Below are 111,403 nucleotides of genomic sequence, written 5' to 3'. Positions count from 1 at the left end.
ACCTCGATGTAGAAGCCGTGCACCTTGTTGTAGCCCACCTTGAGGGTGTTGATGCCGGTGAGCGCCTTCTCCCGCTCCTCGATGCGGGCCAGGCTGGCGGTGGCGCCATTGGCCAGATCCCGCAGCTCGTCCAGCTCCTGATTGAACCCTTCACGGATGACGCCGCCATCGCGGATGAGCACCGGCGGCACCTCCATCACGGCACGCTCCAGCAGGTCCAGCAGCTCGGGGAAGGTGCTGGCCCGCTCGCGCAGCTGCTGCACCGCCTCGTGCTCGCTCTCCGCCAGCAGCCGCTGCAACTCGGGCAGCTGAGCGAAAGCCTGCCGCAGCCGGGTGAGATCGCGCGGGCGGGCACTGCGCAGGGCGAGGCGCGCCAGCACCCGCTCCACATCGCCGACCTGGCGCAGCAAACCGCCCAGCTCGTCATAGAGGTTCTGCTCGATGAGCTCCTTGATGGTGCTCTGGCGACCTTTGAGGATCACCCGATCGCGGATCGGCTGGTGGATCCAGCGCTTGAGCAGGCGGCTGCCCATCGGCGTGGCGGTGCAATCGAGCACGGCGGAGAGGGTGTTGTCGTGACCGCCGGCCAGATTCTGGGTCAGCTCCAGATTGCGGCGGGTGGCGGCATCCATGATGACCGCATGATCGGGCTGCTCCAGGCGCACGCTGCGAATGTGGGGCAGGGCGGTGCGCTGGGTGTCTTTCACGTACTGCATCAGGCAGCCGGCGGCGCACAGGGCGGTCTCGCTCTGCTCGACCCCAAAGCCCACCAGATCCTGGGTGCCGAACTGCTGGCACAAGAGCTTGCGGGCGGTGCCGAGCTCGAACTCCCACTCCGGGCGGCGGCGCAGACCGCGGCGACCCTCGACATGGTGCAGGAAGGCGAACGATTCGGGGTAGAGGAGCTCCGCCGGATTGGTGCGTTGCAGCTCCGCCAGCAGGGTCTCTTCTTTCTCGAACTGGTTGATGAAGAAGCGGCCGGAGCCGATGTCCATGGTGCCGTAACCGAAGCGGCGGCCATCGTGGTAGACGGCGGCGATCAGGTTGTCCTGCCGCTCGCTGAGCAGCGCCTCGTCGGAGACGGTACCCGGGGTGATGATGCGAATGACCTTGCGCTCCACCGGCCCCTTGCTGGTGGCGGGGTCCCCCACCTGCTCGCAGATGGCGGCCGATTCGCCGAGCTGTACCAGCTTGGCGAGATACCCCTCGATGGCGTGATAGGGCACCCCGGCCATCGGGATGGGGCTGCCGGCCGACTGGCCGCGCTTGGTCAGGGAGATGTCGAGCAGCTGGGAGGCCTTGCGGGCGTCGTCGTAGAAGAGCTCGTAGAAGTCACCCATGCGATAAAACAGCAGGATCTCCGGGTTCTCGGCCTTGAGGGTCAGATACTGCTGCATCATGGGGGTATGGGCGCTCAAGTTGGCGCCTGGCGCTTGGTATTGTGCTGTCATGTGCTATTCCAGAAGGTGCTCTTGCGGGCAAACGTCTGCCGTCATGGGTCTGAATCTGGGGGCCATTCTACATGCTCGAGGCAAGATGGTGAGGAGGAATCTCCGTCTTGGGGGCAAAGCTGGCGTCCCGTCGCGGATCTGTGCATCCGGCTGATGCTGACCAGAGTGGCCTGGGGGGAGCCTGGCCCAGAAGAGGCATGGGGGAGGAGAAATAGCATCCCCGCACGGATACGGGGATGGGAGAGATGGGGAGAGTGTCACCCTCAGTACATGGCTTCGTCGCCGCTCAGCATCTCGTGCAGTTTGGCTTTCTGCTCGGGCGTCAGCACCCGGCTCACCTCGAACAGGTAGTGGGCGCGATGGTAGCGGGCCTCGGCCTGTACGTCGCTGATGGTCTGCAACTGCTTTCTCGCCGCCACTTCATCCCATTTGCCGGATTTGATCATGTTGGCGATGACGTCCTGGCCGATTGCGTCGAGCTTGATTGAGCCCAGCTCCCTGGTGGCCTGCTCGCGCAGCCCCTGGATCTGCTCCACCTGCGCGCTGGAGAGGTTCAGCTCCTGGGCCAGGGTGGTCTCGCTCTGCAGCTCGGCGGTGCCCTCGGTGGCAAAGGCATGGGTGGCGATACACATTGCGAGGGCTGTCATGGCGACGTTGAACGGATGCTTCATCCGGCTTTCTCCTTGGTCTGATGGGATGGATACCGCATGCATGGCGGTGTTGGAGCATGATAATGAGCAGCCATGTACTGGAGCTTAAGCGACGACAACTTGCTGACGCAGTGGCCCCGGGGTCGGTTGCCCGAGGGGCGGGGCAACTGCATAATGAGCGCCATATTTCGCCTGGAAGAGGCCGGAAGAGGACGCGATGATGGGACTTGAAGCAGAGATCTCCCGCTTATCCCGGGAACTGGGCGAGGCATTGCTGGCCAGAGGCTGGCTGGCCGCCACGGCGGAATCCTGCACCGGTGGCGGGGTTGCCACTGCCATCACGGATACTGCCGGCAGCTCGGCCTGGTTCGATCGCGGTTTCGTGACCTACACCAACGAAGCCAAACAGCAGATGCTCGGCGTCAGCATCGACAGCCTGTTGCGCCACGGCGCCGTCAGCGAACCCGTGGTGCTGGAGATGACCCGGGGCTGCCTGGCTCGCTCCGATGCGGGTATCTGCGTGGCCATCAGCGGTATCGCCGGGCCTGGTGGTGGCAGCGAGGAGAAACCGGTCGGCACTGTCTGGTTTGCCTGGGCAGATCGTACCGGTCGTCACCACTCCCTGCTCGCACGTTTCGATGGGGATCGCCATCAGGTGCGCCAGCAGGCGGTCAGACAGGCCTTGTCCGGACTCCTGGCACTGCTCAAATAAATTGGGCTTGATACTGTATGCATAAACAGTATACTTAGCCCAACTTCACTTCTTACTCACGATTCCCAGCGGAGATTGGCATGGATCAGAACAAACAGAAGGCACTGGCGGCTGCGCTGGGCCAGATCGAAAAGCAGTTTGGCAAAGGCTCCATCATGCGTCTGGGCGACAGCAAGACCATGGATATCGAAGCCATCTCCACCGGCTCCCTCTCTCTGGACGTGGCGCTGGGGATCGGTGGTCTGCCGTGCGGTCGTATCGTCGAGATCTACGGTCCGGAATCCTCCGGTAAAACTACGCTGACCCTGCAGGTGATCGCCGAAGCCCAGAAGAAGGGCAAGACCTGTGCCTTCGTCGATGCGGAGCACGCACTGGATCCTATCTATGCCGCCAAGCTGGGCGTCAACGTCGACGACCTGCTCATCTCCCAGCCGGATACCGGTGAACAGGCACTGGAGATTTGCGACATGCTGGTGCGCTCCAATGCCGTCGACGTCATCATCGTCGACTCCGTGGCGGCCCTGACCCCGAAAGCGGAAATCGAAGGCGAAATGGGTGACTCCCACGTCGGCCTGCAGGCTCGTCTGATGTCCCAGGCGCTGCGTAAATTGACCGCCAACATCAAGAACGCCAACTGCCTGTGTATCTTCATCAACCAGATCCGGATGAAGATTGGCGTCATGTTCGGCAGCCCGGAGACCACCACCGGTGGTAACGCGCTCAAGTTCTACGCCTCCGTGCGCCTGGACATCCGTCGTACCGGCGCCATCAAGGAGGGTGACGAAGTGGTCGGTAACGAGACCCGCGTCAAGGTCGTCAAGAACAAGGTGGCGCCACCCTTCAAGCAGGCTGAGTTCCAGATCTTCTATGGTGCCGGTATCTCCAAGGAGGGCGAACTGGTGGATCTCGGCGTCAAGCACAAGCTGATCGACAAGGCGGGCGCCTGGTACAGCTACAACGGCGAGAAGATCGGCCAGGGCAAAGCCAACGTGATGAAGCTCTTCTCCGAAAACAAGGCACTGGCTGCCGAGGTGGAAGTGAAGCTGCGCGAGCTGCTGCTCTCCGGCGCCGCGCCGGTGGAAGAGAAGGCCACGGCTGCCGAATACGACGAGTTTGAAGCTGAAAACGAACAAGAGTTCGAATAAGGAATGAGGAAAGGCCGGGTTGATACCCGGCCTTGTTGTTTATGGCGGATGAATCTGTGAACGGAACGGGCGAGCCCGTCGAATTGACCTTTGAAGAGCAGCTGGCGGCCGCCCGTGCCTACGCCATGCGCAGTCTGGCCCGTCGCGAAAGTGCCGAGTCGGATCTGGCCAGACGCCTGCGTCAGAAGGGATTCGAGGAGGAGGTGGTCGCCGTTGTACTCGACCATTGCCGTGGCTATGGCTGGGTCAATGACGATCGTTACGGTGCCATGGCGGTGCGGGCTGGTGCGGCCAAAGGCCATGGTCCGCTCAGGATCCGCTTCGACCTGCGCCGCAAGGGGCTGGATGACACCCAGATCGAGGCTGCCCTGGATCAACCCGAGCTCGATTGGTTCGAACTGGCGCTTGCGTTGTTGTCGCGTCGGGCAAAGGCGACCGACCTTGCCGACTTCAAACTGCGCATGAAGTGGCTCAAATATCTGATGGGGCGTGGTTTTACCCAGGAACAAGCCCGTTACGCCCTCTCAGCCATGCAAGGCGAGCAATAGTGGCGCACCGAGGCTGGACCTATGGGCAGGATTCCCCTTGGTGTGCGGTGCGGCTGGTGGGGAATATCAGCCCTTCGCCAGGTCTGTCGATGGCGGCCCTGTGGTCGAGCGAGGCATCCCGAAGCCCCCCTGTTGCGACGTGCTTGTGGGTGCTGCTGTCAAACGCTGGCCCCTTGGGGGCTATTTCACCCGTCAAGGGTCCCCACGTTTTACTTTACCCTGCAGAAAACTTACATTAATGCGGTTAAAAGTTCGTATTCGAATCAAGCAGGATTTTCCATGTACATGTCCACGTCAGAGATTCGCGCTGCGTTTCTCGAGTATTTCCGCACTCAGGGACACCAGGTTGTCTCTTCCAGCTCGCTGGTACCGCACAACGATCCGACCCTGCTGTTCACCAACGCAGGGATGAACCAGTTCAAGGACGTGTTCCTTGGCGCCGACAAGCGTGCCTATCACCGTGCCACCACGGCCCAGCGTTGCGTGCGGGCTGGCGGCAAGCACAATGACCTGGAAAACGTCGGCTATACCGCCCGTCACCATACCTTCTTCGAGATGCTGGGCAACTTCAGCTTCGGTGACTACTTCAAACAGGACGCTATCCGGTTTGCATGGGAATTCCTGACCGGTACCCTCAAGCTGCCCAAAGAGCGCCTGTTGGTGACCGTCTACGCGACTGACGACGAAGCCTTCGACATCTGGGAAAAAGAGGTCGGCGTGCCGGCCGATCGCATCGTGCGCATCGGTGACAACAAGGGTGCTCCTTATGCATCCGACAACTTCTGGGCCATGGGCGATACCGGCCCATGTGGTCCCTGCACAGAGATCTTCTACGACCACGGCGATCACATCTGGGGTGGCCCTCCCGGTTCACCGGAAGAGGATGGCGACCGCTTCATCGAGATCTGGAACGTGGTCTTCATGCAGTTCAACCGTCAGGCTGACGGCACCATGGAGCCGCTGCCCCGTCCGTCCGTGGATACCGGCATGGGTCTGGAGCGTATCTCCGCCATCATGCAGGGGGTGCACTCCAACTATGAGATCGACATCTTCCAGGCGTTGATCAAGAAGGCGGCCGAGATTGTCGGCACCACGGATCTGAGCAACCAGTCCCTGCGCGTCATCGCGGACCACATCCGTTCCTGCGCCTTCCTGGTGGCTGACGGTGTCATGCCCTCCAATGAAGGTCGCGGCTACGTGCTGCGCCGCATCATCCGCCGCGCCGTGCGTCACGGCCGCAAGCTGGGTGCTACCGACGTCTTCTTCTACAAGCTGGCTGCCGAGCTGGCCGTGCAGATGAAGGATGTGGCGGCGGAACTGATCGCCCAGCTGTCGCTGGTCGAGCGAGTGCTGCGCATCGAGGAGGAGCAGTTCGTCCGCACGCTGGACAGAGGTCTGCTGCTGCTGGAAGACGTCCTGGCCAACCTCGGTGATGCCAAGGTTATCCCGGGTGAAGTGGTGTTCAAGCTCTATGACACTTACGGCTTCCCGGCCGACCTGACCGCCGATGTGGTGCGCGAGCGCGAGATCGGCATCGACGAAGAGGGCTTCAAGGCCGAGATGGAGAAGCAGCGCGCCCGCGCGAAAGAGGCTTCCAGTTTCGGCGTGAACTACAACGACGTGCTGAAGCTCGATTTCGAGACCCCCTTTACCGGTTACAAACAGCTGAGCCAGAACACCCAGGTGGTCGGTATCTACAAGGATGGTGTCGAGGTCAATGGCCTTATCGCCGGTGAAGAGGCAGTGATCGTGCTGGCGGAGACCCCCTTCTATGCGGAGTCCGGCGGTCAGGTGGGTGACAGCGGAATCCTCAAGGTGGATGACGGCATCTTCGCCGTCACCGACACCCAGAAAGCGGGCAAGGCGATCATCCACAAGGGCTATCTGGAACTGGGTACCCTGGAGAAGGGAGCCGAGGTCGAGGCCGTGGTCGATGGCGACCGTCGTCAGGCCATCGCCCTTAACCACTCCGTGACTCACCTGCTGCACGCTGCCTTGCGCCAGGCGCTGGGTGAGCACGTGACCCAGAAAGGATCCCTGGTGGGCGCCGAGCGCATGCGCTTCGACTTCTCCCACTTCGAAGGGCTGACCATGGCGACCATTCGCCGGATCGAGGAGCTCGTCAACGCCCAGATCCGTGCCAACCACGAGGTGGCCACCCAGCTGATGGGGCTGGAAGAGGCCAAGTCAGCCGGTGCCATGGCGCTGTTTGGCGAGAAATATGAAGACGATGTGCGTGTGGTACGCATGGGCGACTACTCCACCGAGCTGTGCGGCGGTACTCATGCCAAGCGCACCGGTGACATCGGCTTCTTCAAGATCATCGCCGAGAGCGGCATCGCGGCTGGCGTGCGCCGTATCGAAGCGGTCACCGGCAAGAGCGCCATCGATCTGATGCACCAGCTGGGTGAACAGATCGAAGAGGCTGCCGCGTTGGTGAAGGGCGATCAGTTCTCCATCGCCGACAAGGTTCGTCAGGTACTGGACAAGGCCAAGATGATGGAGCGCGAGCTGGAACAGCTCAAGGCCAAGCTGGCGGCGCAGGCGGGTAACGACCTGCTGAGCCAGGTCATCGACATCAATGGCCAGAAGGTGCTGGTTGCCGCCCTGGAAGGGGTCGACCCCAAATCCCTGCGCGGCATGCTGGACGAGCTGAAGAACCAGATGAAATCCGGTGTCGTGCTGCTGGCAACCAGCAGTGATGGCAAGGTCAACCTGATCGCGGGCGTGACCAATGACCTGACCGGCAAAGTCAAAGCTGGTGAGCTGGTCAATCTGGTGGCCCAGCAGGTGGGTGGCAAGGGCGGTGGTCGTCCCGACATGGCACAGGCGGGTGGTACCCAGCCTGAGGCGGTGCCGGCGGCGCTGCAATCCGTTCACTCCTGGCTGGAAGAGCGCCTGTAAGCGGGCGAGGTGATCTGTGGCACTCTATGTACAGAAGTACGGTGGCACCTCGGTCGGCACGCTTGAGCGGATCGAGGCAGTTGCTGAGCGGGTTCAACTGACCCGTGCCCAGGGACATGACGTGGTGGTGGTGGTCTCCGCCATGTCGGGCGAAACCAACCGGTTGCTGGGCATGGCCCAGCAGCTGGACCAGGATGCCAACCGGCGCGAGATGGATGTGCTGATCTCCACCGGTGAGCAGGTCACTATTGCACTGCTGGCGATTGCGCTCAACAAGCGCGGTTGCCCCGCAGTCTCGATGACCGGTGATCAGGTCCGCATCCACACCGACTCCGCCTATGGCAAGGCGCGCATCACCCGTATCGACACCGAGCAGGTGGAAGCCGCACTCGGTGCCGGCAAGGTGGTGGTGATCGCCGGTTTCCAGGGGCGCGATGAGCACAATGCCATCACTACCCTGGGCCGAGGGGGGTCGGATACCACCGCGGTGGCCGTGGCTGCGGCCATCAAGGCCGATGAGTGCCAGATCTTTACCGATGTGGACGGGGTGTATACCACGGATCCGCGCATCGAGCCCAAGGCGCGTCGCCTCGATACCATCACCTTCGAGGAGATGCTCGAGATGGCGAGTCTCGGAGCCAAGGTGTTGCAGATCCGTTCGGTCGAGTTCGCGGGCAAGTACCGCGTGCCGCTAAGGGTGCTGTCGAGTTTCGTCGACGGAGAGGGAACCTTAATCACATATGGAGGTGAGAGGATGGAAGCACCCCTGGTATCCGGCATTGCGTTCAATCGCAACGAGGCCAGCCTGACCATTCTGGGTGTGCCGGACAGGCCGACCGTGGCCGCGCAGATCCTGAATCCGATCAGCGACGCCAACATAGATGTCGACATGATAGTGCAGAACACCATGGGGGATGGTACCGCCGACTTCACCTTCACGGTGAATCGCGATGATTATCGCCGGGCCCGCGCCTTGCTGGAGGAGACCGCCAGCGAGCTGGGGGCCGCCTGCGTGCAGGGCAACGGAGAGATCGCCAAGGTCTCCATCGTCGGGGTCGGCATGTGGAATCATCCTGGTGTAGCGCGCACCATGTTCAAGGTATTGGGTGAGGAAGGGATCAACATGCAGCTGATCTCCACCTCTGAAATCAAGATATCCGTGGTGATTGACGAGAAGTACCTGGAGCTGGCCGTGCGTTCGTTGCACTCGGCGTTCGGGTTGGATCAAGAGCCTCATGAGCAGCCCTTGGGAAACAATCCCTGATTGATTTAGTTTCAACCATTTACCATATCGGTATCTTTGTAAGATAATGGCGCATATCGATATAAATACAAAACAGGATACAGGAGCAAGCGAATGCTTATTTTGACTCGTCGTGTAGGGGAAACCCTGATGATTGGTGACGAAGTAACCGTTACCGTACTGGGCGTAAAAGGGAACCAGGTTCGTATCGGTGTGAATGCACCGAAAGAGGTTTCCGTACACCGCGAAGAGATCTACATGCGGATACAGGCCGAGAAAGTCCCGGGCCAACCGAATTTCTAAGCCATTTCATGGCTGCCTGAAGGCGACATCCCGGATGTCGCCTTTTGTTTTTCAGGGGCCTGCAAATCGGCCTGCAGAGCGCGAAACTACTGGGTAAGTGTCGATATTGCTTGAATATTCCACTCTTTGGCCAAATGCTGAGCGAACGCTCTGTTTTCTCCAAAAAAGTGTTTGACTAAAAATCCCTGTGAAGTATTATCAGCCCCGCAAACGGAGAGGTGGCCGAGAGGCTGAAGGCGCTCCCCTGCTAAGGGAGTATGCGGCTTATACCCGCATCGGGGGTTCGAATCCCCCCTTCTCCGCCATTTTGCGCCCGTAGCTCAGCTGGATAGAGTACCTGGCTACGAACCAGGTGGTCAGAGGTTCGAATCCTCTCGGGCGCACCATATTTGACTCTTGGAGTCATGTGTTGACCATCAGCAAGTCGGCACTAAAGAAGGCTTACTGTTGAGTAAGCTTTTTTTATCGTTTGAAAACAGGGCGCCCGTAGCTCAGCTGGATAGAGTACCTGGCTACGAACCAGGTGGTCAGAGGTTCGAATCCTCTCGGGCGCACCATTTCAAGCAATACAATGATTTATGAGCGCCCGTAGCTCAGCTGGATAGAGTACCTGGCTACGAACCAGGTGGTCAGAGGTTCGAATCCTCTCGGGCGCACCATGTTTCAAGCAGTGCAACAATTTATGAGCGCCCGTAGCTCAGCTGGATAGAGTACCTGGCTACGAACCAGGTGGTCAGAGGTTCGAATCCTCTCGGGCGCACCATATTTCAAGCAGTGCAACAAGTTGTGAGCGCCCGTAGCTCAGCTGGATAGAGTACCTGGCTACGAACCAGGTGGTCAGAGGTTCGAATCCTCTCGGGCGCACCATACAGACAGCCTCGACGTCAGTCGGGGCTGTTTTTTTATGGGCGATTTCCTCCTCCCCATCATGGGGTTGTCTCTCTCGTATCCTTCTCCCTGACGCCCCCACGGGGGACGGTTCCCCCTGGCTGCACGTGCCCCTGGGTAACCACTCTCGACGTATCTTGCCTGGCAGGCTGCTGACGCATCCCGTGGCCGTGCCTGTGGCGACCTGGGTGCCCTTACCATAACGCACTATGCTGTGCGGGGCTGGCGCCCTCTGGCGGTCTGCTGTGGCGTTTGGCGGGCAATAAAAAAGGATGCCGCGGCATCCTTTCATGTCTTCGTTGAGAGAATCAGCTTTTCAGCCACTTGCGGATGCGGTTGGCATCCCCGACAGGGGTGCGTTTGCCCACCGAGTTGAGCAGTACGATGGCGAGCTCCTGACGATCCGGTTTGGCACGCATCAGCAGGCAGCGGCCCGCCTCGTCGGTATAGCCTGTCTTGGAGAGGCGTACATCCCAGTCCGGGTTCTTCACCAGGGGGTTGGTATTGTTGAACATCAGGCTGTAGGCCGGCTTGTGAAAGCGCATCTCCCTGCTGGTGTCCTGGGTGAATTCACGGATCAGCGGCTGTCGATAGGCCGCAGAGAGGAGCTTGGCCAGATCCTGGGCGGTGGAGACGTTGCGGGTGGAGAGACCGGTGGAGTCATAGTAGCGGGTGTTGCGCATGCCGAGCTGTCTGGCCTTGTTGTTCATGGCGCGGATGAAGGCCTGGCGACCCCCCGGGTAGTGGCGGGCAAGCGCCGAGGCCATGCGGTTCTCGGAGGACATCAGGGCCAGATGCAGGGCGTCGCGGCGGCTGACCTGGGTGCCCATGCGCACCCGTGAATAGGTGTGCTTGATGTTGTCCCTGTCGTTCTGATCAATGGTCAGGGTCTGATTGAGATTCTGGCGGGCATCCAGCACCACCAGCGCCGTCATCAGCTTGGTGAGGGAGGCGATGGGGCGCACCCGGGTGGGGTTTTTCTGATACAGGGTCTTGCCGGTGTTGACGTCCATCACCAGGGCACTGCCCGATTTGAGCTGCAGCTTGGCCGGGTCGGGGGTCGCCAGGGCTGTCTGCGAACCCAGCAGTCCCATCAATCCACCTACCAGCGCGATTGCGCGAATCCAACACCCCATACAACCAACTCCATCCACAGCGAAAAAAGGCGCTAGATTCACTCATTTTTGCCCCTGCTTTACAAGAGCGAGCAGGGGGAATTCGCCACTATTTTCCATAAAAAAGGGCCGCCTGTGGGCGACCCTGTGGTTTGTCTCACTCTCTGGAGACGCCGGGCTTGCGTCTGCTCCACCAGCGCCAGACCAGAGCGATGAGGCCGCCCACCAGCAGCACGACCGGCAGGTAGATAATGACGCTGAGAAATTGGGACTCATACTGCGCGGCCAGCTTGGTGTGGCTCAGGTAGTAACCCAGCCCGACCAGGGGGCAGATCCACATGATGGAGCTGATCAGGTTGACCACCAGGAAGCGCCCCTGGGGGATCTCGTTGGCGCCGACGATATAGGGGTAGGCGGTACGCACGAAGGCGATGTAGCGGGCGGTGATCAGGGTGATGATGCCGTACTTGTTGAGCAGGTAGTGCACCTTCTCCTTGTGCTTGTCATCGAGATGGGACATCAGCCTGTGATACATCCGGGTGTGGCCGAGGAAACGCCCCTGCATGTAGCCAAGCCAGGTACCGACGAAGGTCGCCATGATCAGCAGCGGGACCACCGCCATCGGCAACACCCCCTGATAGATCAGCACGCCGGTCAGGATCAGCAGGGTATCCCCTGGCAGGAAGGCGGTGGGGATAAAGCCATTCTCGAGCACCAGGAAGGTCAGCAGGACGACATAGACCATGAAGACCATCTTGGGATCAGAGAGTGTCGCCAGATCCTGATGCATAAAGGCGTGAGCCAGGTGGTAAAACTGCTCCATACATGCAAACTCCGCAGGTTAGCTGGGTTGGTCGGTCAAGGGCATGGCAAGCACCTTGTCGATGCGCAGGCCGTCCATATCCACGATTTCCAGTTGCCACTGTTCCAGGGTGACCAGGTCTCCGGTCTGGGGAAGGCGGCCAAGGAGCAGCATGATAAGCCCTCCAAGGGTGTGATAGTGATGTTTTTCTTCTTCCGGCAGACGAACCAGCTCCAGACAGTCCTTCAATTCTGGCAGTGGAATGAGGCCGTCGAGCAGCCAGCTGCCGTCGGCGCGCTGGAAGGCCCAGTTGTCCTCCCCATCTTCCTGCTGGAAGTCGCCGGCCAGGGTTTCCAGCAGATCCTGCTGGGTGACCAGCCCCTGCAGTTCGCCATACTCGTCCACCACCAGCACCATGTGCTCGGAGTGGGTACGGAAGTGGTTGAGCAGCTCCAGGCCGTTGAGGGTCTCCGGCAGCAGGCTGCCGTCCTGGGTCAGCGCTGCCAGATCGATGGGCTCTCCCTTGATGTAGGCGTGCAGCACCTTGCTGACGTTGAGGATGCCGACGAGATCCGACAGGCTGCCGTCACAGACAGGGAAGAAGCTGTGGCGATATTCCACCAGACGTTGGAGGTTCACTTCCAGCGGCAGTGACAGGTCCAGATAGCGTATGTCGCTGCGCGGCACCATCAGGGAGGCCAGGCTGCGTTCGTCGAGGCGGAACACGTTGCGCAACATAGTGTGCTCATGGTCCTCGATCACCCCCGCTTCGGAGCCCTCCACCAGCATGGCGTGGATCTCCTCCTGAGTGACGTTGTTGCTGCTGCGCTGATCGACCCGCAGCAGCCGCAGGCTGGCGTTGGTGGAGGCGGAGAGCAACCAGACGAAGGGACGGGTCAGGGTCGCAAGCCAGAGCATGGGGCGGGCTACCAGACAGGCAATGCGCTCGGCGCTGAGCTGTCCGAGGCGTTTGGGCACGAGCTCCCCTACCACGATGGAGAGATAGGTGACCAGCACGACCACGATGACGGTGGCGAGCAGGCTGCTGCTCTTGGGGGAGAGCCCCCACTCCTGCAGCCAGAGAGCGAAGGGCTGGGCCAGCAGGGACTCGCCATAGATACCGTTGAGCAGGCCGATGCTGGTGATGCCGATCTGCACGGCGGAGAGGAAATGGGTCGGATCTTCCCCGAGCTTGAGGGCGATGGCGGCGGAGCGGCTCCCTTCGCTCGCCATTTTGGCGAGGCGTGCCTTGCGTGCCGTCACGATGGCGATTTCCGACATGGCGAAGACGCCATTGAGCAAAATCAATCCAAACAGGATCAATATTTCCATACTGCAGCAGCACTCCCGATAGAAAAGACCGCTGGCAGTGTAATGAATTTGCGGGCTCTGCGCTTGTGAAAGGAGGTGATTTGGCTCGTGAATTTTTGAATATCGTCCCGGCGGGAGGGATAAAACTGCGGGGCAGGAGAGGGAGAACTGAACCCCTGACATGAAAAAGCCCCCGATAAACGGGGGCTTGTCATGTTGCGCTGTGGCTTAGAGCGCGGCGATCTCGGCCTGCTGAGCTTCCAGCTTGGTCAGCTGGAGACGGTAATCTTCCAGCTTCTCGCGCTCCTTGATGATGACCGCTTCCGGCGCCTTGGCGACGAAGGCTTCGTTGCCGAGCTTGCCTTCGATGCGGCCGCACTCGCCCACCAGACGGGCCACCTCTTTGGCCAGACGGGCCAGTTCGGCTTCCTTGTCGATGAGACCGGCCATGGGGATCATCAGCTCGGTGGCACCGATCAATTTCTTGACCGACAGCGGGGCGGTTTCACCGGCCGCCAGTACGCGGATGGATTCCAGACGGGCCAGGGACTTGAGGAAGGCCTCGTTGCCCTGGGCGCGCTCGGCATCCTTGGCATCGCACTGGAGCAGCACGTTGAGGGGCACGCTCGGGGCCACGTTCATCTCGGCGCGGATGTTGCGGATGCTGACGATGAACTCCTTCACCCACTCCTGATCCGCCATCGCGGCGTCGTCCACCCTGGCGGCGTCGAATTCCGGGAAAGCCTGAATCATGATGGTGTCGGCGTGTACGCCGGCCAGCGGGGCGACCGATTTCCAGATGGTTTCGGTGATGAACGGGATGATCGGGTGTGCCAGGCGCAGCAGGGTCTCGAGGACACTGACGAGGGTGTGGCGGGCAGCGCGCTGCTCGGCCTCGGAACCCTTGGTCAGCACCGGCTTGGTCAGCTCCAGATACCAGTCACAGAACTGGTTCCAGATAAATTCGTACAAGACGCCTGCCGCGATGTCGAAGCGGTAGGTATCGAGGGCGGTGCGGAAGTCTCGGATGGCCACTTGCAGCTGGGACTGGATCCAGCGATCCGCCAGGCTGAACTGCATCTCGCCACCGGCAAAGCCGCAATCCTGATCTTCGGTGTTCATCAGCACATAGCGGGAGGCGTTCCACAGCTTGTTGCAGAAGTTGTTGTAGCCATCCAGGCGCTTCATGTCCCAGTTGATGTCACGGCCGGTGGAGGCGAGCGCCGCCAGGGTGAAGCGCAGGGCGTCGGTGCCGTGGGCATTGATCCCTTCCGGGAACTGCTTGGCGGTGCGCTTGGCGATCTTCTCGGCCATCTGCGGCTGCATCATGTTGCCGGTGCGCTTCTCCAGCAGGTCTTCCAGGGAGATACCGTCGATCATGTCGAGGGGGTCCAGCACGTTGCCCTTGGACTTGGACATCTTCTGGCCTTCTTCGTCACGGATGAGGCCGGTGATGTAGACGGTCTTGAACGGGACTTGCGGCTGGCCGTTCTCGTCCTTGATGAAGTGCATGGTCATCATGATCATCCGGGCAATCCAGAAGAAGATGATGTCGAAGCCGCTCATCAGCACGTCGGTCGGGTGGAAGGTCTTGAGTGCCTCGGTGTTGTTCGGCCAGCCCAGGGTGGAGAAGGTCCACAGGGCGGAGCTGAACCAGGTGTCGAGCACGTCTTCGTCCTGACGCAGCACGGTCACGGACGGGATGCTGTGCTTGGCGCGCACTTCCTCTTCGTTGCGGCCCACGTAGACGTTGCCGGCATCGTCATACCAGGCCGGGATGCGGTGACCCCACCACAGCTGACGGGAGACGCACCAGTCCTGAATGTCGCGCATCCAGGAGAAGTACATGTTTTCGTACTGCTTCGGCACGAACTGGATGCGGCCATCTTCCACCGCCTCGATGGCGGTCTTGGCCATGGGGGCCACGCGCACGTACCACTGGTCGGTCAGCATGGGCTCGATGGGCACGCCGCCGCGATCGCCGTAAGGCTGTTGCAGCACGTGATCCTTGATCTCGGCCAGGAGGCCCAGCTCGTCCAGCTTGGCGACGATGGCCTTGCGGGCGGCGAAGCGCTCCATCCCGGCGAACTCGGTCGGCAGGGCGGCGTCATAGGCGGTGCTGGGGTTGCCATTGGTATCGACCACTTCGGCCTCGGCACGCACGTGGGCGTCCAGGGTGAAGATGTTGATCATCGGCAGGTTGTGGCGCTTGCCCACTTCGTTGTCGTTGAAGTCGTGGGCCGGGGTGATCTTCACGCAGCCGGTGCCCTTCTCCATGTCGGCGTGTTCGTCGGCAACGATGGGGATCAGACGGTTCACCAGCGGCAGCAGGATGTGCTGGCCGATCAGCGCCTTGTAGCGCGGGTCTTCCGGGTTTACCGCGACGGCGGTATCACCCAGCATGGTTTCCGGACGGGTGGTGGCGACGATCAGGTAATCCTGGCCTTCGGCGGTCTTGGCGCCGTTGGCCAGCGGGTAGCGAAGGTGCCACATGTGGCCCTTGATCTCGCGGTTTTCCACTTCCAGGTCGGAGATGGCGGTGTTGAGCTTGGGATCCCAGTTCACCAGACGCTTGCCGCGGTACATCAGGCCGTCTTCGTACAGGCGCACGAACACTTCCTGGACGGCGGCGGAGAGGCCCTCATCCATGGTGAAGCGCTCGCGCTCCCAGTCCACGGAGTCACCCAGACGGCGCATCTGACGGGTGATGGTGCCACCGGACTCTTCCTTCCACTGCCAGATCTTGTCGATGAAGGCTTCCCGGCCGTAATCGTGGCGGGTCTTGCCCTCTTCTGCGGCGATCTTGCGCTCAACCACCATCTGGGTGGCGATACCGGCGTGGTCGGTACCCGCCTGCCACAGGGTGTTCTTGCCCTGCATGCGGTTGTAGCGGATCAGGGTGTCCATCAGGGTCTGCTGGAAGGCGTGACCCATGTGCAGGCTGCCGGTGACGTTCGGCGGCGGGATCATGATGCAGAAGGAGTCTTTGCTGGTGTCGCCGTGGGGCTTGAAGTAACCCTGGGCTTCCCAGTGCTGATAGAGCGCCTGTTCGATGGCGTTGTGATTAAAAGTCTTTTCCATGGTCTCGCCGTATTCTGGATGGATGGAGTCTGGTGTTGATTCGTCGTGGATCGAGGGTGGCACAGTCAGGGCTGCGCCGGATCCGGTGCGGCAAGGACGGGCTGATCCCTCATCTCGAGGGTATGGCCCGCCTGGCGATAGTGCTTGTAGCGCTCGCGGGCTTGCTGCTTTTGCGTTTCGTCAGTGGGGACAAAATCTACCACTTGAGCGAAGTGTCCTGCAAACAAAGGTGTCTGCCGGGCCAGGTTGATGAGGCAGGCATAGCGCCGCCGTGGCGGCTGATGGCCTATCTCCACCGGGGCCTGACCGCTCTCCCCCTGCAACTGGTGCGGCACGAAGCGATCGGGCGGCAACTGCCACAACAGCTCGTCCAGACGCAGGGCCTGGGCCTCGTCCTCGCACAGCAGATAGAGGTGGCCTGCGCTCCAGCCATCGGCCGCAAGTTGGCAGGCGAGGCGCTCGACGGCGGAGGCATCCGCATCATCGGGCTGGCTCATCAGGTAAAAGGTCACTTGGCTCATCAGGTCGGTCCCGTTTGGCTGTGACGGACAGCGATTGGCCGTCTTCGGGAGCCGCGTCTGGCACGGACTTCCCGGATTCTCTCAATGAAACAAGGAAGAGGCAGGCCTCTTCCTTGTGATACAGGGTAACGCCTTCTCGCATCGCTCTTCGAGTCGATGGGGAAGGGGATTACTCCTTGTCTTCGACGTCCGCCACGCCGGCCCGGTTGAGCAGGAACTGGGTCAGCAGGGGCACAGGACGGCCGGTGGAGCCCTTCTCCTTGCCGCTCTTCCAGGCGGTCCCTGCGATATCCAGGTGGGCCCAGTTGTACTTCTTGGTGAAGCGCGACAGGAAGGCGGCGGCGGTGATGGTACCGGCCGGACGGCCACCGATGTTGGCCATGTCCGCGAACGGGCTTTCCAGCTGCTCCTGATACTCGTCGAACAGGGGCAGACGCCAGGCGCGATCGCCGGCCTGTTCGGAGGCGTTGAGCAGCTCGTGGGCCAGGGGATTGTGGTTCGCCAAGAGGCCAGAAGTATGGTGGCCCAGGGCGATGATGCAGGCACCGGTCAGGGTCGCCACGTCGATCACGGTCTCGGGATCGTAGCGGTCCACATAGGTCAGGGCATCGCACAGCACCAGGCGGCCTTCGGCGTCGGTGTTGAGCACCTCGACGGTCTGGCCGGACATGGTAGTGAGGATGTCACCAGGGCGGTAGGCGTTGCCCCCCGGCATGTTCTCGCAGCCCGCCAGCACGCCGATGACGTTGATGGGCAGCTGCAACTGGGCCAGGGCGTGCATGGTGCCGAGCACGGAGGCGGCGCCACCCATGTCGTACTTCATCTCGTCCATGCCGTCTGCCGGCTTGATGGAGATGCCGCCGGAGTCGAAGGTCAGCCCCTTGCCCACCAGCACGATGGGCTTGGCGTCGGCGTTGCCCTTGTACTCGATGATGGCCATCATGGCTTCGTTCTCGGAGCCGCGGGCCACTGCGAGGTATGAGTTCATGCCGAGCTCGGCCATCTCCTGCTCCCCCACCACCCTGGTGGTGATGTTGTCATAGGCATCCGCCAGACGGCGGGCCTGGGAGGCGAGGTAGGCGGGATTGCAGACGTTGGGCGGCATGTTCGCCACGTCGCGGCAGATGCGCACCCCTTTCGCCACGGCCAGGCCGTGGTTGATGGCGCGCTCGCCTATGGTCAGTTCCCGACGCGTCGGCACGTTGAAGACCAGCTTGCGCAGCGGACGGCGCGGTTCGGCCTTGTTGGTCTTGAACTGATCGAAGCTGTAGAGGCCCGCCTTGGTGGTTTCAACCGCCTGACGCACCTTCCAGTAGGTATCCCGACCCTTGACGTGCAGCTCGGTCAGGAAGCAGACCGCTTCCATGGAGCCGGTTTCGTTCAGGGTGGTGATGGTCTTGTTGATGATCTGCTTGTACTGGCGCTCGTCGAGTTCGCGCTCCTTGCCGCACCCGACCAGCAGTACGCGCTCGCTGAGCACGCCCGGTACTTGATGCAGCAGCAGCATCTGGCCCGGTTTCCCTTCCAGGTCGCCACGGCGCAGCAGCGAGCTGAGGTAGCCGTCGCTGATCTTGTCCAGCTGTTCGGCAACCGGAGAGAGGCGGCGGGGCTCAAAAACGCCGACCACGACGCAGGCACTGCGTTGCTTCTCAGGACTGCCACTCTTTACACTGAACTCCATGGAATCTCCTACATCCTAAAGACAAAAGGCACCATTTATTGAATAATGCGGTGCTTGTTGGGGTATCAGAGGCGGAGCGAACAGTCACAGGCTCCGCAGTTCAAACTGGTAAAAATCCAATATAGGGCCCTATTTTTCAGGCATTCGACTAAAAACACAAGTTTACTTGGGAATGACTGTGATCGTTTTCCGATATTTGTTCAGGGAGACCCTGAAAACCCAGCTGGCGGTGCTGTTCGTGCTGCTGCTTATCTTCGTCAGCCAGCAATTTATCCAGATCATTGGCGATGCCGCCGATGGTGAGGTGCCGACGCGCCTGGTATCCACCCTCCTGCTGCTCAACCTGCCGAATATGGCGTTGTTGATGCTGCCTATCAGTCTGTTTTTAGCCATTCTGTTTGCTCACGGCCGTTTGTACGCGGAAAGCGAAATGACGGTGATGCACGCGGTGGGTTTCAGTCACCGTTTCATCATGGGCAGCGCCCTGGTGCTGGCCCTGCTGACCGCCGCCGTCGCGGCGTTCAACACCGGCTGGGTCGCCCCCCAGGCCAAGGAGCGGGAGTACCAGGTGATCGACGAGTTCAAGGCCGATCCCGGTATCTCTTTCCTGCAGGCCGGCCGCTTCATGGAGCTCGACAAGGGGCGCCTGGTGGCCTACATCCAGGATCTGAACGACAAGGGGTCGGAGTTGCAGAAAATCTTCGTGCTGCAACGGGCCGAGGGGGGCTCACCCCCGTCAGTGGTGGTGGCCAACGAGGGGCAGGTGACCGCCGACAGCAACGGCTTGCAGTGGCTGACCCTGAAGGATGGCTCGCGCTACGAGGGGCATTTCACCGGCAAGCAGTTCCAGGTCTCGGAGTTTCGTGAATACAGCCTGGTGATCCGCCAGCAGGAGATGGAGCGATCCAACCGCAAGGCGGCGGCCAAGCCGACCCTGGCATTGCTCGGCACCCAGGACAACCAGCTGATGGCCGAATTGCAGTGGCGCCTGTCGCTGCCCCTCTCCATCCTGGTGCTCACCTTCCTGGTGGTGCCGATGGCGCGGGTCAATCCCCGTCAGGGGCGTTACGCCAGGCTGCTGCCGGCCATCCTGCTCTATCTCTCCTATTTCCTGCTGCTCAGTGCCGCCCGGTCGGCCATCGACAGCGGGCGTCTGCCCCACTGGCCCGGGATGTTCCTGGTGCCCCTGGTCTATCTGCTGCTGATAGGGTTGCCTCTCAACCTGCAGGGCACCAGCTGGTGGAACGGGGTCAAAGGGCAATTGTTCAAGAGAAAGTCAGCATGATGCTGCAACCTGGGAGTCTCTGCTGATGTTCGGCATTCTCGATAGATACATAGGCAGGGTCATCTTCATGTCGATCCTGCTGTGCGAGCTGACCCTGGTCGGGCTGGCCGCGCTCATCAAGTACGTGGAGCAGTTGAAGGCGGTCGGGGAAGGCAACTACGACATGCTCAACGCCCTCTACTACGTGCTGCTCTCCATGCCCAAGGAGGCGGTGCTCTTCTTCCCCCTGGCGGCCCTGCTCGGTGGCCTCATCGGCCTGGGCCAGCTCGCGACCAGCTCCGAGCTGGTGGTGATGCAGGCGGCGGGACGCTCCAAGATCAGCATCGTCATGGCGGCGCTCAAGACCGCCATTCCCCTGATGCTGCTGGTGGGGCTGATGGGCGAGTACGTCGCACCGGCCGCCAAGCGGATGGCGGATGACATCAAGGCGGGGGCCATGTCGGAAGGGCGGCTCACGGTCTCGGCCTACGGGGTCTGGGCACGGGATGGCAACAACTTCGTCAACATCAACGGGGTGCGCAACGATGGCGCCCTGACCGGCATCACCCTCTACCGCTTCACTCCGTCCCGCAACCTGATCGACGTGGTGCAGGCGAAGGAGGGGGTGTTCGAGGATCACCACTGGCTGCTGAAACAGGTGCACATCACCCGGTTTGACGATCCCACCCGGATCCAGGACGAACAGCATGCCCAGATGGCCTGGCAATCCGAGCTGACCCCCAAGCAGCTCGGGGTGGTCAGTATCGATCCCGAAAACCTGCCCATCTCGGGGCTGCGGGACTACATCGGTTATCTGGATGCCAACAAGCAGGATGCCGGACGCTACAAGCTGGAGATGTGGCGCAAGCTGCTCTCACCGCTCTCCGTGGTGGCCATGATACTGCTCGCCTCCTCCTTCATCTTCGGCCCGCTGCGTTCGGTGAGCATGGGGGCGCGGATGCTGATGGGGATCATGACCGGCTTCGCGGTCTATGTGAGCGACAGGGTGTTCGGCCCGGTCAGCCTGGTCTATGCGGTCCCGCCCATCCTCGCGGCCATCGCACCCAGCCTGCTGTTTGGCGGCATCTCCTTCTATATCCTGAGCCGCAAGCAGTAGCGGCCTGAAGGACGGCGGGCTGCTGACAACAGGCGGCCATTGCTCTCGATGCACCGTTTCCGTCAAGGTTCTGGGCTGCAAGCACTCAGTTCTGGTCAACAAAAAGGGCACCTCGGGGTGCCCTTTTTCGTTGCCGTCTTGGGATCAGCGATTGAGCTGATCCAGGTTTTCCGTCTTGCCGAGTACCACCACCTCGCACTCGGCCCAGATGTCCTGGAAGGCGCGGGGGCGGGCGCGATTGAACACACACAGCAGGTTGCCCAGGCCAAAGGCCGAGGTGGCGAGCCGGATCAGGGCCTGGGTGACGCGAATGTTGCTGCCGTCCAGGTTCTGGATGCGCAGGCGCCAGGCCCGCATGCCAATGGTCTGGCCGGCGCGGACCCAGAACCAGGTGTAGAAACCGCAGATGACGAAGGCCAGCCAGGCGCTGTAGAGGGGGCTGGTGAGCAGCCAGGCGGCATCCTTGCCCTCGGGAACGTGCGCCATGCCGGTGGCCAGCAGCAGGTGGGCCACCCCCATGCCGATGAAGCCGGCGATGATCAGCAGGGCAATCACCACCAGATAGTCATAGAGCAGGGCGCCGAGACGGCGCAGCAGACCGGCAGACGGATGCCGGGGAGCAGGCTGGAGAGGGGAGGGGGTCTTGCGCTTGGCCATGATGATTATTCCATTAATATGATGCGGGCATTCTATGTAACTGGCCTGGCATCGGCAAGGCGTTGAATAAATGAGCAAACAACGGTGGGCGCAAGAAAAACACCTTGCATGGCCAAGCGCCATTCGTATAATCCCTCGCAGCTGCCCGGGTGGCGAAATCGGTAGACGCAGCGGATTCAAAATCCGCCGTAGCAATACGTGTCGGTTCGAGTCCGACCCCGGGCACCATTCTTTTCCCCTGTTTGGTCAACAGGTTATAGCGCTCAAGAGCGCTCCTGCTCAAAGTTTCTGCGGTTGATAACACTCATTCATGTGCAAATCTGTGCAAGAGGTTTCAACCAATGGCAAGTATCCAAGTTCTCACTCGAAAAACCGGCAAGTCCTATCGCGTTCAGTTCATGCGTAACGGCAACCGTGTATCCAAAGTTTTTACCCGCAAAAAAGACGCAGAGCAGTTCCTGGCTCAGATCACCGTATCTGACGAGCTGGCAGATGCCTTAACCAACGTCACCCTCACTAGCACCACCATTCAACAAGCTATTCATGAGTACCTTGAACAGCACAAGGGGCGAGACAAGTCTGTACCCCAGCGTCTGGGCTGGTGGGTTGAACATCTTGGCGACAAGACGTTGAACAAGGTCAACCGCCAGCGGATCAAGAACGCCATCTCGATTCTGGAGGCAGAAGGGAAAGCTCCTGCGACTCTGAACCGCTACAAAGCCGCGTTGTCAGCAGTATTTGCCTACATGTGCGATCGCTATGACCTCAAGGTAAATCCTTGCCTGGAAGTGAAGCAGAAGCGGGAAGACAATGCTCGCACACGCTTTTTGTCGGCAGATGAACTGGCTCGATTGATGAAGGCCACCAAGTTGAGCAAGTGGGGGCGACTTCATATGCTGGTTCATATGGCGTTGACCACTGGAGCACGGAGGGGCGAGCTGATCGGCCTCAAGTGGTCAGACATCAATTTCAACGCGCGAACTGCTCACTTGGCGGTTACCAAGAATGGTAGTCAGAGGGTTCTGTCTCTGACTGCTGACTTGCTTACTGAGCTCTCCCAGTTTCGTGAGATTGGTGCCAGCTTTGTTTTCCCTCACCCTTCTGGCCTCAATCGACCGTTTACCGAGTTTGACTACCACTGGCAGGCTGCGAAGAAAGCTGCGTTGCTCTCTGATTTCCATTTTCACGACCTTCGACATAGCTGTGCCAGCTTGTTGGCGATGAATGGTGCCAGCATTCTGGAGATCGCAGAGGTGTTAGGCCATAAGTCGATCACCATGACCCAGCGATATTCCCATTTGTGCAATGCCCACAAAGCCAAACTCACTGATCGGGTATTTGGTAATCTCATGGGGGGTTAATCAATTAGGCTGTGCAGCTTAGATGTATTGAACATGTTAGCTTGAGCCCCTCGCATCTATGGATGCGAGGGGCTTTTGTTTGTCTGGGGATGTAGTAGATGAGTGATCAATATATAAACAGCGATTTTCTGGAGGGTTTAGTCGTATGGCAAAAATCACCAGATGATAACCCCATCATTTTTGATGGAGAGGAAGGAATTCCGTACTTCTCCCCAAATGGTCGCCCGAGGTTGGCCATTACAAAAGATGGTCAATTAATAGACTCAGTATCAATCGACATCACAGCCAAAAAAGTAACATCTGATGATGAAGTCGAGCGCCAAAATGACCAATACCATATTGGGAGCTGGGAAAATAAAACACCTCGCCTGACGATAAAGCGTGAAGTAGCCAAAGAGGCCATCAGTTATAGCGCAAAGTTGCGGAAAATTGGGTGGACTGATGAACTACTGAATTTTGAACTGAATGCGCTTGAGCTCCGCTGGGCTGACTCAGACATCACAGCACCGTCAGTTGCTACTATCCGAGCTAGAAATAGGGTCTCTCCTCATAGATACAAAATTCCAAGACTGGCTGTGGCTGCCTACATTGAATATCACAAGATTGGCTTCCAAAAGGGATTCATGGCTCAAGTAACAGGGAAAAGTGAAGAAGAAATATCGTACGCTCTTGTTAGATTAGCCTTGGATATCGCGTTGCTAAACCCTTGCCTGGGGAAAGTATGGGGGAGAGGGTATACCCGACAAGGAATGCGCAACAAGGATCTACCTCTGTCAGATTCCGAGATTACCTTGGAGTATCTTGAGGATCTGATTCTACACTTACACGCTCAGACAGCGAGCGAAGGTGGTTTTGAGTCACTGTATATTGATGATATCGCTTCTTTAGAGAGATCGATCAAGCTCATTAAAGAAGATACTGAGCTTCAGAATCAGATGAAAGAATCTCAACTTGATGCTGTACAGGCCGCAAAAGTAATGCTGACTGCATCAGGAGTCCCATGCAGGACAAATAAAGAAGATGAGCCATGGGCTCGGTTTGTTGCTGAAGCATGGGGAGTTATCCCTTCATATATCGTTAGTGCAGCCAAAATATTGAAAAAGTCAAGAACAGAAGTGAGCTGACTTCTGTTCTAAAAGAAAACCTATCACATCGCGTTAAATACTCCCCGACCAAACCGCAGAACACCAAGAGCAACAGGAAAGGGAGTATAAGCAGTATGCAAGACCTCAACCTCATGTACAGATCTAGTTATCACCTGACACCGGCCTCAAACCGGTGTCTTGTTTACGCTACTTTAGTGCGCACTTCCTTCGGTATCAATTTCAGACCCTTTTTGAACATGCTGTAGGGAGTCTGTCCTTCCATCATCCTGCCCTGATGTGGCCGCTGGGTGTTGTAGTGCTCCAGGTAGCTATCCAGGTGTCGTTTTCAGAAGACGGCTGCACTGAACGTCAGAAGCCGACTGCACTATAGCAGCGGAGGGGTTGGATCCATCAGGCAACGACGGGCTGCTGCCGGCCATCAGCGGACGCAGGGAGGACTTTCCGCAACCGGCCGTTCGATGCGGCACCGATGGCCTTCGCGCAGGGGTAGTGAATCCGCCAGGATTGACTTGCGCTGCCCTACCTCTCACTAGTGAGGGGCGGCAGCGCATCAAGCGGTGAGCGCACTCCGGCACCGCCAACTTTCAGCACATGCGTGTAAATCATCGTCGTAGAGACGTCGGAATGGCCGAGCAGATCCTGCACGGTTCGAATGTCGTAACCGCTGCGGAGCAAGGCCGTCGCGAACGAGTGGCGGAGGGTGTGCGGTGTGGCGGGCTTCGTGATGCCTGCTTGTTCTACGGCACGTTTGAAGGCGCGCTGAAAGGTCTGGTCATACATGTGATGGCGACGCACGACACCGCTCCGTGGATCGGTCGAATGCGTGTGCTGCGCAAAAACCCAGAACCACGGCCAGGAATGCCCGGCGCGCGGATACTTCCGCTCAAGGGCGTCGGGAAGCGCAACGCCGCTGCGGCCCTCGGCCTGGTCCTTCAGCCACCATGCCCGTGCACGCGACAGCTGCTCGCGCAGGCTGGGTGCCAAGCTCTCGGGTAACATCAAGGCCCGATCCTTGGAGCCCTTGCCCTCCCGCACGATGATCGTGCCGTGATCGAAATCCAGATCCTTGACCCGCAGTTGCAAACCCTCACTGATCCGCATGCCCGTTCCATACAGAAGCTGGGCGAACAAACGATGCTCGCCTTCCAGAAAACCGAGGATGCGAACCACTTCATCCGGGGTCAGCACCACCGGCAAGCGCCGCGACGGCCGAGGTCTTCCGATCTCCTGAAGCCAGGGCAGATCCGTGCACAGCACCTTGCCGTAGAAGAACAGCAAGGCCGCCAATGCCTGACGATGCGTGGAGACCGAAACCTTGCGCTCGTTCGCCAGCCAGGACAGAAATGCCTCGACTTCGCTGCTGCCCAAGGTTGCCGGGTGACGCACACCGTGGAAACGGATGAAGGCACGAACCCAGTGGACATAAGCCTGTTCGGTTCGTAAACTGTAATGCAAGTAGCGTATGCGCTCACGCAACTGGTCCAGAACCTTGACCGAACGCAGCGGTGGTAACGGCGCAGTGGCGGTTTTCATGGCTTGTTATGACTGTTTTTTTGTACAGTCTATGCCTCGGGCATCCAAGCAGCAAGCGCGTTACGCCGTGGGTCGATGTTTGATGTTATGGAGCAGCAACGATGTTACGCAGCAGGGCAGTCGCCCTAAAACAAAGTTAAACATCATGAGGGAAGCGGTGATCGCCGAAGTATCGACTCAACTATCAGAGGTAGTTGGCGTCATCGAGCGCCATCTCGAACCGACGTTGCTGGCCGTACATTTGTACGGCTCCGCAGTGGATGGCGGCCTGAAGCCACACAGTGATATTGATTTGCTGGTTACGGTGACCGTAAGGCTTGATGAAACAACGCGGCGAGCTTTGATCAACGACCTTTTGGAAACTTCGGCTTCCCCTGGAGAGAGCGAGATTCTCCGCGCTGTAGAAGTCACCATTGTTGTGCACGACGACATCATTCCGTGGCGTTATCCAGCTAAGCGCGAACTGCAATTTGGAGAATGGCAGCGCAATGACATTCTTGCAGGTATCTTCGAGCCAGCCACGATCGACATTGATCTGGCTATCTTGCTGACAAAAGCAAGAGAACATAGCGTTGCCTTGGTAGGTCCAGCGGCGGAGGAACTCTTTGATCCGGTTCCTGAACAGGATCTATTTGAGGCGCTAAATGAAACCTTAACGCTATGGAACTCGCCGCCCGACTGGGCTGGCGATGAGCGAAATGTAGTGCTTACGTTGTCCCGCATTTGGTACAGCGCAGTAACCGGCAAAATCGCGCCGAAGGATGTCGCTGCCGACTGGGCAATGGAGCGCCTGCCGGCCCAGTATCAGCCCGTCATACTTGAAGCTAGACAGGCTTATCTTGGACAAGAAGAAGATCGCTTGGCCTCCCGCGCAGATCAGTTGGAAGAATTTGTTCACTACGTGAAAGGCGAGATCACCAAGGTAGTCGGCAAATAATGTCTAACAATTCGTTCAAGCCGACGCCGCTTCGCGGCGCGGCTTAACTCAAGCGTTAGATGCACTAAGCACATAATTGCTCACAGCCAAACTATCAGGTCAAGTCTGCTTTTATTATTTTTAAGCGTGCATAATAAGCCCTACACAAATTGGGAGATATATCATGAAAGGCTGGCTTTTTCTTGTTATCGCAATAGTTGGCGAAGTAATCGCAACATCCGCATTAAAATCTAGCGAGGGCTTTACTAAGCTTGCCCCTTCCGCCGTTGTCATAATCGGTTATGGCATCGCATTTTATTTTCTTTCTCTGGTTCTGAAATCCATCCCTGTCGGTGTTGCTTATGCAGTCTGGTCGGGACTCGGCGTCGTCATAATTACAGCCATTGCCTGGTTGCTTCATGGGCAAAAGCTTGATGCGTGGGGCTTTGTAGGTATGGGGCTCATAATTGCTGCCTTTTTGCTCGCCCGATCCCCATCGTGGAAGTCGCTGCGGAGGCCGACGCCATGGTGACGGTGTTCGGCATTCTGAATCTCACCGAGGACTCCTTCTTCGATGAGAGCCGGCGGCTAGACCCCGCCGGCGCTGTCACCGCGGCGATCGAAATGCTGCGAGTCGGATCAGACGTCGTGGATGTCGGACCGGCCGCCAGCCATCCGGACGCGAGGCCTGTATCGCCGGCCGATGAGATCAGACGTATTGCGCCGCTCTTAGACGCCCTGTCCGATCAGATGCACCGTGTTTCAATCGACAGCTTCCAACCGGAAACCCAGCGCTATGCGCTCAAGCGCGGCGTGGGCTACCTGAACGATATCCAAGGATTTCCTGACCCTGCGCTCTATCCCGATATTGCTGAGGCGGACTGCAGGCTGGTGGTTATGCACTCAGCGCAGCGGGATGGCATCGCCACCCGCACCGGTCACCTTCGACCCGAAGACGCGCTCGACGAGATTGTGCGGTTCTTCGAGGCGCGGGTTTCCGCCTTGCGACGGAGCGGGGTCGCTGCCGACCGGCTCATCCTCGATCCGGGGATGGGATTTTTCTTGAGCCCCGCACCGGAAACATCGCTGCACGTGCTGTCGAACCTTCAAAAGCTGAAGTCGGCGTTGGGGCTTCCGCTATTGGTCTCGGTGTCGCGGAAATCCTTCTTGGGCGCCACCGTTGGCCTTCCTGTAAAGGATCTGGGTCCAGCGAGCCTTGCGGCGGAACTTCACGCGATCGGCAATGGCGCTGACTACGTCCGCACCCACGCGCCTGGAGATCTGCGAAGCGCAATCACCTTCTCGGAAACCCTCGCGAAATTTCGCAGTCGCGACGCCAGAGACCGAGGGTTAGATCATGCCTAGCATTCACCTTCCGGCCGCCCGCTAGCGGACCCTGGTCAGGTTCCGCGAAGGTGGGCGCAGACATGCTGGGCTCGTCAGGATCAAACTGCACTATGAGGCGGCGGTTCATACCGCGCCAGGGGAGCGAATGGACAGCGAGGAGCCTCCGAACGTTCGGGTCGCCTGCTCGGGTGATATCGACGAGGTTGTGCGGCTGATGCACGACGCTGCGGCGTGGATGTCCGCCAAGGGAACGCCCGCCTGGGACGTCGCGCGGATCGACCGGACATTCGCGGAGACCTTCGTCCTGAGATCCGAGCTCCTAGTCGCGAGTTGCAGCGACGGCATCGTCGGCTGTTGCACCTTGTCGGCCGAGGATCCCGATGTCACTTTCAGAAGGCGACAGCACGAAATATCAAAAGTCGACCGCACGGTCTTTTCTGACGTTGGAGTCGCCTCAGAAAACGGAAAATAAAGCACGCTAAGGCGTAGTTCCCTCGGGCTACACCGCGTCCGCACTGCGCGGTTCTTTCTTCCCTTGCAGTGACGCAATCAGCGGGCAGGAAACGTTCCCCTTCCGCGCATGGCAGGCGCACACCAAATCAGACAGCACGGCCTCCATGCGCGCCAGGTCAGCCATCCTCTCGCGCACGTCCTTGAGCTTGTGCTCGGCCAGGCTGCTGGCTTCCTCGCAATGGGTGCCATCCTCCAGCCGCAGCAGCTCGGCGATCTCATCCAGGCTGAAGCCCAACCGCTGGGCTGATTTCACGAAGCGCACCCGCGTTACATCCGTCTCGCCATAGCGGCGAATGCTGCCGTAAGGCTTGTCCGGTTCCGGGAGCAAGCCCTTGCGCTGATAGAACCGGATGGTCTCCACATTGACCCCGGCCGTCCTGGCGAAAACGCCAATGGTCAGGTTCTCCAAATTGTTTTCCATATCGCTTGACTCCGTACATAACTACGGAAGTAAGCTTAAGCTATCCAATTCAGATTCGAAAGGACAAACGTATGTCTGAACCTCAAAACGGGTGCGGCGCGCTCTTCACTGGCGGGCTGGCCGCCATCCTCGCCTCGGCTTGCTGCCTCGGGCCGCTGGTTCTGATCGCCTTGGGGTTCAGCGGCGCTTGGATCGGCAACTTGACGGTGTTGGAACCCTATCGCCCCATCTTTATCGGCGTGGCGCTGGTGGCGTTGTTCTTCGCCTGGCGGCGCATCTACCGGCCGTCAGCCGCCTGCAAACCGGGTGAGGTTTGCGCGATTCCCCAAGTGCGAGCTACTTACAAGCTCATTTTCTGGGGCGTGGCCGTGCTGGTTTTGGTCGCGCTCGGATTTCCCTACGTCGTGCCATTTTTCTATTGATCACAGGAGTTCACCATGAAAAAGCTGCTTTCCGCCCTTGCCCTCGCTGCCGTTGTTGCCCCCGTGTGGGCCGCCACCCAGACCGTTACGCTGTCCGTACCGGGCATGACCTGCTCGGCCTGTCCGATCACTGTCAAGAAGGCGATTTCCAAGGTCGATGGCGTCAGTAAAGTTGACGTGACCTTCGAGACGCGCGAAGCGGTGGTCACCTTCGATGATGCCAAGACCAGCGTGCAGAAACTGACCAAGGCTACCGAGGATGCGGGCTACCCATCATCAGTCAAGAACTGATCATGAAAGACCCGAAGACACTGCTGCGGGTCAGCATCATTGGCACAACCCTCGTGGCGCTGTGTTGCTTCACCCCTGTTCTGGTCATTTTGCTCGGTGTGGTCGGCTTGTCCGCGCTGACCGGCTATCTGGACTATGTGCTGCTGCCTGCGCTGGCGATTTTCATCGGCTTGACCATCTACGCCATCCAACGAAAACGCCAAGCCGATGCCTGCTGCACCCCGAAATTCAATGGAGTAAAAAAATGACCGAAATCACCGTGAATGGCATGACCTGCACATCCTGCGCCACCCATGTCAAAGATGCTTTGGAAAAGATTCCCGGCGTGAATGCCGCTGTGGTGTCCTATCCAGAAAGCCGCGCGCAAGTCATGGCAGACACCGCCGTGAGCCACAACCAACTGCTGGCCGCCATCGCCGCATTGGGTTATCAAGGCTCGATCCGGGTTGGTGATTTCAAAGATGAACCAAAAATCCGTGATGCACTTGAGGGCGCCGGTTTGCATATCGCCATCATTGGCAGCGGCGGGGCCGCGATGGCGGCGGCGCTGAAGGCCGTCGAGCAAGGCGCGACGGTCACGCTGATCGAACGCGGCACCATCGGCGGCACCTGCGTCAATATCGGCTGTGTGCCGTCCAAGATCATGATCCGCGCTGCCCATATTGCCCATCTGCGCCGGGAAAGTCCGTTCGACGGCGGTATTGCGGCAACTGTGCCTGCGATTGACCGCAGCAAACTGCTGGCCCAGCAGCAGGCCCGTGTCGATGAACTGCGGCACGCCAAATACGAAGGCATCCTGGACGGCAATCCAGCCATCACCGTTTTGCACGGTGAAGCGCGTTTCAAGGACGACCAGAGCCTGGTCGTCCGTTTGAACGAGGGTGGCGAGCGCGAGGTAACGTTCGACCGCTGCCTGGTCGCCACCGGTGCCAGTCCGGCCGTGCCGCCGATTCCGGGCCTGAAAGAGTCACCCTACTGGACTTCCACCGAAGCGCTTGTCAGCGACACCATTCCCGCACGCCTGGCCGTGATCGGTTCGTCGGTGGTGGCGTTGGAACTGGCGCAAGCCTTTGCCCGGCTCGGCAGCCAGGTCACGATCCTGGCACGCAGCACCTTGTTCTTCCGGGAAGACCCGGCCATCGGCGAGGCCGTGACAGCCGCTTTCCGCGCCGAGGGCATCGAGGTGCTGGAGCACACGCAAGCCAGCCAGGTCGCCCATGTGAACGGCGAATTCGTGCTGACCACCGGACACGGTGAATTGCGCGCTGACAAGTTGCTGGTTGCCACCGGTCGGGCACCGAATACGCGCAGCCTCGCGCTGGACGCGGCGGGGGTCACTGTCAATGCGCAAGGGGCCATCGTTATCGACCAAGGCATGCGCACGAGCAACCCGAACATCTACGCGGCCGGCGACTGCACCGACCAGCCGCAGTTCGTCTACGTGGCAGCGGCCGCCGGCACCCGTGCCGCGATCAACATGACCGGCGGCGACGCAGCCCTCAATCTGACCGCGATGCCGGCAGTGGTGTTCACCGACCCGCAAGTCGCCACCGTGGGCTACAGCGAGGCGGAAGCGCACCACGATGGCATCGAGACCGACAGTCGCACGCTGACACTCGACAACGTTCCGCGAGCGCTTGCCAACTTCGACACACGCGGCTTCATCAAGCTGGTCATCGAGGAAGGTAGCGGACGGCTCATCGGCGTGCAGGCGGTGGCCCCGGAAGCGGGCGAACTGATCCAGACGGCGGTGCTCGCCATCCGCAACCGCATGACGGTGCAGGAACTGGCCGACCAGTTGTTCCCCTACCTGACAATGGTCGAGGGGTTGAAGCTTGCGGCGCAGACCTTCAACAAGGACGTGAAGCAGCTTTCCTGCTGCGCTGGATAAAAAAAGGAGGTTTTCAATGAGCGCCTACACCGTGTCCCGGCTGGCCCTTGATGCCGGGGTGAGCGTGCATATCGTGCGCGACTACCTGCTGCGCGGATTGCTGCGTCCGGTGGCGTGCACCCCGGGCGGCTATGGCCTGTTCGATGATGCCGCCTTGCAACGGCTGTGCTTCGTGCGGGCGGCCTTCGAGGCGGGCATCGGCCTGGACGCGCTGGCGCGGCTGTGCCGGGCGCTGGATGCTGCGGACGGCGATGAAGCGGCCGCGCAGCTTGCCGTTCTGCGCCAGTTCGTCGAGCGTCGGCGCGAAGCGTTGGCCGATCTGGAGGTGCAGTTGGCCACCATGCCGACCGAGCCGGCACAGCACGCGGAGAGTCTGCCATGAACAGCCCCGAGCGCTTGCCGTCCGAGACGCACAAACCGATCACCGGCTACCTGTGGGGCGCGCTGGCCGTGCTCACCTGTCCCTGCCATTTGCCGATTCTCGCCATTGTGCTGGCCGGCACGACGGCCGGCGCGTTCATCGGAGAGTACTGGGGTATCGCAGCCCTCACGCTGACCGGTTTGTTCGTCCTGTCTGTGACACGACTGCTGCGGGCCTTCAAAGATCGATCATGAGCGCTTCCCATTGAGACAAACCACGCTGTCGCTACGTTGCCTCATGCCGGCATCAAATTCGGCTGAGTAGCTTCTCGCCATCTGGACGTAGCTCACCCTTGGGTGAAACATGCCGATACAGGGTCTGCCGCGTGACGCCAAGTTCCTGGCACAGGTCGCCGACCTTGGTCTCTGGCTGACCCATTGCCGCCATCGCCAGCCGCAGCTTGGCGGCGGTCATCTTGAACGGCCGGCCGCCTTTCCGCCCGCGCGCGCGGGCCGAGGCTAGGCCGGCAATCGTGCGCTCCGCGATCAACTCGCGCTCGAACTCGGCCAGGGCGGCGAAGATGCCAAAGACCAGCTTGCCGGCGGCGGTCGTGGTGTCGATGGCCGCGCCGTGCCCGGTTAATACCTTCAAGCCGATGCCGCGCCCAGTCAGGTCGTGCACGGTGTTGATGAGATGTCGCAGGTCGCGTCCGAGCCGATCCAGTTTCCACACGACCAGTGTGTCGCCAGTTCGCAACGCCTTCAGGCAGCTCGTCAAGCCGGGCCGATCCTCGCGCATGCCGGATGCCTGGTCCTCGTAAAGATGTACTGGATCGACCCCGGCGGCAATCAGCGCGTCGCGCTGCAAATCGGTAGCCTGGGAGCCGTCCGCCTTCGATACCCGCATGTAGCCTATCAGCATGTCGTACCTGTCACATATACGTTCGATTATGTGACAGTGTGCACCGGAAAGTTCTGGTCGTCAAAATTTGTCACTTAACCCGTCATTCTGTCTAAGACATGCAAAGGGTCCATCAGGCACGTAATGTGACAGGAATTCCGGGGGGATGCCTTCCTTTGCGAAGGTGGCGCGCAACTGTTCCAGGGAAGCGGGGTCGCGCCGACCATAGGAAGCCAACGCGAACAGCGAGCGTGCCGTCTCGGGGTCGTGCCGCGCTTCAATGATGGCCTCATCGATGGCCTGGACTGCCCGTTGCCAGTGATCGACGGGTTCGGGCTTCGGCGTTTTCGCCGACAGGCCACTGGTGAAACCGGTTTGGGGTTCGGACCAGAACAGCTTTGCATGCTCGCCCGGCGGGCTTATATCCCTCATCTCAATCAAGCTGATTGCCGTTGCCGCCGCCTCCAGCATCTGCAACCGTACTGCCGGGTTCAGGGTTTCATACGGTCGCCACAGACTTTGCCCAGCACGCAGCGGATGCCCGCAGCCTTCCCAGACTTGGCGGAGATACCCCGCGCAGGTTCCGCACGTCGAAAGCGGGGTGTTCAGCTCATCGAGCAGCGTGCGTAGTAGCCGAAACCACAATCCAGCGTGGATGCGTCGGCGCGGCAGCTCCACATGGCCGGTCGTCAGTGCCTGCCAGGTGCGCCGGTCCATCACCGCAATCGCGTCGCTGGCGGTGCGCGGCGCAGTGTCGGCGTTCTCCCAGCCGAGAAACCGCCCAGGCACGCCCCAATAGGATTCCAGCCAGCAGCCATGCAGCGGGCAGCTCAGCATCAGGGGCAGCTTCCATGCAAGCAGTACGGCTTGGTTTGCCGGGTCGTTCAGACAGAGCGGGCAGGCGCGATGTATCGGCTGGCTGGGCAGCCAGGCACGCCAGCTCGTGATGGATCGCGTCCTACGGCGGAGTTTCGGCAGCAGCACCGAGAGCTGGAACGCATAGGTTTCCAATGCGTCTGGAATCTGATCATCAAGGCTGTCCAGTAGCCAAGGCACCCAGCCGGCGAAACTCATGCAACGCAGCCGGTCCGGCTCGATGCCGCTCCGCTGGGAGAGCATCGCCAGCAGCGCCAGTGGTGGCGCGGTGTCCAGGTCATCAACCTGGCCGTGACCAAGATCGTGCTCCAGCAGCTCGGACACCTCCATGTGATAGCAAAGGGCCACGCGGTTGAGCCACGAAGACAAGGCTTCGCCTTCCCTGGGAGCCGGATGCAGTGGCCAGTGTGGCGCTGGCTTCACATCAGTTCCCGCTCGAATTGCCGCCGCCGCTCGCTGGGACCGGTGTAATCGGCCATGCTGAGCGTGCGATGGTTGATCGCTTCCTCACCGCTCTCCACGGCAGCGACGGCCGCCGCCATCAACAGGTGCGCCAGCTCGCCGATGGTGCCCTCGCTGCGCGTGAGCAGGTAGCGGGCCATATCCAGCGTGGCAATCGACGAGGGTCGCCGCAGCGGGAGCGAAGCCGCGAAGCTGGCCAGCAGTGAGCAGCAATCGTCGTTGGCCTCCCACACCGGCAGCATCATCGGCTCGAAGCGGTTTTCCAACTGGTCGTCCGAGCGGATCGCCAAGTAGGCATCGCGTGTGCCGACCCCGACCAGCGGGATGCGCAGCTCGTTGCCGAGGAAACGCAGCAGGTTGAGGAATTCCCGGCGGTTGACGCTGTTGCCGGCCAGGACGTTGTGCAATTCGTCGATCACCAGCATGCGCACGCCGACCTTGCGTAGCAGTGCCAGCGCCAATTGCTCCATTTCCGGCAGCCGTGGGCGCGGGCGCAATGGCGCGCCCATCGCGGCAAGTAGCGCGACGTAGAAGCGGATTACCGACGGTTCGGATGGCATCTGCACGACCAGTACCGGAATGTGCTCCTGGTCGGCGTCGGAGCTGGCCGGGTGGGTGCGGCGGAATTTCTCGACGATCATCGACTTGCCGTTGTTGGTTGGACCGACCAACAGCAGGTTGGGCATGCGTTGTTTGTTCGGCCACGCATACAGGGCTTCCAGCCGATTCAGCGCCTCGACTGCTCGCGGATAGCCGATCCAGCGGTCAGCGCGAAGGCGATGGATGCGTTCGTCCGCCGGAAGACGGGCCAAGCCCTGGGCCACCGGCATCAGGTGGGACAAGTCGATGATGGGATATTCTTCCACGGCTACCACTCCTCAATCTGGTCGAACGGTTTGGCAGGTGGCTGGTTGTCTGCCTGCGGGTCAGCCATGTCCGCGTCCGGTGGTGGCGTGGTTTTGAAAAGAACTGCCGTTGCCTTGAGATGCTGGCGTCGATCCGCGTCGCGCCGCGCCTTGCGCGTAGCTTTCTGCGCGGTGGACACGATTTCGCGCATCTGGCCGATCATGCGAAACAGCGCCGACTCATCCACCTGTTCGCGCCCTTGCTGCCGCAATTTCGCCAGCGCCTGTCGTTGTTCCCAGAGGGTGACAGCCGGGTGCGACAAGGTGCGGTATGGAATTTCCAGATAGTGCTGCCCCTCCGGCTCCAGCACCCAAATGCGGCTGATGTCGCGCGGGTCGCGCCGGATCAGGAACGCAGGCAAGCGGTCGCGCCGAGCTATCCACGGCTTGAGCGCATCGGCGTAGTAATGGATGTGGTCGATGACGAAGCCGGTGCGGGTCAGCGTGCGGCGGATGATGGGCAGAAAATCGACCAGAAAAGCCGTGGTGCGAGTGATGACGGTTGGCACGCCGGTCCGCGCGATAGCTTCGGCCCAGCGCGCTGCCGGCGGCTGGAGCAGGCCGTTGTGCACGGAGCCGTGGTAGGTGCCGACCGCCAATGTGAGCCAGCGCTCCAGCTCACGCAGCGTCAGGGCGGCCTTGTTTTCGGAATCGTAGTCGCCGCGCTGGTCAGGGTTGGAGAAGGTCGTCCCTGGCAATTCGTCGTGGATCATCTGCATCGCCGTGCCGATGATCCGTTCCACGATGCCGCCGTAGTGCGGCTGCCCGAGCGGGCGATAGTCAAGCCGGATGCCATGCTGCTCGCAGCCTCGGCGTAGCGCTTCGCTCTTGAACTCGGCCGCGTTGTCCAGGTAGAGCAGCCTGGGCTTGCCGCTCATCGGCCACTCCATTTCTATGTTCAGACCCTCCAGCCAGGGACGCTTGTCGCAGGCGACATGCACAAGGCACAGGCCGACCGAAACAGATGACGGCGCTTCCAGCGTGACGACCATGCCGAGCACGCAGCGGGTAAACACGTCGATGGCGATGGTCAGATACGGACGGCCAATCGGTTGCCGGTCGCGCTCGTCCACCACGATCAGGTCGATGACCGTGTGATCAATCTGCACTTGTTCCAGTGGCGCGGTCACGGCGGGAGGCTCACCACCGACACCTTGCAGGCTGCGGGACGCATCCTGACCTTCCCGGCGGCGAGTGGCCTTGAGCGGATCGAGGCCGGCGATCCGCAGAGCCACGGTGTTGCGCGCCGGCGCCCGCAGCTTTTGCGCTTTGCAAGCCTGCGCGACCTCGCGGTGGAACGCTGCCAGGCTACGCTTCTGCTTGGTCAGGAAGCGCTTTTGCAGCAACTCGCGGATGATGCGCTCAACTGATTCCGGCAAGCGTCCCTTGCCTTTTCCGCCGCCGGATCGGCTGCGAGCCAGGTCCGTCACAAGCCCAGCACCTTGCCGGGCACGGCGGATTAGGACATACACCTGCCGCCTGGACAGGCCAAGCGCGTGAGCAGCGGCATCGGCGGCTTCATGCCCGACCACATCAAGCGCTGCCAGCGGCCCGATGATTTCCGCCCGTTGCCGGGCCTGCGCCCAAGCCGCATCGGGCAGGGTGGCCACGCCTTGCTCGGCAATCAATGATGTGTCTGACGCCATGCTCACACCTCGCTTTGGTGCACACGAGTATTGAGCATAGTCGAGATTGGTGCAGATGACTTCTGATATTGCGTTGTCAGGAGTCGCCTGCACATCTGGCGTTACGCCCCGTCAATTGGTGCAGTCGTCTTCTGAAAATGACACCAGGTCTGTCTGCATCTGCTCTACCGACTCATACCAGGTTGTCCTCCCCTTGATACGGAAGTGTTCATCCAGCAGGGTACGATGTAGCCGCTCGATAAAGCCGTTGCTCTGCGGCCTGCGTACCTTGGTGGTCCGGTGCTCAATCCCCTCCAGTTGCAGGAACAGCTCGTAGGGGTGATGGTCAGGGCGCCCGCAGAACTCGCGCCCGTTGTCCGACAGGATGGTATAGACCCGCGCCTCGTGAGCCTCGAAGAACGGCAGGACCGTTTCGTTGAGCACATGGACCGAGGTCACCGGCAGCTTGCTGGTGTAGAGCCGTCCCCAGGCATGGCGGCTGTAGCAGTCCAGTACGGTTTGCAGATACACCTTGCCCACCCCCTTGAGTGCGCCGACGAAGAAGGTGTCGACCGCCACCAGTTCCCCGGTGTAGTGAACCTCAATTTGGCGTTCGCGAAACTCGGGGCTGAAGCGCTCGAGCAGGCGGATCTGCTCGTCATTGAGCTCAATCGTCTGTTCCCTGTGGGTTTTCTCGAGGCGCAACAAGCGGTCATGCTTGGAGAGCAAGTCGTGACGTTGCCACACGCCACGCACACCGCCCGCACTGACGTTGATGCCTTGCAGAGCCAGTTCTTGCGCGACCCGCAGCGGGCCATGGGTTGGTCTGGTGAGGGAGTAATCGAGGATGGCCTGCTCAATCTCGGGAGCGACCCGGTTGGGATGCGCCCCTTTGCAGCCGGGGAGTTTGTCGAGCAAGCCCTCAGCCCCATAGGTCTGGTAGTTACGGCGAATCTCGTAGAACTGCTGGCGGCTGTAGCCGATGAGCTTGCAGGCTTTGCTGACGTTATTGAGCTCTTTGGCGAGCTCTAGCAGGCTGAGTTTACGACGTGCTACTTTCTCGTTGGTGGTCATACGGTGACTCCGGATAACACGGTAGGGGTACCGTTTTGTTATCCGGTTTGAAGCCGTATGACCACTCCCTTTTGTGGGCACCTGTCAGGTGAATACCATCTCCATACAGCGGCCGGTGGGCTAGATCCTGTCGAACGGGGGCGCATCCACCAACAACAGGTCAAGGTCAAAGAGGAAACCCGAAAGCGGGAAGATGGCCACAGGAAAGCTGCTGCACGCGCCTGCCGCATCATGAATGCTCATTCGCGTGGCTGTGGTAGCGCCTACCTATCAAGGAAAGGTTTTGCGGAACGCCAGAGCGCGATCAGCGGTACCAAAGAAACGATAAACGGTGAGGTGTTCCCTGTCGGTAGCGTGATTGTTCCCTTGCTCGATGGTGCAGGGAATCTGGTGAACGTGGAGCTAATTCGCAACGAAGATGGTTTGAAACACACCTTGGGTGGTGGCCGCAAGGCTGGTGTATATCATCGCATTGATGGTGGGGCGCTGGTGGCAGTGGTGGAAGGCTACGCCACCGGTCTATCAGTCCAGCAGGCGACAGGGGCAACAGTCTATTGCGCGATGACTGCCAACAATCTGATGAACGTGGCTGAGATTGCTAGAAGTCAGAACCCAGACGCCGAAATCATCATCTGTGGTGATCACGATTTGGATAACGCAACAGGCCAGCGTAATGACTCTACCAAGCACCAGACTGAGCAAGCAGCACAAGCAGTGGGCGGGCGTGCAATATTTCCACCAGAGGCCGGGGATTGGAACGATTACCACCAAGCTCATGGGCTGAGCAACACACAAGAGGCCATCATGAGCGCCAGCACCAGACTGGCGACTAGCCAAAGCCAAAACGCCAGCCAGAAGGGAGATGAATCCAGGAAGATCGTGGTGAACCAGCTCCAACGGGAGCATGAGCCACCAGCCACCATGATAGACAAAATGAGTGCTAGTCAGCGGGCTGCACTACTGGTCGAACGATTGGGGCAAGTTGCTATCAGCCTTGAGTCCGAGCGTGTCTATCGCTATGACGGTGGCCTATGGACACCATGGACAGATACAGAACTGCGCCGCGAAATGGCTGCCATCTTTATCGAGCATGGAGTTCCGTTCAGTGACAAAGGTATTGCCACCACAGTTTCCACTATGAAGCTGATGATCCCAACCATGGGTCAGCCTACCAAAGAGCTGATCGGCTTTGCTAATGGGGTTTATGACATGGCAACTCGCCAGTTTCGGCCACATTCGCCCAGCAATGGGCTGCTCACGCACAACGGCATCAACTATGCTCCGCCACTCGTTGATGAATGTCTCGAGCGGGATGCCCCCAACTTCACTAGGTGGTTATCTCACGCAGTCGATAACAACGCCGCCAAGATGGCTCGCATCAATGCCGCCTTATATATGGTGCTGGCAAACCGTTATGACTGGCAGCTATTCCTTGAGGTTACCGGTGAGGGGGGCAGCGGTAAGAGCATCTTTGCCAATGTGGCAATCCTGTTAGCTGGTGGAAAACGGAACACTGGCTCCGGCAACATGGCCTCACTGGACCACGCTAAAAGTCGCTACCAGTTTGTCGATAAACGGCTGATTGTGCTGCCTGACCAGCCCAAATACATCGGTGATGGCAGTGGCATCAAGGCCATTACCGGGGGCGATTTGGTCGAGATCGATGGGAAGTATGAGAAACAATTTGCCACTGTCATTCAGGCTGTTGTGCTGGCCACCAATAACGAGCCTATGGTCATTACTGAACGCAATGGGGGAATATCCCGACGTAGGGTGATCTTTACCTTTGACCGGGTTGTGGCCGAAGCGGATAAAGACCCGTTGCTTGGAGACAAGATTGCCGCCGAGTTGCCGGTGGTGATCCGCTATCTGTTAGCCCAGTTCGCCGAACCTGAGCATGCCCGTCACTTATTGCTGGAACAGCGTAACTCCGATGATGCCTTGATCATCAAACGAGCCACCGACCCCGTGATCGACCTTTGCGGGATGGTGCTCTTTCTGGATGAACCCAAGGGATTGATGATGGGGGGGAATCCGGAGATCAAGCGGGAACCCCGACGCTATCTCTATCATGCCTACCTTGCCTTCATGGAGTACCACGGTCTGGGGCGCCCGCTATCAGTTCAAGGTTTTAGCCGTGCGCTTAAGGCAGCAGCCAAAGAGTATGGCCGCCAATACTGCAGTCGGGTGATCAAGGGCAAATCGCAAACCAACATTATGTTGACCGAGGTAGCGGAGATGTTCTTACCCCAAGCGGTCTACGCCGATCAGTAATGACGGCATAGTGATGACGGAATGATGAGCTTGGCCGCTGTACCTGATGATACCTAGGACTTTCATCTACAAACCCTACCCTCCCTACCTAGCACAGCTGAAAGCCTTGCCAGGCAAGGGATATAAAGAGGTAGGGTGAGTATTCTCTAACCCTACCCAAACCCTACTGGTCATCTTTATCCCTACCGTCATGGCTGATTTGGCTTGGTTGCAAATCTAGGCTGCTCTGATTAACCAAACGGTGCTGGGGTAGGGTATGGGTAGGGTCTGAATGTTGAACCCTACACGTCTCAAGCCAGTCTTGGTAAGGCCTGCAACGGGGGTAGGCTGGGTAGGCACCAAAAGCGGTAAAACATTTCAGGGGATTAGCGGGCCAAGCCAATGATGATCCACCAAGCCCAACGTGAAGCAGAAGCGAATGATCGACGAAATTCTGAAGAGGTATGCCAAAGAGATAGCAAAAGAGGAAAAGCAGCGGCTAAAGGAGCAAAAACGAGCAGAACGCCAACGCAAGCAGCTAGAACGATTGTGCAAGCCAGCACCGGGAGTCGAAGACATTTTTCGGTATCGTAATGCCTGGGCTCGGAATGTCGGGCAGTCTAACCGTCGATTGATGGAACGAGCAGAACGAGACCATGCCATAGCCAAGCTGGGGCCGATCAATCACTTGGCTGCTCTTGTCGTTGCAATGGAGTGGCATCCGCACCATGCCTATATTCTGATCGTCGCAACAGACCCCGGCGTGACCTGTGAGGAGCTGACTGATTTCTACAACCTGAGTCATTCAAATCACAGGATGGTGTTCCGTCGCTTGAACACGGTGTTGAAGCAGTTGGGTTGGCGTTTTGCCTCATACCCTAAATAACTGATCCCAATAGTGCTACACCTTCGCTGTGCCATAGCCATTCCCCGGGAAAGGAGACACGGTATCCATGAAGTGTTTCACTCGGGCCAGCAGGTTTGCCATCCCTCTGCATTGATGATTGCGCGTGATGGTTTCATGTAACTTGTGCCATAGCCGTTCTATGTGATTAACCCAAGGGCTGTAAACTGGCTGGAACACCAGGCAGAACTTGGGATTCTTCTTCAACCATCGCTCGGTCTGTTTGCTTTTGTGAATGATGTAGTTATCGAGGATCAACGTGATGGTTTTGGCTCGTCGGTAGTGGTGGCGCAGCTTTTCCAGCATGGCAATAAACAGCGATGAGTTTTTCTTGATCCCGCTGACGTAAAGTACCCTTCCGTTGCCTGCGTGGAGAACGCCTGCCAGATAATGCTTGGCATTCTGCCCCGGTGTGACAACCCGCTTTTGCTGCGCTCTGAACATCCAGTCGGCTCCTAATTTGGGATTGAGGTCTATATCGACTTCATCCTCATAAAACACCGGATTATCGGCATCACAGCGGGCCAGCGCGGCGTCGATATTCGCCATTTTTTCCTGATAGGCTGGGTCTTTTATCCGCAAGGTCGGCACGGGCCTGCGCCAGACAATGCCCATACGAGGTAACCATCGGCGGAGCGTGGAGGCTGCCACATTGAGCCCTGTTAACCGATTGATTTTTATAGCCAATAGTTCAGTACACCAACGGCTGCGCTGATAACCAAAATCTTGCGGAGAAAACTGCATGAGCAGCACCAGTAAGGTGACAATCTTGGCGATAGGTAAGACTGGGGCACGGCCAGCCGGTAAGGCTTCTAGCGCATCTATGCCTTCATCTCGATACCACCGAAGCCAACGACCGATGGTCGAGCGCGCAGCGCCGGTAAGGTGATGAACATCGGTGATCGTGCGTCCTTCATGTAACAGCAAGATGGCCATCAAGCGACGAGCATGTCCTTTATCACGGGTGGCATGGATGATTTTGTGAATGCGGCGCCGTTGTGGTCGTGGCAGAGGTGGTAGGATAGGCATCAACTCAGTCCTTTGGGTGTGGCTTGTTTTGTTTAGCGACTAATCAGATCGCACAAACTGGACTGAGTTCCCTTCCTCCGGTGATCTACTATTCGGAACAGCTATTTAGCCATGGCACCTGCAATAAAATAATAGATTTGTTGCGATCTGGCTATTTCATCAATCAATACGAAAACCGTTTTATAGTTTTCATCTATAGGATTCTTTATGGTAAGGGAGATATTTTTCATATATTTTTTGAGCAACCTCTATGTTACGAGAGTCGTTGCTGGCATGTAGTTCTGCAGTAGCCAGCAGCGCCTTTGCTTTAGTGTTGATATCCAAAGTTTTGCCCCAAAATGCTGGGACCAACCAGAGCCTGCCGTTAGGATGGGGCCTAACTTTCAACGCTGCTATTTTTCGTTGTATAGGACTAAATGTGAAGAGTTGTAGCTCAAATGGTTCTAAGTAATGGGTGAGTTCATCTGCGGCGACCTCGCCCCCCCAATAATCTGAACTTTCTAGTGCAATCTGTTGCCAGGATGAGGTTAGATCAAGTCTGATGCCACCTAGTTTTGGCCTCAAAGTGGTACGATAGTATTCGATCCACAAGCGGTAAAGGGCCGCTTCATCGAGAATACGTCTCTTGCTTCCCATGCTGATCAATTTTTCAGATTCAAGGTAATCAAGACCTTTGCTAACCATTCCCAATGAAACACCAGCTAACTCAGCTATCTCTCGAAAAGAGTATTGAAGTAGATGGGGATGAGCAAGAATGGGAAAGAGCAGCTTCACTACGCCGATACTTGGCTTGTTTGCCGTATTCATTTTGTGAGAGTTAAAGAGCTGTTGCTGGGGAGATTTACCATCAATCCATAGGTTTAAGCCCATACAGTTCACCCGAGCATTACCCGCCTCATCAATGAAATTCAGTTTATGCTCTACACAAAAGTCAGCAAGGAATGGTGTCAAATGGTTGCAAATAAGTAATCGATTCGGGCTTGCGTAGGGAATGAGTTGACGAAGCGTTTCCTTGCGGCGAACAAGCTTTACTTCAATATCGAATTCATAGTGTTCACCCCCTACCTGCAACTGCAGAGAGGCATCAGTAAAAGGCCTGTCGGTGCGAGTATGCAATTTCGCATCATCAAGTAATTGGCAGTAGATATGTGATGGTAGATTGCCTAGGGCTACTTCAATCAGCTCAATCTCGTTGTTCATGATTCTTTCTTGTTCATGATTCATGAACATCATGCTATTCATGAACAAACAGTAACGCAAGGATCTTTGATGTAGCCACCCAAAAGACCTCAAACGGTCCCTTCTCTTACAAGCTTAGCAGGAGCTCATACCCCTGCTCCTCAACCTCTTGATAGAACCATGACTGTAGGGCATGAATTTCATCATTCGTTCGCTCTGCAGGAACGCAAACGAGAAGATAGGCCATCCAGAGATCTTCAACCGAGGGTTTTGAGCTCCATTGCTTGGTCTGAACCACCAACGAGCCAATATCATGGATTCGGCTTGGTACGCGAAAGCCATCTTGTCCCATCACTCTCTCACCTCTTTGAGTGGCAACAGCCAACCTTCTTCCTGCAGCTGCTCCGCCTGTCCGTTTACATCAACGACGCTCCCATCAGCCCCTACCACTCGGTTGGTCCAAATCGCATGACGAACATCTGCTGCCACGGCAGCCTTCAGCATGGAAGCAATAGCTTGAGTACCATGGTCATGGCCATAAAAATGCCGCGAGAGAACCTTATAGCTGGTCACGCTGCCTGCTGGCACCACCACCTTGAGGTGGGCCAACAGATCATTCCAGTTCACACTGCTCATAGCTTCCTTTGCAATGGCTTACCGAATCCCTTGAACAGCAGGTCCAGGATCAAACCCTGGATGATATTGGCCGCCTCGGGTCGAGAGAGGTAGTCCAGCGACATGCCATTCTGGATATCCATCCGCTCGATCACGGCCGCATCAACCGCCTTGGGATAGTCACCCAGCATGATGGCGTCGCGGGGGTTATTTCGCACCTGATCCATCAAGGGCTGGTTTTCCGCAATCTTGCTGGCCATCCCCTGTAGCCAATCCAGCTTGTCTCCATCAGTCACCTCTGTACCAAACAGATCATTCAACTGCTCCAGGATGTGAGAGAGGAAGTCTTTCTTCTCCTCTTTTGCTTTGGCACTGCCGAGCGCCGAGATGCCCTGCAAGCCATTGCCGCTTGCATCAGCTTTGAGCTTGAGATCCTGAGCTCGCTTGGCCTTGAGGTTGTAATGGCTCAGCAACACTTGGGAGAGGTCAATCTCATCCTCCTCCAGTACCTCCTGACGCAACATCGGCAGCAGGTGGCGGGCGAACACGCAGAGCCGCTCCAATGATTCGTCATCAAAGGCGGTGATCTGGGAGACAAACTCATAGAACCGCACATAGCTATTGAGATCTTTCTTGAAGAGATCCAGCTCGCCCCGGGCTTCGGTCGCTTCTTTGACCCGCCGTTCGGCATTTACCTTGTCAGTCGCAGATCCCCCCTCCCGCTCGATGCGTTTGAGCATCTGGCGACACTCCCACACAGCTTCACTCGCCAGCTTGTAACGTTTGGTGAACCGCTCGACAGCCGGTTTGATATAACCGGGCAAGGCTTCGGCCCCACGCTTGGGATCGAAATAGGCATCACTAAACGCCTCCACCTCGCTCCAGGTAAAGATGCCCGTCGCTTTCAGCTTGTGGAACAGGTCATAGACCAGATTAGGATCGGAGACGGTATCGAGAGTGGCTGTCTCAAAATATTTATGGAACTCCTCCAGCACATCCTGCGGATCATTCACGAAATCGAGCACAAAGGTGCTCTCCTTGCCAGGATAGGTGCGGTTGAGGCGAGAAAGGGTCTGGATGCAATCCACTCCTGTCAGCTTCTTGTCCACATACATGGCACACAGCTTGGGCTGATCGAAACCAGTCTGAAACTTGTTGGCCACCAGCATCACCTGATAGTCCTGAGTATCGAATGCCTTACGCATGTCCCGCCCATTAAGCTCGGGGTTCATGTTCCGCTCGTTAAAGCTCTGCCCTTCCTCTTCGATGTCGCCAGAGAACGCCACCATGGCGCGAATAGCACCATAGCCTTGCTCTGTTACATACTTGTCGAACGCCAGCTTGTAGCGAACCGCCTCCAGCCGACTCGACGTCACAACCATCGCCTTGGCCTGCCCTCCCAGGAGATTGGCCACGTTGGTGCGGAAATGCTCAACGATGATCGCCACTTTCTGGCCGATATTGTGCGGGTGTAGCCGCACCCACTTGGATAGCCGGATGCGAGCCTTCTTGGCATCCACTTCCTTATCCGCCTCTTCTGCCTTCATGGCGAGTTTGTAAGCAAGCGAATAGTTGGTGTAGTTCTTCAGTACATCGAGGATAAAACCCTCCTCGATGGCCTGACGCATGGAGTAAACATGAAATGGCTTGGGCTTGTTATCCGGGCCAAGCGGCATCGCCGGGTTTGCTGGGCGGCCAAACAGCTCCAGCGTTTTACCCTTCGGGGTTGCCGTAAAGGCGAAGTAGCTGATGTTCTGGCTGCCACCGCGAGCGGCCAGCGTCATGTTCATCACATCTTCGCCACTGAGTTCCTCTTCCCCATCCAGCTGCTCGGCCATCAAGACTTCACGCAACTGGCGAGCCGTACTGCCGGTCTGGCTTGAGTGCGCCTCATCGGCAACTACCGCAAAGCGAGAGCCTTTCAGCGTGGTCGACTCCTGAATGGCCTTGAGTACGTGAGGGAAGGTTTGAATGGTGACGATGATGATGGGCGTGCCACTGGCCAGTGCCTCGGTCAGTTGTGCCGACTTGGAGCCATCTCCCTCTTCCCGGTTGATGCGACTCACCACCCCATCAGCATGGTCAAACTGGGCGATAGTCTCTTGCAACTGGCTGTCGAGCACCGTTCTATCGGTAATCACGATCACCGAATTGAACAGCTTCTCCCCTTTATCCAGGTAGAGCGAGGCCAGCTGATGGGTCAGCCAAGCAATCGAGTTGGATTTGCCAGACCCTGCCGAGTGCTGGATCAGGTACTTCTGACCAGCCCCCTCTAGCCCCACCGTGGCCAACAAATTCTGAACCACTTTCCACTGGTGATAGCGAGGGAAGATCATCGTCTCTTTCTTCTTCTGCCGCCCCAGCTCATCCTCTTCTACCTTCACCTCAAGGTGCAGATAGCGACTCAGTATCCGCAGGAAGTTATCCGGTTGCAGGATCTCTTGCCACAGATAACCGGTAGCAATGCCCTCCTCACCATTCACTGGCAAGGGCTGATCATTACCCGCCCCACCCTCACGGGTGCCCTGATTGAATGGCAGGAAGAAAGTCGAGTCGCCCGCCAGCTTGGTGGTCATCGCCACCTCGAACTGATTCACTGCAAAGTGCACCAGCGCCCCGCGGCGAAAACTCAGTAGTGGTTCATCACGCCCATTGGTCTTGGGCAAGCGATCTTCCCGATACTGCTTCTTGGCATTCTCCAGCGACTGCTTGAAGCAAGATTTGAGCTCCAATGTCGCTACCGGGATGCCGTTCAAAAAGAGGGTCAGATCGATACGGCCATCATAGCCGTGGGGGCTATAGACTAACTCGGGCACCACCCGCAGCCGGTTGGCTTGATAGCGAGCCAGCAGCTCGGGATTCAAGTCATGATCAGGCTTGAAGCTGGCAACCTTGAGTCGATGACCGCGATCTTCAATCTGGTTACGCAGCAGCCACAGGGTTCCCCCTTCACTGCGTTTCAGCTGGCGCACCGCACCATCCAGTAGGTGGCGTTCCGGCTGCTCGCCATAGGTCTTGCAGTATTTCTGCCACCCCTCAGGCTGGCTCTCTTGCACAAAGGCGACCAAGTCTTCCCGGTAGAGAGCTCGCTCTTTATCGTAGTGAGACGACTCACCCACCAGCCAGCCCGAAGCGGCCAGCTGCGTGATGATATGGTCTTGAAATGCCTTTTCCCGTACTTTGTTATCCATTGTTATTTCACTTCCGTTTAATCGATAACATACCCTATTTAGTCCACTTAATTGGGGTGAGGGTACTCTTGAGATAAAGAGGGTGAGCAGGTTCCCCCGATTGATTCAGTTTCAGATAATGCAGTTCAGTTAAAAAGCCTCGGACGTGGGATGAACGTTGCTTAAAAGCCCCATGATTCCCCCATGCAGCCACTACCCCCCCTGCTTTATTAGCGAGCTCGGTAAGCCAATCATTATTGGCAATACCAATCGGCTCTACGGCTACTTTCATATCATCAGGGTCGGTAGCCCGATAGGCGAAGAGGTTGGCCATCACCAAGCCACCATAGCCCCAGCTTTTTGAAAAACCTATGCAACGGCGAATAGTAGGATCATCCTCTGTCTCATCTGCAGTGGATGGGTTCAGTCCAATAAACAGGGCATAAGGTTTGCTGCTATCCCATACCCGACTTAAGGCGTAGCGGTAACAACGACACTCAGAAAGCACAGCATGGCTGGCAAGTTGAGGGTATTGCAAAGCACTAGAAAGCGTCATGCGGTTACCTCATTGTCACTAAATAGCTGTTCCGAATAGTAGATCACCGGAGGAAGGGAACTCAGTCCAGTTTGTGCGATCTGATTAGTCGCTAAACAAAACAAGCCACACCCAAAGGACTGAGTTGATGCCTATCCTACCACCTCTGCCACGACCACAACGGCGCCGCATTCACAAAATCATCCATGCCACCCGTGATAAAGGACATGCTCGTCGCTTGATGGCCATCTTGCTGTTACATGAAGGACGCACGATCACCGATGTTCATCACCTTACCGGCGCTGCGCGCTCAACCATCGGTCGTTGGCTTCGGTGGTATCGAGATGAAGGCATAGATGCGCTAGAAGCCTTACCGGCTGGCCGTGCCCCAGTCTTACCTATCGCCAAGATTGTCACCTTACTGGTGCTGCTCATGCAGTTTTCTCCGCAAGATTTTGGTTATCAGCGCAGCCGTTGGTGTACTGAACTATTGGCTATAAAAATCAATCGGTTAACAGGGCTCAATGTGGCAGCCTCCACGCTCCGCCGATGGTTACCTCGTATGGGCATTGTCTGGCGCAGGCCCGTGCCGACCTTGCGGATAAAAGACCCAGCCTATCAGGAAAAAATGGCGAATATCGACGCCGCGCTGGCCCGCTGTGATGCCGATAATCCGGTGTTTTATGAGGATGAAGTCGATATAGACCTCAATCCCAAATTAGGAGCCGACTGGATGTTCAGAGCGCAGCAAAAGCGGGTTGTCACACCGGGGCAGAATGCCAAGCATTATCTGGCAGGCGTTCTCCACGCAGGCAACGGAAGGGTACTTTACGTCAGCGGGATCAAGAAAAACTCATCGCTGTTTATTGCCATGCTGGAAAAGCTGCGCCACCACTACCGACGAGCCAAAACCATCACGTTGATCCTCGATAACTACATCATTCACAAAAGCAAACAGACCGAGCGATGGTTGAAGAAGAATCCCAAGTTCTGCCTGGTGTTCCAGCCAGTTTACAGCCCTTGGGTTAATCACATAGAACGGCTATGGCACAAGTTACATGAAACCATCACGCGCAATCATCAATGCAGAGGGATGGCAAACCTGCTGGCCCGAGTGAAACACTTCATGGATACCGTGTCTCCTTTCCCGGGGAATGGCTATGGCACAGCGAAGGTGTAGCACTATTGGGATCAGTTATTTAGGTGGAGTCCAGCCCCGTAGGTCGATCTTGCCGGTCACTGCGGCGGAAATCAGGGCGATGCGGCGTTCTTGCATCAAATCAATGGTACATTTAGCCTTAGTATTCAGCATGTCCAACTTATCGCATTGGTCGCGAATCCAGCTCGCGAGCTGGATCTGTTCATCTAAAGGTGGCAAAGGTATTTTTAATTGTTTGTAATCACCGAGCCCAAATCTCTTTCTAGTAGACTCGACGCTGATATCATCAACAATTGCCTTTCCATACGTTGAGTTGAGCAAGCAAGATAAATAATAAGCATCACAAAGCTGCTTGTTCACTCGAATTCTGACAACGTCCTGAGTAATTATTGCCTCTGGTTCGGAGTTGGGGTAAATACAAGCTTCGCCAGGAGGAGAACCTACTTTCGCCACCAAAACATCACCAGGTTCAACCTTACATACATTCAGCTGCTTGGGAAGGTGCGAATAAGCGGGGAAATTCTTCTCGGCTGACTCAGTCATTTCATTTCTTCATGTTTGAGCCGATTTTTTCTCCCGTAAATGCCTTGAATCAGCCTATTTAGACCGTTTCTTCGCCATTTAAGGCGTTATTCCCAGTTTTTAGTGAGATCTCTCCCACTGACGTATCATTTGGTCCGCCCGAAACAGGTTGGCCAGCGTGAATAACATCGCCAGTTGGTTATCGTTTTTCAGCAACCCCTTGTATCTGGCTTTCACGAAGCCGAACTGTCGCTTGATGATGCGAAATGGGTGCTCCACCTTGGCCCGGATGCTGGCTTTCATGTATTCGATGTTGATGGCCGTTTTGTTCTTTCGTGGATGCTGTTTCAAGGTTCTTACCTTGCCGGGGCGCTCGGCGATCAGCCAGTCCACATCCACCTCAGCCAGCTCCTCGCGCTGTGGCGCCCCTTGGTAGCCGGCATCGGCTGAGACAAATTGCTCCTCTCCATGCAGCAGATTACCCAGCTGATTGAGGTCATGCTCGTTGGCCGCGGTGGTGACTAGGCTGTGGGTCAGGCCACTCTTGGCATCGACACCAATGTGGGCCTTCATGCCAAAGTGCCACTGATTGCCTTTCTTGGTCTGATGCATCTGCGGATCGCGTTGCTGCTCTTTGTTCTTGGTCGAGCTGGGTGCCTCAATGATGGTGGCATCGACCAAGGTGCCTTGAGTCATCATGACGCCTGCTTCGGCCAGCCAGCGATTGATGGTCTTGAACAATTGGCGGGCCAGTTGATGCTGCTCCAGCAGGTGGCGGAAATTCATGATGGTGGTGCGGTCCGGCAAGGCGCTATCCAGGGATAACCGGGCAAACAGACGCATGGAGGCGATTTCGTACAGAGCATCTTCCATCGCGCCATCGCTCAGGTTGTACCAATGCTGCATGCAGTGAATGCGTAGCATGGTTTCCAGCGGATAAGGTCGCCGGCCATTACCAGCCTTGGGATAAAACGGCTCGATGACTTCCACCATGTTTTGCCATGGCAGAATCTGCTCCATGCGGGACAAGAAAATCTCTTTTCTGGTCTGACGGCGCTTACTGCTGAATTCACTGTCGGCGAAGGTAAGTTGATGACTCATGATGAACCCTTTTTCATGGCTCCAGATGACAAACATGATCTCATATCAGGGACTTGTTCGCACCTTCCCTTGGCTTTTTTGGGTGTAACACAATCTGTGCTTTTACGATAGTAGCCGGAAGGTTTCACATCTCTAATGTAGATTACTGGAACACCTTCTTGTGTTAATTCATTTGAAAGCAAATCACTGCCGAATGGTCCATTTACAAAACTGCCTCTATTTTGCTCGGCTACAGCACCAAGCTTAAAGTTATGGATCCAATGCTCCGGCACTTGGCCGAGCCACTCGATGCCGGAGTCTTTCATGGGGGCGTTGGGGTTGAGGCCCTTGGTGACGGCGTGGGAGATCACTGCCTGCCGCTTCTCTTTCAGCAGTTCGATCAACCGCAGTTGCTGGGCAATCAGCCGATCAATCCGTGCGGTTTCGTAGTCGAGGAAGGCTGCTATCTGTTGTCTCTCGCCTTGAGTAGGACAGATAGCAACAAAATCTTTAAGCTGTGATTCGTTAATAGATGGGACTGGGCCAGGGTTGCTCAATTGACCAAAATCTAACAGGCTTAGCCAATAATACCAATACGATGAGTCTCCTTCGTATGAAAAATATACCATCGTGTTATTATCCGTGATGGATGGTTGAGTAAGAATTCGCCTCTTGTTTCCAAGCAACGCAGCCCCGACCTTGGGAAACATAATCCCCCCGGCAGAACATATACGAGCACCCAATTTACTAGCTATATCTTTACTTACGTAGTTATCAGCCTTTGATAAATATTTTTCATTCCCAACATGGTTTGTATCACTCACTTTATAGAAAGGGTAAATCTCATCTTGACGCCCTTGATCTTCATGAGGAAAACCACAACCAGCGATGAAATAACCAAACGATCCAAGGCGGCCAACTCGCCAATGTTCTGGTACATCACCAACCCACTCCACCCCTGCCCCCTTATATTCCGGATAGGGACGATACTTACCCGCCAGTCCTAGCAACTGGGATGCCTCAGCTTGACTCATGAATGCACCGCCCCCAGCAGTTGCATAATCTCCTTGGCTACAGCATCGAGATCGGCGTCGATGGCCGCCAGATCGCGGGGCGGCTGGTACTGGTAGAAGTGGCGGTTAAAGGGGATCTCGTAGCCCACGATGCCCACCTGACCATCGAGCGGATCGGTCTTGCTGGTGTCGATCCAGGCATCCGGCACATGGGGCAGCACCTCCCGCTTCAGATACTCGTGAATGTCCTCGCCCAACGGCACATTTTCGTTATCCCGCAGATCCGGGTTGGCTTCCGGCTCACCTTTGGTTTTACACACCTCGGCGGCATCGTCCTGCTCAGCCAGATGGTTCACCAACAGCTTGAAGGCCGGAGCAGGCAGCTTGACCTCCCCCAGCAGCTTGGTCAGCTGCTTTTTGAATTTGTCGCGAGAGAGCAACTTGGCCTCAGCGAACTGGCCCAAGGCAGTCAGGATGGAGGATTGCAAGGTGCCATCGAGCTTGGCCCAGCCCTTATCGGCAGTGAGGCTGGCGAGGCGCTCGGCATCCTGCGGGTAGAATGCCAGTTTCAGCGGCCGCTCGATGGTCAGACGACGATAGCCAAAAGCAGTGGTGGGAAAAATCTTGGCGATCGGGCTCTCTTCATAGCGGCTGTAGAGGCTGACGATCTCGCTTAACGCCTCATCGCTCAGCTGCTTGCGCTTGGAGCCCAATGATTTACGCATCGGGCTGTGCATATCGCTGGCGTTGATCAGCAGCACCTTGCCCTTACGCTCGGCCGGTTTGTGGTTGGATAGCACCCAGATATAGGTGGCAATGCCCGTGTTGTAGAACATATCGGTGGGCAGGGCCACCAGCGCATCCAGCAGGTCGTGTTCGAGGATATAACGACGGATCTCGCTCTCGCCACTGCCTGCCCCACCGGTAAAGAGCGGTGAGCCGTTGAGGATAATCCCGATCTTGGAACCCGTACACTCGGCCGTGGGTTGCTGCATCTTGGCGATGAGGTGCATCAAAAACAGCAAGGAGCCGTCAGATACACGGGGTAAGCCTGGGCCAAAACGGCCGTTAAAGCCTAGTTTGCTCGCTTCATCCCGTACCTGCTTTTCGACCTTCTTCCAGTCCACCCCGAATGGCGGGTTAGAGAGGCAGTAATCGAAGGTCTTGTAGGGCAACTGATCATCGGAGAGGGTATTGCCCAGCTTGATGTTGCTGATCTCCTGCCCCTTGATCAGCATGTCGGCCTTGCAGATGGCGTAGGACTCGGGGTTGAGCTCCTGACCGAAGGTGGCCAACCGTGCGGCGGGGTTCAGCTCGTGCAGATACTCCATGCCGCAAGAGAGAAAGCCACCGGTCCCTGCGGTGGGGTCATAGATGGAACGCACAATGCCCGGCTTGCCGAGAGCCTCATCATCACCGGCAAACACCAGGGAGGTGGTGAGCCGCACGATATCGCGAGGGGTAAAGTGCTCACCGGCTGTCTCGTTGGAGCTTTCCGCAAAGCGGCGGATCAGCTCTTCAAACACCAGACCCATGTGGTAGTTGTCTACCGCTTCCGGGGAGAGATCCACGTTGGCAAAGGAGCGAACTACCTTGTAGAGCAGGTCGGCATCTTCCAACAGGTTGATGCTGGCATCGAAGTTGAAGTGCTCGAAGATCTCACGAGCATCCTTGGAGAAGGCCCGCACGTAGGCATCCAGGTTATCACCCACATGGGTTTCACCCAGCTTGGCCAGCTCCAGCGGCGAACTGTTGTAGAAGGCGTGGCCTGCTGCACTTAGTAACAGCTTATCTTTAGCCAATTCGGCTACTGTGTCAGGCAATGCCTTATTGCTCTCAACTGTAGCCAACACTTTGGCCTTGTTTGGAGCCAGCACACACTCAAGACGACGCAGTACGGTAAAAGGCAGAATGATGCGGCCATACTGGGACTGTTTGAAATCACCGCGAAGCAGGTCGGCAACCGACCAGATCAGGCTAGCCAGGGAAGAGATATTGGTGGTCATTGGGATTCTCAAAACATGGGGAACTGCCGAGGCATATTCAGGACCAAACGGAAATGCGGGCAGTTTACCACAGGGGACATGCTGTTTTCGTGAGCCAGGCTGTTTGGTGAACCAATACCTCTCTTGCTCCCTCACCGCCATCAATCCTCCGCTTTCGATACAGCGAAACTCAAGGGTGATCTGCAAATGATCACTCGTAACAGGACAAAGGGTTTTTCATTTTTCGGGGGTGGTCGAAGAGGCGTGTACGCTAGCCCCTACCAGCAATCCCTTGCCAGGACTGGGCTTGCGGTGAATCAGGGGACTGGTGATCACAAAAAACGATCCTAGCTAGCCAGAAAAGGGATCGCCGATAGTAGAGAAAAAGGATCGTTATGCAAAACGATCGCTTTTAATAAAAACCCTTATTTTACTGTGAGTTACTACGATATTTGCCGAGAGTAAGCGATCCTGTTTTTGCACTAGAGCCGTACAGTCAAAAGCGATCGTTTTACCACATTTGGGAATGTAAGCAGGGCTGTAGCCCGCATTCTTATTGGGTTATGCCAACCCGATACCCACACAGGGCAATAATGATCGCCTGTAACACAAAAAGTGATCACTTAGGGGGTGATCACCCCGGGATTTTCTCCAACTCCCAACCCCATGGTTCATTTGGTACGCCCCTAAATAGCTGTTCCGAATAGTAGATCACCGGAGGAAGGGAACTCAGTCCAGTTTGTGCGATCTGATTAGTCGCTAAACAAAACAAGCCACACCCAAAGGACTGAGTTGATGCCTATCCTACCACCTCTGCCACGACCACAACGGCGCCGCATTCACAAAATCATCCATGCCACCCGTGATAAAGGACATGCTCGTCGCTTGATGGCCATCTTGCTGTTACATGAAGGACGCACGATCACCGATGTTCATCACCTTACCGGCGCTGCGCGCTCGACCATCGGTCGTTGGCTTCGGTGGTATCGAGATGAAGGCATAGATGCGCTAGAAGCCTTACCGGCTGGCCGTGCCCCAGTCTTACCTATCGCCAAGATTGTCACCTTACTGGTGCTGCTCATGCAGTTTTCTCCGCAAGATTTTGGTTATCAGCGCAGCCGTTGGTGTACTGAACTATTGGCTATAAAAATCAATCGGTTAACAGGGCTCAATGTGGCAGCCTCCACGCTCCGCCGATGGTTACCTCGTATGGGCATTGTCTGGCGCAGGCCCGTGCCGACCTTGCGGATAAAAGACCCAGCCTATCAGGAAAAAATGGCGAATATCGACGCCGCGCTGGCCCGCTGTGATGCCGATAATCCGGTGTTTTATGAGGATGAAGTCGATATAGACCTCAATCCCAAATTAGGAGCCGACTGGATGTTCAGAGCGCAGCAAAAGCGGGTTGTCACACCGGGGCAGAATGCCAAGCATTATCTGGCAGGCGTTCTCCACGCAGGCAACGGAAGGGTACTTTACGTCAGCGGGATCAAGAAAAACTCATCGCTGTTTATTGCCATGCTGGAAAAGCTGCGCCACCACTACCGACGAGCCAAAACCATCACGTTGATCCTCGATAACTACATCATTCACAAAAGCAAACAGACCGAGCGATGGTTGAAGAAGAATCCCAAGTTCTGCCTGGTGTTCCAGCCAGTTTACAGCCCTTGGGTTAATCACATAGAACGGCTATGGCACAAGTTACATGAAACCATCACGCGCAATCATCAATGCAGAGGGATGGCAAACCTGCTGGCCCGAGTGAAACACTTCATGGATACCGTGTCTCCTTTCCCGGGGAATGGCTATGGCACAGCGAAGGTGTAGCACTATTGGGATCAGTTATTTAGGCTGTGTTCTCAAAATGCTGGTTTTCTGTCCACACATAACTCGCGCAAGTAGCGAAGGCAGAAAGCCAGTTTGATAAAGGCTGCAAAACTCTTGGCTAGCTTTTCATATCTCGTTGAAAACCGGCGAAACTTCTTCAACCAACCGAAGCACCGCTCCACGACATTGCGCCTGCGGTAATGCACCTTGTCCAGTACCAATGGACGCCCCTTATGGCGCCGTTGCTGGTCGCTGCGTTGCGGAATGACCGCTTTTATCCTTCTCCGCCGTAGCTCGGCTCGAAAGGCTTTGCTGCTATAGGCCTTGTCTGCGGCAAGATGCGCTGGCCGTGTTCGGTAGCGACCTGATGACGTTGGTATCCTCGCCATGGCCAACGCGCTTGTTGCATCCGACATTCCGCACCTGATTTAGGAATAAATTTGCCGATAGCGCTCACCCAATACCTCCAAAATGATCTGCTGGTCTCCTGTTAGCTCCGTTACTTGTGGCGGAGCTTCTCCCAGTCGATATTCATGGATGCCACCAAAGCGCAAAAAGATCCAACGGGCCGTCGGCTGCTGGGTCGGTTTCTTTTTCATATCCGCCACACTGCGATTCTGCTCCACTAATCCCTGCCGGATCCGGTGCTCCAACGCTGCGTAAATCATCAGGCTACAGGTCATCACCATGAGCAACGCTTCAATCCGCTCCGGCTTTTTCAGGTACAGTGAGGAGGTTAAAAACTCCGGGCTCTTGAGAAAACGAAAGCCCCGTTCGACATTCTGCTGCGCTTTATAGGTGGCCAAAAGTTCGGCCATGGTCAGCGTATCGCTGTGGTCATTGGTCGCCAGGATGAACACCCCGGTCTGGTTGTGGGCCTCTTCAACGCAAGCCAGGCTAGTTGCCGCCAACCCAGTGATTTGAAACTGATGGCCAATTGGCTCTTCGCCACGCTTGGGTCTGCCACGTCCTGTATAAACGGGTTCACCTACCACTTCGGCATCCAGTTGCAGCAGCATCAAGCTGGCGGTAAAACAGCTCAACTCAGCTTGGGCATCCGCCTCACAAGCAAAGCGTCGGGCACACAATTTGGCGAAGGCTTTGAGCTCGCGGGTACTGTCTTTGAGCAGGTTTTTGGCCAATGTCTGCTGCTCGCGGTGGCTGGCTTGTTCGCTGCGCACCAGCAACCAACGTTGCGCGACCCCGGCATAATTCGCGTGTTGCCAACGGCCATGATAGCCATTGCCCAGAGCGGTCAGCGGTTGTGCACCTATGGTTGCCACGGCCTGCTTTGCCTCATTGAGAGTGACGGGCACCCGGGTCACAAATAGTTGCTGCTGTTGCGCCAGTAATTGCAAGGTATCGGCGCAGTACAGTGCGGCATCGCCGACCAGATAACGGCACTCCTGCGCGGCCTTGAGACTGCTCAAATGGCGACGAACGGTCTGGGCAAAGGCTTTGGTGTCATTACTATTGCCGCTCAGGGCCTGCATATAGACAGGTAGGCCGGCCTGATTTTCACAGATGAGCTCAAGGATCACTTGATTCAGCTCTGGCCGGTGATCACGACTATAACCACGCACCAGTTGCAGCTTACCGACCAGATCCCCATCGGCACAGTCATAGGCGCCATCGACGTGGAAGCTGGTAATATCGAGGTGCACTGCGGTGCTTTTGAGCCCCAGCCGCTCGACAACTTGCGCCGCCATCACCTGATACAAGGCGCTGACATCGGCCTCAAAGAGGGCATCGAGACAGCGACCGAGCACATCATCATTGAGGTCATCAGCACAGATCCCGGGGCCAATCAGGCGCTCAACCGGCTTGTTAGCGAAGAATTGCGGGAACATGTGCAGGGTGCTGCTGTGAAAGCCGAGGCCGTTCACTATCATGGCGACCAAGGCTTCACCATGTGAGACCTTGAAAGGCGGGGTTTTGGGGAGCAAGGCATCGATCATGCGGGCAATGCCCAGTTCCTGGCAGAGTGCGGCGACCAAACCAAGGTGATCGAGGTTACGGATCGAGATAGCGGGTGCGGCCATGATGATCTACCTGCAAAAGAGAGTAATAGATCAGAACGGCCGATCGCCGTCAAGCACTGAAAATAGCAAAATCAGGTGCGGAATGACGGATTAAGCTGTGAATCTAAGGCTCTAAGTCTGTTTTTAAGGTTTTTAGGGACGAGTTTATTACTGTTTATGCTATCCCATGAAAATAATTCAGTTTCGATTTCGTTATTTACTATCTGTAAGAGAAATAAAATCGATGGAACTATGGCGGAAATTCTTCCTGCATCATCCAGAAGGTATGATGTAACATCGTCAGTCTGTTTGTTTATACTTTCCGTTAGTTCTCCAATTGTTTTACTTAATCCTTCTGGAATTTCTGATGCTGCATATTGATTGAGCCTCTTTATTATGTTTGAAATTGTGTTTGTTATATCTACAGGGGAAATGTGAAGGTAATTCCAACCATATTTTGTATCAAAAGTTTGGTCTGGTAGATTGCATTGAGATATAGAGGTTGATAAATTTCCAAGCGACGTTATCAATGCTGAAATTTTAATGTGCATTCATTGTCCTTAATAAATGAAACGGTTCTGGAACCATATGAAGCCAAATAATGAAAGCGAAACTATATAGTTCGTCAGACAGATTAGCTGCGTTTAACGAAGCCCAACAATTTAAAAAATCCATACAACAAGCAGCTTAACAGAACTGGATCGCTATTTATTGTGATTCGAGCCAGTTTTTACCAACGTGGTTGTGTGATGGTATTTACCGGTAGGGCCGTAGGTCTGATTAGCGAAGCGTCATCAGACGTTCGCGAAAACAGGCTGCCGCCATGCTGCGGGCACGCCTACGGCTCTCTCTATCCATGGCCAGCCTGTGTATTGCGTGCATCAGGTGCCTGTGTGGCTGCCAAGCAGCATCAGGCTAAACAGCAGCCAGTCATTGATGATGTGTGAGCCGGTCGATACCCAGATGTTTTTGGTGATGATGTAGCCACTGAGCAGCACGATGCGGGCCGTGCCGATCACCAGAAAACATTGCAGAAAATTCCAGTCATAAGTGGGCAGGTGCAGGGCTCCGAAGATTAGAGCCGTCGATAGCCAGGCGATGAGGATGGCGGACTTGCGGGGCAGGCCGAGCTTCTGGTGACAACACCAGAGGATGGCCAGAAAAGGCAGGATGGAGATCACCTCCTCGCCGAAGAGCTGGGGCGCCGTCTTGAGATAAAAGAGGATGCGCGCCGTATTGGACGCCTCTGCCAGCATGGCGTTGACCGGGTTTGCATTCAGCTGGAACAGGTGCTGCATGGCCATGGCAACGGCGATTGAGACCAGTATGTTGATGCCGGTAATCGCCAGCATCAAGAGACAATCCCGCCGCGTCGGCGTTCGAAACAGTGAGCGCCACCCTTTTCCCGCCACCATGGCGAGCACGGCCAGAGGAATGAGAGGAAACAGGAGGGCGGGCACAAAGCCCCCTGAGGTGGTCTTGAAAAAGTCGATGGGGGCGGAGAGTGCCGCAAACCCCAGGATGACCCCCAGCAGGATGAGAGCCCAGCCACGGGCAGACGGGGTGTGAGGATCCTGGCGATAGAGGGGGAAATCCCCGGCGCTCTTGCGCTCGAGCCCGAGGCGCTCACTGTCATTCAATACCGGCATTGCTGTAGGTTGATGCTCACCCATGGTGATCCTCGGGATGTCTATCCGTTGCTGTGCAGACAACCCTACACCAGAAAGGGGGGAAAGGGGCGCCGCTGGGTACAACACGCCAGGGGAATGGCAACGCCGCCAATCAGTTGTCGAAGTTCCACTCGATGGGCAGCTCAAGATCGAAAACGAGCTGATCCCCGTCGAGGGTGAAGGCCACGCTGGTCTGGTGCTGGTCGTATTCGTCGATAAGGCGGCAGCTCTCGGAAAAGTTGGATTCGTAGCCGAGGCGGGCAGTGCCGCCGGTGCGAGCCTCGTCGAGTTCCACCCCCAGCACCCGCAGGGGATCCTTCTGGCTGAGCTTGACCCGGCTGTCACCCACATCCACCAGCCGCTCCAGCAGGGGGAAGAAGTCCTGCTTGTTGGCCTCGATGGCCCGGGCGATGACCTGCTCCAGTTCGGTGGCGCTGGCAAGGGCGGGATCCAGCGTGTAGCGGGTCTGGATGCTTTCCTGAGTCATATTGTGCTCCTTGGGGCAATGAACCTGCGTCGGCCATCAGCACGATAGGCGGTGAACAAGGTGTGCTTAGCCATTAAATAAGGTGGTGATTCATTCTGGTGGATAAAACCATCATAAAAAACCGATGAAGGCAGCATATTGCTTCTCGTCAGGCGGGAATGCGGCCATTGCGCACCAGGGCCCGGCGGATATTTTTGCACATCTTGCCGAAGCGGTTGAGCTCGTCGAAGCTGGGCGGGATGCCGCGATCGATCTGATATTGCCAGTAGCAGAGGTCCGTATCCACCAGCTCCATCAGCTTCTTGGGGCAGCCGATGCAGGTGTTGTCCGGCCCGCATTTGAAGGTATCCGGTTGATAGAGCGGAAATTCCGCCTTCACGGCGTCGATGATCTGCTGCATGGCTGTCATGCGGTCCGGCTTTCTGCTCACGGCTCGTTCCCCGGCGGCTTGTATGGGGGAGTCATTATATCCTTGACAAAATGTGGGCCAATGACGCTTAGGAGGTAGTCCGCCTTGCGTGCACGCCACCGCACCCCGGATCCTGCGCCTGCTTTCCCCCTGGTGGCCTCTTCTGTCTGGCGCCGTTTCGGGTCATGATGAAAGCCCCGAACGAACCACTTTTTGACTGACCCCTCTGGAGGTGCGATGAGACCCTGTGCCCTGCTGTTGCTTTTTCCACTGGTGTGCCAGGCCGAGGCCAGTCCGAGTGAACCCGTGCAGGAAGGTACCCTGGCCAATCAGCAGCTGATCAGGGATGCCATGGTGGGGGTCGCATCCTGGGTGGCCACCAAGGGGTGTGACGCGCCGGAGCGCTTCGTGCCCGTGGTGTTGCAACTTCCCGAGGGGGAGCCGGGCAGTCGCCACTGGCAGGAGCGCTGGACGGTGACGGGCTGTGACAACGTCTATCCCGTGGTGATCGATTTTCGGGAGACCGGGATGCAGAGCGCCATGTGGACCATTGCCAGATAGGGTCGGCGCCGCCATCTGCGAGCTGCAAAAATGACAACGCCCGGCAAGCCGGGCGTTGGAACAGCGTGAAGGGGAAAGCCCGTCATCAGAAGTCGTGGTAGAGGGGCCAGCCGAGCAGGGGGTGGCGGATCCCGGCGCGCATCTCCATGTTGTCGAGCTTCTCCGGCGAGGCGTCCTCTTTTTGCAACTGCTGGTACTGGCGCACAAAGCCGAGGGTGTGGAGGAGGTTGGGCACAAAGCCCGGGCTCAGCTCCTGACGCAGGGCGGTGGCCATGTCGGCGGGCAACGCGCTCAGCATCAGGGTGAGCTGGGCGGCGAGGTAGTCGGTGTCGTACCAGCGCTCGTCGAGCTCAATCTCCCGCGCCAGCTTGCGCTTGAGATCCTGCTTCACCTTGAGGGGGGCGGCGCCACTGCCCTTGCCGCAGAGGATGCGGTAGAGCAGCGCTTCGGCCAGCTTGTCCTCCATGGTGGGGTGGTCGCTCTCGCAGGCGAAGAAGTGCTGGTCGATGAGCTCCATCAGGCGGCTCTTGTTGTGCTCGGTCAGCGCCTTCTCGTACTCCTGCCACCCTTGCCACTCCTCCACATCGGGGGGGCTGGAGATCTTGTCCAAGAGCCGCGCATCCACGTCACCGTAGAGGCTGTTGCCAGCCTGCTTGGGGCTGACAGTGATGAGCATGGACCAGCCCTTCTGGAACGGCTTGATGGGGCCTTCCGGTGCCTGCAACAGGGCCAGGGCCTTGGCCGGATCCCGTTGGGATAGCTCCTGCAGACCGAGGCTCACCACGCCGATGACGTCGTGGGCCGCCTGCTCCAGCAGGTGCATCTTGTACTTGTTGTAGTACTTGTCGGCGAATTTGAGGCTCATCAGCACCGCCTTGCCCTTGATGGCGGCGAGCTGTTGCTCGGTCAAACGTTCATTGTCGCGGCCAAAGCGCAGCACCTGGGTCAGAAAGGGGCCCTGGTTGGCATCGCGAATGACTAACTGCATGAATGGGCTCCTTAATCCAGAAAGCTGAACATGTCGTCGACGTCACCATACTCGTCTTCCTCGACCTTGTTCTTCTCTTTGGCCTGCATCACCAGCTCGGCGGCAAACTTGTTGATGATGCCGTCCCAGGTCGAGTGCTCGTTGCGCAGCAGCGACTTGATGGATTTTTCCACCTCGGGGGCCAGCTCGCGAATGAGCATCAAGAGGCTGCGGGGGTCGTCCAGCGCATAGTCGTGGCTGTCTTCGGCCTGCTGGCGCTCGCTGTAGCGCAGGGACTCTTCGAGATCTTCCTCTTCGGCGTGCAGCACGTCGCGATAGCCCTCGTCCTCTTCATAGCGATCGCCGCGATAAAACTCGATAAAGGGGATAGCGAGGTAGAAGAGGCCGGCCGGATCCTCGGCCACGCACTCGAGGATCTCCCGCTGCTTGGCTTCGCTCTCCTGGGTGCGGATCAGGTAGTTGAGGAAGTCGAAGGTGTGCTGCTGCAGCTCGTCGGCGTTGTTCTTGATCGCCTCTTCCCAGTAGAGGGGCTGCTGGCAGACGATGTCGCGGATCCGCTCCGGGGTCATCAGCTCGGAGATGATGGAGGGGAAGGAGATGTCGTGCTGGCCGTTGATCTGGGTCAGGGTAACGATATCAATGTTTTCAATCACTTCTGCCAGCTGGTCGTCAGACATGGTCTTGGCGATCAGCTCGAACTTCTCGCTGGCCTGCTTCGGCTCGATGACGGCCAGCTCTTTGATCTCGATGGCGGTAATTTCTATCAGACTGTTGCTCATGCCTTGCCCCAATTAGAAACGGACTTCGTCGTACATATCCTGATCGCCGTCGTCATCACCATAGCGGTCACTGCCGCCGTGGTAGTCGGCGTCGGCATCTTCCCCGTCTTCCTCTTCTTCTTCGTCCCGCAACTCATAGTTGTCATCACCGCGGTGGCTGCCGCGGGGCAGCGGGTTGTCCAGGAGGAACAGCACGGCGCAGGCCTCCATCAGCTGATCTTCGCTCTGTGCCCGCACCGCCTTGACCAGCGGCAGGATGGCGTTGTTGAAACCGACGCTCACCTTGAACTCGTCCCAAGAGGGCTGCTCACCGCTGGCGAGCCACTTGTTCCACTGCGACTTGGCCTTGGGCGGGAACTGCACCCGGCCATAGAGGGCGAGCGGCAGGTATTCGGGCATGAACTCCAGCATGCTCATGTCGGCCAGCAGCAGGGCCTTCATCTGGTCGGTGAACTGTTCGAGCCCCTTGGGGTCATCCTGATCCCGGTAGGATTCGATGTTCTCGCTGGCATCGCTTTGCAGGGCCTTGAGCCGTGCCTGGTCCCATTTTTTTTGCATAGTCGCTCTTCTTGCCTGGTGGCTCAGGGGTAGAACTGGTCCCACATCTCCTGCATGGCAGCAGCGGGATCGGTCACGATGACGTTGTTGAAATCCTTGATAAAAGCGGCCCGCTGTTTCGGATCGGACAGCACTTCATAAGCCTGCTTTACCTGGTGCAGCCGGGCGGCTGCCTGCTCTTTCTCTTCTTCGCTCGCCCCGTGCAGCTTGTCGGGGTGGTACTGGTTCGACAGCCGTCGATAGGCTTTTTTGATGTCGTTTTCACTGGCATTGGACTTGACGCCCAACACCCGGAAGTAGTTGTTCATGACGGATCCTGCCTCACTGGCATGGTGGAATTCATCCTGTGTCGACCTGGTGGCGGAACGTCGGCAAACCAGGCTCGGCAAAAACCGGAGATTTTAACGGAAAGCCGGCGCCTCTGCCATGAAAGTGCGGTCTTTCTGTACGAAAAGAGCGGGCGGTGCGAGATGGCGGCGGGGCTACACTGGCAGAGGGGGGCGGCAGGCCCTGGCGTTGCCCGACCCCCTCTTGTCCGAACCATCCGGATTCTGCCGTCACAAGGAGTCATCGCCATGGTCAAGTCCGCGTTTTTCGTGCTCGCGCTGGCAGGCAGTGCCGCCTCTGCCAGCGACATATTGCCCGCCTCGCCGCTGATGGGGGATGTCACCAGGGCCCAGTTCATGGAGCGCGCCGCCCAGCGCTTCGCCTTGCAGGACAAAAACGGTGACGGCGTGCTGTCGGTTGCCGAGAAAGAGGCCAACCTGGCAAAGCTGGCTGGCGTGATGCAGCAGGCAGGCAAGCCGGTCCCGGAGCGGATGAGCCAGCTCAAGCCGTCGCGGGAGACCACCAGGGCCCAGTTCATGGCGCGGTAGGAGGCGCTCTTCTCTCGCCTGGACAAGAACGGTGACGGGGTGATCGGAGAGTCTGAGCGTCTCGACATCAAGGCCAATCTGGAGAAGCGGGCGATGGAGGCCGCCCAATAGGACGGGTTGTCAGCCCTCTGATGAAAAAGAGCCCGGTAGCGATACCGGGCTCTTTGCATCTCTGGCATGAAGGGGGCTACCAGCTTGCCCAGAGCAGCCGCAACCTGAGCCCCCAGGCGCTGCTCCAGCCGGTGGTGCTGCTCACCAGAGCCCCATCCTTGATGACGAGGAAGGTGGGCGTCACCCCCACCTGCCAGCGGGCGGCCAGATCCCCGGACTCGTCGTTGTGGGTGGGGAAGGTCAGCCCCTTCTTCGCCATCCCGGCGCGCAACGGCTCATCGCTGCCGGAGCGCAGGGCCACCGTCAGCACATTTTCGCCCTCCTGCCAGAGCTGTTCCACCGTGGGAGTGGTGAAGCGGCACACCCCGCACCAGCTGGCCCAGTAGTAGACCAGCAGGGGCTTGCCGCGGCTCTGCTCGGCCAGAGTGGTGATGGTGCCGTCCTGCAGCGTGAAGGGGGCCTCCATGGCCCCCGCCGGCAGGGTGGGGCTACGCCACAGATCCACCAGGGTGGTGATGACAAGCGCCATCAGCAGCAGCCAGAGCGCCTCCTTGCCCCAGCGGCGCCAGCGGGGGGCCTTTATGCCTGGATCCTCGGCCATGGCTTAGCTCCGCTTGGCCAGCTCGGCTTTGACCAGCTGTTCCAGCTCGTCATAGGGAATGGCGCCCGGCACCAGCTGGTTGCCGATAAGGGTCGCCGGGGTGCCTTGCACGCCGAGCAGGGTGCCGATGCGCAGGCTGTTGCGCAGCTCTTCGGTGGCCTTGCCTGCGGGCTTGAGGGTCAGGTTGTCGGTGGCGGCCAGCGCCTTGTTGATGTCCGTCTCGGTCAGCATCCCCTGCTTGCTCATGAGCTTGTCGTGCAGGGGGAGGAAGCGGGCAGGATCCTGTTGCCACAGGGTCAGGCTGTACTGGGCCGCCTTGGCGGAGGTCTGCCCCTTGAAAGGCAGCAGCTTGATCACCAGCCCCAGATCGTCCGGATAGGCCGCGAGCAGCTTGGCGACCGCCGGGTCGAACTGCTTGCAGTAGGGGCAGTTGTAGTCGGTGAACAGCACCAGGGTCAGCTTGGGATGCTTGGCACCGAGGCGCGGGCTGGTGGGGCTGTTGAACAGCACGTCCTGGTTGCCCTTGATGAAGTCACTCATCTGGGCCTGCTGTGTCGCGGCGTTCTGTTTCTCCCAGGATTCGGCTGCCTCGTCGAGGATCCCGGGGTTGGCGATCAGGGTCTCGCGAATGAGCTCCTTGATGCGGGCCTCCTGCTCCGGGGTGAAGGGGGCGGCGTGCAGCGTGGGGGTGCCCAGGGTGGCGGCTACCAGGGCGGTGCAGAGGGTCAGGGTTCGCAGTCTCATGGCATTCTCCTTAGAAATGGGTGGCATCGGCCTGAACGAGGCCGGCCTTGTGCAAGCTGTCGAGCAAGTCGGCCTTGTCCAGCAGGGGAGAGAGGACCTCCCCTTCCGGCAGGCCGGGCCCGTAGATCTGGTTGAAGGGAACGGCGGCGGCGCCACGCTGGCGCAGGAAGGCGGAAATGGCATCGCTCGGCCGGCTCCAGTCGCCGCGAAGGGCCACCACGTCCGGGGCCGACAGGGCGCGCTGCACCTCGTCACGCAGCAGCACGTTGTATTTGTTGGCCTTGCAGGTGACGCACCAGTCGGCGGTCACATCCACGAAGACCCGCTTGTTCTGGGCCAGGGCGTCGGTGATGGCCTGTTCGGAGAGGGGCTGCCAGGCGATGCGATCGACGCTGCCACCCCCTTTCACCGTGAGGGCGCCCCCCAGCAGCAGGGCGCCGCCGATGAGTGCCGAGAGGGAGAGGGCCAGCGTGAAACCGCGCAGGCCATAGCGCCAGAGGATGCCCATCAGCAGCGCCAGCACCATGGCGGCCATCAGCCAGCCGGTGGCCGTGCTGCCCAGATGGTTGCCGAGCAGGCTCGCCAGCCAGAGGCTGGAGCCCAGCATCATCAGCCCGAGCAGGATGCGCAGTCGCCCCATCCAGCGGCCCGGTTTGGGCAGCCAGAGGGCGAGGCGCGGCAGGGCCGCCACCAGCAGCCAGGGCAGGCTCATGCCAAGGCCGAGGGCCGTGAAGATGAGCCAGAGCTGGCCGAGGGGCGCCGCCAGTGCAAAGGCCACCGCGGTGCCGAGGAAGGGGGCGGAGCAGGGGGTCGCGAGCAGGGTGGCGAAACTCCCCTGCAGGAAGTGACCGCCGAGCCCCTCGCCGCCGCGAGTGGCGAGGCGAGTGCTGAGATTGCTGGGCAACCTTATCTCGAACAAGCCCAGCAGGTTGGCGCAAAACAGCAGGGTCACCGCCACCATGAAGCCGATGAAACCGGCGCTCTGGAACTGGATCCCCCAGCCGACGGCTCCTTGAGTGGCGCGCAGCAGGCTGCTCATGGCCGCCAGCACCCAGAAGGAGGTGATTATCCCGGCGCTGGCGGCGAGGAACTGCTTGCGCACGCCTCCTTGTTCGCGCTCCCGCTGCTGCAACACGGTGCCGAGTTTCAGAGCCAGCACCGGCAGCACGCAGGGCATCAGGTTGAGGATGAGACCGCCGAGCAGTGCTGCCCCCAGCAGCCAGAGAAGTGGCTGCTCCGGGGCCGGCAGGGCGAGGGGATCGGCGATGGTGGCGCGGGTCTGCCAGGCCTGCTCGCCGCTACCGAGCAGCAGGCCGAGGGATTGACCGCGCAAGTCTGGGGCATCCCCCTGCCAGCCATCGCTGACCGGCACCCGGGCGATCAGGGTGGTGCCGCTTACCTCGAGCGCGGGCTTGCCGAACTCGGCCCCCTCCAGCGCATCGATGAAGAGCGCAGGTTCCTGCCAGCCTTCTGCCCGCTCGGCCCGCAGTTGCAGCTGGTTGTGCTGGTAGCCGAGCTCGACCCGGGTGTCGGCGGGCAGCGTCTGTGGCAGGGTGCTCATGGCCCGGGCCCAGGCGAAGTCGAAACCGGTCGGCGCCTGCCCATCCGCCGCCAGGGTGAAGGGGTAGTCGGTCAGGATGCAGACATTGCTGCAGGTGGAGAGGCGCAAGGTGCCCTTGAGCGGCTGCCCGGCCGGGTAGCCCAGGCTCAGGGGGAAGCGTACCTGCTCCTGATAGCCCTGGGTGCTGAGCCCGGCCACCTCGAAGGGGCGCGGCGTGGGCCAGTGCCACTGGAAGTCGCCGACCGGCTGCTCCCACAGGATCTGGGGCGCTATGCCCCCTTCACCCGGGCTGTGCCAGTAGGTCTTCCAGCCTGACTCCAGCTGGACATCGAGCAGGATGCGGGTTTGATCCGGGACGCTGCGGTCGGCTTGCAGCCTGACCTTGGCGTGACTGTTCTGGGGGCGGGTGAGCCACCCCGTATCGCTGGCCAATCCGCTGGATTGCCACAGCAGGCTGCCCAGTAGCAGGGCCGCCTTGAAGAGATTCGACATGTGTTGGGTCTCGCAAAAAAATGAGTGACAGCAGGCTGAAAAAACGCGGCTGAACTCATTCCCGCCAGACGCAGAGGGTGAGGTGCAGTCGCCGCTCCGGCGGCGAGACATTGATGGGGGGAGGCAGTGCCGGCGCGCGCCGTGACAGGGGCACCAGCAGGGCAATCACGAAGGCGATGGCGAAGAAGAGTTGCTCCACGCACAGCAGACTGGCGGCGCTCAGCCACTTGCCGTTGAGCTGGCAGCTGCTGGGCTGCACACTGGCGGGCGTGCCCTTGTCGGCCTGGTCGTCGGCCGAGGCGAACTGGGGCAGGGTCTGGCAACTCACGGCGTGATCGAGCAGGGCGAGGCGGGCCAGAGGCTGGGCCGCGCAATTGAGCACCAGCAGGCAGACCAGCAGCAGGAGTCGTGTCGCCGCGCGTTGTTGCAAAATCATGCTCGCCCCGTTCATCAAGATGGCCACATCCTAGCGGGCAATGGCGGGTGGGGCAAGCCGGGGTGGCCGGTGGCGTCCGGGGCTGGTCGGTTCTGTCTGGCGAACGCTTGTTCGCTAAAAGGGGGACCAGTATACTGCGCCGAGTCAAATTCCGAGGTGTTCGATGCTCAAACTTGCCCGTGTGCTGCTGCTGGCACTGCTGCTCGTCTTCTGGTTCCTGTTCGGCCTGTTGCTTTGTCTGGTGCGCCCGCGCCACCCGAACAACGTCTATGTCTTCGCCCGCATGTATCATGCGGTCTGCCCGCTGATCGGCCTCAAGGTCCGGGTGACGGTGGCCGACGAGGTCAAATCGGTGGGGCCGGCGGTCTATGTCTGCAATCACCAGAGCAACTACGACATCTTCACCGTGACCGGCGCCGTGCAGCCCGGCGTGGTGGCGGTGGGCAAGAAGAGCCTGCTGTGGCTCCCCTTCTTCGGCCTTATCTTCTGGCTCTCCGGCAACGTGCTGATCGACCGCTCCAACCGCTCCCGCGCCATCGGCACCATCGGCCAGGTGGTGGATCGCATCAAGCATCGTGGCACCTCCATCTGGATGTTCCCGGAGGGGACCCGCTCCCAGGGGCGTGGTCTGCTGCCGTTCAAAGCGGGGGCCTTCCACACTGCCGTCCAGGCCGAGGTGCCCGTGGTGCCCATCGTCTGCTCCAGCTACTTCGGTCAGGTCGATCTCAACCGCTGGGACAACGGCGAGGTGCTGCTGGAAGTGATGGCCCCGGTGTGCAGCAAGGAGCACGGCGCCGCCGGCATCCGCGAGCTCTCCGACACCTGCCGGGAGAAGATGGAAGCCAAGCTGGCGGAGCTGGATGGCAAGCTTGGCCATCGGCCGGCGGCCTGAGCCCGGTTGCAGAGAAGAGAGGGAGCCGCTGGCTCCCTTTTTTATTGGTGAAAATCACCATCTTGTTGGTTTTTTTCACCACATTGTATCCAATGGACATCCATTGTTAACTTTCATCTAATTGTAAATAAAGGAAAAAATATTCTGGCACGGCTCTTGTAATGTCATGGGAAGAGAGTGACACCCCATCAACAAGGAGCCAGACCATGAGCGTATTCAGCCGCCTGACCGACGTGATCAATGCCAACCTGCACAGCCTGCTCGACAAGAGCGAAGAGCCGGAGAAGATGCTGCGGCTGATGATCGAGGAGATGGAGCAGGTCCAGGTCGAGATGAGAACCCAGGCCGCCCGCGTCATCGCCGAACAGAAACAGTTGGAGCGCCATCAGCAGGCGCTGCGCAACCAGATCCAGGAGTGGGCAGCCAAGGCCGAACTCGCCATCCAGAAGGGCCGCGAAGATCTGGCCCGTGCCGCCCTCACCGAGAAGCTGGCGGAGATGAAGCAGTGCGAGCGGCTGGAAGAGGACAAGGCGCGGGTGGCCGAAGTGCTGGCCCAGCTCACCGCCGACAGCGAGCGACTGGCGGCCAAGCTGACCGAGGCGCGGGAGAAGCAGAAGATGCTGACCCTGCGCGAACAGACCGCCCACAGCCGCATCCGCGCCCGTGCCCAGGTGGACAACCAGCGCATGCACGAGCTGGTGGCCCGCTTCGACGGCTTCCAGAACCGTGTCGATCAGCTGGAGGCCCAGCTGGAGGCGGCGACCCTGGGGCAGAATCCGTCCCTCGAGGCCCAGTTCCGCGAGCTGGAGCTGAACGACGAGATTGAGCGGGAACTGGCCCGGCTCAAGGGTCAGAAGGTGGAGGCATAACATGACACCCTGGCCCAAGGATCTCGCCCATCGCAAGCTGACCGGGGTCTGCGCCGGTCTTGCCAGAGGGCTGGGGGTGTCCAGAGTGACGGTGCGGGTGGTGGCCCTGCTCGCCCTGATCCTGATGCCGCCGCTGGCCCTGGCGCTCTATCTGGTGGGGGTGCTCGTCATGCCTCCCCGCCGTGAACTTCAACGCTGGCTGGGGTGATCTCCGGATCGCCCCGTCGGCAAGTGCAAGCCCGTGAGGAGCACAACATGCTGGAATTTATCGTCTTGATCCTGGTGCTGATCGGCATGGCGCTGACCGGATTCACCGTGCTGGCCATGCTGCTGGTGAGCGGGGTCTTCGTGCTGTTTGGCGCCCTGGCCGGCATGTTTGCCCTCATCATCAAGCTGGCGCCCTGGTTGCTGGTGGTGCTGGTGGTGTGCTGGCTCCTCAGCAACAGGCGCAAGCAGTCGAACACCTACCGTTAAGCCTCCCTGATTTCGCATCCTTCCTTGGCCACTGCTTGCAGTGGCCCTTTTTATGGGGGCGACACAGGGTCGGTGTGCGGGTTGGCAAGCCAGGAAAGGCTCCAGCCGTGCCACAGCGCCGGCTCGTGTACCAGGCGCTCCTTGAACGCCTTGCTCTGCTGCTTGAGGCGGTACTCGAGGCGCAGCGCCTCGCGTTTGCTGGGGACCTCCTGCTGCCATACCAGGGAGAGGGGCCCCTTGCCGCGCAGGGCTCTGGCCCCCTTGCCGCTCTGGTGCTGACGCAGTCGCCGCTCGGGATCCGTGCTGATCCCCGCATAGAGTGCCCCGGTGCCGGTGCGCACCAGATAGACAAACCAGCGGGAGGGAGTGGTGGTGGCGAGGGTCACGAGGTGCGCCACCTGGCCCGCTGGCGCCCAAGCCGGTGCAGGGGCAGCAGGCTCACCAGCAGGCCGGCCCAGACGAAGGCAAAGCCCACGGATTTCACCGGATCCGGGATCTCGCCAAACCAGAAGAGGGCGAGCAGGAAGGCGAGGCTCGGCTCTATGTATTGCAACAGCCCCACCGTGCTCATGGGCGTGCGCGCCACTGCATAGCAGAACAGCCCCACCGGCAGCAGGGTGGCGGGGGCGCTGCCCATCAGCAGCAGTCGCTCGGTCCAGTCACCGGCCATAAACTGGCTGGTGCCCTGCAAGGTCAGCCAGCCGATGATGAGAAGGGCGATGGGCAACTGCACCAGGGACTCCAGATAGAGGCTGGTACCGGCGTCCAGTCTCACCTTCTTCTTAATGAGGCCGTAGAGGGCGAAGTTGGCCCCCATCACGAGGGAGAACCAGGGCAGTTGGCCGTAGGAGAAGAGCATGTAGGCGAGCCCCGCCAGGGCGAGCGCCACCGCCAGGTGTTTTTGCGGGGTGAGCTTCTCTTTGAGGAAGAGCACCGCAAAAGCGATGTTGAAGAGCGGGGTCATGAAGAAGGCGAGGCTGGTGGCCAGCACCTGGCCCGTGGTCAGGCACCAGGTGAACATGCACCAGCTGATGGACATCACGGGGCCCGCCAGCAGCACGAGGCCGAGCTGCCGGGGATCGCCGCGCAGGGCCCCCCAGGGCACCCGCTGGCCGAGGAGCAGAAGCAGGCCTCCCAGCAGCACCACGGACCAGAGCACCCGGTGGGAAAGCAGTTCCCACATGTTGATCTCGGGCATGAACTGGTAATAGAGGGGCAGCATGCCCCACAGCACGAATGAGAGGGCCGCGCTGCCGGTGCCCATCCAGTTCTTCATCTCTCTCCGTTTATTAAACTAAACAATGGCGGCTGCATGATAAGTATCCGCCGCCCCTTTCACAAGCGGGAGCGGGGAGAAAACTCTGGTACTATCGGGCCCATGAACCGACTCGATCCCCTGTTTGAACAGATCCGGGCCTGCCGCCTGTGCGAGGCCCACCTGCCGCTCGGCCCAAGGCCGGTGATCCGCGGCAACGAGCGCGCCCGTCTGCTCATCATCGGCCAGGCCCCCGGCACCCGGGTACACGCCAGCGGCATCCCCTGGGATGATCCCTCCGGCGATCGGCTGCGCTTGTGGCTCGGGGTGGACAAGGCCACCTTTTACGATGAATCCCGCATCGCCATCATGCCCATGGGGCTCTGTTACCCGGGCAGGGGCAAGTCGGGGGATCTGCCGCCGCGCCCGGAATGTGCCCCCACCTGGCACGACAAGGTACTGATGCTGCTGCCCAACATCGAGCTGACTCTGCTCATCGGCCAGTATGCGCAGGCTTACTACCTGAGGGCGGCGGCGAAAGGATCGCTCACCGAGACGGTGCGACACTGGGCGGACTATGGCCCGGCCTGGTTGCCGCTGCCGCACCCGTCCCCGCGCAACACCCTCTGGCTCAGGAAGAACCCCTGGTTCGAGCAGGGGGTGATCCCCCATCTGCAGCAGCGGGTCGCCCCCCTGCTTGACCCGGCAGGCTAGAGCGCCGGCTCGGCCTGGGGCTTGGGCTTGCTGCGGGCCATGGCGACCAGCGGCAGTATGATGCACAGGCACCCCAGCAGCAGCGGCAGCCCTGGCTGTTCGTCAAACAGCCAGACCCCGATGGCGACCGCCATCAGCAGCCCGGTGTACTCCGCCGAGGCGATCTTGCTCGCCTCCGCCTTGCGATAGGCCATCACGCACAATCCTGCATAGACCATGATGAGCGCCGAGGAGCCGAAGGCGGGCCACCACATCTGCCATTGCCACTCGCCCCCTTCCCACCAGGCCAGCGCCAGGATGAAGGGCATGCTCAGCACATTGGTGAAAAACAGGGTCTGGGCGATGGGCTGCTGGAGCGGGATGCGCTTGATCAGCAGGTTGTTGACCGCCAGGGAGAGCGCCACCCCGAGCGCCGCCAGGGCGGCCCAGTTTACCTCGGTCGGGCGCAGCACGATGAGCACTCCGACGAAGCCGAGCAGCGCCGTCAGCACCTTCTGGCGCGAGAGTGCCTCCCCCGCCAGCCAGACCGCGAGCGGCACCATCAGCAGCGGGGCGGCATAGAAGAGGGCGTTGGCGGTGGCGAGCGGCAGCCGGGTGAGGGCGACCACCATCAGGCAGACACCGACGGCCCAGATATGGGCCCGCAGCAGGTGCCACTTGAGGGCTACCGGCGGGTTGCGCCGCCAGGACCAGAGCAGCCAGGGGGCGAGCAGCAGGGCCGCGGAGAGCTGGCGGAAAAAGACAAACTGGAAGATGGGCTGGTCCGGCTCCAGCACCTTGACCAGGGCATCGGAGAAGACCGCCACCATGTTGCCGAGCACCAGATAGAGGATGCCTATTCCGACTGCATTCATACCACCTCCAGATTCAGATGAGGGGAGGGTAGCCCGCGGCCTGTTATCCAGTAAAATGATAAAAAATCATCACGCATGAGAAATTTGGATAATGAAGCTGCCCCCCCTGCGCGCCGTTCAATATTTCGAGGTGGTTGCCCGCCTGCTGAGTTTTTCCCGCGCCGCCCTGGAGCTCAATGTCAGCCAGAGTGCGGTCAGTCACCAGATCCGTCTGCTGGAGGATTTTCTGGGGGAGCGGCTGCTGCTGCGCCAGGGGCGGCTGCTCTCCCTGACGCCCCAGGGGGAGATCTATTTCGAGGGGATCGCCGCCGGGCTGGTCCAGATTGCCCAGAGCAGCGAGCAGTTGCGCGGTGGAGGCGAGATGCGGGTGCGGCTCGCGGTCTACAGCTCGTTTGCGGTGAAGTGGCTGATCCCGCGCCTGGCCGGGCTGCGCCAGCTCTATCCCGAGCTGGATCTCAGCCTGGAGATGGTGGCGGAAGATCCCGAGCTCTCCGACAGGGTGGCGGACGGTTTCATCACCGTCTCCCCCGAAGGGCCGGGCTACATGCACGATCTGCTCTATCGGGAGCGGCTGATGCCGGTATGCAGTCGCCGGATGTGGCAGCAGGTGGAAGGGGAGTGGCCCGCCACCTTGTGGCAGTTGCCGCTGCTCTCCATCCAGGCTATCTACCGCGAGAAGGGGGAAGATTGGCGGCGCTGGGCCGAAATGGGGGGGCTGACCATTCCCCCCGAGGCGAGGGTGCACCATTTCAGCCATATCCTGCTCGCGCTGGAGGCGGCGAACTGGGACCAGGGAATGGCGCTCATCAATGACTACATGTTGCAGCCGGAAGATCCGCGTCTGGTGCGGCTGCCCCTGCACGCCCTCGAGACCGGCGACAACTTCTATTTCGTCTTCAAGCGCTCGCGCGCCCATGAACCCGCCATCAGCCGGTTGCGTCAGTGGCTGTGGCAGGAGTCGCAGGCGAGCCTGAGACCCGGGGAAAACGAGCCTCTCAGGCGCGTCTGAACGGGCTGGGGGCCCTATGCAGAATGGACGGCACAGCCCACGACGCAGGAGTCTGATTCGGGAGGCCTGATGGCACTGGCGAGACCAGGGCCATCAGGAGCGGGTCAGGTGCGCTTGAACTGGCTCAGTACAAAGAGGGTGGTGGCGCAGACTACGACCGAGGGACCGGCCGGGGTGTCCTGATACCAGGAGAGGGCAAGGCCCCCCAGCACGGCGAGACAGCCTGTCAGGGCGGCAAAGCCGGCCATCTGCTCCGGAGTCTGGCTGAAGCGGCGGGCGGTGGCGGCGGGAATGATCAGCAAGGAGGTGATGATGAGCGCCCCGACGAACTTCATGGCCACGGCGATGACCAGGCCTATCAGCAACATCAGCACGCAGCGCAGCACATCCACCCGCACCCCTTCCACCCGGGCCAGCTCTTCCGAGATGGTCATGGAGAGCAGGGGATCCCAGAGTCGCCACAGGGTGAGCAGCACCAGGGCGCCGCCGCCGTAGATCCAGAGCAGGTCCATGGGCTGCACCGAGAGCAGGTCGCCAAACAGGTAGGCCATCAGATCCACCCGCACGTTGTCCATGAAGCTCAGGGTGACCAGACCCAGCGACAGGGCGCTGTGGGCCAGAATGCCGAGCAGGGTGTCGGTGGCCACCTGCTGGTTGCGGCTCATGATGACCAGCAGCATGGCCATGGCGAGGCAGCAGACCACGACCGCCAGGGTGAGGTCCACCTGCAGCAGGATGCCGAGGGCGAGGCCGAAGAGGCAGGCATGGGAGAGGGTGTCGCCAAAATAGGCCATCTTGCGCCACACCACGAAGCTGCCAAGCGGCCCGGCCAGCAGGGCGATGCCGAGTCCGGCCGCGAGGGCGTATAACAGAAAGCTGTCCACGTGAAGATCCTAGTTGTTGCGAGAGGGCAGGCGGATGACGGGGGCCTGCGGTTCATGATGATGGTGTTCGCCATCGCAGTGGTGATGGTGGGTATAGACCGCCAGCACCTCCCGCTCCGGTCGCCCGAACAGGCGGGCAAATTCCGGGTGGCGGGCCACGCTCTCCGGCTCGCCGTGGCAGCAGACGTGGCGATTGAGGCAGATCACCTCGTGAGTGCTGGCCATCACCAGGTGCAGATCGTGGGAGACCATCAGCACGGCGCAGTGGAACTCGGCGGCCAGCTGGCTGATGAGGGCATAGAGCTCGATCTGGCCCGTGATATCTACCCCTTGCACCGGTTCGTCCAGCACCAGCAGCTCGGGTTTGACCAGCAGGGCGCGGGCCAGCAGTACCCGCTGCATCTCGCCACCGGAGAGCTTCTGCATCCGGTTGTCCAAGAGCTCCTGCGCACCGACCCGATTGAGCGCCTCCTCGATGGAGAGGCGGCTGTTCTTGCCAAGTTGCAGGAAGCGGCGCACCGTCAGGGGGAGGGTGGGGTCCAGATAGAGGCGCTGGGGTACATAGCCGACCCGCAGATCGCGGCGGCGAACGATGTCCCCCGAATCTGGGCTGAGCAAGCCCAGCACCAGCTTGCTCAGGGTGCTCTTGCCCGCCCCGTTGGGGCCGACCAGGGTGGTGATTTTGCCTTTGTTCAGGGTAAAGGAGACCTTGTCGAGCACGAGTCGTCCGTCAAATGAGAGACAGACCTCTTTCAGCTCCACCAGTTGGGTCATGACAGCTCCGGGGTTTACAGCCTGTGAGAGTTATAATATAACAGCGACGTTGGTTTGTTATATTATCACACACACACACCCTGACGAGACCTCTATGCGAATTCTTGCTCTGATCACTGCCCTGATGGCGGTGAGTCTGCCTGTCCGTGCCCTCGAGGTGCTGACCACCATCAAACCCCTGGGCTTCATCGCGGCGGCGATCACCGATGGTGTGAGCGAGCCCGGGGTGCTGCTGCCCACCGGTGCGTCGCCCCACGATTTTTCCCTGCGCCCTTCCGACATGCGCAATATCAAGGAGGCCGATCTGGTGGTGTGGGTCGGTCCCGAGCTGGAAGGCTTCATGGCCAAACCCCTGGCCCAGCATCCTCATGTATTGACCCTGACCCAGGTTCCCGGCATGCCGCTGTACAACTATGCGACCCAGGGGGAACATGACGATCATCACCATGATGACAAGGATCATGACCATGCCGCCCACGACCACGGCTCGCACGACGAGGGCCATGAAGGGCACCACCACGAAGGGGTGGATCCCCACATCTGGCTGGGTCCAACCCAGGCCAAGGTGATTGCCGAGGCGATCGCGACCGAACTGGGCAAGCTGGATCCTGCCAACCAGGCGCGCTATGCCGCCAATCTCGCGGCCTTCGAGGGCAAGGTTGACGCCCTGGACAAGGTGATCGCCGTGCAGATGAACGCGGTGGATCAGAAGGGCTACTTCGTGTTCCACGAAGCCTATGGATACTGGGAGCGTCACTACGGCATGAGCTCCAAGGGACACTTCACCGTGAGCCCGGAGCGTCGCCCGGGAGCCAAGACGCTGATTGACATCCGCAAGGCGCTGGAAGAGAAAAAGGCGAGCTGCATCTACGCCGAGCCGCAGTTCTCCCCGGCGGTGATCGAGTCGGTTGCCCGCAATACCGGGGCCAAGGTGCTGCTGCTGGACGAAGTCGGCGAGCAGGTGCCGCTCGGTCCGGACGGTTATCCGCAATTCATGCAGCAGTTGGCGGATGCCTTCGCCCAGTGCCGCTAGGCCTTGCCCGACATTGACGATAGAGGCGGCGCGGCCAACTATACTGACCTCCAGCATCTGATATGGAGTGTCAGTCATGAAATGGTTGCTCGTCTCTGCCTGCACGCTGACCCTGCTGGGATCCGGCATACAGGCATCCGGTCTTTCCGAACACATCGCCAGCCCGGAACTCAGGGCAAAAATGCAGGCGGTCTATGGCGCCAGAGCGATCCAGCGGTCCGAGGCCTTCTCTCGTCTGCTGACGCCAAGAGCCGGAACGACGGACCAGCAGAAGCTGGAGCTGGTGAACAACTACTTCAACAACCTGACCTACAGCGAGGATCCCAGACTGTGGGGGGATGATGATTATTGGGCCAATCCGCTGGAGTTCATCGGGGCGAGAGGAGGGGATTGCGAGGACTACAGCATCGCCAAGTACTATACCCTGATGGAGCTGGGGGTCGACGAGAAGAAGCTGCGGCTGGCCTATGTGAAGGCAATTCGTTACAACCAATTCCACATGGTGACGTTGTACTTCCCGACCATCAAGTCAGATCCCCTGGTGCTGGACAACATCAATGGCCGCATCCTGCCGGGGAGCAAGCGCAATGATCTGCAGCCGGTTTACAGTTTCGATGCCAAAAGCATCTGGATCATGAAATCCCGTCGCGAGGGAACCCTGGCGGGGAGTGCCGATCGCCTGGCCCAGTGGACCTCGATGCAGAGCCGCTTCTCCAGCGAGCATTTGCGCTCCCCCCGTCGCCAGCTATAACTTGCCCGCCGCCTTCAACTCCTCGAAATATTTTCCCGCGCCCGGATGCTGTTCGACACTCAGCACCGGGCCTATTTTGTTGCGCGCCTTGTGAAACAGGTTCGCATAGCCATAGGTCTGTTCGTTGAAACTGGTTTGCTGACTCAGCATGGCCCGGGTCAGCCGATAGACCTCGTCATCGGGAGTGGCGGCATTGGTCACCAGGGTGGCGGCGATGGCGAAGGTGGGGGTTGCCTTGAGGTTGCCCGGGTAGATGCGTGCCGGCACCTGGCTGCGCTGATAATACCTGACCCCCTTGAGCAGCTGGTCCCTTACGGGCCCCTCGATCGCCAGGAAGCGCACGGCGCAGCGCTTGGCGGTGTCCAGCACGATGCGGTTGGGATGACCCATGACAAGGCCATAGGCATCGATCTGTTTATTGCACAACGCTTCGGAGAGATTGGCGACGCTCTTCAAATCGAGATCTTGCTCCTTTGCGCCCAGAACATTGAACAGGGCCAATGCCGTTTGACGAGTCCCTGAACTCTTCAGGCCCATGTCGATGGGGGCCAGCTTGAGCTGCTCCAGGGTGGTGATATCCCCATCGGCTCGCACCACTATGGTGAAAGGTTCGGCGTGGGTGGCAAAGAGCGCCCTCAGCTCGGGTTGTGGCTGGGCAGCGAAAGGCCCGGTGCCCTGGCTGGCCTGATAGAGCCAGTCGGACTGGACGAGCGCATAGGGTACCTCTCCCGTTTTCAGCTGGCGGAGATTTTCGATGGACCCGGAGCTGGCCTGTAGTTTGCAGGGCATCGTGGGGTCACTTTTTTTGGCCAGTCTGCAGAACTCCTTGATGACCTGATAATAGATGCCTTGCTCCCCCCCTGTGCCTATGGTCATGGTGGTCGCGTGCAGGGTCGGTTGCCACAGCAGGGCGAGCAGCAGCAGCGGGATCCTCATGATGCATTCTCCTGAGTGGCATAACCATCGATGCCCCAACTGCGCAGCATGTCCACATCGCTTACGTCGCCGGCTTCCGCCAGCAAGGTGTAGCCGGAAGCATGGAGGCATTGGGAGAGCAGGTTCCAATAAAGGGGGGACTGGGTGAGCTGGCAACTGATGAAGACAGGTCTGATGGGGTCGAGCCTGGCCAGATTGTCGTTGTTCATCGGGATGTTGCTGAATGCCAGCTCAATCCCCTGGGACTGGAGTGCGGTCAGTCGTTCCTCGGCCAGGGGGGGGAAGATCGCCAGATCCCAGCGCCAGTCCAGCGTCTTACCACGAGCGCTGGTCAGCACGGGGGCAAACTGCGCCCAGTCTGGGTGGCCGAGCAGGCTGAGAGGCAGCTGGAGCCCTTCCGCCTTCTGAGTCAGCCAGTCGTTGAGCAGCCCCCGAATTTCATCCGGCGAACTGTCCGTGGTGGGGGGGTGCTTGGGTAGCAGGCGGCTGTAGAGCCTGATACTCCCCTGAGTGGAGAAGAAATGCTGCTGATAGGTGTTGCCATCGGTGTCGACCAGCCCAACGAGCTTCTGGTGGGTCGGGAGAGCGTCGTGCTTGCCAAGCTGGGTGATCTTGAGCCGCTGTTGCAGCAGGTCCCGCTTGCGTTCAGAGACCAGCTGGTTGATGGAGACAACGACTTCCTGCAATTCGCGAAGCCACGGGGTTGGCAGGTTGCCGCTGAACTGGCGTTTGCGGATTCGGGCCAGTTGCAGACTGATCTGTTCGAGGGGGCGCAGCAGGCGGCGGCACACCCAGGTGATTACCAGGCTGAACACCAGCAGGCCGGCGAGCAGCGCAAGTCCGGTACGACTGATGGCGTTCCACAGATGCTGGTAGGCGTAACCCTTGTGTCCCTCGAGCGTGAGGGTACCGAGAATGCGCCAGCCGTCGGTCAACTCCTGCTCAATCTTGACCGGTGGCATGTCGATAACTGAGGGGAGCCAGCCTGGAACATTTTGCTGTGCGGTGTGGAACACCTTCTGGAACAGCACCTGGCCATCCGGATCCAGCAGAACGACGGAGTTGACGAAGCCTCCGTCGAACATGGCGTTCACTATGGTCTCGGCAAGGACCTTGTCATCGTTGAGCAGAGTGCCCTGCAGCACCAGCCCCAGTGCGGTGATGGCGGTTTCAAGGTTGGCCGACATCTGGTCGAGAATAGACTGTCGTACCGTGGTGATCTCCAGCACGAGCAGCAGCGCGGCGCCGATGGTGAAGAGGATTAGGATGATTACATTTAACAATTTTGCCAATGACATACCCACTCCATGGAGATGTTTTTGCAACATTTTCTGGGCCGGAGAGCACCACAACCGGACTTGGTTCTTAAAAATAGAAAAAAATGGCTGAAAATGACGATCATTTCTGCCCATGCTGGAAGGTTATGCATAAAATGTGAGTTTCGTGCATGGAGCTATGAACTTTTTGTAAGTATTTAGGTCTAAAAGCCAGATATTCGGTTTTCATAATAAAAACTCATAAAAACAGACCCACAACCACCACCCTTAGATCTAATAACAGGATAGCGGATGAAACGTCTCCGTCCCTTGGTAGCCCAGGCTGCCAATTGGGAACCCCCGGTTCCCCGCAAGCATTTCTATGCCATGCTATTGCTCACGGCCATGACGCTGTCAGCGGTAGCCGTATTGCCAGCTCCCGGTGACATCCTGGAGCGGCCACTGCGTCTGGAGTTGCCGATCGCCACCACGGGCACCGCAACCAACGAAGACAACACCGACTTCAACGACATTCCGGATCACGAGCTGGTCGAGTCAGCCGCTCCCGAAGACGACATCCCGGCCGATGCCACGCCTCAATGGCAAGATTACCGGGTTCGCAACGGCGAGAACCTGACCACCATCTTCAACAACCTGGGGCTGTCCACCACCACCCTCTACAAGGTGCTGGATGCGGATGCCAAGAACAACCTGGCGCGTCTCAAACCCGGTCAGACCATCGAGTTGCTGATCGATCAGGACAACATTCTGCAGCAGTTGAAGATCCGCCTGAACATCAAGCAGACCCTGGTGCTGGAGCGTACCGACGACACCTATAGCGCCAACATGCTCAATGAAGAGGTAGAGTGGCAGCAGAAGAGCTATGACGGTGTCATCAACGGCAGCTTCTACGTCAGCGCCCGCAATGCCGGTATCCCGGCCAACCATATCCAGAAGATTGCCAACCTGTTCCAGTGGCGCCTCAACTTCGCCAAGGATTTGAAAAAGGGTGACAAGTTCAAGGTGCTGGTCCGTCAGGAGACGGTCGACGGCAAGAGTACGGGCAATACCCAGTTGCTGGGGGTCGAGGTGTTCAGCCAGGGCAAGGCCGTGTCAGCCTGGTTGTCGGAAGATGGCAACTATTATGACGGTCAGGCAAACAGCCTGGAGCGCGGCTTCCGCCGTTATCCGACTCACAGCCGTTACCGGGTCAGCTCCAGTTTCAACCCGAATCGCCGTCATCCCATTACCGGGCAGGTCCGGCCCCATGAGGGAACCGACTTTGCCTTGCCGGTAGGCACGCCCATCATGGCGACCGGTGACGGTGTGGTCCTCAAGGCAACCAGCCACCCGCTGGCAGGCACCTATGTCGTGATCAAGCACGGCCGTACCCTGATGACCCGTTATCTGCACCTGAGCAAGCTGCTGGTCAAGCCGGGCCAGAAGGTGAAGATGGGTGACAAGATTGCCCTCTCCGGCAACACGGGCCGCTCCACCGGTGCTCACCTGCACTACGAAGTACGCATCAACAACCGCCCGGTGGATCCCATGAAGATCAAGCTGCCGATGGCGGAGCCGCTCTCCGGCAAGGACAAGCGTCAGTTCCTCGCCAAGGTGAAGAGCTACCGCAAAGAGATGGAGGCGGGCTGAACGGCTCCCTCCTGACGAAAAAGGCCCCGCCAACTGGCGGGGCCTTTTCATTGCAGAACGGCTTCAATAACCCTTGTCAAAGTCGATCCTGCCGTCCAGCTGCTGACCATCGATGAAGCGGATGTAGTTGCGGATGAAGATCTGGGCCACATCTTCCGGGAAGCTGTAGGCGCTGTTGTGGGGCGTCACGATGAGATTGGGTTGGTGCCAGAGCGGGCTGTCAGCGGGCAGGGGTTCCTGCTCGAACACATCGAGCACCGCCATGGCGGGCTTGCCGGCTTGCAGTGCCGCCAGCAGATCCCCCTCATGGACGGCATTGCCTCTACCGACGTTGAAGAAGATGGCGCCCGGTTTGCAGTGGCCGAAGCGTTCGGCGGTGAAGAGGTGGCGAGTCTCGCGGGTGGCGGGCAGCACGCTGACGATGACATCGGCCTGGGCCAGCATCTTGTTGAGAGCCGGCAACTGGTACACCTGATCGAACCCGGCACGCTCACGGCCACTGTGGCTGATGCCGAGCACCCTCATGCCAAAATGCTTTCCGGTGTGGGCGATATGCTGCCCTATGCTGCCGGTACCGAGCAGCAGCAGCGTCTTTCCCTTCAAGCCCTGATAGGGATGGCTCTGCCAGACGCCCTGCTGCTGCTGCTCGCGATAGAGTGGCAACTGGCGGGTCAGGCTGAGCAGATGGCCGAACACATACTCGCTCATCAAGGGGCCGAAGATGCCGCGGACATTGGTGAGCAGGTAGTCGCGGCGGCAACTGGCGTCCAGCAGCACGTCGACCCCGGCATAAGTGGACTGGAGCCAGCTGAGCTTGCCGGCCTTGGCCAGCAGCGGCTTGGCCCGGGCAGGCTCGGCCATCAGGATATGAGCGTCACCGATAAGCTGTTCGGCCTCGGCCTGATTGTCGGCCCGAAGAATGTGCAGATGGGGAAGATGGGCCGCCTTGAGCAGGCGTTCATAGTGGCTGTTGTCCTGACTCAACAGCAGCAGGGTACGTTGGCTCATACTCTTGTTCCTTATCGTGTTTATGGCAAGGCGAGAGGGATGCTGTCTCCATCTTACCCCAGTTGATCGGGCAAGATAGTCGAGCAGGGCGCTTTTTCATTTTTAGACGGGGCCCTCGTGGGCTACAATCTGCCCCACATTTTGCAAAGGATCCGACTCCAGTGTTTGGTGACAAGTTTTATAAGCGACTGGCCGAGCTGCAGCCCTGGCAGCAAACCGTCTATACCCTGGCGCTGGCAGAGCGCATGTACCCCAACTATGTGCTCTTTACCCAGGCTTCCGGTTTCGGGGATGCGAGGGCATTCCGTCACGCGCTGGATCAGATGTGGAACTACCTGACGGTCAAGGGATCCCGCGTCAATCTTGGTGCCATTCTGGAAGCGTTTGAAGTCTACATTCCCGATCCCCGCAAGTTTGAATCCTACGGCGCCTATCCGGCACTGGACGCCTGCGTGGCGCTGGGCTGTGCCTACAACTCGGTGATCTGCCGGGTGGGGGAAGAGGCCAACGACGCCAGCCATGCGTCTGTCGGCACGGTCGCCGGCTTCATCGAGATGCTGGAAGAGCGGGATCTCAGCGATGAGGAGCTCTATGAGCACGAGTACATGGAAGCGGAGCTGGAGTTCCAGGTCGAACTGCTCAAACGGGTGGCCCATGAACGGGACAGCGACCGCATCCTTGCCATCCGCGCCTTCGCGGCCCAGGACGGCGTCTCCAACATCGGCATCAGCCTGGAGGCGTAACGCCATCGCGTACTGCCCATAAAAAAAGCTCCCGGTCGGGAGTTTTTTTTATCTCTGAGCGTTCATTTTTTTGGTGTGTGAGAAAGCATTTATGCATTTTTTTCAAATGGTTAACTTTTTTTCTCCTGATTCTTAGGGGCCATTCGTTGCTGTTGTAAGCTCGCTTCTATTGGTTGCACTTGACAGAGAATCACCGACGAGAACATCTCCATTACTGAGGTCATCTATGAATGCAACAGAGCTTTGGCAGCTTTCCCCCGAGCAATTCAACGAGTGGCGGCGTGAGAACGATTATCCCCGTATCTGGGCGCTGCTGGTGGCGTCGCTGCCCCATTTCGACGACTGGATGGCGGAGCAGAAGATAGAAAAAAGCGTGATCTTCCAGATCGGCATCGCCCGCTTCATCAGCTCCCGCTGCGTGCTGAGCCTTTGTGTCTACATGAGCGACGACAAGGTCCGCCTGTATGAGAGCGCCTCGAGTGCACTGGAATCCCTGCGCAAGAGCGGCCTCATTCGCTCGGAGACCCGTTTCGAGCCTTACAGCATGTGGCTGGCGGGAAAACATGGCAATGACGAGGTGAAACGGGTGCAAAGCCTGCTTTCGGTCTCGGAGAACAACAAGGGGGAGGCCCAGGTGCTGGGCAAGCATCGTCTGCTCAACATCGGCGGTGTTACCCTCAAAAGCCCCATCATCTCCGGCCGGTTGCTCGATTTTACCTGTCTCGACGAGCTCTCTCTCGATGGGGCCGTCAACAACTCCAAGGTTTATCTGTGGCACTGCTCGGCCAAGGGGGTCAGGGTCAATGGCGGGGTGATCGGGCTCGATCTGTTCGACTCCCTGCTGTGGGACCACAGGGCCTGGGCCAAGAAGCGGGAGCTGGCGCTGGAGGACGGGGTCTTTCAGGACTTCACCATAGAGTGCGAGGAGATCCGCTTCCACTCCTCCCGGGCGGTGCTGAAAAACTTCAGCGTCAGCGCCAAGAACTTCGATGCCACCATGGAGCACACCAACCTGGACAAGGTGGAGGTGGTCTACAACGACAATGGGCGGATCGACCACAACGAGGCGAGCAAACTCTATCGCAATGCCAAGCGTCTCTTCTCCAGCGTGGGTGACACCGTCGACGCCGGCGAGTGCTACTACAAGGAGAAGCTGCACGAGATGAAGTCCCTGGCGAGCCCGCGGGAGCTGTTCCGGGAGCGCTGGTTGCGCAGCGGTCCGATGACGAAGTGCTGGCTCTCCCTGTTGTGCTATCTCAAGTGCGCGGGCAAGTTCATCAGCTTCATCACCTGGGGGTTTGGGGAGCGTCCCATCAGAAGCCTGCTGATGTCGATGGGGGTGATCCTGCTGGCGACCCTGACCTATTTCCTGGCACCGGAGTCTGCAACCCACGGCCATCTGGGGCGCTCCCTCTATTTCAGCATCGTCACCTTCGTGACCCTGGGTTATGGGGACATCTCCCAGACCTCCTCGCCGCTGCAACTGCTGTCGGCCATCGAAGCCTTCTGCGGCATGTTCCTGACCGGTCTCTTCCTCGCGGGTTTTGCCTCGAAAACCAAGCAGTATTGACGGGAGTGCCGGCGGCGGGTGCCATCAGTGCCCGCCTCCGGTGCCCTCCTGCTGTCTTCCCATCCCTCCCGGCTGGCTCGGCGACCCTGCTTGACGCAGCGGCGGTGGAGCGACTTTATTTAAAGTCATCGCATGCCATGGCAAGCGATGGCGCCACCAGCGCCCGGACATGACGCAATCAGAGGAGAAAGCCCGGTATCGATCCGCCAACCACCGATGTAGAGAAGGAATAACGCTATGATATTGAATCACTTATGGGGATTGTATGCCCATCCCCACACCGAATGGCATACCATAGACGAGCGGCACGACAGCTTCAGAAACAGTCTGACCCACATCCTGCTCGTGGCCCTTATCCCTCCCATCTGCGCCTACTATTCCGCCGTTCACATCGGCTGGAGCATCGGGGTCGGTGATCCCATCACCCTGACCGCCAACAGTGCATTCAAGCTGTCGGTCGCCATGTACGTGACCCTCATCATCGGCGTGCTGGCACTCTCCTATCTGGTGCACTGGATGGGGCATACCTTCGGCTCGGATCCCAGCTACACGACCTCGCTGGAGCTGGCGGCCTACACCTCCACGCCACTCTTCATGGTGGGCTTCTCCGCTTTCTTCCCGCATCTCTGGTTCGTGATGCTCATCGGTTTGGTCGGGCTGACCTATTCCGTCTACCTGCTCTATATCGGCGTGCCCATCCTGATGCACATCACCAAGGAGCAGGGATTCATCTACGCCAGCTCAGTGGTGACGGTCGGCCTGGTGTTGCTGGTCTGCGTGCTGGCTGCCACGGCCATCCTGTGGGGATCCGGCTTCGGTCCCGTCTTCACCCAGTAGCCGTGCGTGCCGACGGCAACGACGACAAGGGCGCCTTGATGGCGCCCTTGTCGTTGATCTCTCGCCTGGTCGGCGTGTCTTTGCCAGACCCTGGAGGGAAGTCGTCTGCGTTGATCAGCGGGGATTGCCGCTGCCGATGCCAAACGGGATGCGGTAATCGCTGCTCTGATCGCCGAGGCTGACGGTCAGGTTGCCCTGGGCGCGGCTCGGGATCTGTACCTGTTGGGTACCCATCAGGTTGGCGTGGACGGAGGCTACCAGATCACCGGATTCATCGCGCACCTCCAGCATGGGGTTGGCCTTGCCGGCCATGGCGGCGCTGGCATGCCAGTTCACGAACAGCACACCCGGGGTGGCGTTGAAGTCGGCGGGGACGGAAGCCTGGGCAACACCGGCGCTCATCAGGCCTGCAACGGCCAGCATCTTGATCACGTTTTTCATGTTCATTCACTCTCTTGGTTTTTATGTCATTGGCAAGGCCTGACAGGCCTGCATCAATGCATCCTTGCAAGAGGTCATTCAAATGGTGTGTTGTTTTGTCACGGATGTTTGTCACCCATATGGATGGGGGACGGCCATGAACGACCAGTTGTTTTGCGGCTTGGCGCTCCTGCCTAAGCGATGCGTGAATATTAAGCGCCTCACCCGGTCATTGTTAGCGAGATAAACTGGCCTACACGTTCAAAAAATATGAATGATGTTTTGTGGGGGGGACATAGACGGGTTGGAGGGGAGTCACCCTTCCGGAGAGAGGTGCATGTCCCAGACCTGACACCGGATTGTCACATCCGGTGCGTACTGTGCGGTTTCATTTTAAAACTGCTTCAAGGATGGCTATGTTTCGCGTCTCTTCCCTTGCCGCCTGCGTGGCGGCCACCCTGCTGAGCGGCTGCAATTCGGGCAACGACTCCTCCTCGCCTGCCGTCGGCGACTATCAATACAGCACCAAGGCGGTCTATGCCGCCCGTCAGGCAATGAACAGCTATGAGGTTGCCCCTGAAGGCTTTAGTCCCGTCTTCACCGAACTGGTGGCACGCCATGGCTCCCGCTCGCTGTCCAGCCCCAAATACGATGTGCTGACCAAGCTGGTGTGGGAGGATGCCGCGAGGCAGGGGGCCTTGACCGAGCTGGGCCAACGGCTCGGCGCCAAGGTGGACGCCGTCACGGCCGCCAACCAGACCCTCGGCTATGGCCTGCTGAGTGCGCTCGGTAAGGAGGAGCACGCCAACCTGGCGACCCGGCTCGCCGAACGGCTGCCCACCCTGCTGGCCACTGAATCGACTCCCCTCTGCCTCAAGGTCGAGACATCGGGCAAGGATCGCGCCAACGAAAGCGCCTACTTCTTCATGCAGAGCCTGGCCAAACGGGTCTCTCTGGTGACAGACAGCCCCGACTGTTACGTCAGCCAGGAGAACCCTTCCGAGATCGACAAGGGGCTGCGCAACAAGTTCGAGCTCTACTTCCACAAGACCGAGCCGCAGGGGGAGTACACCCGGTATCTGCCCACCTTCCAGGCCTATCAGGCCTTTGTCGGGGACGAAGATAACGGGGTGGCTCCCGCTCCCGAGCTGACCGAGGCCCTCGATGCGCTCAAGGCCCTGCCCAGGACCCGGGTGATGGCCCGCGAGATGCTCGAGCGTCTCTACAGCAAGGCCTTCGTCGACGAGCTGGCCGCCGGGGTGGATTACGTGGCGGTGAATCCGGAAGACGGCGGCAAGACCCATGTGCGCGACGAGGTGGACGCCGCCCTCATGCTCTACAACCTCTTCATCATCGGCCCGGGGATGATCCGGGAGGCGCAGGCACAAGGCGGGTCCTGGGATTTCGAGCAGTTCATCACGCCAGAGGAGTCTGCCTGGTTCTCCTACCTTTCCGATGCCGAGGACTTCTACGAGAAGGGGCCGAGTCTTGCCAGCCAGAGCACCACCTACGCCGTGGCCCAGCCCCTGCTTGACGGCCTCTTCAACGAGGTACAGACCCAGGTGGTGGAAGAGGCGGGCGAGCATGTCGCCAAGCTGCGCTTCGCCCATGCGGAGACCCTGATCCCGCTGGCGGCCCTGATGAAGCTGGAAGGGAGCCGCCAGAGCGCCCAGCCCGGCGTGCTGATGAGCCAGGAAAACAACGAATGGCGTGGCGGCTGGGTCTCTCCCTATGCGGCCAATATCCAGTGGGATGTCTACCGCAACGAGGCCGGCCGGGTGCTGGTGAAGATGCTTTACAACGAGAAGGAGCTCGCCTTCAAGGCAGGTTGCTCCCCCATTGCGGTGGGCAGCTTCTTCTATGACTTCGGCGAGCTCAAACGCTGTTACGACTACTCGTCCTGACGCGCTCGTACCATCCCCGGGGCCGGTCATCGCCGGCCCCGATTTTTTTTGGTTCAGGCGGAGCCGGCTTGTCGACGACCCGCCTGCCAGGTGGTGCCCATGGAGGCGGCGATGATGGCGGTTATCCCGAGCCATTGGGACGGGGGCAACTGCTCGCCCAGCCATACCAGTCCCATCAAGGCTCCCATGGCCGGTTCACCGCTGGTGAGAATGCCGTAGCTCTTGAGGGGAAGGCGGCGCAGGGCAAACATCTCGAGAGAGTAGGGGATGGCGCTCGAGAGCAGCCCCACCCCGATGATGGTGAGGATCACGGGGACGGTGAATGAAGCCTCGATCGCACCCTCAAGCCCGAAGGGCAATACCAGCAGGGTGCCCACCCACATGCCCAGCGCCGGAGCCTGTGCGCCCAGCAAGGCTCCTGCCCGCTTTCCGGTGAGCATATAGAGCCCCCAGAAGAGGCCAGCCCCGAGAGCCAGTGCGGCACCCAGGGGATCGATGGCCTGCTGTGTTGCCCGCAGGGGCAAGAGCAGCAGCAGCCCGGCGATGGCCAGTATCAGCCAGATGAAGTCCGCCCGGTGGCGTGAGGAGATCAGAGCCACCGTCAGGGGGCCGATGAACTCGATGGCCAGGGCTACGCCGAGGGGAATGCGTGCGATGGCCAGATAGAAGAGCAGGTTCATGGCCCCAAGCGACAGGCCGTAGGGGATGGCGCCCAGCAGGGTGCGTCGGTCGAGGGGGCACGCCAGATGCGAAACACCAGGGAGAGGAGGAGGGCGGCGCACCCCAGCCGGAACAGGGTCGTACCTGCGGCACCCAGCAAGGGAAACAGGGATTTGGCCAGGGAGGCGCCGAGGGTGATCGACAACATGGCGAGCAGGACGGCCAGAAGAGAGGAGAGGGCATTGGGATTGGGTTGCATGGTGTTCATACCGGGCAGGACGATGAGCAATAAAATATATCTGGATACTTGGGTAAACCGGTCTAATACTGGCCTTGTGCGATAATTTTTATCTAATGAACCCCATGACCGACAAATTTGATCTGCTCATCCTCGCCGAGCTGCAACAGGATGCTCGTCTGCCCACGCCGGAGCTGGCCCACAGGGTCGGTCTTTCCGCCCCAGCCTGCTACCGCCGCGTCCGCGCCTTGCGGGAGTCCGGTCTCATCGAGCGGGAAGTGGCGCTGGTGGCACCGTCCACCATGGGCTGGCCCATCACCATGCTGGTGCTGGTGACCCTGGAGCGGGATCATGGCCGCATCGTCGATGAGATGATCGCCAGCCTGCAGCGGGAACCCGAGGTGATGGATCTCTGGTATGTGACGGGGGAGCAGGACTTCGTGCTGCAAGTGGCCGCCAGGGACATGCAAAGTTACGAGCAGTTCACCCGTCGGGTGCTCCATGCCAGGGACCAGGTGCGCAGTTTCAAGACTCTGGTGGTCATGGGACAGCACAAGCGTTGCGGCGCCTTGCTGCCCGGGTAAAGAGGGGGTTGCGCCGAAGCCTTGCCGGCATTGCGGGAGCGCCGTCAGGGAAACGAACAGGGGCAGGTACGGCCTGCCCCTTCTGTGTCAGCCAGGTTCTCCGGGCGCCAGCTCCTCTGCCGTCATGGGGCGCAAGACCCGGCAGGGATTGCCGACCGCCACCACGCCTGCCGGAATGTCTCTGGTGACAACTGATCCCGCCCCGATGACGCTGTTGTCCCCTATGGTGACGCCCGGGCAGATGACGACGCTGCCCCCAATCCAGACGTTGTTGCCGATACGCACCGGCTTGCCGAACTCCACCCCCTTGATGCGCGGCGCTACCGCCACCGGGTGGGTAGCGGTGTAGATCTGCACTCCGGGGGCCAGCAGCACGTTGTCGCCTATGTGTACCTCGCACACATCCAGGATGGTGCAGTTGAAATTGGCGTAGAAATTCTCGCCGACAAAGATGTTGGCGCCATAGTCGCAGAAGAAAGGGGGCGTGATGAAACAGCGTTCTGCGCGGCCACCCAGCAGGCGGGTGAGGCGCTCATCCCAGTCAGGGGCATCGGTTCGCTCCCGGTTCAGTTCTCCCAGCAGGGCGCGGCACTGCTCCCGCGCAGCCCGCAGTTCGGGGTCCCCTGCATCATAGGGCGCTCCCGCCACCATCTTCTGCCACTCGGGGCCACGCACGGCGGGCCGCTGCACTGTTGTTGCGTCAGTCATCATTGCTCCATCAGCCAGATCAGGGATTCGTAAGGGCGCAGCTTGCAGGATTGCGGGCGGGCCGGGCTATCCGGGTAGTTGCCAAGCAGCAGTCGCCCCTCCCCGCTTTGCAGCTCGGCAGGCAAGGCAAACTCCACCGGCTCGCCGTAGAAGTTGCTCACAACCAGCAGGGTCTGACCGTTGGTGCGGCGGACATAGGCCCAGATCTGCGGATGCCCGGTCAGCAGCTCTTGATAATCTCCCTGAGTGAAGATGGGGTGCGCCTTGCGAAGGGCGATGAGATCCCGATAGTGCCAGAACACCGAGTGCTGGTCGGCGAGCGCCGCCTCGGCGTTGATCACCGGGTAGTTGGCGGCAGGCTTGAGCCAGGGCGTCCCGCTGGTGAAACCGGCGTTGGAGGCGGCGCTCCACTGCATCGGAGTACGCGAGTTGTCCCGGGACTTGGCACCGAGAATGGCGAGGATCTCGGCCTCGCTCATCCCTTCCGCCTGCTTGATGGCGAAGATGTTGCGGCTCTCCACATCCTGATAGTCATCGATGCGCTGATAACCGGGGTTGGTCATGCCGATCTCCTCCCCCTGATAGATGTAGGGGGTGCCTTGCAGGCCGTGCAGCGTGCTGGCCAGCATTTTGGCGGCGACCACCCTATGCTCGTCCTCATCGCCGAAACGGGAGACGATGCGCGGCTGATCGTGGTTGCACCAGAACAGCGCCGACCACCCCTTGCCATGCATACCGCTCTGCCAGTGGTTGAAGATGCGCTTGAGTTCGAGGAAATCGAACGGGGCCTTGGTCCACTTGTCGCCGCCCGGGTAATCCACCTTGAGGTGATGGAAGTTGAACACCATGGAGAGCTCGGAACCATCCAGCGCGCCATAGCGCTGGCAGTGTTCCAGGCTGGTGGAAGACATCTCGCCCACCGTCATGGCCCCCACGGGGGCGAAGACGTCGCGGCTCACATCCTGCAAAAATTCGTGGATGCGCGGCCCGTCGGTGTAGAAGCGGCGGCCATCCCCCACCTCGTCGTCAGGGAATGCCTGATCCTTGGAGATGAGGTTGATGACGTCGAGGCGGAAACCGTCGACCCCTTTCTTCGCCCAGAAATGGATGATCTTCTTCACCTCGGCGCGCACGGCCGGGTTCTCCCAGTTGAGATCCGCCTGCTCGCGGGCAAAGAGGTGCAGGTAGTACTGGCCGGTGGCCGGGTCCAGCTCCCAGGCGCTGCCGCCAAACTTGGATTGCCAGTTGTTGGGCACGCCGCCGTCCACCGGATCTTTCCAGATGTAATAGTCGCGATAGGGGCTGTTCTTGTCTCCCAGCGCCGACTTGAACCAGGCGTGCTCGGTGGAGGTGTGATTCACCACTATGTCCATCACGATGCGGATGCCGCGCGCATGGGCGGCGCCCAGCAGGGCCTCGAAGTCGGTCATGGTGCCGTAGGCGGGATCTATGTTGAGGTAATCGGCGATGTCGTAGCCGTTGTCCACCTGGGGGGAGACGTAGACCGGGGTCAGCCAGAGGGCATCGACCCCCAGCGTCTTGAGGTAGTCGAGGCGGGCCATGATCCCCTTGAGATCACCGGTGCCACGGGCGCCGGAATCCTGAAAGCTTTTGGGGTAGATCTGGTAAATCACGGCGCTTTGCCACCAGGGTGTCTGTGTCATGGTTGGTTCGCTCATTGGTTGAAACCGGATTAGTTGGAACAGGGCAACGATAAAAGGCGGAGCCAGGGCTCCGCCGAGGTTGTGTGGATCAGGCCGTGGTCAGATCCAGCTTGCCGGCAGCCTGCTGGCGCTTGTAGACCAGCAGGGTCAGCAGGGCGGGGACCACGATGGCCACCAGCATGGCGATGGCGTAGATGCCCCAGTATTGCGGCTGGATGGAGAGGATGCCTGGCAGGCCGCCCACCCCGATGCCGTTGGCCATCACCCCGGCGAAGCCGCAGATGAGAGCCGCACAGCTTGAGCCCACCATGGCGCACAGCATGGGGAACTTGTACTTGAGGTTGATGCCGTACATGGCCGGCTCGGTCACCCCGAGATAGGCGGAGATGGCGGCCGGGACCGAGATCTCCCGCTCGTTCTCCTTGCGGCTGATCAGGATGATGCCGACGACCGCAGACGCCTGGGCGATGTTGGAGAGGGCGATCAGCGGCCAGATGGGGGTGCCGCCCATGCTCTGCATCAGTTGCAGGTCCACCGCGTTGGTGGTGTGGTGGATGCCGGTGATGACCAGGGGCGCATAGAGGAAGCCGAACAGGGCTGCGCCGATGGGGGCAAACGAACCCGTCATGGCCGCCTTGGCGGCAAAGCCGACGCCGTCACCAATCCAGCGGCCGAACGGACCGATCAGGGCGTGTGCCACGATCACCGCCAGCAGCAGGGAGATGAAGGGCACAATCACCAGGTAGAGATAGGCCGGGATGATGCGCTTGAGGCTGGTCTCCACCCATGCGAGGAAGACACCCGCCAGCAGGGCCGGAATGACCTGGGCCTGATACCCCACCTTCTGGATGACGAAGAGGCCGAAGTCCCACACTTCCGGGGTCTGCTGGCCGATGCCATAGGCGTTCATCAGTTGCGGCGACACCAGCGTGATACCCAGCACGATGCCGAGGATCTCGGAGCCGCCCATCTTCTTCACCGCAGACCAGCAGACACCCACCGGCAGGAAGTGGAAGATGGCTTCACCCAGCAGCCAGAGGAAGGCGTGCACCTGGGCCCAGAACTGGCTGATCTCGGTGAGGGTGTGGGTGCCGTCGTCGAACATCTTGATATCGCCGATGACGTTGCGAAAACCCAGGATCAGGCCGCCGGTGATGATGGCGGGCAGCAGGGGCACGAAGATCTCCGCCAGGTGGGAGATGCCGCGCTCCAGCGGATTCATGTTGTGGCGGGCGGCCTGTTTGGCGGCCTCCTTGCTGCCGCCGCTCACGCCGATCTCCTGGGTGAGCGCCTTGTACCACTGATCCACCTCGTTGCCGATCACCACCTGGAATTGGCCGCCCTGGGTGAAGCTTCCCTTCACCGAAGGGATGGTCTCGATGGCCTTGGGATCGGCCTTGGCCGGATCGGCCAGCACGAACCTGAGCCGGGTCAGGCAGTGGCTGACAGTGGTGATGTTCTCTTTGCCGCCGATCCGCTCGATCAACTGCGCCAGATGCTGTGTGTTGACTTTTGACATGAGCCTTCCCTCTGTGACTCCATGAATAATGGTCGTGTCTTTACCGGCTGGCCAAGGACCGCCCGTTTATTGGTATCGTTCCCAATCAGCATGAAGCCAGTGGCTGGCATCGGCAATGGGAACGTTCCCAATTCGTGGCGCTGGTCACAAAAAGCGCAAAACGCCGGGAATGGAGGAAAAGATAGACTACAGGGGCTGACAGGGGGCGATGGTCGCTCTGGGGGGCTGCCCCTCTTCAATCTGGTCGAGCAGCTGTCTGGCGGCCAGGATGCCGGCGTCCTTGTAGCCGAAATCCAGGCTGAGGGTGTTGGCAAAGAGGAACGTCAGCATGGGATTGCTGCCAAGGCCGCTCACCAGGATGTCGGTGCGCCCCTGCTCCTGCAGGTATTTGGCGGCGCCGATGGCCAGGGTGTCGCTGGCACAGACCATGGCCTGGGTGGTGGGGGTGAGCAGCTCGGCCGCGAGCCGATAGCCGCTTTGCAGACCGAGATCCCCGAGGGCGCTGCGGGGCGTGCGCCCCTGTTCCCGACAGTAGTCGAGGTAAGCCTGATGCCGACGCAACCCGGTGGTGAGATCGCTGCGTTCCACCCCGAGATAGGCGACCTCGGTCAGGCCACGCTCTCCGAGGTGGGCAAGCACGGCGCGCACCGCCCCGTCATCGTCGAAGCAGACCGACGAGAAGCCGGGGCGCTCGCGGGCCATCAGCACCAGTTTCTCCCTGAGCGGCGCCATGGCGGCATAGTCCAGATCGTTGAAGGCAAACAGGATGATGCCGTCCACCCCGCGCCGCTCCAGCACCGCCAGGTGCTCGCTCACCTTGGCGGGGGAGAACTTGCTCTCCATCAGCACGGCGTCGTAGCCACGCTGGTAGAGGGTCTCCAGCATGCCGCGCACCGCCTGGTTCTCGGAGCTGGAGTCGAGGCGCGACACCACGATGCCGACCACCTGCTGGCTCTGGCTGCGCATGGCCCGCGCCGATTTGCTCGGGACGAAACCGTGCTGGGCGATCACCGATTCGACCCTGGCCCTGGTCTGGGCATTGACCTTGGGATCCTGATTGAGCACCCGGGAGACGGTCGACTTGCCGACCCCGCTGAGGCGAGCGATATCGAGGATGGTCAGTTTCTTTTCCATGGGGGATCCGTGACAGGGGAGGGCGACAATCGGGATGCAGACATTGTTGTGATTAACTCCTGTGAATACAAGCCCATGGCGTTAGAATGCCCTTTCCCAGGCGACTTTCTTCGCCGTTGCACAGGACGCGCATCATGGATCTGTTGGCAAGTCTGCACTTCTCTCTCTCCATCACGGGCCCCATCTGTCTGGTGCTGGTACTCGGCATCTGGCTCAAGCGGCTGGGTCTCTTGCCCGACAGCTTCGTCGAGTCCGCCTCCCGTCTGGTGTTCCAGGTCACCCTGCCAGCGCTCTTGTTTCTCAGCATGGTGCGCACCGATTTTTCCACCATGCCGAGCCCCTGGCTCATCCTCTACGGCCTGCTCGGCACCCTCGCCGGTTTCCTGGTGCTGGAGGTGCTGGCGGCCCGCTTCATCAGCGAGCAGAAATTGCGGGGCATCTTCGTGCAGGGCAGCTTTCGCGGCAACATGGGGATCATGGGGCTGGCCTATGTGCAAAACGCCTACGGCCCGGAGGGGATAGGGGCCGCCGCCCTGCTGGTGGGCTCCATCACTGTGCTCTACAACGTGCTCGCGGTGATCACCCTGACCCGCAGCCTGGGGGGCGGAAAGGGGCTCGCCCCCATACTCAAGGGGATCGTCAAAAACCCCCTCATCATCGCCATTCTGGCGGCCCTGCCCTTCGGTCTGCTCGGCATCGAACTGCCCCAGCTGGTCATCACCACGGGCAACTATTTCGCCAACATGACCCTGCCGCTGGCCCTGCTGTGCACCGGCGCCAGCCTCAACCTCAAGGCCCTGCGCGGCGGCGCCATGCTGACCGGCTGGGCCACGGTCAACCGGTTGTGCTGCATCCCCGTGCTGCTGGTGCTGGGGGCCTGGGCGCTCGGCTTCAGCCCGCAGGCCCTCGGCATCCTGTTTCTCATCAGCTCTACCCCCACCGCCGCCGCCAGCTATGTGATGACCCGTGCCATGGGCGGTGACAGTGCCCTCGCGGCCAACATCATCGCCACCACCACCCTGGGCTCGCTCGTCACCACCAGCCTGGGGGCCACCCTGATGAACTACCTGGGACTGATGGGGTGATGGGGCGCCGCCATGATGCACGACCCGGGGTTGACGGGATCGGCATTCGCCCTTGACCTTGCCGGAGGCGGCAGCTTTAGGCTGATTGCACATCGACAGAGGAGAGAGCCCATGACCATCGAACTCACCGTTACCGGCATGTCCTGCGGCGGTTGCGCTGCCAGCCTGCAAAAGGCCCTGCTGGCCCAGCCAGCAGTCCGCACCGCCACGGTCGACTTTGCCAGCCGCAAGGCCGTCATCGAGAGCGAGCTGAGCAAAGCCGAGTTGATCGCCCTGATCGAGGCGAGAGGCTTTCAGGTAGAGTGAATTATCACTTAATTGGTATAAATCAGACTAATATTCTGTTTACTTCTTTTTATTGGTGAGAATGATCACTTAAATCCCGTTTAAAAAGAATAAAAATGCTGCAATTCCCTCATCCAAAAGGATTGCAGCATGACCCTTCCCATTCGCAAGACCCTGATCGCCGCCGTACTCGGCCTGACCCTCTCCCCCATGGCCATGGCGGGCCATGGCGCTGCCCAGCGTGCACATTCTGGCCACCGGCGGCACCATCGCCGGGGCGGGCCAGTCCGCCACCCAGTCCAACTACGAGGCCGGCAAGGTGGCCATCGAGACGCTGATCGCCGCCGTGCCCGAGATGAAAAACGTGGCCGACGTGCAGGGTGAGCAGGTGGTCAAGATCGGCTCCCAGGATATGAACGACGAGGTGTGGCTCACGCTGGCCAAGCGGGTCAACGCGCTGCTGGCCAGGGATGACGTGGACGGTATCGTCATCACCCATGGCACCGACACCATGGAGGAGACCGCCTACTTCCTCAACCTGACCGTCAAGAGCGACAAGCCGGTGGTGCTGGTGGGCGCCATGCGCCCCTCCACCGCCATGAGCGCCGACGGCCCCATGAACCTCTACAACGCCGTGGTGACTGCCTCCGACCCCGCCTCAAAGGGGCGTGGCGTCATGGTGGCGATGAACGACACAGTGCTGGATGCCCGCGACGTCACCAAGACAAACACCACAGGAGTGCAGACCTTCGCTTCCCCCAACTTCGGCCCGCTCGGCTACATCCACAACGGCAAGATCGACTACCAGCGCAGCCCGGCCCGCCAGCACACCAGCAAGACCCCGTTCGACGTGAGCAAGCTCGACAAGTTGCCCCAGGTCGGCATCGTCTACAGCTACGCCAACGCCTCGGACCTGCCGGCCAAGGCCCTGGTGGATGCCAAGTTTGACGGCATCGTCAGTGCCGGGGTGGGCAACGGCAACCTCTACCACACCCTGTTCGACACCCTGGCCAAGGCGAGCAAGGACGGCATTCGCGTGGTGCGCTCCGCCCGCGTGCCGACCGGCTCCACCACCCTGGATGCGGAGATCGATGATGCCAAGTACGGCTTCGTCGCCGCCGAGACCCTGAACCCGCAGAAAGCACGGGTGCTGCTGATGCTCGCCCTGACCCAGAGCAAGGATCCGGCCCAGATCCAGCGCTGGTTCCAGCAGTTCTAAGACCTCGGATCGGTCTGATTGACACTACCCCGTGAGATGAAGGGCAGGATGGGATCCTGCCCTTTCTTGTTGCGCCAGAGGCAGAGGCCGGCCCTCAGCTCATCATCAGCCAGCCGCAGAAACCCAGGTAAATCAGCCCCACCAGGGCGAGCCTGCCCGCCGTCATCCGCTCCCGACTGAACCCCCACCACAGCAGCGTGACCGCCAGCAGAGTGACCAGGGAGGAGGCCATCATGGTGCTATCCAGCAGCCAAGGGGTGAACAGCAGGCAGAACGCCTTGGGAATGGTGCCCTGGATCATCATGGCCCCCGATATATTGGCCAGTGCCAGCCGGTGTTTGCCCTGCCGCACCCAGATGAGCACGTTCATCAGCTCGGGCATTTCGGTGGCCACCGGGCTCAGCAACAGGGCCGCCAGCACCGGAGAGAGGCCGAACAGCTCGCCCATGCTCTCCAGCTGATGGACGAACAGCTGAGCCGCCAGCGCCACCACACCGAGCGCCACCAGGGTTTGCAGCAGCACCTTGCCGAGCGCCGGGATCCTGGCGTGCGGATCCAGCTTGAGGGGGGAGGGCAATTCGGCATCGTGGCTGTCGGTCTGTTTCAGCTCACGTCGCACATAGAGGAGGTACATCAGCACGAACAGGGGGGCCAGCCAGGTTTTACCGGTGAAGGCCACCATGCCAAGCAGCACGGCCAACAGGAAGATGCCAGCAAACCAGGTCTGATCGCGGCCTATCTCCCGCTGCACCTCGCCATTGATGGCTCTGTGCTCCCGGCTCATGCACAGCAGCAGGGTCACGCCGACGGCAGCATAGCCTATGGTGGCCAGCACCAGCGGGCCGCCGAGGGCCGCACCTATGCCTATCTGCTGCTGGGCGGGGGCATCCCCCATCAGCAGGGCGGTCAGGGTGACGATGCATTCGGGCAGGGCCGTGCCGAGGGCGGCCAGCAGAGAACCGGTGGCGCTTTGGGACAGTTTGAAATGATGGCCGGTCCATTCGATGCCGTTGACGAAGTATTCACAGGCCAGATAGATGGTGACGGCAGAGATCAGAAATAACAGCAGGGTGATCAGCATGATGAGTAACCGCCAGGCGAGCAGAACAACCGATGGACCCGATACGGCTCGCCCGGCTGGCGTGCATATCGAGGCCAAAGGTCTTGCAGGACGATAGGTGCTATCGCCGCCCATGCCATGGATCTGTGGATCCAAGAGTGTTGACATGGGCCCTGCCCGGATTTCGGGCGGGTTGCTACTCCCCAGTGACAGTGCGGGCTTTTTACCAAGTGGCTCGGTGAGGCGCAAGGCCAACAGGGGATGATCCGCGCGACAAGTTGTAAAAGGATGTGACAACCCCTCGACTCTCCCGTCCGGGATCCTGATCTTTTTACGGGAATCCTTGTGCTGGCACAGCGATTGCTACGAGTTGGCTACTGTCCACATTGACTTGGGAAGGGTGAACGATGAAACGGTGGATCCAACATTTTTACCAGCTTAATCGCCTCAACTGGCTGATGGTCTGGCTGCTGCTTTGCTGCAGCATCATCCTGCTGTTTCCGGCCGGATTGATGAAAGGTGCCGTGAGCCAGTGGGCCACGGCTCATGCGGCCTGGCTTGGGGTCGGCATGTTGATCGCCATCTCCTATTTCTGCAGTCAGGGCTTCCTGATCGCCTGGGAGTGGGCCTGTGACGAGTGGCAGTCCCGCCGCCAGCAGGATCAACTGGCCCAGATGATTGGCTTCCTCGACTTCAACGAGAAGGCGGTGCTGCGGGAGTTCGTACTGCAACGGAAAAGCGTCATAAACCTGCCGATCACCGAACCCGCCGTCAAAAACCTGATGGATGCCGGCGTGCTCACCTACGCCTACGGCAAGCCGGCGCGAGAGAAGGAAGACGAGAACCAGATCCGCGCCCTGATGATCGCCCTGCCGGCTCGCCCTCTGCTGACCTACAAGGTTCTGGGACTGTCGCGGGGCAAGATGAGCGACGAGCAGGTGGAGCAGATCATGAACGCCAGACCCAAGTTCGCGCAGAAGAGCCTCCAGCGCTGACCTTTCCCCATCCCCATAAAAGAAAAGAGCCGGACATCTGTTCCGGCTCTTTGCTGTCTGGCGTTGCTTATTCGGTTCTGGCCTTGAGGTAGCCGGCGTAGTCGGGCACCTGGACGCTGAATGCCTGCTGCATGTGCGGGCTGTCCATGATGAAGTCCGCCGTCGCCTCGTTGGTGGCGACCGGGATGTTCCAGACGGCCGCGAGGCGCAGCAGGGCCTTGACGTCAGGATCGTGGGCGGCGGGATTGAGGGGATCCCAGAAGAAGATCATCACGTCTATCTTCCCTTCGGCGATGAGGGCGCCGAGCTGCTGATCCCCTCCCATGGGGCCGGAGAAGAGGCAGGTAATGGGCAGCTGCGCCTTCTTGCCGAGCAGGGTGCCCGTGGTGCCGGTCGCATAGAGATGGTGGAGCTTGAGCTCCTCCTTGCGGCGCAGCACCCAGTTCAGCAGAGGGGCTTTCATGTTGTCGTGAGCCACCAGGGCAACCCGTTTGTGGGGCGCCATCTCGCGTGCAATCAGTTCCATGGAGGTCATCCGTAGCAAAATGATGGGAATGGGGTCGTATCCTAATCGAAAGCGGCGCCTGCCGCTGCCCCATGCATCGTAACTGTGATCCCGGAGGCGGTTCAATCCGGCGCCTGCCATCCTGACAGCCTCTGGCCTGCCTTGTCAGCAACCAGGTTGGCTACCGTATCGTTGGGCAAGATCTCTGCCGCTGGTGCCATGAAAAAACCCGCCTGGGCGGGTTGGGATTGTCTCTTGATGTCATCGCGATTCAGGATGACTCGGCATGGAGCTGGGATTGCTGGTAGTTTTCCAGACCGATACGGGCGATGAGATCGAGCTGGGTTTCCAGCCAGTCCACATGCTCCTCTTCATCTTCCAGGATCTCCTGGAACAGGTCGCGGCTGACGTAGTCCTGCACGGACTCGGCATAGGTGATGGCGACTTTCAGGTCGGGGATGGCGTCCATCTCCAGAGACAAGTCACAGCGCAGCATCTCTTCCACCGTCTCACCGATGCGCAGCTTGCCCAGATCCTGCAAGTTGGGCAGCCCTTCCAGAAACAGCACCCGCTTGACCAGCTCGTCGGCATGTTTCATCTCATCGATGGATTCGTGATACTCCTTGTGCCCCAGCCCCTTGAGGCCCCAGTCATCATAGATGCGGGCATGCAGGAAGTATTGGTTGATGGCAACCAGCTCATTGGCCAGCACCTTGTTGAGGTGGGCAATGATTTTGGGATCTCCTTTCATCGACATTACTCCTCGTTTTCGAGCCTAGGCAACGATCACTAGAGCTTAGTCCAGAAACATGACCATAACGTGATGGGGGAAAGTCGTCCCCTGGAGGGCAGAAGGAGAGATGAAGATGAGAAGTCGGCGGTTTTACGCCACTTCGTAATAGAGCGGTGCCTGCTCTGACTCCATCTTGTCGATTTCGGTAGCGATGATCTCCATCGCCATGCGCACACATTTACCACATTGGGCACCGACTTCCAGCGACTGTTTCAACTGTCGGAATTCAGTCTTGCCTGCCTGTACCGCCTTGCGGATCTGGTTATCTGTGATGCCGCGGCACAAACACACGTACATAATCTGGACCTCATGCTGGAATGAGATGAAATCTAAATGAGAATAGTTCGTAGTGCAAAGAACGAATGGTAATAAGATCCCGTGCTTGCCAGTGATTCCACCCTTGGGGAGAATGCCTTTATAAGAGAGGATGCGAACATGTTCAAAAAACTATTCAATGCCCTGTTCAAGGGAGAGATCGCCCAGAGCCCCGAGGTTGAGCCCATCGAATACATGGGCTATCTCATCTATCCCGAGCCCATGGCGGAAGGGGGGCAATACAGGCTGGCAGGTCGCATCACCAGGGAGATCGACGGGCAGTTACAGACCCATCGCTTCATCCGCTCCGATCTCTTTGCCAACCCGGCGGATGCCGAGCGCTTCATGGTGCAAAAGGCCCATACCTTCATCGACCAGATGGGGGAGCGCATGTTTGAACCCCGTGTGAAGCCAGACGCCAGCCCAGCTCCATGATGTCAGCCTTGCGCCACGCTATCGCTCATGCCGGCGAGCGGCGTCTGATCTGGCTGGAAGGGGAGCAGGATGACTGCATCGTTCGTGCCGAATCCTTGCTGTGGGGGGCGGTGTTCTGGCTGGGGCAGGGTCCTGAGCGTCATGCTCCGCAGCCTGCCGCCAAGGCGCTTCAACGGCTCGGTCAGGAGTGCGACACCCTGGTATTCAATGCCTTCAGCGGTTTTCACCCCGATGCATTCGGTGCCTTGGCGGGGACATTGAGGGCTGGGGGGCTCTTGCTTCTGCTGACCCCGCCGCGGGAGGCATGGCCGACCTACCCAGACCCTGATCGTCAGAGGCTGGTCGCCCAGCCAGAGGAGGTCGATCGTGCCGGGCAGGGGTTCATCTCCCGTCTGGTACGGTTGCTGGAAGAAGATCCGGCGCGAGATCTGACGCCTGCCTCTTGTGATATTACCTGGCAGCCTCTCGACGGAGACCGGCCGCTGAGCGCGGATCAGGCCCGTGCGCTGCCCGCCATCCACAACGTGTTGCACGGCCATCGCCGCCGCCCCCTGGTGCTGAGTGCCGATCGCGGTCGTGGCAAGAGCGCCGTGCTGGGGCTGGCGAGCGCCGACTTGCTGAGTCGGGATCCGGCCTTGACGATAGCGGTGACGGCCCCTTCCCACGCTACAGTGGCGACACTTTTTGCCCATGCAGAGCGCGCGCTGGCAGAGATGCCTGAGCGGCTGGCCGGTCTGAGCTATGTGTCCCCTGATCGGGTGGCTCAAGGAGACGTGCTGGCGGATCTGCTGCTGGTAGATGAAGCCGCCGCCATCCCGACCCCACTGCTGGAGGCCATGCTGGCCCGCCACAGTCGTATTGTCTTCGCTACAACGGAGCACGGCTATGAGGGGACGGGGCGCGGCTTTCATCTGCGCTTCAAGCGGATACTCGATGAGCAAACCCCGGATTGGCAGGAGCTGCGCCTGGTGGAGCCCATTCGCTGGAGCCTGAGCGATCCGCTGGAGCCTCTGATCTTCCGGCTCCTTGGTCTGAATGCTGACATATCGGCACCTCATCCCCCGACATCACCGACCTGGCGCCTGGTCGGACAAGATGAGCTGGCCCGTGATGACGCGCTGCTCAATCGGGTGTTCGGCCTGCTCGTGCTGGCTCACTACCAGACCAGCCCCAGTGATCTGCGGTATTTGCTGGAGGGGCCGGATCTCGACATTCATCTGATGGAGCAGGGACAGGAGTTGCTCGGGGTGGCGCTGGTCGCGCGGGAGGGCAATATACCCCCTGATCTGGCACATGCGATCTGGGCCGGACGAAGGCGCCCTCGTGGACATCTGCTGCCCCAGTCGCTGCTGGCCCACGCCGGTTTCGTGACGGCGGGGGAGCGCTCTTATGCCAGGGTGATGCGCATCGCCATCCATCCTGCCCTTCATCGTCTCGGGCTGGGGTCCCGGTTGCTGGACAAGCTGGTATCACATTACCGGGCATTAGGGGTCGATTATCTGGGTTCTGCCTTCTCCGCCAGCCCAGATCTGCTGCCATTCTGGCTCAAGGCGGGATTGAAGGTGCTGCGTTTGGGTCTGCAGCGCGATGCGGCCAGCGGCAGTCATGCAGCTTTGCTGCTGATGCCGCTGCAATCGGAATATCACGCCGAGCTGGCGCAATGGCGACAGCGTTTCATGAGCCAGTTGCCGGCCCTGCTGGCGGGTGAACTCAAGAGGCTGGATACCGAACTGGTCTGGCTATCCCTCAGAGGCGGACCTGTCACTCATGTGCCGGATCTGGATGAATTCGAGCATCGGGAACTCGATTGCTTTGCCCACCATCACAAGCCATTCGAATTGTGCCAGGGGACACTGCAACGCTGGCTGCTCCGGCAAGTGATGATGCTGGATGCGTTGAGTCAGGATGAACGACGGTTGCTGATCGCCACCATCTGGCAATATGCGTCCTGGTCCGAGCTGGCTGCCCGACAGGGTGTCGCGGGCAAACCCGCCCTGATAAAAGCATTGCGCTCCCTGCTGGCCAGACTGCTGGCTCAGCAAGCACCAGCGGGCTGACACCCGCCTCTGGCACGGCAGAAAACCGCGGAGCCCGGGAGGAACCCATGGCCCCTCCCGGGTTCTGCACATCGATTCGACTCACCATGGCTAAAGCTCTCCCCGTTCAAGACGTGGCCACCCCGGGACCCGTTTCTCCCTCTTCCCTGCTCGCGTTTTGCCTATTGCCACTGCTCTGATGAGCCTGGTCAGGGCTGTCTGCATTTTGGTTTTTTCTGAATATGGACTAATACTTGAATGTGAAATGAATTTTAATAAATGCATTATTTTCAGATGGTTAGCTTTTGGTGTATGGAATGCAGGCCATCTTCTCCAACGTGCACAGGGAGTGCAATGTGAGAAACGATGCAGCTCAGGCAGGTGCCTGAATGATGATGTGGTTCATCAGCAGCAGCGCCTTTGCCAATGAGATCCGGTTCAACATGACGCGCGGGGCGACCGCCATCAGCCAGCAGGTCTATGACCTGCACATGACGATTTTCTATATCTGTTGCGTCATCGGTCTGCTCGTCTTCGGCATCATGTTCTGGTCCATCGTGCACCATCGAAAATCGCGCGGTGCCAAAGCCGCCCAGTTTCACGAAAGCACCCGCATCGAGTTGCTGTGGACGGCCATCCCCGTGTTGATACTGATCGCGATGGCGGCACCGGCAACCTCGACCCTGTTGAAGATGGAGGATACCTCCAAGGCCGATCTCACCGTCCTCGTCACGGGCTCGCAATGGAAATGGCATTACAAATACCTCGAGTATCCGGTGGCGTTTTATTCCCTGCTGGCGACCAGCAAACAGCAGATCTCCGGTGATGCCCCCAAGGGCGGCCATTATCTGCTGGAGGTGGATAACCCTCTGGTGTTGCCGGTCGGCAAGAAGATCCGTTTCCTGATGACCTCGGACGATGTCATCCACTCCTGGTGGGTTCCCGCCTTCGCCGTGAAAAAAGATGCCAATCCTGGCTACATCAACGAATCCTGGACGCGGATCGACAAGCCGGGCACCTATCGTGGGCAGTGCGCCGAGCTGTGCGGAAAGGATCACGGTTTCATGCCCGTGGTTGTGGTGGCCAAATCCGCAGAGGAGTTCGAGGCGTGGATTGCCAGGAAGGGAGACGAGCAGGCAACCGCCAAGGCACAGCAACAGGCGCTGGCAGCGGAGACCATGACGTTGCCACAAGCCATGGCGCTGGGGGAGAAAGTCTATCTGGGGCACTGTGCGGCCTGTCATCAGCCCGCGGGTACCGGATTGCCCGGCATCTTCCCGGCGCTCAATGGCAGCAAGGTGACCACACAGGCGGAGCATCGTGCCCAGCATCTGGATACGGTGTTGCACGGCCGGAGTGGTACGGCGATGCAACCTTTTGGCAAACAGTTGACGGCACAGGAACTCGCCGCCGTCATTACCTATGAACGCAATGCCTGGGATAACAAGACCGGCGACCTTGTGCAGCCAGCCGAGGTGCAGTCCCTTCTCAACCCGGCCAATTCGGACAAGGACAAGTGAGGCGTCGGCATGAGTGATGGAATCACGGATACCTTGCACAGCGAGCACGCCCACCAGCCGGCGGCCGGTCTGAGGCGCTGGCTCTACACCACCAATCACAAGGACATCGGTACCCTCTATCTGTGCTTTGCCCTCACCATGTTCTTTACCGGTGGTGCCATGGCCATGGTGATCCGGGCAGAACTGTTCCAGCCCGGACTGCAACTGGTGGAACCCCTGTTTTTCAACCAGATGACCACGGTACATGGCCTCATCATGGTCTTTGGTGCCGTCATGCCCGCCTTCACCGGCCTCGCCAACTGGCTGATCCCCATCATGATTGGAGCCCCTGACATGGCGCTGCCCCGCATGAACAACTGGAGCTTCTGGATCCTGCCGTTTGCTTTCCTCATCCTCCTGTCGAGCCTGTTTATGGAGGGAGGCGGCCCCAGTTCTGGCTGGACCTTCTATGCCCCCCTGTCCACCCAGTACAGCGGCAACAGCACGGCCCTGTTTGTCTTTGCCATTCACATCATGGGGATCTCCTCCATCATGGGGGCCATCAACGTCATCGTGACCATCTTCAACCTGCGGGCGCCGGGCATGGGCTGGATGCAGATGCCGCTGTTTGTCTGGACCTGGCTCATCACGGCGTTTCTGCTCATCGCTGTCATGCCGGTGCTGGCGGCTGCGGTGACCATGGTGCTGACGGACAAGTATTTCGGGACCAGTTTCTTCGATGCGGCCGGTGGGGGGATCCTGTCCTGTTTCAGCACATTTTCTGGTTCTTCGGGCACCCGGAAGTCTACATCATGATATTGCCGGCTTTCGGCATCGTCTCCAGCATCATTCCGACCTTCTCCCGCAAGAAGCTGTTCGGTTATCGCTCCATGGTCTATGCCACCAGCAGCATCGCCTTGCTCTCCTTCATGGTCTGGGCTCACCACATGTTCACCACCGGATTGCCCGTGGTGGCGGAGCTGTTCTTCATGTACACCACCATGCTGATCGCTGTGCCGACAGGGGTAAAGGTATTCAACTGGCTTGCCACCATGTGGCGTGGTTCTCTGACATTCGAGACCCCCATGCTGTTTGCCATCGCCTTCATCACTCTGTTCACCATTGGCGGTTTCTCCGGGCTGATGCTGGCCATGACGCCGGCTGATTTTCAGTATCACGACACCTATTTCGTAGTGGCCCATTTCCACTATGTGCTGGTGACCGGTGCCGTCTTCTCGATCCTGGCTGCGGCCTACTACTGGTTGCCGAAATGGACGGGGCACATGTATGACGAGCGGCTCGGCCAATGGCATTTCTGGTGTTCGCTCGTCTCGGTCAATGTGCTGTTTTTCCCCATGCATTTTGTCGGGCTGGCGGGCATGCCTCGCCGCATTCCCGATTACGCCCTGCAATTTGCCGACTTCAACATGCTGATCAGCCTGGGGGGCTTTGCCTTCGGCCTGTCCCAACTGCTGTTTGTCTGGGGCGTGGTCAAATGCATCAGAGGCGGAGCCAAGGCGAGCGATCGGGTATGGGAGGGGGCCGAGGGGCTGGAATGGACGCTCTCTTCTCCCCCTCCCTATCACAGTTTCCAGACTCCGCCGGATATCCGGTCGGAAGAGCGTTAGGGAGGTCATATGACCCAGGTCAGTCATGCCCCCTTGCTCAGAAAACTGGCTCTGGTCGTGCTCGTCATGTTTGGTTTTGCCTTTGCGCTGGTGCCGCTTTATGACGTCTTCTGCCGGATCACCGGCCTCAATGGCAAGACGTCTGATCAAGCGGCCAGTACGGAGCGGGCGGTGATCGACAGCAGGCGGAGCATCCAGATCGAGTTTCTTGCTCATGCGGATACCCGGATGCCGTGGGAGTTCAGCGGTGAGACGGCTCGGCTATCGGTGCGGCCGGGGGAGGTGAAGATGGTCAACTTTCGGGTGTTCAATCCCACGGAGCGGTATATGGTGGGTCAGGCGGTCCCGTCGGTCTCTCCCGGTCCCGCCGCAGCCTATCTGAAGAAAGTGGAGTGTTTCTGTTTCAATCGCCAGGAGCTGAGGGCAGGACAGAGCAAGCTGATGCCGCTCAAGTTCTATATCGATCCGGCACTACCGGACAGCATCAATACCATCACGCTTTCCTACTCGCTCTATGACATCACGGAGTCCGTACCTGCACCGGCACTCGCACAGAGGAAATGACCATGGCCAAGGTGAACCAGACCTATTATGTCCCGGACCAGAGTCGCTGGCCCATCATTGGTGCCATTGCACTGTTTTTCCTGGCGTTGGGGGCGGGGCATCTGGTCAATGAAGTGGCGAGTGGGCAGACCGGTTTCGGCCGGTATCTGATGATGGCCGGTGTCGCGCTGCTGGCATTCATGTTGTTTGGCTGGTTCCGTCACATCATCCGGGAGTCTATGACCGGGCTCTACAGCGCCCAGATGGACAGATCCTTCAGGCAGGGCATGGTCTGGTTCATCTTCTCCGAAGTGATGTTCTTTCTGGCTTTTTTCGGAGTGCTGTTCTATGCCCGCCAGCTTGCGGTGCCCTGGCTGGATGGTGCGGGCCACAGGGTGATGACGGGCCAGCTGCTGTGGCCGGATTTCACCGCTCACTGGCCCCTGCTCAAGACGCCCGGCGGGGCCACGACCCAGGCCATGCCCTGGCAGGGGATCCCCCTCATCAATACCTTGATCCTGCTTGGCTCCTCCGTGACCCTGCTGTTTGCACACATGAGTCTGGAAAACGGCAGACGCATGCGGCTCAAGGGGATGTTGCTGGCCACCGTGGTGCTCGGGCTGACATTCCTGTGGTTTCAAGGCTATGAGTATCTGCATGCCTATAGGGATCTCGGGCTGCGGCTGGATTCCGGCATCTATGGCAATACCTTCTTCATTCTGACCGGGTTCCACGGACTGCACGTGCTGCTGGGCACCCTTTTCCTGACCATCATCTGGCTGCGAATCATGTTGAGGGATCATTTCACCCCACAGCGTCATTTCGCTTTCCAGGCTGCGGCCTGGTACTGGCACTTCGTCGATGTGGTCTGGCTCTGTCTGTTCGTCTTTGTCTACCTGCTTTGATGCCGTGCTCAGTAGGGGCGCGGGTTGGGCTCCAGCCAGCCCATCGCGAGAGAGAGCAGCAGTATGATGACCACCAGCAGGGAGAAGAAGACGCGCCGGCCCAGAGGTACCGACATCTTTTGCGTATTGCCTGCACTGAGCATCAGCCAGAGGGCGTGAAACAGCTGGCCGATGATGAGCAGCAGCATGAGTACCAGAACGACCTTGATCAACATCTTGGGATCCTCCTCGATATGCGCGATTCGGCTGCACGAGACAAGCGACGACCATGGCATCACAGACGCTGGTTCGTCTTGTTGTTCACTCTGGTTGTGACGGCCGGTTTGTGCAAGCTGGCGTTCTGGCAGTGGCAGCGCGGAATGGAAAAAACGGCCTGGCTGGCGCAGATGGCAAAGATGCAGCAGGCCGGGCCAAGGACATTGGCCCAGATCGACTGGCAACACCCGGAGTCACTGGATGGCCAGCCTCTGCAAGGGAAAGCCGAGTGGGTCAGCCCTTATGTCTGGTTGCTGGACAACCAGATCGTCAACGGGGAGGTTGGCTATGACGTGCTCATCCCGGTACGCGCAGAGGGGGGACCCTCACTGTTGCTGGTCAACCTGGGATGGGTGCCCGCACCATCCGACAGGTCGCAATTACCCAATCCCGCCATCCCCGCCGCAATGACCCTTGAAGGTGTGCTGCGCATGGCTCCCGGCGGCTTCCTGCTGGGACAGAACATAGAACCAGGCCCCTACCCGAACCGGCTGCAATCCATCAGGGTCGAGATCCTGCGACAGGCAATCGGAGCCCCGCTTGCAGACGCCGTGTTGTATCAAAGACGAACCCCATTCCTCTATCACTACCAGCACAATGTCATGCCTCCTGAAAAACACCGGGCCTATGCGGTGCAATGGCTCGGCTTGGCGCTGGTGGTTCTGTCAGGGGGGTCATGCTGACAAGGAGGTGCTCCCCATGAGCGGATGGCAACGCTGGAGGGTGCCAGCGCTCTTTGCTGCGGTGATCCTGCTGCCTGTGGTGCTGGCGGCTCTGACTCTTCACCAGGGCTGGTATGAACCCGGCACGCGCAGCAAGGGGCACTGGCTGCACCAGGAGATCTACCTGTTGCAACCGCTTCCTGCCCATCAGCACCAATGGCGACTGGTCTATCTGGTGGCCCCTCGCTGCGAGGGGCAATGCCGGCAGGTCCCTGTGCTGATGGCGCGCATCCAGGCTGCACTTGGCCGCAACCTGGACAAGCTGGAGCTGGTCCAGTTGACGCCACCTCACGAGGCAAACAGTGAAATGAGGGAGGGGGATATACTGCTGGTGGACGACCGCGGGCTGGCCATCTTGCGTTACGAGGTACCCGGCAGCACGACGACCTGGCCGTTGCTTGGCAAGGCGGTACTGTCGGATCTGCAGCAACTGCTCAAGTATCAGCGTGGGGTGCAGTGACGATGCAGCCGGCATGGAACTCGCATCTTCTGGCTACTGCACGGTCAGCGAGGCGGCATATGAAGATGCACAAGAGGCTGGCCTCCGCGGCCATTGTGCTGGCAGTTCTTGTCATCGCGCTCGGTGCTTATACCCGGTTGACGGATGCCGGGTTGGCTTGCCCCGATTGGCCTGGTTGCTATGGTTCCCTGGCCATTCCCCGCGCCGAGCATGCGGAACTGGCGGCACAGCGCTATCCGGCCAGCCCGCTTGTTCCTCACAAGGCGCGCAGCGAGATGGTGCATCGCTACTTCGCCGGGGTGCTGGGAGGCGTGATTGTGCTCCTGTCCGGCTTGGGCTGGCGTACAGGCGGCCGACTGCGCCACCTCTCGCTCATCTTGCTGGTGCTGGTTGCGGATCAGGCGGCACTGGGTATGTGGACGGTGACCCTGGCCTTGCATCCCCTGGTGGTGACCACTCATCTGCTGGGCGGCTTCGCCATCCTGACCTTGCTTTGGCTCTATCGGGCCGAATTGGCAGGTTTCCCTTCACCCCCGCCCGTACACCAGGGCGTTTCCTGGCTTGGCAGCATGGCCTGTGGCGTGTTGCTGCTGCAGATCGCGCTGGGGGGCTGGACGTCGGCGAACTATGCGGCCATGGCATGTGTGGAGTTTCCCTTGTGCCAGGGCAACTGGCAGGCAGAGCTGAATTGGGCGCAAGCCTTTCATCTCCCTCTGGGGCACGCCAGCTATGAGTTCGGCGTGCTGGGCAAGGAGGCGCGCCAGACCATTCACATCGCCCATCGCCTGGGAGCGCTGACCACGGCCTTGCTGGTGGGAGCTTTCGCCCTCGCGCTGCTCTGCCAGCGGACCCCCCTGAGAGGGTTTGGCTGGCTGTTGCTGGGTCTGCTGACCGTGCAGATTGCCTTGGGATTGGCGAACGTCCATCTGGCCCTGCCGCTGGCCAACGCCCTTGCACACAATCTGGTGGCCGCCCACCTGCTGGCCTGTTGTGTGCTGGCGCGCGGGAGCCTCTCTTTGCATCATCACGACCCCTTGCCATCCCCTGGGATGGTCAGGAGCCGGACATGAATGGGAGAGGGCGGGCACAGCGCTTTGCCCTCCGCCGGGTGCGCGATTATTGTCAGTTGACCAAACCAAAGGTGGTCGCCCTGCTGCTCCTGACCGCCTGGGTGGGCATGCTGCTGGCCGAGCCGACACGCGCCTCTCTGGACGAGATGATACTGGGCCTGGCGGGGATTGGACTGCTCGCTGCCGGGGCGGCGGCCATGAACCATTCTCTGGATAGCGGCATCGATGCCCGGATGCGCAGAACGCGCTGGCGCCCGGTCGCCATGGGACGGATCACGCCGGGGCAGGCGATGAGTTTCGCGATCTGTCTGGCACTGTCGGGGTTTGTTCTGCTCCATTGGGGCGTAAATCCCCTGACTGCCTGGCTAACCCTGGCCAGCCTGTTCGGCTATGCGGTCGTCTATACCCTGCTGCTGAAGCGGGCCACGCCGCAGAATATCGTCATCGGCGGATTGGCGGGAGCCATGCCACCGCTCTTGGGCTGGACCAGCATCACGGGACAGCTTTCGGCCGAGCCCTGGCTGCTGGTGATGATCATTTTTACCTGGACGCCGCCCCATTTCTGGTCTTTGGCCATCCACCGGCGCGATGACTATGCCGGTGCCGACATTCCCATGCTGCCGGTCACCCACGGCACCGATTTCACCAAGACCGCCATCCTGCTCTATCTGCTGATCCTGACGCTCGTCTGTCTGCTGCCCTATCTGATCGGCATGTCGGGGCTTGTCTACCTGGTCGGCAGCCTTGGGTTGAACCTCGGATTCTGCTGGCATGGTTGGCTGTTGAAGTACGGGGATCGGCCCGGCCAAGCGATACGCACCTTCCGTTTCTCCATCTATCACCTGATGCTGCTGTTTGGTCTGCTTATTCTGGATCACCACTGGCTGTGGCGGTTGTCATGATGTTGATGCGGGTCGCGGTCGGGTGAACGGTGACGCTGCGTTGGTGCACTGCAGGGATGCACAGACCTGATGCAAAACAAGATGGCCCCTTGGGGCCATCTTGTTTTCAGGGGGACGGAGTGGAGCCTAGAGCTTGACCATGATGTGGCGCGGCACCGTGTAGTCCTCCAGCGCATAGAGGGAGAGATCCTTGCCGTAGCCGGACATCTTCATGCCGCCGTGGGGCATCTCGGAGGTGAGCATGAAGTGGGTGTTGATCCAGGTGCAGCCGTACTGCAGGTGGCTGGCCACCTTGCTGGCAAGGCCGAGATCCCGGGTCCAGACCGATGAGGCGAGGCCGTAGTCCGAGTCGTTGGCCCACTGCACCACCTGCTCGGCGTCGATGAAGCGGGTCACCGACACCACCGGGCCGAACACCTCGCGGCGCACGATTTCATCCTCCTGGCGGGCATGGGCGATCAGGGTCGGCTCGAAGAAGAAGCCGTTGCCGGGGCGGATCTTGCCTCCCGCCGTTACCTCCACGTGACCGCTGCTCTGGGCCCGCTCTACGAAGCTGGCCACCCGGTTGCGCTGCCGGTCCGAAATGAGCGGCCCCATCTCCACCCCCTCCTCGCGCGGACCGCCCACCTTGATGGAGGCGACCGCTTCGGTCATGGCGGCGACAAACTTGTCGTAGATCTTGCCCTGGGCATAGATGCGGCAGGCGGCGGTGCAATCCTGGCCGGCGTTGTAGAAGCCGAAGGTGCGAATGCCGGCCACCACGGCTTCCAAGTCTGCATCGTCAAAGATGATGACCGGCGCCTTGCCCCCCAGCTCCAGGTGGGTGCGCTTCATGGTGCGGGCGGCGCTCTGCAGGATCTTCTGGCCGGTGGCGATGTCACCGGTGAGCGACACCATGCGCACCAGCGGGTGCTCCACCAGCGGCGCCCCCACGCTCTCGCCCCGGCCGCAGACGATATTGATGACGCCGCGGGGGAAGAGCTCGCTGGCGAGCTCCGCCAGGCGCAGGGCGGTGAGGGGGGTCTGCTCGGAGGGCTTGAGCACCACCGTATTGCCGGCGGCGAGCACGGGGGCCATCTTCCAGGCCGCCATCATCAACGGATAGTTCCAGGGGGCGATACTGCCCACCACCCCGATGGGGTCGCGGCGGATCATGCTGGTGTGCCCCTCGATGTACTCCCCCGCCAGCGGCCCCTGCAGGCAGCGGGCCGCGCCGGCGAAGAAGCGGAAGCAGTCCACCACCGCCGGCAGCTCGTCATTGAGCACCGCCAGATAGGGCTTGCCGCAGTTGAGAGATTCGAGCGCCGCAAACTCCTCGGCGTGGCGTTCGATGGCGTCGGCCAGGCGCAGCAGCAGGGCACTGCGGCTCGCCGGGGTGGTGCGGCTCCAC

At 59.5% G+C, this 111,403-nt stretch carries 110 protein-coding genes, 7 tRNA genes, 6 pseudogenes and 1 riboswitch (2 of these 124 cut by a window edge); of the genes and pseudogenes, 61 read left to right on the top strand and 62 right to left on the bottom strand.

Annotated features, from left to right (window positions below; all coding sequences use genetic code 11):
* Both mutS and C2U47_RS07220 read right to left on the bottom strand, forming a co-directional pair.
* On the bottom strand, positions 1-1,451 hold the 5' portion of the coding sequence (gene mutS / locus C2U47_RS07225) for a DNA mismatch repair protein MutS (protein WP_069784988.1). It extends 1,120 nt beyond the left edge of the window; 1,451 of the gene's 2,571 nt are visible here — the first part of the coding sequence; its start codon is at positions 1,449-1,451; its stop codon lies beyond the left edge, outside the window.
* Between the two features lie 263 nt (positions 1,452-1,714).
* On the bottom strand, positions 1,715-2,122 hold the full coding sequence (locus C2U47_RS07220) for a Spy/CpxP family protein refolding chaperone (RefSeq protein WP_069784989.1): 408 nt from the start codon (positions 2,120-2,122) through the stop codon (positions 1,715-1,717).
* A 199-nt stretch (positions 2,123-2,321) separates the two neighbouring features.
* Here C2U47_RS07220 and pncC point away from each other — a divergent pair, with 199 nt between their 5' ends.
* From pncC to C2U47_RS07160, 12 genes are all read left to right on the top strand, one after another.
* A complete protein-coding gene (gene pncC, locus C2U47_RS07215) occupies positions 2,322-2,813 on the top strand; it encodes a nicotinamide-nucleotide amidase (RefSeq protein WP_029313644.1) in 492 nt (163 codons plus the stop codon).
* A gap of 80 nt (positions 2,814-2,893) precedes the next feature.
* A complete protein-coding gene (gene recA, locus C2U47_RS07210) occupies positions 2,894-3,958 on the top strand; it encodes a recombinase RecA (RefSeq protein WP_010672819.1) in 1,065 nt (354 codons plus the stop codon).
* A 41-nt stretch (positions 3,959-3,999) separates the two neighbouring features.
* Entirely contained in the window at positions 4,000-4,506 is a 507-nt protein-coding gene (locus C2U47_RS07205; protein WP_042864479.1) for a regulatory protein RecX, read from the top strand.
* Positions 4,507-4,785: 279 nt separating this feature from the next.
* Positions 4,786-7,410, top strand: coding sequence for an alanine--tRNA ligase (gene alaS, locus C2U47_RS07200; RefSeq protein WP_042864478.1), 2,625 nt, complete (start codon positions 4,786-4,788; stop codon positions 7,408-7,410).
* A gap of 16 nt (positions 7,411-7,426) precedes the next feature.
* Positions 7,427-8,674, top strand: a complete 1,248-nt coding sequence (locus C2U47_RS07195) for an aspartate kinase (protein WP_010672822.1) — start codon at positions 7,427-7,429, stop codon at positions 8,672-8,674.
* A 93-nt stretch (positions 8,675-8,767) separates the two neighbouring features.
* Positions 8,768-8,956, top strand: a complete 189-nt coding sequence (gene csrA, locus C2U47_RS07190; RefSeq protein WP_005315760.1) for a carbon storage regulator CsrA — start codon at positions 8,768-8,770, stop codon at positions 8,954-8,956.
* A gap of 212 nt (positions 8,957-9,168) precedes the next feature.
* Positions 9,169-9,261 (top strand) — tRNA-Ser (locus C2U47_RS07185).
* Between the two features lie 4 nt (positions 9,262-9,265).
* Positions 9,266-9,342, top strand: a tRNA-Arg gene (locus C2U47_RS07180).
* Positions 9,343-9,436: 94 nt separating this feature from the next.
* A tRNA-Arg gene (locus C2U47_RS07175) sits at positions 9,437-9,513 on the top strand.
* A 25-nt stretch (positions 9,514-9,538) separates the two neighbouring features.
* Positions 9,539-9,615: transfer RNA gene (locus C2U47_RS07170), tRNA-Arg, on the top strand.
* 27 nt (positions 9,616-9,642) lie between these two features.
* Positions 9,643-9,719, top strand: a tRNA-Arg gene (locus C2U47_RS07165).
* 27 nt (positions 9,720-9,746) lie between these two features.
* A tRNA-Arg gene (locus tag C2U47_RS07160) sits at positions 9,747-9,823 on the top strand.
* 329 nt (positions 9,824-10,152) lie between these two features.
* Here C2U47_RS07160 and pbpG read toward each other — a convergent pair.
* From pbpG to pepA, 6 genes are all read right to left on the bottom strand, one after another.
* The gene (gene pbpG, locus C2U47_RS07155) at positions 10,153-10,938 is read right to left on the bottom strand and encodes a D-alanyl-D-alanine endopeptidase (RefSeq protein ID WP_010672955.1); all 786 of its coding nucleotides are present in this window, start codon (positions 10,936-10,938) and stop codon (positions 10,153-10,155) included.
* Between the two features lie 178 nt (positions 10,939-11,116).
* Positions 11,117-11,782, bottom strand: a complete 666-nt coding sequence (locus C2U47_RS07150; protein ID WP_039040923.1) for a DedA family protein — start codon at positions 11,780-11,782, stop codon at positions 11,117-11,119.
* 18 nt (positions 11,783-11,800) lie between these two features.
* Positions 11,801-13,093 (bottom strand): hemolysin family protein, encoded by a 1,293-nt coding sequence (locus C2U47_RS07145; RefSeq protein ID WP_029313724.1) that lies wholly within the window; start codon positions 13,091-13,093, stop codon positions 11,801-11,803.
* A gap of 207 nt (positions 13,094-13,300) precedes the next feature.
* On the bottom strand, positions 13,301-16,153 hold the full coding sequence (locus C2U47_RS07140) for a valine--tRNA ligase (protein ID WP_069784991.1): 2,853 nt from the start codon (positions 16,151-16,153) through the stop codon (positions 13,301-13,303).
* A 65-nt stretch (positions 16,154-16,218) separates the two neighbouring features.
* Positions 16,219-16,674 (bottom strand): DNA polymerase III subunit chi, encoded by a 456-nt coding sequence (locus tag C2U47_RS07135; protein WP_010672959.1) that lies wholly within the window; start codon positions 16,672-16,674, stop codon positions 16,219-16,221.
* A 169-nt stretch (positions 16,675-16,843) separates the two neighbouring features.
* The gene (gene pepA / locus C2U47_RS07130) at positions 16,844-18,355 is read right to left on the bottom strand and encodes a leucyl aminopeptidase (RefSeq protein ID WP_010672960.1); all 1,512 of its coding nucleotides are present in this window, start codon (positions 18,353-18,355) and stop codon (positions 16,844-16,846) included.
* 172 nt (positions 18,356-18,527) lie between these two features.
* Between pepA and lptF the strand changes: the two genes are divergently transcribed.
* Both lptF and lptG read left to right on the top strand, forming a co-directional pair.
* Complete coding sequence (lptF, locus tag C2U47_RS07125) at positions 18,528-19,640, top strand: LPS export ABC transporter permease LptF (protein WP_069784992.1); 1,113 nt, start codon at positions 18,528-18,530, stop codon at positions 19,638-19,640.
* 25 nt (positions 19,641-19,665) lie between these two features.
* Positions 19,666-20,736, top strand: coding sequence for an LPS export ABC transporter permease LptG (gene lptG, locus C2U47_RS07120; RefSeq protein ID WP_041210919.1), 1,071 nt, complete (start codon positions 19,666-19,668; stop codon positions 20,734-20,736).
* Positions 20,737-20,880: 144 nt separating this feature from the next.
* Here the strand turns inward: lptG and C2U47_RS07115 are convergent, their stop codons facing one another.
* Positions 20,881-21,393: an RDD family protein gene (locus C2U47_RS07115; RefSeq protein ID WP_042864474.1), complete on the bottom strand. Its 513-nt coding sequence runs from the start codon at positions 21,391-21,393 to the stop codon at positions 20,881-20,883.
* Positions 21,394-21,536: 143 nt separating this feature from the next.
* Here C2U47_RS07115 and C2U47_RS07110 point away from each other — a divergent pair.
* The 3 genes from C2U47_RS07110 (at position 21,537) to C2U47_RS07100 (ending at position 23,878) form a co-directional block, all read left to right on the top strand.
* Positions 21,537-21,621: transfer RNA gene (locus tag C2U47_RS07110), tRNA-Leu, on the top strand.
* Positions 21,622-21,734: 113 nt separating this feature from the next.
* Positions 21,735-22,754, top strand: coding sequence for a tyrosine-type recombinase/integrase (locus tag C2U47_RS07105; RefSeq protein ID WP_069784993.1), 1,020 nt, complete (start codon positions 21,735-21,737; stop codon positions 22,752-22,754).
* 98 nt (positions 22,755-22,852) lie between these two features.
* Complete coding sequence (locus tag C2U47_RS07100; RefSeq protein WP_103261542.1) at positions 22,853-23,878, top strand: hypothetical protein; 1,026 nt, start codon at positions 22,853-22,855, stop codon at positions 23,876-23,878.
* Positions 23,879-24,041: 163 nt separating this feature from the next.
* On the opposite strand, the pseudogene C2U47_RS07095 reads toward C2U47_RS07100, so the two are convergent.
* Positions 24,042-24,176, bottom strand: a pseudogene (locus tag C2U47_RS07095) (IS481 family transposase); the annotation flags it as partial.
* A gap of 203 nt (positions 24,177-24,379) precedes the next feature.
* Positions 24,380-25,393 carry a class 1 integron integrase IntI1 gene (gene intI1, locus C2U47_RS07085; RefSeq protein ID WP_000845048.1) on the bottom strand — a complete coding sequence of 338 codons (1,014 nt, stop codon included), beginning with the start codon at positions 25,391-25,393 and terminating at the stop codon, positions 24,380-24,382.
* Positions 25,394-25,538: 145 nt separating this feature from the next.
* On the opposite strand from intI1, the gene aadA1 reads away from it, so the two are divergent.
* The 4 genes from aadA1 (at position 25,539) to C2U47_RS07060 (ending at position 28,128) form a co-directional block, all read left to right on the top strand.
* Positions 25,539-26,330, top strand: coding sequence for an ANT(3'')-Ia family aminoglycoside nucleotidyltransferase AadA1 (gene aadA1, locus C2U47_RS07080; RefSeq protein ID WP_001206316.1), 792 nt, complete (start codon positions 25,539-25,541; stop codon positions 26,328-26,330).
* A 163-nt stretch (positions 26,331-26,493) separates the two neighbouring features.
* Complete coding sequence (locus tag C2U47_RS07075; protein ID WP_000679427.1) at positions 26,494-26,841, top strand: quaternary ammonium compound efflux SMR transporter QacE delta 1; 348 nt, start codon at positions 26,494-26,496, stop codon at positions 26,839-26,841.
* Positions 26,835-27,674 carry a sulfonamide-resistant dihydropteroate synthase Sul1 gene (gene sul1, locus C2U47_RS07070; protein ID WP_000259031.1) on the top strand — a complete coding sequence of 280 codons (840 nt, stop codon included), beginning with the start codon at positions 26,835-26,837 and terminating at the stop codon, positions 27,672-27,674. The genes C2U47_RS07075 and sul1 overlap by 7 nt, the downstream gene beginning before the upstream one ends.
* Before the next feature lie 127 nt (positions 27,675-27,801).
* The gene (locus C2U47_RS07060; RefSeq protein WP_077253980.1) at positions 27,802-28,128 is read left to right on the top strand and encodes a hypothetical protein; all 327 of its coding nucleotides are present in this window, start codon (positions 27,802-27,804) and stop codon (positions 28,126-28,128) included.
* Positions 28,129-28,155: 27 nt separating this feature from the next.
* On the opposite strand, the gene merR is transcribed toward C2U47_RS07060, so the two are convergent.
* Positions 28,156-28,590 (bottom strand): Hg(II)-responsive transcriptional regulator, encoded by a 435-nt coding sequence (gene merR, locus C2U47_RS07055; protein WP_000429838.1) that lies wholly within the window; start codon positions 28,588-28,590, stop codon positions 28,156-28,158.
* A 71-nt stretch (positions 28,591-28,661) separates the two neighbouring features.
* Between merR and merT the strand changes: the two genes are divergently transcribed.
* From merT to merE, 6 genes are read left to right on the top strand one after another with little or no spacing between them, the layout of a single operon-like run.
* Positions 28,662-29,012: a mercuric ion transporter MerT gene (gene merT / locus C2U47_RS07050; RefSeq protein ID WP_032454987.1), complete on the top strand. Its 351-nt coding sequence runs from the start codon at positions 28,662-28,664 to the stop codon at positions 29,010-29,012.
* A gap of 15 nt (positions 29,013-29,027) precedes the next feature.
* On the top strand, positions 29,028-29,303 hold the full coding sequence (gene merP / locus C2U47_RS07045) for a mercury resistance system periplasmic binding protein MerP (RefSeq protein ID WP_000735441.1): 276 nt from the start codon (positions 29,028-29,030) through the stop codon (positions 29,301-29,303).
* 2 nt (positions 29,304-29,305) lie between these two features.
* Positions 29,306-29,551 (top strand): mercury resistance system transport protein MerF, encoded by a 246-nt coding sequence (merF, locus tag C2U47_RS07040; protein ID WP_000654684.1) that lies wholly within the window; start codon positions 29,306-29,308, stop codon positions 29,549-29,551.
* On the top strand, positions 29,548-31,194 hold the full coding sequence (merA, locus tag C2U47_RS07035) for a mercury(II) reductase (protein ID WP_000136268.1): 1,647 nt from the start codon (positions 29,548-29,550) through the stop codon (positions 31,192-31,194). The genes merF and merA overlap by 4 nt, the downstream gene beginning before the upstream one ends.
* 16 nt (positions 31,195-31,210) lie before the next feature.
* Complete coding sequence (gene merD, locus C2U47_RS07030; protein WP_003465059.1) at positions 31,211-31,576, top strand: mercury resistance co-regulator MerD; 366 nt, start codon at positions 31,211-31,213, stop codon at positions 31,574-31,576.
* Positions 31,573-31,809: a broad-spectrum mercury transporter MerE gene (gene merE / locus C2U47_RS07025; RefSeq protein WP_001087809.1), complete on the top strand. Its 237-nt coding sequence runs from the start codon at positions 31,573-31,575 to the stop codon at positions 31,807-31,809. The genes merD and merE overlap by 4 nt, the downstream gene beginning before the upstream one ends.
* 52 nt (positions 31,810-31,861) lie before the next feature.
* Here merE and C2U47_RS07020 read toward each other — a convergent pair whose 3' ends face one another.
* The 5 genes and pseudogenes from C2U47_RS07020 to C2U47_RS06995 all read right to left on the bottom strand — a co-directional run.
* Positions 31,862-32,476: a recombinase family protein gene (locus C2U47_RS07020; protein WP_000904941.1), complete on the bottom strand. Its 615-nt coding sequence runs from the start codon at positions 32,474-32,476 to the stop codon at positions 31,862-31,864.
* 60 nt (positions 32,477-32,536) lie between these two features.
* On the bottom strand, positions 32,537-33,754 hold the full coding sequence (locus C2U47_RS07015) for a TniQ family protein (protein WP_000801210.1): 1,218 nt from the start codon (positions 33,752-33,754) through the stop codon (positions 32,537-32,539).
* Positions 33,751-34,659, bottom strand: coding sequence for a TniB family NTP-binding protein (locus C2U47_RS07010; RefSeq protein ID WP_000393453.1), 909 nt, complete (start codon positions 34,657-34,659; stop codon positions 33,751-33,753). Before C2U47_RS07010 ends, C2U47_RS07015 begins: the two co-directional genes overlap by 4 nt.
* 2 nt (positions 34,660-34,661) lie before the next feature.
* Positions 34,662-36,344, bottom strand: a complete 1,683-nt coding sequence (locus C2U47_RS07005) for a Mu transposase C-terminal domain-containing protein (RefSeq protein WP_010791757.1) — start codon at positions 36,342-36,344, stop codon at positions 34,662-34,664.
* A 129-nt stretch (positions 36,345-36,473) separates the two neighbouring features.
* Positions 36,474-37,397: pseudogene (locus C2U47_RS06995) on the bottom strand (IS481-like element ISAs19 family transposase); the annotation flags it as partial.
* A gap of 57 nt (positions 37,398-37,454) precedes the next feature.
* On the opposite strand from C2U47_RS06995, the gene C2U47_RS06990 reads away from it, so the two are divergent.
* Complete coding sequence (locus C2U47_RS06990; RefSeq protein WP_103261539.1) at positions 37,455-39,671, top strand: toprim domain-containing protein; 2,217 nt, start codon at positions 37,455-37,457, stop codon at positions 39,669-39,671.
* Between the two features lie 418 nt (positions 39,672-40,089).
* A complete protein-coding gene (locus tag C2U47_RS06985) occupies positions 40,090-40,536 on the top strand; it encodes a hypothetical protein (protein WP_103261538.1) in 447 nt (148 codons plus the stop codon).
* Between the two features lie 15 nt (positions 40,537-40,551).
* Here the strand turns inward: C2U47_RS06985 and C2U47_RS06980 are convergent, their stop codons facing one another.
* From C2U47_RS06980 to C2U47_RS06950, 6 genes are all read right to left on the bottom strand, one after another.
* A complete protein-coding gene (locus tag C2U47_RS06980; RefSeq protein WP_001809438.1) occupies positions 40,552-41,583 on the bottom strand; it encodes an IS630-like element ISAhy2 family transposase in 1,032 nt (343 codons plus the stop codon).
* A gap of 189 nt (positions 41,584-41,772) precedes the next feature.
* A complete protein-coding gene (locus C2U47_RS06970; protein ID WP_069785112.1) occupies positions 41,773-42,783 on the bottom strand; it encodes a type IV toxin-antitoxin system AbiEi family antitoxin in 1,011 nt (336 codons plus the stop codon).
* 106 nt (positions 42,784-42,889) lie between these two features.
* On the bottom strand, positions 42,890-43,117 hold the full coding sequence (locus tag C2U47_RS06965) for a hypothetical protein (protein ID WP_158657390.1): 228 nt from the start codon (positions 43,115-43,117) through the stop codon (positions 42,890-42,892).
* Complete coding sequence (locus C2U47_RS06960; protein ID WP_069785105.1) at positions 43,114-43,398, bottom strand: MGMT family protein; 285 nt, start codon at positions 43,396-43,398, stop codon at positions 43,114-43,116. Before C2U47_RS06960 ends, C2U47_RS06965 begins: the two co-directional genes overlap by 4 nt.
* The gene (locus tag C2U47_RS06955) at positions 43,395-46,568 is read right to left on the bottom strand and encodes a type I restriction endonuclease subunit R (RefSeq protein ID WP_069785106.1); all 3,174 of its coding nucleotides are present in this window, start codon (positions 46,566-46,568) and stop codon (positions 43,395-43,397) included. The genes C2U47_RS06960 and C2U47_RS06955 overlap by 4 nt, the downstream gene beginning before the upstream one ends.
* Before the next feature lie 34 nt (positions 46,569-46,602).
* Positions 46,603-47,103: a DUF1643 domain-containing protein gene (locus C2U47_RS06950; protein ID WP_082189285.1), complete on the bottom strand. Its 501-nt coding sequence runs from the start codon at positions 47,101-47,103 to the stop codon at positions 46,603-46,605.
* A gap of 127 nt (positions 47,104-47,230) precedes the next feature.
* On the opposite strand from C2U47_RS06950, the gene C2U47_RS06945 reads away from it, so the two are divergent.
* Positions 47,231-48,262, top strand: coding sequence for an IS630-like element ISAhy2 family transposase (locus tag C2U47_RS06945; protein WP_001809438.1), 1,032 nt, complete (start codon positions 47,231-47,233; stop codon positions 48,260-48,262).
* Positions 48,263-48,277: 15 nt separating this feature from the next.
* On the opposite strand, the gene C2U47_RS06940 is transcribed toward C2U47_RS06945, so the two are convergent.
* The 4 genes and pseudogenes from C2U47_RS06940 to C2U47_RS06920 all read right to left on the bottom strand — a co-directional run bounded on the left by C2U47_RS06940 (position 48,278) and on the right by C2U47_RS06920 (position 52,862).
* Positions 48,278-48,784 carry a restriction endonuclease subunit S gene (locus C2U47_RS06940; RefSeq protein WP_103261536.1) on the bottom strand — a complete coding sequence of 169 codons (507 nt, stop codon included), beginning with the start codon at positions 48,782-48,784 and terminating at the stop codon, positions 48,278-48,280.
* Between the two features lie 99 nt (positions 48,785-48,883).
* Positions 48,884-49,864, bottom strand: coding sequence for an IS5-like element IS5 family transposase (locus C2U47_RS06930; RefSeq protein ID WP_026141915.1), 981 nt, complete (start codon positions 49,862-49,864; stop codon positions 48,884-48,886).
* A 395-nt stretch (positions 49,865-50,259) separates the two neighbouring features.
* Positions 50,260-50,877 (bottom strand): annotated as a pseudogene (locus C2U47_RS23615) (restriction endonuclease subunit S); the annotation flags it as partial.
* Entirely contained in the window at positions 50,874-52,862 is a 1,989-nt protein-coding gene (locus C2U47_RS06920) for a type I restriction-modification system subunit M (RefSeq protein ID WP_069785109.1), read from the bottom strand. The pseudogene C2U47_RS23615 and the gene C2U47_RS06920, both read right to left, overlap by 4 nt.
* Before the next feature lie 774 nt (positions 52,863-53,636).
* Here C2U47_RS06920 and C2U47_RS06915 point away from each other — a divergent pair.
* The gene (locus tag C2U47_RS06915; protein WP_001809438.1) at positions 53,637-54,668 is read left to right on the top strand and encodes an IS630-like element ISAhy2 family transposase; all 1,032 of its coding nucleotides are present in this window, start codon (positions 53,637-53,639) and stop codon (positions 54,666-54,668) included.
* Between the two features lie 32 nt (positions 54,669-54,700).
* Here the strand turns inward: C2U47_RS06915 and C2U47_RS06910 are convergent.
* The 6 genes and pseudogenes from C2U47_RS06910 to C2U47_RS06890 all read right to left on the bottom strand — a co-directional run.
* A pseudogene (locus tag C2U47_RS06910) lies at positions 54,701-55,075 on the bottom strand (transposase); the annotation flags it as partial.
* 21 nt (positions 55,076-55,096) lie between these two features.
* Entirely contained in the window at positions 55,097-56,710 is a 1,614-nt protein-coding gene (locus C2U47_RS06905; RefSeq protein WP_049636888.1) for an IS1634-like element ISAs25 family transposase, read from the bottom strand.
* 71 nt (positions 56,711-56,781) lie between these two features.
* Complete coding sequence (locus C2U47_RS22810; RefSeq protein WP_158657389.1) at positions 56,782-57,240, bottom strand: hypothetical protein; 459 nt, start codon at positions 57,238-57,240, stop codon at positions 56,782-56,784.
* A gap of 330 nt (positions 57,241-57,570) precedes the next feature.
* The gene (locus C2U47_RS06900; RefSeq protein ID WP_125117514.1) at positions 57,571-58,362 is read right to left on the bottom strand and encodes a CPBP family intramembrane glutamic endopeptidase; all 792 of its coding nucleotides are present in this window, start codon (positions 58,360-58,362) and stop codon (positions 57,571-57,573) included.
* A gap of 109 nt (positions 58,363-58,471) precedes the next feature.
* Complete coding sequence (locus tag C2U47_RS06895; protein WP_043152954.1) at positions 58,472-58,846, bottom strand: hypothetical protein; 375 nt, start codon at positions 58,844-58,846, stop codon at positions 58,472-58,474.
* Positions 58,847-58,994: 148 nt separating this feature from the next.
* Entirely contained in the window at positions 58,995-59,246 is a 252-nt protein-coding gene (locus tag C2U47_RS06890; RefSeq protein ID WP_039039818.1) for a hypothetical protein, read from the bottom strand.
* 246 nt (positions 59,247-59,492) lie between these two features.
* Here C2U47_RS06890 and C2U47_RS06885 point away from each other — a divergent pair, with 246 nt between their 5' ends.
* Positions 59,493-59,816, top strand: a complete 324-nt coding sequence (locus tag C2U47_RS06885; protein ID WP_049636123.1) for a hypothetical protein — start codon at positions 59,493-59,495, stop codon at positions 59,814-59,816.
* Between the two features lie 85 nt (positions 59,817-59,901).
* On the opposite strand, the gene atcC is transcribed toward C2U47_RS06885, so the two are convergent.
* From atcC to atcJ, 4 genes are read right to left on the bottom strand one after another with little or no spacing between them, the layout of a single operon-like run.
* Complete coding sequence (gene atcC / locus C2U47_RS06880; RefSeq protein ID WP_043152952.1) at positions 59,902-60,804, bottom strand: cold adaptation protein AtcC; 903 nt, start codon at positions 60,802-60,804, stop codon at positions 59,902-59,904.
* Between the two features lie 11 nt (positions 60,805-60,815).
* A complete protein-coding gene (gene atcB, locus C2U47_RS06875; RefSeq protein ID WP_010672787.1) occupies positions 60,816-61,583 on the bottom strand; it encodes a cold adaptation protein AtcB in 768 nt (255 codons plus the stop codon).
* 12 nt (positions 61,584-61,595) lie between these two features.
* Positions 61,596-62,141: a cold adaptation protein AtcA gene (atcA, locus tag C2U47_RS06870; RefSeq protein WP_043152951.1), complete on the bottom strand. Its 546-nt coding sequence runs from the start codon at positions 62,139-62,141 to the stop codon at positions 61,596-61,598.
* A gap of 23 nt (positions 62,142-62,164) precedes the next feature.
* The gene (gene atcJ / locus C2U47_RS06865; RefSeq protein WP_024943298.1) at positions 62,165-62,449 is read right to left on the bottom strand and encodes a cold adaptation protein ActJcold adaptation protein ActJ; all 285 of its coding nucleotides are present in this window, start codon (positions 62,447-62,449) and stop codon (positions 62,165-62,167) included.
* Between the two features lie 267 nt (positions 62,450-62,716).
* On the opposite strand from atcJ, the gene C2U47_RS06860 reads away from it, so the two are divergent.
* Positions 62,717-63,016 carry an EF-hand domain-containing protein gene (locus C2U47_RS06860; protein ID WP_223918135.1) on the top strand — a complete coding sequence of 100 codons (300 nt, stop codon included), beginning with the start codon at positions 62,717-62,719 and terminating at the stop codon, positions 63,014-63,016.
* A gap of 187 nt (positions 63,017-63,203) precedes the next feature.
* On the opposite strand, the gene C2U47_RS06855 is transcribed toward C2U47_RS06860, so the two are convergent.
* The 4 genes from C2U47_RS06855 to C2U47_RS06840 are packed head-to-tail and all read right to left on the bottom strand — an operon-like array spanning position 63,204 to position 66,961.
* On the bottom strand, positions 63,204-63,728 hold the full coding sequence (locus C2U47_RS06855; protein ID WP_043152949.1) for a protein disulfide oxidoreductase: 525 nt from the start codon (positions 63,726-63,728) through the stop codon (positions 63,204-63,206).
* Positions 63,729-63,731: 3 nt separating this feature from the next.
* A complete protein-coding gene (locus C2U47_RS06850; RefSeq protein WP_043152946.1) occupies positions 63,732-64,472 on the bottom strand; it encodes a DsbA family protein in 741 nt (246 codons plus the stop codon).
* Positions 64,473-64,482: 10 nt separating this feature from the next.
* Positions 64,483-66,525, bottom strand: coding sequence for a protein-disulfide reductase DsbD family protein (locus C2U47_RS06845; protein ID WP_043152943.1), 2,043 nt, complete (start codon positions 66,523-66,525; stop codon positions 64,483-64,485).
* Between the two features lie 55 nt (positions 66,526-66,580).
* Complete coding sequence (locus tag C2U47_RS06840) at positions 66,581-66,961, bottom strand: hypothetical protein (protein WP_043152974.1); 381 nt, start codon at positions 66,959-66,961, stop codon at positions 66,581-66,583.
* A 163-nt stretch (positions 66,962-67,124) separates the two neighbouring features.
* On the opposite strand from C2U47_RS06840, the gene C2U47_RS06835 reads away from it, so the two are divergent.
* The 4 genes from C2U47_RS06835 to pspG all read left to right on the top strand — a co-directional run bounded on the left by C2U47_RS06835 (position 67,125) and on the right by pspG (position 69,196).
* Positions 67,125-67,853, top strand: coding sequence for a 1-acylglycerol-3-phosphate O-acyltransferase (locus tag C2U47_RS06835; protein WP_039039739.1), 729 nt, complete (start codon positions 67,125-67,127; stop codon positions 67,851-67,853).
* A gap of 206 nt (positions 67,854-68,059) precedes the next feature.
* The gene (gene pspA / locus C2U47_RS06830; protein ID WP_010672795.1) at positions 68,060-68,722 is read left to right on the top strand and encodes a phage shock protein PspA; all 663 of its coding nucleotides are present in this window, start codon (positions 68,060-68,062) and stop codon (positions 68,720-68,722) included.
* A gap of 1 nt (position 68,723) precedes the next feature.
* Positions 68,724-68,930, top strand: a complete 207-nt coding sequence (locus tag C2U47_RS06825; RefSeq protein WP_010672796.1) for a PspC domain-containing protein — start codon at positions 68,724-68,726, stop codon at positions 68,928-68,930.
* A 47-nt stretch (positions 68,931-68,977) separates the two neighbouring features.
* Positions 68,978-69,196 carry an envelope stress response protein PspG gene (gene pspG, locus C2U47_RS06820; protein WP_010672797.1) on the top strand — a complete coding sequence of 73 codons (219 nt, stop codon included), beginning with the start codon at positions 68,978-68,980 and terminating at the stop codon, positions 69,194-69,196.
* A 50-nt stretch (positions 69,197-69,246) separates the two neighbouring features.
* On the opposite strand, the gene C2U47_RS06815 is transcribed toward pspG, so the two are convergent.
* Positions 69,247-69,582: a GIY-YIG nuclease family protein gene (locus C2U47_RS06815; protein ID WP_043152939.1), complete on the bottom strand. Its 336-nt coding sequence runs from the start codon at positions 69,580-69,582 to the stop codon at positions 69,247-69,249.
* The gene (gene rarD / locus C2U47_RS06810) at positions 69,579-70,472 is read right to left on the bottom strand and encodes an EamA family transporter RarD (protein WP_043152937.1); all 894 of its coding nucleotides are present in this window, start codon (positions 70,470-70,472) and stop codon (positions 69,579-69,581) included. Before rarD ends, C2U47_RS06815 begins: the two co-directional genes overlap by 4 nt.
* A 102-nt stretch (positions 70,473-70,574) precedes the next feature.
* Between rarD and C2U47_RS06805 the strand changes: the two genes are divergently transcribed.
* On the top strand, positions 70,575-71,165 hold the full coding sequence (locus C2U47_RS06805) for a uracil-DNA glycosylase family protein (protein WP_041214394.1): 591 nt from the start codon (positions 70,575-70,577) through the stop codon (positions 71,163-71,165).
* Here the strand turns inward: C2U47_RS06805 and C2U47_RS06800 are convergent.
* On the bottom strand, positions 71,162-72,019 hold the full coding sequence (locus C2U47_RS06800; RefSeq protein ID WP_010672801.1) for a DMT family transporter: 858 nt from the start codon (positions 72,017-72,019) through the stop codon (positions 71,162-71,164). The genes C2U47_RS06805 and C2U47_RS06800 overlap by 4 nt on opposite strands.
* A gap of 91 nt (positions 72,020-72,110) precedes the next feature.
* Between C2U47_RS06800 and C2U47_RS06795 the strand changes: the two genes are divergently transcribed.
* On the top strand, positions 72,111-73,028 hold the full coding sequence (locus C2U47_RS06795) for a LysR substrate-binding domain-containing protein (RefSeq protein ID WP_042014956.1): 918 nt from the start codon (positions 72,111-72,113) through the stop codon (positions 73,026-73,028).
* 104 nt (positions 73,029-73,132) lie between these two features.
* Here C2U47_RS06795 and znuB read toward each other — a convergent pair whose 3' ends face one another.
* The gene (gene znuB, locus C2U47_RS06790; protein ID WP_043152922.1) at positions 73,133-73,912 is read right to left on the bottom strand and encodes a zinc ABC transporter permease subunit ZnuB; all 780 of its coding nucleotides are present in this window, start codon (positions 73,910-73,912) and stop codon (positions 73,133-73,135) included.
* Positions 73,913-73,921: 9 nt separating this feature from the next.
* Positions 73,922-74,686, bottom strand: a complete 765-nt coding sequence (znuC, locus tag C2U47_RS06785) for a zinc ABC transporter ATP-binding protein ZnuC (protein ID WP_043152919.1) — start codon at positions 74,684-74,686, stop codon at positions 73,922-73,924.
* A gap of 94 nt (positions 74,687-74,780) precedes the next feature.
* Here znuC and znuA point away from each other — a divergent pair, with 94 nt between their 5' ends.
* Both znuA and C2U47_RS06775 read left to right on the top strand, forming a co-directional pair.
* Positions 74,781-75,719 carry a zinc ABC transporter substrate-binding protein ZnuA gene (znuA, locus tag C2U47_RS06780; protein WP_043152916.1) on the top strand — a complete coding sequence of 313 codons (939 nt, stop codon included), beginning with the start codon at positions 74,781-74,783 and terminating at the stop codon, positions 75,717-75,719.
* A 76-nt stretch (positions 75,720-75,795) separates the two neighbouring features.
* On the top strand, positions 75,796-76,470 hold the full coding sequence (locus C2U47_RS06775; protein ID WP_041212317.1) for a transglutaminase-like cysteine peptidase: 675 nt from the start codon (positions 75,796-75,798) through the stop codon (positions 76,468-76,470).
* On the opposite strand, the gene C2U47_RS06770 is transcribed toward C2U47_RS06775, so the two are convergent.
* Positions 76,465-77,406, bottom strand: coding sequence for a TAXI family TRAP transporter solute-binding subunit (locus tag C2U47_RS06770; protein WP_042014953.1), 942 nt, complete (start codon positions 77,404-77,406; stop codon positions 76,465-76,467). The genes C2U47_RS06775 and C2U47_RS06770 overlap by 6 nt on opposite strands.
* Positions 77,403-78,704: a LapD/MoxY N-terminal periplasmic domain-containing protein gene (locus tag C2U47_RS06765; protein WP_043152912.1), complete on the bottom strand. Its 1,302-nt coding sequence runs from the start codon at positions 78,702-78,704 to the stop codon at positions 77,403-77,405. The genes C2U47_RS06770 and C2U47_RS06765 overlap by 4 nt, the downstream gene beginning before the upstream one ends.
* Before the next feature lie 270 nt (positions 78,705-78,974).
* Here C2U47_RS06765 and mepM point away from each other — a divergent pair, with 270 nt between their 5' ends.
* Positions 78,975-80,312, top strand: coding sequence for a murein DD-endopeptidase MepM (gene mepM / locus C2U47_RS06760; RefSeq protein WP_041212320.1), 1,338 nt, complete (start codon positions 78,975-78,977; stop codon positions 80,310-80,312).
* A 63-nt stretch (positions 80,313-80,375) separates the two neighbouring features.
* Here mepM and C2U47_RS06755 read toward each other — a convergent pair whose 3' ends face one another.
* A complete protein-coding gene (locus tag C2U47_RS06755) occupies positions 80,376-81,320 on the bottom strand; it encodes a D-2-hydroxyacid dehydrogenase (protein ID WP_043152907.1) in 945 nt (314 codons plus the stop codon).
* 161 nt (positions 81,321-81,481) lie between these two features.
* Here C2U47_RS06755 and C2U47_RS06750 point away from each other — a divergent pair, with 161 nt between their 5' ends.
* The 3 genes from C2U47_RS06750 to C2U47_RS06740 all read left to right on the top strand — a co-directional run bounded on the left by C2U47_RS06750 (position 81,482) and on the right by C2U47_RS06740 (position 84,470).
* Entirely contained in the window at positions 81,482-82,063 is a 582-nt protein-coding gene (locus C2U47_RS06750; RefSeq protein WP_042864483.1) for a YjaG family protein, read from the top strand.
* Positions 82,064-82,289: 226 nt separating this feature from the next.
* On the top strand, positions 82,290-83,633 hold the full coding sequence (locus C2U47_RS06745; RefSeq protein WP_043152903.1) for a potassium channel family protein: 1,344 nt from the start codon (positions 82,290-82,292) through the stop codon (positions 83,631-83,633).
* Positions 83,634-83,870: 237 nt separating this feature from the next.
* On the top strand, positions 83,871-84,470 hold the full coding sequence (locus C2U47_RS06740; RefSeq protein WP_029314835.1) for a Yip1 family protein: 600 nt from the start codon (positions 83,871-83,873) through the stop codon (positions 84,468-84,470).
* A gap of 114 nt (positions 84,471-84,584) precedes the next feature.
* Here the strand turns inward: C2U47_RS06740 and C2U47_RS06735 are convergent, their stop codons facing one another.
* Complete coding sequence (locus tag C2U47_RS06735) at positions 84,585-84,917, bottom strand: hypothetical protein (protein ID WP_039039727.1); 333 nt, start codon at positions 84,915-84,917, stop codon at positions 84,585-84,587.
* Positions 84,918-85,300: 383 nt separating this feature from the next.
* Here C2U47_RS06735 and C2U47_RS06730 point away from each other — a divergent pair, with 383 nt between their 5' ends.
* Positions 85,301-86,794, top strand: coding sequence for a histidine-type phosphatase (locus tag C2U47_RS06730; RefSeq protein ID WP_043152899.1), 1,494 nt, complete (start codon positions 85,301-85,303; stop codon positions 86,792-86,794).
* 53 nt (positions 86,795-86,847) lie between these two features.
* On the opposite strand, the gene C2U47_RS06725 is transcribed toward C2U47_RS06730, so the two are convergent.
* The gene (locus tag C2U47_RS06725; RefSeq protein WP_233735870.1) at positions 86,848-87,474 is read right to left on the bottom strand and encodes an EamA family transporter; all 627 of its coding nucleotides are present in this window, start codon (positions 87,472-87,474) and stop codon (positions 86,848-86,850) included.
* Positions 87,471-87,713 (bottom strand): hypothetical protein, encoded by a 243-nt coding sequence (locus C2U47_RS23735; RefSeq protein WP_233735869.1) that lies wholly within the window; start codon positions 87,711-87,713, stop codon positions 87,471-87,473. The genes C2U47_RS06725 and C2U47_RS23735 overlap by 4 nt, the downstream gene beginning before the upstream one ends.
* Before the next feature lie 104 nt (positions 87,714-87,817).
* Here C2U47_RS23735 and C2U47_RS06720 point away from each other — a divergent pair, with 104 nt between their 5' ends.
* Positions 87,818-88,276, top strand: coding sequence for an Lrp/AsnC family transcriptional regulator (locus C2U47_RS06720; protein WP_039039724.1), 459 nt, complete (start codon positions 87,818-87,820; stop codon positions 88,274-88,276).
* An 87-nt stretch (positions 88,277-88,363) separates the two neighbouring features.
* Here C2U47_RS06720 and C2U47_RS06715 read toward each other — a convergent pair whose 3' ends face one another.
* The 4 genes from C2U47_RS06715 to treR form a co-directional block, all read right to left on the bottom strand.
* Positions 88,364-88,984 carry a sugar O-acetyltransferase gene (locus C2U47_RS06715; RefSeq protein WP_043152895.1) on the bottom strand — a complete coding sequence of 207 codons (621 nt, stop codon included), beginning with the start codon at positions 88,982-88,984 and terminating at the stop codon, positions 88,364-88,366.
* Entirely contained in the window at positions 88,984-90,648 is a 1,665-nt protein-coding gene (gene treC, locus C2U47_RS06710) for an alpha,alpha-phosphotrehalase (RefSeq protein ID WP_043152892.1), read from the bottom strand. Before treC ends, C2U47_RS06715 begins: the two co-directional genes overlap by 1 nt.
* 88 nt (positions 90,649-90,736) lie before the next feature.
* The gene (treB, locus tag C2U47_RS06705) at positions 90,737-92,167 is read right to left on the bottom strand and encodes a PTS trehalose transporter subunit IIBC (protein ID WP_043152890.1); all 1,431 of its coding nucleotides are present in this window, start codon (positions 92,165-92,167) and stop codon (positions 90,737-90,739) included.
* A gap of 186 nt (positions 92,168-92,353) precedes the next feature.
* Positions 92,354-93,301, bottom strand: coding sequence for a trehalose operon repressor TreR (treR, locus tag C2U47_RS06700; protein WP_041211765.1), 948 nt, complete (start codon positions 93,299-93,301; stop codon positions 92,354-92,356).
* Positions 93,302-93,435: 134 nt separating this feature from the next.
* On the opposite strand from treR, the gene C2U47_RS06695 reads away from it, so the two are divergent.
* From C2U47_RS06695 to ansB, 3 genes and pseudogenes are all read left to right on the top strand, one after another.
* Complete coding sequence (locus C2U47_RS06695; protein ID WP_103261535.1) at positions 93,436-94,386, top strand: AEC family transporter; 951 nt, start codon at positions 93,436-93,438, stop codon at positions 94,384-94,386.
* 111 nt (positions 94,387-94,497) lie between these two features.
* Positions 94,498-94,692: a heavy-metal-associated domain-containing protein gene (locus C2U47_RS06690; RefSeq protein WP_045522127.1), complete on the top strand. Its 195-nt coding sequence runs from the start codon at positions 94,498-94,500 to the stop codon at positions 94,690-94,692.
* Positions 94,693-94,821: 129 nt separating this feature from the next.
* Positions 94,822-95,890 (top strand): annotated as a pseudogene (gene ansB / locus C2U47_RS06685) (L-asparaginase 2).
* Between the two features lie 94 nt (positions 95,891-95,984).
* On the opposite strand, the gene C2U47_RS06680 reads toward ansB, so the two are convergent.
* Complete coding sequence (locus tag C2U47_RS06680) at positions 95,985-96,971, bottom strand: sodium:calcium antiporter (RefSeq protein ID WP_267893306.1); 987 nt, start codon at positions 96,969-96,971, stop codon at positions 95,985-95,987.
* 88 nt (positions 96,972-97,059) lie between these two features.
* A riboswitch (yybP-ykoY riboswitch) is annotated at positions 97,060-97,167 on the bottom strand.
* 190 nt (positions 97,168-97,357) lie between these two features.
* Between C2U47_RS06680 and C2U47_RS06675 the strand changes: the two genes are divergently transcribed.
* Positions 97,358-97,945, top strand: a complete 588-nt coding sequence (locus C2U47_RS06675; RefSeq protein WP_041213974.1) for a superinfection exclusion B family protein — start codon at positions 97,358-97,360, stop codon at positions 97,943-97,945.
* A gap of 67 nt (positions 97,946-98,012) precedes the next feature.
* Here C2U47_RS06675 and C2U47_RS06670 read toward each other — a convergent pair whose 3' ends face one another.
* The 3 genes from C2U47_RS06670 to C2U47_RS06660 all read right to left on the bottom strand — a co-directional run bounded on the left by C2U47_RS06670 (position 98,013) and on the right by C2U47_RS06660 (position 99,540).
* Positions 98,013-98,471, bottom strand: coding sequence for a methylglyoxal synthase (locus tag C2U47_RS06670; protein WP_041211864.1), 459 nt, complete (start codon positions 98,469-98,471; stop codon positions 98,013-98,015).
* Positions 98,472-98,721: 250 nt separating this feature from the next.
* Positions 98,722-99,201 (bottom strand): bacterioferritin, encoded by a 480-nt coding sequence (gene bfr, locus C2U47_RS06665; protein WP_010675778.1) that lies wholly within the window; start codon positions 99,199-99,201, stop codon positions 98,722-98,724.
* Between the two features lie 132 nt (positions 99,202-99,333).
* Positions 99,334-99,540 (bottom strand): bacterioferritin-associated ferredoxin, encoded by a 207-nt coding sequence (locus C2U47_RS06660; RefSeq protein ID WP_010675777.1) that lies wholly within the window; start codon positions 99,538-99,540, stop codon positions 99,334-99,336.
* A gap of 138 nt (positions 99,541-99,678) precedes the next feature.
* Between C2U47_RS06660 and C2U47_RS06655 the strand changes: the two genes are divergently transcribed.
* The 6 genes and pseudogenes from C2U47_RS06655 (at position 99,679) to C2U47_RS06630 (ending at position 106,604) form a co-directional block, all read left to right on the top strand.
* A complete protein-coding gene (locus C2U47_RS06655; RefSeq protein WP_041211748.1) occupies positions 99,679-99,993 on the top strand; it encodes an HlyU family transcriptional regulator in 315 nt (104 codons plus the stop codon).
* Entirely contained in the window at positions 99,993-102,050 is a 2,058-nt protein-coding gene (locus C2U47_RS06650; RefSeq protein WP_373870751.1) for a tRNA(Met) cytidine acetyltransferase TmcA, read from the top strand. The genes C2U47_RS06655 and C2U47_RS06650 overlap by 1 nt, the downstream gene beginning before the upstream one ends.
* A 368-nt stretch (positions 102,051-102,418) precedes the next feature.
* Positions 102,419-103,549 carry a cytochrome c oxidase subunit II gene (coxB, locus tag C2U47_RS06645; protein ID WP_223924210.1) on the top strand — a complete coding sequence of 377 codons (1,131 nt, stop codon included), beginning with the start codon at positions 102,419-102,421 and terminating at the stop codon, positions 103,547-103,549.
* A 9-nt stretch (positions 103,550-103,558) separates the two neighbouring features.
* Positions 103,559-105,156 (top strand): annotated as a pseudogene (ctaD, locus tag C2U47_RS23730) (cytochrome c oxidase subunit I).
* 9 nt (positions 105,157-105,165) lie between these two features.
* Positions 105,166-105,720 carry a cytochrome c oxidase assembly protein gene (locus tag C2U47_RS06635; RefSeq protein WP_103261531.1) on the top strand — a complete coding sequence of 185 codons (555 nt, stop codon included), beginning with the start codon at positions 105,166-105,168 and terminating at the stop codon, positions 105,718-105,720.
* A gap of 2 nt (positions 105,721-105,722) precedes the next feature.
* Entirely contained in the window at positions 105,723-106,604 is an 882-nt protein-coding gene (locus tag C2U47_RS06630) for a cytochrome c oxidase subunit 3 (protein ID WP_042864889.1), read from the top strand.
* Between the two features lie 8 nt (positions 106,605-106,612).
* On the opposite strand, the gene C2U47_RS06625 is transcribed toward C2U47_RS06630, so the two are convergent.
* Complete coding sequence (locus C2U47_RS06625) at positions 106,613-106,819, bottom strand: DUF2909 family protein (protein WP_039039709.1); 207 nt, start codon at positions 106,817-106,819, stop codon at positions 106,613-106,615.
* Positions 106,820-106,900: 81 nt separating this feature from the next.
* Between C2U47_RS06625 and C2U47_RS06620 the strand changes: the two genes are divergently transcribed.
* Genes C2U47_RS06620 through cyoE form a run of 4 tightly spaced genes read left to right on the top strand, consistent with a single transcriptional unit; the run spans position 106,901 to position 110,013 of the window.
* Complete coding sequence (locus C2U47_RS06620) at positions 106,901-107,542, top strand: SURF1 family protein (RefSeq protein ID WP_233735867.1); 642 nt, start codon at positions 106,901-106,903, stop codon at positions 107,540-107,542.
* A 16-nt stretch (positions 107,543-107,558) separates the two neighbouring features.
* Complete coding sequence (locus C2U47_RS06615; RefSeq protein WP_103261530.1) at positions 107,559-108,041, top strand: hypothetical protein; 483 nt, start codon at positions 107,559-107,561, stop codon at positions 108,039-108,041.
* A 59-nt stretch (positions 108,042-108,100) separates the two neighbouring features.
* The gene (locus C2U47_RS06610; RefSeq protein WP_103261529.1) at positions 108,101-109,111 is read left to right on the top strand and encodes a COX15/CtaA family protein; all 1,011 of its coding nucleotides are present in this window, start codon (positions 108,101-108,103) and stop codon (positions 109,109-109,111) included.
* Positions 109,108-110,013 carry a heme o synthase gene (cyoE, locus tag C2U47_RS06605; protein WP_103261528.1) on the top strand — a complete coding sequence of 302 codons (906 nt, stop codon included), beginning with the start codon at positions 109,108-109,110 and terminating at the stop codon, positions 110,011-110,013. The genes C2U47_RS06610 and cyoE overlap by 4 nt, the downstream gene beginning before the upstream one ends.
* 126 nt (positions 110,014-110,139) lie before the next feature.
* On the opposite strand, the gene C2U47_RS06600 is transcribed toward cyoE, so the two are convergent.
* Positions 110,140-111,403, bottom strand: partial view of a gamma-aminobutyraldehyde dehydrogenase gene (locus tag C2U47_RS06600; RefSeq protein ID WP_103261527.1) — the 3' portion only. 167 nt of this gene lie beyond the right edge of the window; 1,264 of the gene's 1,431 nt are visible here — the last part of the coding sequence; its start codon lies off the right edge, out of view; it ends in the stop codon at positions 110,140-110,142.

The sequence above is a fragment of the Aeromonas sp. ASNIH7 genome, assembly GCF_002903485.1.
Classification (GTDB): domain Bacteria; phylum Pseudomonadota; class Gammaproteobacteria; order Enterobacterales; family Aeromonadaceae; genus Aeromonas; species Aeromonas caviae.
The sequence above is the reverse complement of the archived record's forward strand: the minus strand, read 5'-3'. Positions and strand labels throughout refer to the sequence as shown.

Bases quoted from the DNA above. Each gene is read 5' to 3' on its own strand.
- C2U47_RS22810 (WP_158657389.1), bottom strand. From the start codon at position 57,240: ATGCACATTAAAATTTCAGCATTGATAACGTCGCTTGGAAATTTATCA.
- recA (WP_010672819.1), top strand. From the start codon at position 2,894: ATGGATCAGAACAAACAGAAGGCACTGGCGGCTGCGCTGGGCCAGATC.
- znuA (WP_043152916.1), top strand. From the start codon at position 74,781: ATGCGAATTCTTGCTCTGATCACTGCCCTGATGGCGGTGAGTCTGCCT.
- cyoE (WP_103261528.1), top strand. From the start codon at position 109,108: ATGAATGGGAGAGGGCGGGCACAGCGCTTTGCCCTCCGCCGGGTGCGC.
- C2U47_RS06670 (WP_041211864.1), bottom strand. From the start codon at position 98,471: ATGGAACTGATTGCACGCGAGATGGCGCCCCACAAACGGGTTGCCCTG.
- alaS (WP_042864478.1), top strand. From the start codon at position 4,786: ATGTACATGTCCACGTCAGAGATTCGCGCTGCGTTTCTCGAGTATTTC.
- C2U47_RS06660 (WP_010675777.1), bottom strand. From the start codon at position 99,540: ATGTACGTGTGTTTGTGCCGCGGCATCACAGATAACCAGATCCGCAAG.
- C2U47_RS06825 (WP_010672796.1), top strand. From the start codon at position 68,724: ATGACACCCTGGCCCAAGGATCTCGCCCATCGCAAGCTGACCGGGGTC.
- C2U47_RS06885 (WP_049636123.1), top strand. From the start codon at position 59,493: ATGAGACCCTGTGCCCTGCTGTTGCTTTTTCCACTGGTGTGCCAGGCC.
- pncC (WP_029313644.1), top strand. From the start codon at position 2,322: ATGGGACTTGAAGCAGAGATCTCCCGCTTATCCCGGGAACTGGGCGAG.
- C2U47_RS06920 (WP_069785109.1), bottom strand. From the start codon at position 52,862: ATGACCACCAATATCTCTTCCCTGGCTAGCCTGATCTGGTCGGTTGCC.
- C2U47_RS06850 (WP_043152946.1), bottom strand. From the start codon at position 64,472: ATGAGACTGCGAACCCTGACCCTCTGCACCGCCCTGGTAGCCGCCACC.
- C2U47_RS07075 (WP_000679427.1), top strand. From the start codon at position 26,494: ATGAAAGGCTGGCTTTTTCTTGTTATCGCAATAGTTGGCGAAGTAATC.
- C2U47_RS07100 (WP_103261542.1), top strand. From the start codon at position 22,853: ATGAGTGATCAATATATAAACAGCGATTTTCTGGAGGGTTTAGTCGTA.
- intI1 (WP_000845048.1), bottom strand. From the start codon at position 25,393: ATGAAAACCGCCACTGCGCCGTTACCACCGCTGCGTTCGGTCAAGGTT.
- C2U47_RS07205 (WP_042864479.1), top strand. From the start codon at position 4,000: ATGGCGGATGAATCTGTGAACGGAACGGGCGAGCCCGTCGAATTGACC.
- pbpG (WP_010672955.1), bottom strand. From the start codon at position 10,938: ATGGGACTGCTGGGTTCGCAGACAGCCCTGGCGACCCCCGACCCGGCC.
- C2U47_RS06735 (WP_039039727.1), bottom strand. From the start codon at position 84,917: ATGAACATGAAAAACGTGATCAAGATGCTGGCCGTTGCAGGCCTGATG.
- pepA (WP_010672960.1), bottom strand. From the start codon at position 18,355: ATGGAGTTCAGTGTAAAGAGTGGCAGTCCTGAGAAGCAACGCAGTGCC.
- C2U47_RS06950 (WP_082189285.1), bottom strand. From the start codon at position 47,103: ATGACGCTTTCTAGTGCTTTGCAATACCCTCAACTTGCCAGCCATGCT.
- treC (WP_043152892.1), bottom strand. From the start codon at position 90,648: ATGACACAGACACCCTGGTGGCAAAGCGCCGTGATTTACCAGATCTAC.
- merE (WP_001087809.1), top strand. From the start codon at position 31,573: ATGAACAGCCCCGAGCGCTTGCCGTCCGAGACGCACAAACCGATCACC.
- atcC (WP_043152952.1), bottom strand. From the start codon at position 60,804: ATGCAGTTAGTCATTCGCGATGCCAACCAGGGCCCCTTTCTGACCCAG.
- C2U47_RS23735 (WP_233735869.1), bottom strand. From the start codon at position 87,713: ATGCAACCCAATCCCAATGCCCTCTCCTCTCTTCTGGCCGTCCTGCTC.
- C2U47_RS06855 (WP_043152949.1), bottom strand. From the start codon at position 63,728: ATGGCCGAGGATCCAGGCATAAAGGCCCCCCGCTGGCGCCGCTGGGGC.
- C2U47_RS07220 (WP_069784989.1), bottom strand. From the start codon at position 2,122: ATGAAGCATCCGTTCAACGTCGCCATGACAGCCCTCGCAATGTGTATC.
- C2U47_RS07135 (WP_010672959.1), bottom strand. From the start codon at position 16,674: ATGAGCCAAGTGACCTTTTACCTGATGAGCCAGCCCGATGATGCGGAT.
- coxB (WP_223924210.1), top strand. From the start codon at position 102,419: ATGATGATGTGGTTCATCAGCAGCAGCGCCTTTGCCAATGAGATCCGG.
- C2U47_RS06930 (WP_026141915.1), bottom strand. From the start codon at position 49,864: ATGAGTCATCAACTTACCTTCGCCGACAGTGAATTCAGCAGTAAGCGC.
- atcA (WP_043152951.1), bottom strand. From the start codon at position 62,141: ATGCAAAAAAAATGGGACCAGGCACGGCTCAAGGCCCTGCAAAGCGAT.
- C2U47_RS06905 (WP_049636888.1), bottom strand. From the start codon at position 56,710: ATGGCCGCACCCGCTATCTCGATCCGTAACCTCGATCACCTTGGTTTG.
- lptG (WP_041210919.1), top strand. From the start codon at position 19,666: ATGTTCGGCATTCTCGATAGATACATAGGCAGGGTCATCTTCATGTCG.
- C2U47_RS06890 (WP_039039818.1), bottom strand. From the start codon at position 59,246: ATGCAGCAGATCATCGACGCCGTGAAGGCGGAATTTCCGCTCTATCAA.
- C2U47_RS06675 (WP_041213974.1), top strand. From the start codon at position 97,358: ATGAAACGGTGGATCCAACATTTTTACCAGCTTAATCGCCTCAACTGG.
- C2U47_RS06610 (WP_103261529.1), top strand. From the start codon at position 108,101: ATGAAGATGCACAAGAGGCTGGCCTCCGCGGCCATTGTGCTGGCAGTT.
- C2U47_RS06895 (WP_043152954.1), bottom strand. From the start codon at position 58,846: ATGACTCAGGAAAGCATCCAGACCCGCTACACGCTGGATCCCGCCCTT.
- C2U47_RS06980 (WP_001809438.1), bottom strand. From the start codon at position 41,583: ATGCCTATCCTACCACCTCTGCCACGACCACAACGGCGCCGCATTCAC.
- C2U47_RS07020 (WP_000904941.1), bottom strand. From the start codon at position 32,476: ATGCTGATAGGCTACATGCGGGTATCGAAGGCGGACGGCTCCCAGGCT.
- C2U47_RS06730 (WP_043152899.1), top strand. From the start codon at position 85,301: ATGGCTATGTTTCGCGTCTCTTCCCTTGCCGCCTGCGTGGCGGCCACC.
- C2U47_RS07105 (WP_069784993.1), top strand. From the start codon at position 21,735: ATGGCAAGTATCCAAGTTCTCACTCGAAAAACCGGCAAGTCCTATCGC.
- C2U47_RS06690 (WP_045522127.1), top strand. From the start codon at position 94,498: ATGACCATCGAACTCACCGTTACCGGCATGTCCTGCGGCGGTTGCGCT.
- merT (WP_032454987.1), top strand. From the start codon at position 28,662: ATGTCTGAACCTCAAAACGGGTGCGGCGCGCTCTTCACTGGCGGGCTG.
- C2U47_RS06900 (WP_125117514.1), bottom strand. From the start codon at position 58,362: ATGGGTGAGCATCAACCTACAGCAATGCCGGTATTGAATGACAGTGAG.
- atcJ (WP_024943298.1), bottom strand. From the start codon at position 62,449: ATGAACAACTACTTCCGGGTGTTGGGCGTCAAGTCCAATGCCAGTGAA.
- C2U47_RS06725 (WP_233735870.1), bottom strand. From the start codon at position 87,474: ATGAACCTGCTCTTCTATCTGGCCATCGCACGCATTCCCCTCGGCGTA.
- pspA (WP_010672795.1), top strand. From the start codon at position 68,060: ATGAGCGTATTCAGCCGCCTGACCGACGTGATCAATGCCAACCTGCAC.
- C2U47_RS06915 (WP_001809438.1), top strand. From the start codon at position 53,637: ATGCCTATCCTACCACCTCTGCCACGACCACAACGGCGCCGCATTCAC.
- C2U47_RS06650 (WP_373870751.1), top strand. From the start codon at position 99,993: ATGTCAGCCTTGCGCCACGCTATCGCTCATGCCGGCGAGCGGCGTCTG.
- sul1 (WP_000259031.1), top strand. From the start codon at position 26,835: ATGGTGACGGTGTTCGGCATTCTGAATCTCACCGAGGACTCCTTCTTC.
- C2U47_RS06860 (WP_223918135.1), top strand. From the start codon at position 62,717: ATGGTCAAGTCCGCGTTTTTCGTGCTCGCGCTGGCAGGCAGTGCCGCC.
- lptF (WP_069784992.1), top strand. From the start codon at position 18,528: ATGACTGTGATCGTTTTCCGATATTTGTTCAGGGAGACCCTGAAAACC.
- C2U47_RS06615 (WP_103261530.1), top strand. From the start codon at position 107,559: ATGAGCGGATGGCAACGCTGGAGGGTGCCAGCGCTCTTTGCTGCGGTG.
- C2U47_RS06945 (WP_001809438.1), top strand. From the start codon at position 47,231: ATGCCTATCCTACCACCTCTGCCACGACCACAACGGCGCCGCATTCAC.
- merP (WP_000735441.1), top strand. From the start codon at position 29,028: ATGAAAAAGCTGCTTTCCGCCCTTGCCCTCGCTGCCGTTGTTGCCCCC.
- C2U47_RS06955 (WP_069785106.1), bottom strand. From the start codon at position 46,568: ATGGATAACAAAGTACGGGAAAAGGCATTTCAAGACCATATCATCACG.
- rarD (WP_043152937.1), bottom strand. From the start codon at position 70,472: ATGAAGAACTGGATGGGCACCGGCAGCGCGGCCCTCTCATTCGTGCTG.
- C2U47_RS06985 (WP_103261538.1), top strand. From the start codon at position 40,090: ATGATCGACGAAATTCTGAAGAGGTATGCCAAAGAGATAGCAAAAGAG.
- pspG (WP_010672797.1), top strand. From the start codon at position 68,978: ATGCTGGAATTTATCGTCTTGATCCTGGTGCTGATCGGCATGGCGCTG.
- C2U47_RS06960 (WP_069785105.1), bottom strand. From the start codon at position 43,398: ATGAGCAGTGTGAACTGGAATGATCTGTTGGCCCACCTCAAGGTGGTG.
- merR (WP_000429838.1), bottom strand. From the start codon at position 28,590: ATGGAAAACAATTTGGAGAACCTGACCATTGGCGTTTTCGCCAGGACG.
- C2U47_RS06635 (WP_103261531.1), top strand. From the start codon at position 105,166: ATGACCCAGGTCAGTCATGCCCCCTTGCTCAGAAAACTGGCTCTGGTC.
- merF (WP_000654684.1), top strand. From the start codon at position 29,306: ATGAAAGACCCGAAGACACTGCTGCGGGTCAGCATCATTGGCACAACC.
- C2U47_RS06715 (WP_043152895.1), bottom strand. From the start codon at position 88,984: ATGACTGACGCAACAACAGTGCAGCGGCCCGCCGTGCGTGGCCCCGAG.
- C2U47_RS06775 (WP_041212317.1), top strand. From the start codon at position 75,796: ATGAAATGGTTGCTCGTCTCTGCCTGCACGCTGACCCTGCTGGGATCC.
- atcB (WP_010672787.1), bottom strand. From the start codon at position 61,583: ATGAGCAACAGTCTGATAGAAATTACCGCCATCGAGATCAAAGAGCTG.
- znuC (WP_043152919.1), bottom strand. From the start codon at position 74,686: ATGACCCAACTGGTGGAGCTGAAAGAGGTCTGTCTCTCATTTGACGGA.
- treB (WP_043152890.1), bottom strand. From the start codon at position 92,167: ATGTCAAAAGTCAACACACAGCATCTGGCGCAGTTGATCGAGCGGATC.
- C2U47_RS06990 (WP_103261539.1), top strand. From the start codon at position 37,455: ATGACCACTCCCTTTTGTGGGCACCTGTCAGGTGAATACCATCTCCAT.
- C2U47_RS06800 (WP_010672801.1), bottom strand. From the start codon at position 72,019: ATGAATGCAGTCGGAATAGGCATCCTCTATCTGGTGCTCGGCAACATG.
- C2U47_RS06835 (WP_039039739.1), top strand. From the start codon at position 67,125: ATGCTCAAACTTGCCCGTGTGCTGCTGCTGGCACTGCTGCTCGTCTTC.
- C2U47_RS07145 (WP_029313724.1), bottom strand. From the start codon at position 13,093: ATGGAAATATTGATCCTGTTTGGATTGATTTTGCTCAATGGCGTCTTC.
- C2U47_RS06970 (WP_069785112.1), bottom strand. From the start codon at position 42,783: ATGAACAACGAGATTGAGCTGATTGAAGTAGCCCTAGGCAATCTACCA.
- C2U47_RS07005 (WP_010791757.1), bottom strand. From the start codon at position 36,344: ATGGCGTCAGACACATCATTGATTGCCGAGCAAGGCGTGGCCACCCTG.
- C2U47_RS06630 (WP_042864889.1), top strand. From the start codon at position 105,723: ATGGCCAAGGTGAACCAGACCTATTATGTCCCGGACCAGAGTCGCTGG.
- C2U47_RS06845 (WP_043152943.1), bottom strand. From the start codon at position 66,525: ATGTCGAATCTCTTCAAGGCGGCCCTGCTACTGGGCAGCCTGCTGTGG.
- C2U47_RS06745 (WP_043152903.1), top strand. From the start codon at position 82,290: ATGAATGCAACAGAGCTTTGGCAGCTTTCCCCCGAGCAATTCAACGAG.
- C2U47_RS07150 (WP_039040923.1), bottom strand. From the start codon at position 11,782: ATGGAGCAGTTTTACCACCTGGCTCACGCCTTTATGCATCAGGATCTG.
- bfr (WP_010675778.1), bottom strand. From the start codon at position 99,201: ATGAAAGGAGATCCCAAAATCATTGCCCACCTCAACAAGGTGCTGGCC.
- C2U47_RS06625 (WP_039039709.1), bottom strand. From the start codon at position 106,819: ATGTTGATCAAGGTCGTTCTGGTACTCATGCTGCTGCTCATCATCGGC.
- C2U47_RS07060 (WP_077253980.1), top strand. From the start codon at position 27,802: ATGGACAGCGAGGAGCCTCCGAACGTTCGGGTCGCCTGCTCGGGTGAT.
- treR (WP_041211765.1), bottom strand. From the start codon at position 93,301: ATGGAAAAGAAACTGACCATCCTCGATATCGCTCGCCTCAGCGGGGTC.
- C2U47_RS07140 (WP_069784991.1), bottom strand. From the start codon at position 16,153: ATGGAAAAGACTTTTAATCACAACGCCATCGAACAGGCGCTCTATCAG.
- merA (WP_000136268.1), top strand. From the start codon at position 29,548: ATGACCGAAATCACCGTGAATGGCATGACCTGCACATCCTGCGCCACC.
- C2U47_RS06740 (WP_029314835.1), top strand. From the start codon at position 83,871: ATGATATTGAATCACTTATGGGGATTGTATGCCCATCCCCACACCGAA.
- C2U47_RS06805 (WP_041214394.1), top strand. From the start codon at position 70,575: ATGAACCGACTCGATCCCCTGTTTGAACAGATCCGGGCCTGCCGCCTG.
- csrA (WP_005315760.1), top strand. From the start codon at position 8,768: ATGCTTATTTTGACTCGTCGTGTAGGGGAAACCCTGATGATTGGTGAC.
- C2U47_RS06655 (WP_041211748.1), top strand. From the start codon at position 99,679: ATGTTCAAAAAACTATTCAATGCCCTGTTCAAGGGAGAGATCGCCCAG.
- C2U47_RS06770 (WP_042014953.1), bottom strand. From the start codon at position 77,406: ATGAGGATCCCGCTGCTGCTGCTCGCCCTGCTGTGGCAACCGACCCTG.
- mepM (WP_041212320.1), top strand. From the start codon at position 78,975: ATGAAACGTCTCCGTCCCTTGGTAGCCCAGGCTGCCAATTGGGAACCC.
- C2U47_RS06940 (WP_103261536.1), bottom strand. From the start codon at position 48,784: ATGACTGAGTCAGCCGAGAAGAATTTCCCCGCTTATTCGCACCTTCCC.
- C2U47_RS06680 (WP_267893306.1), bottom strand. From the start codon at position 96,971: ATGCTGATCACCCTGCTGTTATTTCTGATCTCTGCCGTCACCATCTAT.
- C2U47_RS07115 (WP_042864474.1), bottom strand. From the start codon at position 21,393: ATGGCCAAGCGCAAGACCCCCTCCCCTCTCCAGCCTGCTCCCCGGCAT.
- C2U47_RS06840 (WP_043152974.1), bottom strand. From the start codon at position 66,961: ATGATTTTGCAACAACGCGCGGCGACACGACTCCTGCTGCTGGTCTGC.
- C2U47_RS06755 (WP_043152907.1), bottom strand. From the start codon at position 81,320: ATGAGCCAACGTACCCTGCTGCTGTTGAGTCAGGACAACAGCCACTAT.
- aadA1 (WP_001206316.1), top strand. From the start codon at position 25,539: ATGAGGGAAGCGGTGATCGCCGAAGTATCGACTCAACTATCAGAGGTA.
- C2U47_RS06765 (WP_043152912.1), bottom strand. From the start codon at position 78,704: ATGTCATTGGCAAAATTGTTAAATGTAATCATCCTAATCCTCTTCACC.
- merD (WP_003465059.1), top strand. From the start codon at position 31,211: ATGAGCGCCTACACCGTGTCCCGGCTGGCCCTTGATGCCGGGGTGAGC.
- C2U47_RS06795 (WP_042014956.1), top strand. From the start codon at position 72,111: ATGAAGCTGCCCCCCCTGCGCGCCGTTCAATATTTCGAGGTGGTTGCC.
- C2U47_RS06720 (WP_039039724.1), top strand. From the start codon at position 87,818: ATGACCGACAAATTTGATCTGCTCATCCTCGCCGAGCTGCAACAGGAT.
- C2U47_RS06695 (WP_103261535.1), top strand. From the start codon at position 93,436: ATGGATCTGTTGGCAAGTCTGCACTTCTCTCTCTCCATCACGGGCCCC.